This window comes from Halorubrum rutilum (assembly GCF_042665015.1).
Taxonomy (GTDB): domain Archaea; phylum Halobacteriota; class Halobacteria; order Halobacteriales; family Haloferacaceae; genus Halorubrum; species Halorubrum rutilum.
Map to the genome: position 1 here is coordinate 433,737 of NZ_JBHTBL010000001.1, position 90,747 is coordinate 524,483.

97 protein-coding genes (1 of these 97 cut by a window edge) are annotated in these 90,747 nt (G+C 71.6%); 57 read left to right on the plus strand and 40 right to left on the minus strand.

Features of this window, described 5'->3' with window-relative positions; translation table 11 throughout:
* Nucleotides 1–77 carry the final stretch of an Sjogren's syndrome/scleroderma autoantigen 1 family protein gene (locus tag ACFQMF_RS02380; protein ID WP_256407509.1) on the plus strand. Its footprint begins 565 nt before the window's first position, so the window shows 77 of its 642 coding nt (coding positions 566–642); its start codon lies off the left edge, out of view; its stop codon occupies nucleotides 75–77.
* Nucleotides 78–198: 121 nt separating this feature from the next.
* On the opposite strand, the gene ACFQMF_RS02385 is transcribed toward ACFQMF_RS02380, so the two are convergent.
* Together ACFQMF_RS02385 and glmM are read right to left on the minus strand one after the other, a co-directional pair.
* Nucleotides 199–489, minus strand: coding sequence for a hypothetical protein (locus ACFQMF_RS02385; protein WP_256407510.1), 291 nt, complete (start codon nucleotides 487–489; stop codon nucleotides 199–201).
* Nucleotides 490–658: 169 nt separating this feature from the next.
* A complete protein-coding gene (gene glmM / locus ACFQMF_RS02390; RefSeq protein ID WP_256407511.1) occupies nucleotides 659–2,020 on the minus strand; it encodes a phosphoglucosamine mutase in 1,362 nt (453 codons plus the stop codon).
* 127 nt (nucleotides 2,021–2,147) lie between these two features.
* Between glmM and ACFQMF_RS02395 the strand changes: the two genes are divergently transcribed.
* Entirely contained in the window at nucleotides 2,148–2,750 is a 603-nt protein-coding gene (locus ACFQMF_RS02395; protein ID WP_256407512.1) for a hypothetical protein, read from the plus strand.
* 25 nt (nucleotides 2,751–2,775) lie between these two features.
* Here the strand turns inward: ACFQMF_RS02395 and ACFQMF_RS02400 are convergent, their stop codons facing one another.
* The 4 genes from ACFQMF_RS02400 to ACFQMF_RS02415 form a co-directional block, all read right to left on the minus strand.
* Complete coding sequence (locus ACFQMF_RS02400; protein WP_256407513.1) at nucleotides 2,776–3,384, minus strand: DUF7504 family protein; 609 nt, start codon at nucleotides 3,382–3,384, stop codon at nucleotides 2,776–2,778.
* Nucleotides 3,385–3,427: 43 nt separating this feature from the next.
* Entirely contained in the window at nucleotides 3,428–3,814 is a 387-nt protein-coding gene (locus tag ACFQMF_RS02405) for a hypothetical protein (protein ID WP_256407514.1), read from the minus strand.
* A complete protein-coding gene (locus ACFQMF_RS02410; RefSeq protein WP_256407515.1) occupies nucleotides 3,814–4,509 on the minus strand; it encodes an RAD55 family ATPase in 696 nt (231 codons plus the stop codon). The genes ACFQMF_RS02405 and ACFQMF_RS02410 overlap by 1 nt, the downstream gene beginning before the upstream one ends.
* 118 nt (nucleotides 4,510–4,627) lie before the next feature.
* The gene (locus tag ACFQMF_RS02415) at nucleotides 4,628–5,098 is read right to left on the minus strand and encodes a chemotaxis protein CheW (RefSeq protein ID WP_092564880.1); all 471 of its coding nucleotides are present in this window, start codon (nucleotides 5,096–5,098) and stop codon (nucleotides 4,628–4,630) included.
* Nucleotides 5,099–5,200: 102 nt separating this feature from the next.
* Here ACFQMF_RS02415 and cheB point away from each other — a divergent pair, with 102 nt between their 5' ends.
* The 9 genes from cheB (at nucleotide 5,201) to ACFQMF_RS02460 (ending at nucleotide 15,312) form a co-directional block, all read left to right on the plus strand.
* A complete protein-coding gene (cheB, locus tag ACFQMF_RS02420) occupies nucleotides 5,201–6,322 on the plus strand; it encodes a chemotaxis-specific protein-glutamate methyltransferase CheB (RefSeq protein WP_256407516.1) in 1,122 nt (373 codons plus the stop codon).
* Complete coding sequence (locus tag ACFQMF_RS02425; protein WP_256407517.1) at nucleotides 6,322–8,667, plus strand: chemotaxis protein CheA; 2,346 nt, start codon at nucleotides 6,322–6,324, stop codon at nucleotides 8,665–8,667. The genes cheB and ACFQMF_RS02425 overlap by 1 nt, the downstream gene beginning before the upstream one ends.
* Complete coding sequence (locus tag ACFQMF_RS02430) at nucleotides 8,664–9,467, plus strand: CheR family methyltransferase (RefSeq protein ID WP_256407518.1); 804 nt, start codon at nucleotides 8,664–8,666, stop codon at nucleotides 9,465–9,467. Before ACFQMF_RS02425 ends, ACFQMF_RS02430 begins: the two co-directional genes overlap by 4 nt.
* Nucleotides 9,467–10,678: a HEAT repeat domain-containing protein gene (locus ACFQMF_RS02435; RefSeq protein ID WP_256407519.1), complete on the plus strand. Its 1,212-nt coding sequence runs from the start codon at nucleotides 9,467–9,469 to the stop codon at nucleotides 10,676–10,678. Before ACFQMF_RS02430 ends, ACFQMF_RS02435 begins: the two co-directional genes overlap by 1 nt.
* Entirely contained in the window at nucleotides 10,679–11,551 is an 873-nt protein-coding gene (locus tag ACFQMF_RS02440) for a CheF family chemotaxis protein (RefSeq protein WP_256407520.1), read from the plus strand.
* Nucleotides 11,552–11,780: 229 nt separating this feature from the next.
* The gene (locus tag ACFQMF_RS02445; protein WP_256407521.1) at nucleotides 11,781–12,494 is read left to right on the plus strand and encodes an HAD family hydrolase; all 714 of its coding nucleotides are present in this window, start codon (nucleotides 11,781–11,783) and stop codon (nucleotides 12,492–12,494) included.
* The gene (locus tag ACFQMF_RS02450; protein ID WP_256407522.1) at nucleotides 12,491–13,165 is read left to right on the plus strand and encodes a class II aldolase/adducin family protein; all 675 of its coding nucleotides are present in this window, start codon (nucleotides 12,491–12,493) and stop codon (nucleotides 13,163–13,165) included. Before ACFQMF_RS02445 ends, ACFQMF_RS02450 begins: the two co-directional genes overlap by 4 nt.
* A 60-nt stretch (nucleotides 13,166–13,225) precedes the next feature.
* Nucleotides 13,226–14,197, plus strand: a complete 972-nt coding sequence (locus tag ACFQMF_RS02455; protein ID WP_256407523.1) for a ribose 1,5-bisphosphate isomerase — start codon at nucleotides 13,226–13,228, stop codon at nucleotides 14,195–14,197.
* Nucleotides 14,194–15,312 carry an ATP-dependent ribose-1-phosphate kinase gene (locus ACFQMF_RS02460; protein WP_256407524.1) on the plus strand — a complete coding sequence of 373 codons (1,119 nt, stop codon included), beginning with the start codon at nucleotides 14,194–14,196 and terminating at the stop codon, nucleotides 15,310–15,312. The genes ACFQMF_RS02455 and ACFQMF_RS02460 overlap by 4 nt, the downstream gene beginning before the upstream one ends.
* A 60-nt stretch (nucleotides 15,313–15,372) precedes the next feature.
* Here the strand turns inward: ACFQMF_RS02460 and ACFQMF_RS02465 are convergent, their stop codons facing one another.
* Nucleotides 15,373–16,557 (minus strand): hypothetical protein, encoded by a 1,185-nt coding sequence (locus tag ACFQMF_RS02465; protein ID WP_256407525.1) that lies wholly within the window; start codon nucleotides 16,555–16,557, stop codon nucleotides 15,373–15,375.
* A gap of 71 nt (nucleotides 16,558–16,628) precedes the next feature.
* Nucleotides 16,629–17,711 (minus strand): asparaginase, encoded by a 1,083-nt coding sequence (locus tag ACFQMF_RS02470; RefSeq protein WP_256407526.1) that lies wholly within the window; start codon nucleotides 17,709–17,711, stop codon nucleotides 16,629–16,631.
* 253 nt (nucleotides 17,712–17,964) lie between these two features.
* On the opposite strand from ACFQMF_RS02470, the gene ACFQMF_RS02475 reads away from it, so the two are divergent.
* The 3 genes from ACFQMF_RS02475 to ACFQMF_RS02485 all read left to right on the plus strand — a co-directional run bounded on the left by ACFQMF_RS02475 (nucleotide 17,965) and on the right by ACFQMF_RS02485 (nucleotide 20,966).
* A complete protein-coding gene (locus tag ACFQMF_RS02475; protein ID WP_256407527.1) occupies nucleotides 17,965–18,186 on the plus strand; it encodes a DUF8028 family protein in 222 nt (73 codons plus the stop codon).
* A gap of 170 nt (nucleotides 18,187–18,356) precedes the next feature.
* Complete coding sequence (locus ACFQMF_RS02480; RefSeq protein ID WP_256407528.1) at nucleotides 18,357–20,015, plus strand: DUF255 domain-containing protein; 1,659 nt, start codon at nucleotides 18,357–18,359, stop codon at nucleotides 20,013–20,015.
* Between the two features lie 144 nt (nucleotides 20,016–20,159).
* A complete protein-coding gene (locus ACFQMF_RS02485; RefSeq protein WP_256407529.1) occupies nucleotides 20,160–20,966 on the plus strand; it encodes a TrmB family transcriptional regulator in 807 nt (268 codons plus the stop codon).
* A gap of 613 nt (nucleotides 20,967–21,579) precedes the next feature.
* Here the strand turns inward: ACFQMF_RS02485 and mptA are convergent.
* Complete coding sequence (gene mptA / locus ACFQMF_RS02490) at nucleotides 21,580–22,509, minus strand: GTP cyclohydrolase MptA (RefSeq protein ID WP_256407530.1); 930 nt, start codon at nucleotides 22,507–22,509, stop codon at nucleotides 21,580–21,582.
* Nucleotides 22,510–22,838: 329 nt separating this feature from the next.
* Here mptA and ACFQMF_RS02495 point away from each other — a divergent pair, with 329 nt between their 5' ends.
* The 14 genes from ACFQMF_RS02495 (at nucleotide 22,839) to ACFQMF_RS02560 (ending at nucleotide 36,181) form a co-directional block, all read left to right on the plus strand.
* Nucleotides 22,839–23,132: a 50S ribosomal protein L21e gene (locus tag ACFQMF_RS02495; RefSeq protein ID WP_256407531.1), complete on the plus strand. Its 294-nt coding sequence runs from the start codon at nucleotides 22,839–22,841 to the stop codon at nucleotides 23,130–23,132.
* A 1-nt stretch (nucleotide 23,133) separates the two neighbouring features.
* Nucleotides 23,134–23,490, plus strand: coding sequence for an RNA polymerase Rpb4 family protein (locus tag ACFQMF_RS02500; RefSeq protein WP_256407532.1), 357 nt, complete (start codon nucleotides 23,134–23,136; stop codon nucleotides 23,488–23,490).
* 437 nt (nucleotides 23,491–23,927) lie between these two features.
* On the plus strand, nucleotides 23,928–24,770 hold the full coding sequence (locus tag ACFQMF_RS02505) for an eIF2B alpha/beta/delta subunit family protein (RefSeq protein ID WP_256407533.1): 843 nt from the start codon (nucleotides 23,928–23,930) through the stop codon (nucleotides 24,768–24,770).
* 195 nt (nucleotides 24,771–24,965) lie between these two features.
* Nucleotides 24,966–25,922: a DUF7260 family protein gene (locus tag ACFQMF_RS02510; RefSeq protein ID WP_256407534.1), complete on the plus strand. Its 957-nt coding sequence runs from the start codon at nucleotides 24,966–24,968 to the stop codon at nucleotides 25,920–25,922.
* Nucleotides 25,923–26,174: 252 nt separating this feature from the next.
* On the plus strand, nucleotides 26,175–28,577 hold the full coding sequence (locus ACFQMF_RS02515) for a molybdopterin-dependent oxidoreductase (protein ID WP_256407535.1): 2,403 nt from the start codon (nucleotides 26,175–26,177) through the stop codon (nucleotides 28,575–28,577).
* Nucleotides 28,578–28,676: 99 nt separating this feature from the next.
* Nucleotides 28,677–29,357, plus strand: a complete 681-nt coding sequence (locus ACFQMF_RS02520; protein ID WP_256407536.1) for a molybdopterin dinucleotide binding domain-containing protein — start codon at nucleotides 28,677–28,679, stop codon at nucleotides 29,355–29,357.
* The gene (locus ACFQMF_RS02525) at nucleotides 29,357–30,538 is read left to right on the plus strand and encodes a 4Fe-4S dicluster domain-containing protein (RefSeq protein WP_256407537.1); all 1,182 of its coding nucleotides are present in this window, start codon (nucleotides 29,357–29,359) and stop codon (nucleotides 30,536–30,538) included. The genes ACFQMF_RS02520 and ACFQMF_RS02525 overlap by 1 nt, the downstream gene beginning before the upstream one ends.
* Nucleotides 30,539–30,548: 10 nt before the next feature.
* Nucleotides 30,549–31,310 (plus strand): molecular chaperone TorD family protein, encoded by a 762-nt coding sequence (locus ACFQMF_RS02530; RefSeq protein WP_256407538.1) that lies wholly within the window; start codon nucleotides 30,549–30,551, stop codon nucleotides 31,308–31,310.
* Nucleotides 31,307–32,332: an ethylbenzene dehydrogenase-related protein gene (locus ACFQMF_RS02535; RefSeq protein WP_256407539.1), complete on the plus strand. Its 1,026-nt coding sequence runs from the start codon at nucleotides 31,307–31,309 to the stop codon at nucleotides 32,330–32,332. The genes ACFQMF_RS02530 and ACFQMF_RS02535 overlap by 4 nt, the downstream gene beginning before the upstream one ends.
* 8 nt (nucleotides 32,333–32,340) lie before the next feature.
* Nucleotides 32,341–33,294, plus strand: a complete 954-nt coding sequence (locus tag ACFQMF_RS02540) for a HEAT repeat domain-containing protein (protein ID WP_256407540.1) — start codon at nucleotides 32,341–32,343, stop codon at nucleotides 33,292–33,294.
* Entirely contained in the window at nucleotides 33,291–33,917 is a 627-nt protein-coding gene (locus ACFQMF_RS02545; RefSeq protein WP_256407541.1) for an RAD23 family protein, read from the plus strand. The genes ACFQMF_RS02540 and ACFQMF_RS02545 overlap by 4 nt, the downstream gene beginning before the upstream one ends.
* Nucleotides 33,917–35,416: a P-loop NTPase gene (locus tag ACFQMF_RS02550; protein ID WP_256407542.1), complete on the plus strand. Its 1,500-nt coding sequence runs from the start codon at nucleotides 33,917–33,919 to the stop codon at nucleotides 35,414–35,416. The genes ACFQMF_RS02545 and ACFQMF_RS02550 overlap by 1 nt, the downstream gene beginning before the upstream one ends.
* 23 nt (nucleotides 35,417–35,439) lie before the next feature.
* Nucleotides 35,440–35,721, plus strand: a complete 282-nt coding sequence (locus ACFQMF_RS02555; RefSeq protein ID WP_256407543.1) for an AbrB/MazE/SpoVT family DNA-binding domain-containing protein — start codon at nucleotides 35,440–35,442, stop codon at nucleotides 35,719–35,721.
* Nucleotides 35,684–36,181: a type II toxin-antitoxin system VapC family toxin gene (locus ACFQMF_RS02560; RefSeq protein WP_256407544.1), complete on the plus strand. Its 498-nt coding sequence runs from the start codon at nucleotides 35,684–35,686 to the stop codon at nucleotides 36,179–36,181. Before ACFQMF_RS02555 ends, ACFQMF_RS02560 begins: the two co-directional genes overlap by 38 nt.
* A gap of 516 nt (nucleotides 36,182–36,697) precedes the next feature.
* Here ACFQMF_RS02560 and ACFQMF_RS02565 read toward each other — a convergent pair.
* Nucleotides 36,698–37,768, minus strand: coding sequence for an aldo/keto reductase (locus ACFQMF_RS02565; RefSeq protein WP_256407545.1), 1,071 nt, complete (start codon nucleotides 37,766–37,768; stop codon nucleotides 36,698–36,700).
* A 142-nt stretch (nucleotides 37,769–37,910) separates the two neighbouring features.
* Between ACFQMF_RS02565 and ACFQMF_RS02570 the strand changes: the two genes are divergently transcribed.
* Nucleotides 37,911–38,087 (plus strand): hypothetical protein, encoded by a 177-nt coding sequence (locus ACFQMF_RS02570; RefSeq protein ID WP_256407546.1) that lies wholly within the window; start codon nucleotides 37,911–37,913, stop codon nucleotides 38,085–38,087.
* Nucleotides 38,088–38,152: 65 nt separating this feature from the next.
* Nucleotides 38,153–39,055, plus strand: coding sequence for an acyltransferase (locus ACFQMF_RS02575; RefSeq protein WP_256407547.1), 903 nt, complete (start codon nucleotides 38,153–38,155; stop codon nucleotides 39,053–39,055).
* Nucleotides 39,056–39,088: 33 nt separating this feature from the next.
* On the opposite strand, the gene ACFQMF_RS02580 is transcribed toward ACFQMF_RS02575, so the two are convergent.
* Nucleotides 39,089–39,745: a helix-turn-helix domain-containing protein gene (locus ACFQMF_RS02580; protein WP_256407548.1), complete on the minus strand. Its 657-nt coding sequence runs from the start codon at nucleotides 39,743–39,745 to the stop codon at nucleotides 39,089–39,091.
* Nucleotides 39,746–39,966: 221 nt separating this feature from the next.
* On the opposite strand from ACFQMF_RS02580, the gene ACFQMF_RS02585 reads away from it, so the two are divergent.
* The 8 genes from ACFQMF_RS02585 (at nucleotide 39,967) to ACFQMF_RS02620 (ending at nucleotide 46,302) form a co-directional block, all read left to right on the plus strand.
* On the plus strand, nucleotides 39,967–40,146 hold the full coding sequence (locus ACFQMF_RS02585) for a hypothetical protein (RefSeq protein WP_256407549.1): 180 nt from the start codon (nucleotides 39,967–39,969) through the stop codon (nucleotides 40,144–40,146).
* Between the two features lie 94 nt (nucleotides 40,147–40,240).
* Nucleotides 40,241–40,834 carry a DJ-1/PfpI family protein gene (locus ACFQMF_RS02590; RefSeq protein WP_256407550.1) on the plus strand — a complete coding sequence of 198 codons (594 nt, stop codon included), beginning with the start codon at nucleotides 40,241–40,243 and terminating at the stop codon, nucleotides 40,832–40,834.
* Nucleotides 40,835–40,856: 22 nt separating this feature from the next.
* Nucleotides 40,857–41,708, plus strand: a complete 852-nt coding sequence (locus ACFQMF_RS02595) for an Nmad3 family putative nucleotide modification protein (RefSeq protein ID WP_256407551.1) — start codon at nucleotides 40,857–40,859, stop codon at nucleotides 41,706–41,708.
* A gap of 246 nt (nucleotides 41,709–41,954) precedes the next feature.
* On the plus strand, nucleotides 41,955–42,908 hold the full coding sequence (locus ACFQMF_RS02600) for an ABC transporter substrate-binding protein (RefSeq protein ID WP_256407552.1): 954 nt from the start codon (nucleotides 41,955–41,957) through the stop codon (nucleotides 42,906–42,908).
* A 3-nt stretch (nucleotides 42,909–42,911) separates the two neighbouring features.
* Entirely contained in the window at nucleotides 42,912–43,763 is an 852-nt protein-coding gene (locus ACFQMF_RS02605; RefSeq protein WP_256407553.1) for an ABC transporter ATP-binding protein, read from the plus strand.
* On the plus strand, nucleotides 43,760–45,070 hold the full coding sequence (locus ACFQMF_RS02610) for an ABC transporter substrate-binding protein (protein ID WP_256407554.1): 1,311 nt from the start codon (nucleotides 43,760–43,762) through the stop codon (nucleotides 45,068–45,070). The genes ACFQMF_RS02605 and ACFQMF_RS02610 overlap by 4 nt, the downstream gene beginning before the upstream one ends.
* Nucleotides 45,036–45,815 (plus strand): ABC transporter permease, encoded by a 780-nt coding sequence (locus ACFQMF_RS02615; protein WP_256407555.1) that lies wholly within the window; start codon nucleotides 45,036–45,038, stop codon nucleotides 45,813–45,815. The genes ACFQMF_RS02610 and ACFQMF_RS02615 overlap by 35 nt, the downstream gene beginning before the upstream one ends.
* A gap of 76 nt (nucleotides 45,816–45,891) precedes the next feature.
* The gene (locus ACFQMF_RS02620) at nucleotides 45,892–46,302 is read left to right on the plus strand and encodes a DoxX family membrane protein (RefSeq protein ID WP_256407556.1); all 411 of its coding nucleotides are present in this window, start codon (nucleotides 45,892–45,894) and stop codon (nucleotides 46,300–46,302) included.
* A 429-nt stretch (nucleotides 46,303–46,731) separates the two neighbouring features.
* On the opposite strand, the gene ACFQMF_RS02625 is transcribed toward ACFQMF_RS02620, so the two are convergent.
* The 3 genes from ACFQMF_RS02625 to ACFQMF_RS02635 all read right to left on the minus strand — a co-directional run bounded on the left by ACFQMF_RS02625 (nucleotide 46,732) and on the right by ACFQMF_RS02635 (nucleotide 50,286).
* On the minus strand, nucleotides 46,732–47,808 hold the full coding sequence (locus ACFQMF_RS02625; RefSeq protein WP_256407557.1) for a CNNM domain-containing protein: 1,077 nt from the start codon (nucleotides 47,806–47,808) through the stop codon (nucleotides 46,732–46,734).
* Between the two features lie 106 nt (nucleotides 47,809–47,914).
* Nucleotides 47,915–49,237: a histidine--tRNA ligase gene (hisS, locus tag ACFQMF_RS02630; protein WP_256407558.1), complete on the minus strand. Its 1,323-nt coding sequence runs from the start codon at nucleotides 49,235–49,237 to the stop codon at nucleotides 47,915–47,917.
* Nucleotides 49,238–49,299: 62 nt separating this feature from the next.
* On the minus strand, nucleotides 49,300–50,286 hold the full coding sequence (locus ACFQMF_RS02635) for an NOG1 family protein (protein WP_256407559.1): 987 nt from the start codon (nucleotides 50,284–50,286) through the stop codon (nucleotides 49,300–49,302).
* Between the two features lie 180 nt (nucleotides 50,287–50,466).
* Here ACFQMF_RS02635 and arcD point away from each other — a divergent pair, with 180 nt between their 5' ends.
* The 3 genes from arcD (at nucleotide 50,467) to ACFQMF_RS02650 (ending at nucleotide 52,983) form a co-directional block, all read left to right on the plus strand.
* Entirely contained in the window at nucleotides 50,467–51,939 is a 1,473-nt protein-coding gene (arcD, locus tag ACFQMF_RS02640; protein ID WP_256407560.1) for an arginine/ornithine antiporter ArcD, read from the plus strand.
* Between the two features lie 91 nt (nucleotides 51,940–52,030).
* Nucleotides 52,031–52,537, plus strand: a complete 507-nt coding sequence (locus ACFQMF_RS02645; RefSeq protein WP_256407561.1) for a DUF2240 family protein — start codon at nucleotides 52,031–52,033, stop codon at nucleotides 52,535–52,537.
* Nucleotides 52,537–52,983: a hypothetical protein gene (locus tag ACFQMF_RS02650; protein WP_256407562.1), complete on the plus strand. Its 447-nt coding sequence runs from the start codon at nucleotides 52,537–52,539 to the stop codon at nucleotides 52,981–52,983. The genes ACFQMF_RS02645 and ACFQMF_RS02650 overlap by 1 nt, the downstream gene beginning before the upstream one ends.
* A gap of 31 nt (nucleotides 52,984–53,014) precedes the next feature.
* On the opposite strand, the gene ACFQMF_RS02655 is transcribed toward ACFQMF_RS02650, so the two are convergent.
* A complete protein-coding gene (locus ACFQMF_RS02655) occupies nucleotides 53,015–54,829 on the minus strand; it encodes a methyl-accepting chemotaxis protein (RefSeq protein ID WP_379791525.1) in 1,815 nt (604 codons plus the stop codon).
* A gap of 299 nt (nucleotides 54,830–55,128) precedes the next feature.
* Here ACFQMF_RS02655 and ACFQMF_RS02660 point away from each other — a divergent pair, with 299 nt between their 5' ends.
* A complete protein-coding gene (locus ACFQMF_RS02660) occupies nucleotides 55,129–56,421 on the plus strand; it encodes a DNA double-strand break repair nuclease NurA (protein WP_256407564.1) in 1,293 nt (430 codons plus the stop codon).
* 6 nt (nucleotides 56,422–56,427) lie between these two features.
* Here ACFQMF_RS02660 and ACFQMF_RS02665 read toward each other — a convergent pair whose 3' ends face one another.
* Nucleotides 56,428–57,546, minus strand: a complete 1,119-nt coding sequence (locus tag ACFQMF_RS02665; protein WP_256407565.1) for a pyridoxal-phosphate-dependent aminotransferase family protein — start codon at nucleotides 57,544–57,546, stop codon at nucleotides 56,428–56,430.
* Nucleotides 57,547–57,652: 106 nt separating this feature from the next.
* Between ACFQMF_RS02665 and ACFQMF_RS02670 the strand changes: the two genes are divergently transcribed.
* The 9 genes from ACFQMF_RS02670 (at nucleotide 57,653) to ACFQMF_RS02710 (ending at nucleotide 66,475) form a co-directional block, all read left to right on the plus strand.
* Nucleotides 57,653–58,270, plus strand: a complete 618-nt coding sequence (locus ACFQMF_RS02670; protein ID WP_256407566.1) for a metal-dependent hydrolase — start codon at nucleotides 57,653–57,655, stop codon at nucleotides 58,268–58,270.
* Between the two features lie 142 nt (nucleotides 58,271–58,412).
* On the plus strand, nucleotides 58,413–58,754 hold the full coding sequence (gene trxA / locus ACFQMF_RS02675) for a thioredoxin (RefSeq protein ID WP_256407567.1): 342 nt from the start codon (nucleotides 58,413–58,415) through the stop codon (nucleotides 58,752–58,754).
* A gap of 78 nt (nucleotides 58,755–58,832) precedes the next feature.
* Nucleotides 58,833–59,945, plus strand: a complete 1,113-nt coding sequence (locus ACFQMF_RS02680; RefSeq protein WP_256407812.1) for an aminotransferase class V-fold PLP-dependent enzyme — start codon at nucleotides 58,833–58,835, stop codon at nucleotides 59,943–59,945.
* Between the two features lie 126 nt (nucleotides 59,946–60,071).
* The gene (locus ACFQMF_RS02685; RefSeq protein WP_256407568.1) at nucleotides 60,072–60,629 is read left to right on the plus strand and encodes a class I SAM-dependent methyltransferase; all 558 of its coding nucleotides are present in this window, start codon (nucleotides 60,072–60,074) and stop codon (nucleotides 60,627–60,629) included.
* A 143-nt stretch (nucleotides 60,630–60,772) separates the two neighbouring features.
* A complete protein-coding gene (locus ACFQMF_RS02690; RefSeq protein ID WP_256407569.1) occupies nucleotides 60,773–61,873 on the plus strand; it encodes a DoxX family protein in 1,101 nt (366 codons plus the stop codon).
* 90 nt (nucleotides 61,874–61,963) lie between these two features.
* The gene (locus tag ACFQMF_RS02695; protein ID WP_256407570.1) at nucleotides 61,964–63,256 is read left to right on the plus strand and encodes a glucose-6-phosphate isomerase; all 1,293 of its coding nucleotides are present in this window, start codon (nucleotides 61,964–61,966) and stop codon (nucleotides 63,254–63,256) included.
* Nucleotides 63,257–63,328: 72 nt separating this feature from the next.
* The gene (locus ACFQMF_RS02700; RefSeq protein ID WP_256407571.1) at nucleotides 63,329–64,057 is read left to right on the plus strand and encodes a CPBP family intramembrane glutamic endopeptidase; all 729 of its coding nucleotides are present in this window, start codon (nucleotides 63,329–63,331) and stop codon (nucleotides 64,055–64,057) included.
* Nucleotides 64,058–64,419: 362 nt separating this feature from the next.
* The gene (locus tag ACFQMF_RS02705) at nucleotides 64,420–65,439 is read left to right on the plus strand and encodes an aldo/keto reductase (RefSeq protein ID WP_256407572.1); all 1,020 of its coding nucleotides are present in this window, start codon (nucleotides 64,420–64,422) and stop codon (nucleotides 65,437–65,439) included.
* A 100-nt stretch (nucleotides 65,440–65,539) separates the two neighbouring features.
* Entirely contained in the window at nucleotides 65,540–66,475 is a 936-nt protein-coding gene (locus ACFQMF_RS02710; RefSeq protein ID WP_256407573.1) for a M14 family metallopeptidase, read from the plus strand.
* 7 nt (nucleotides 66,476–66,482) lie between these two features.
* On the opposite strand, the gene ACFQMF_RS02715 is transcribed toward ACFQMF_RS02710, so the two are convergent.
* Entirely contained in the window at nucleotides 66,483–66,860 is a 378-nt protein-coding gene (locus ACFQMF_RS02715; RefSeq protein ID WP_092563984.1) for a DUF5811 family protein, read from the minus strand.
* Between the two features lie 85 nt (nucleotides 66,861–66,945).
* Nucleotides 66,946–67,491 (minus strand): pyruvoyl-dependent arginine decarboxylase, encoded by a 546-nt coding sequence (locus ACFQMF_RS02720; RefSeq protein WP_256407574.1) that lies wholly within the window; start codon nucleotides 67,489–67,491, stop codon nucleotides 66,946–66,948.
* Here ACFQMF_RS02720 and ACFQMF_RS02725 point away from each other — a divergent pair.
* Entirely contained in the window at nucleotides 67,481–67,684 is a 204-nt protein-coding gene (locus ACFQMF_RS02725) for a hypothetical protein (protein ID WP_256407575.1), read from the plus strand. The genes ACFQMF_RS02720 and ACFQMF_RS02725 overlap by 11 nt on opposite strands.
* A 314-nt stretch (nucleotides 67,685–67,998) precedes the next feature.
* Here ACFQMF_RS02725 and pan2 read toward each other — a convergent pair whose 3' ends face one another.
* The gene (gene pan2 / locus ACFQMF_RS02730; RefSeq protein ID WP_256407576.1) at nucleotides 67,999–69,219 is read right to left on the minus strand and encodes a proteasome-activating nucleotidase Pan2; all 1,221 of its coding nucleotides are present in this window, start codon (nucleotides 69,217–69,219) and stop codon (nucleotides 67,999–68,001) included.
* A gap of 271 nt (nucleotides 69,220–69,490) precedes the next feature.
* Here pan2 and ACFQMF_RS02735 point away from each other — a divergent pair, with 271 nt between their 5' ends.
* Nucleotides 69,491–70,048, plus strand: a complete 558-nt coding sequence (locus tag ACFQMF_RS02735; protein WP_256407577.1) for a response regulator — start codon at nucleotides 69,491–69,493, stop codon at nucleotides 70,046–70,048.
* A gap of 49 nt (nucleotides 70,049–70,097) precedes the next feature.
* Here the strand turns inward: ACFQMF_RS02735 and ACFQMF_RS02740 are convergent, their stop codons facing one another.
* From ACFQMF_RS02740 to ACFQMF_RS02755, 4 genes are all read right to left on the minus strand, one after another.
* A complete protein-coding gene (locus tag ACFQMF_RS02740) occupies nucleotides 70,098–70,382 on the minus strand; it encodes an amphi-Trp domain-containing protein (RefSeq protein WP_256407578.1) in 285 nt (94 codons plus the stop codon).
* A gap of 215 nt (nucleotides 70,383–70,597) precedes the next feature.
* Nucleotides 70,598–71,677, minus strand: coding sequence for an aminopeptidase (locus ACFQMF_RS02745; protein WP_256407579.1), 1,080 nt, complete (start codon nucleotides 71,675–71,677; stop codon nucleotides 70,598–70,600).
* 137 nt (nucleotides 71,678–71,814) lie between these two features.
* Nucleotides 71,815–73,176, minus strand: a complete 1,362-nt coding sequence (locus ACFQMF_RS02750) for a sulfatase-like hydrolase/transferase (protein ID WP_256407580.1) — start codon at nucleotides 73,174–73,176, stop codon at nucleotides 71,815–71,817.
* 104 nt (nucleotides 73,177–73,280) lie between these two features.
* Nucleotides 73,281–73,403 carry a hypothetical protein gene (locus ACFQMF_RS02755; RefSeq protein ID WP_256407581.1) on the minus strand — a complete coding sequence of 41 codons (123 nt, stop codon included), beginning with the start codon at nucleotides 73,401–73,403 and terminating at the stop codon, nucleotides 73,281–73,283.
* A 189-nt stretch (nucleotides 73,404–73,592) separates the two neighbouring features.
* Here ACFQMF_RS02755 and ACFQMF_RS02760 point away from each other — a divergent pair, with 189 nt between their 5' ends.
* The 3 genes from ACFQMF_RS02760 to ACFQMF_RS02770 all read left to right on the plus strand — a co-directional run bounded on the left by ACFQMF_RS02760 (nucleotide 73,593) and on the right by ACFQMF_RS02770 (nucleotide 76,979).
* Nucleotides 73,593–74,549, plus strand: a complete 957-nt coding sequence (locus ACFQMF_RS02760; protein WP_256407582.1) for an HFX_2341 family transcriptional regulator — start codon at nucleotides 73,593–73,595, stop codon at nucleotides 74,547–74,549.
* A 544-nt stretch (nucleotides 74,550–75,093) separates the two neighbouring features.
* Nucleotides 75,094–76,521 (plus strand): 7,8-didemethyl-8-hydroxy-5-deazariboflavin synthase subunit CofH, encoded by a 1,428-nt coding sequence (gene cofH, locus ACFQMF_RS02765; protein WP_256407583.1) that lies wholly within the window; start codon nucleotides 75,094–75,096, stop codon nucleotides 76,519–76,521.
* A 140-nt stretch (nucleotides 76,522–76,661) separates the two neighbouring features.
* Nucleotides 76,662–76,979: a DUF2250 domain-containing protein gene (locus ACFQMF_RS02770; RefSeq protein WP_256407584.1), complete on the plus strand. Its 318-nt coding sequence runs from the start codon at nucleotides 76,662–76,664 to the stop codon at nucleotides 76,977–76,979.
* 30 nt (nucleotides 76,980–77,009) lie between these two features.
* Here the strand turns inward: ACFQMF_RS02770 and hmgA are convergent, their stop codons facing one another.
* The 13 genes from hmgA to cbiT all read right to left on the minus strand — a co-directional run bounded on the left by hmgA (nucleotide 77,010) and on the right by cbiT (nucleotide 87,677).
* A complete protein-coding gene (gene hmgA, locus ACFQMF_RS02775; RefSeq protein WP_256407585.1) occupies nucleotides 77,010–78,233 on the minus strand; it encodes a hydroxymethylglutaryl-CoA reductase (NADPH) in 1,224 nt (407 codons plus the stop codon).
* Between the two features lie 97 nt (nucleotides 78,234–78,330).
* A complete protein-coding gene (locus ACFQMF_RS02780; protein ID WP_256407586.1) occupies nucleotides 78,331–78,804 on the minus strand; it encodes a GNAT family N-acetyltransferase in 474 nt (157 codons plus the stop codon).
* A gap of 174 nt (nucleotides 78,805–78,978) precedes the next feature.
* The gene (locus tag ACFQMF_RS02785) at nucleotides 78,979–79,269 is read right to left on the minus strand and encodes a hypothetical protein (protein ID WP_256407587.1); all 291 of its coding nucleotides are present in this window, start codon (nucleotides 79,267–79,269) and stop codon (nucleotides 78,979–78,981) included.
* Nucleotides 79,270–79,576: 307 nt separating this feature from the next.
* Entirely contained in the window at nucleotides 79,577–79,954 is a 378-nt protein-coding gene (locus ACFQMF_RS02790; protein WP_256407588.1) for a DUF3209 family protein, read from the minus strand.
* Nucleotides 79,955–79,990: 36 nt separating this feature from the next.
* Complete coding sequence (locus tag ACFQMF_RS02795; protein WP_256407589.1) at nucleotides 79,991–81,208, minus strand: CbiX/SirB N-terminal domain-containing protein; 1,218 nt, start codon at nucleotides 81,206–81,208, stop codon at nucleotides 79,991–79,993.
* Nucleotides 81,205–81,942 (minus strand): cobalamin biosynthesis protein, encoded by a 738-nt coding sequence (locus tag ACFQMF_RS02800; protein WP_256407590.1) that lies wholly within the window; start codon nucleotides 81,940–81,942, stop codon nucleotides 81,205–81,207. Before ACFQMF_RS02800 ends, ACFQMF_RS02795 begins: the two co-directional genes overlap by 4 nt.
* A complete protein-coding gene (locus ACFQMF_RS02805) occupies nucleotides 81,939–82,223 on the minus strand; it encodes a ferredoxin (protein ID WP_256407813.1) in 285 nt (94 codons plus the stop codon). Before ACFQMF_RS02805 ends, ACFQMF_RS02800 begins: the two co-directional genes overlap by 4 nt.
* Before the next feature lie 79 nt (nucleotides 82,224–82,302).
* A complete protein-coding gene (gene cobJ, locus ACFQMF_RS02810; RefSeq protein ID WP_256407591.1) occupies nucleotides 82,303–83,355 on the minus strand; it encodes a precorrin-3B C(17)-methyltransferase in 1,053 nt (350 codons plus the stop codon).
* 2 nt (nucleotides 83,356–83,357) lie between these two features.
* Entirely contained in the window at nucleotides 83,358–84,320 is a 963-nt protein-coding gene (locus ACFQMF_RS02815; protein ID WP_256407592.1) for a precorrin-3B C(17)-methyltransferase, read from the minus strand.
* Nucleotides 84,321–84,348: 28 nt separating this feature from the next.
* Entirely contained in the window at nucleotides 84,349–85,398 is a 1,050-nt protein-coding gene (cbiG, locus tag ACFQMF_RS02820; protein ID WP_256407593.1) for a cobalt-precorrin 5A hydrolase, read from the minus strand.
* Nucleotides 85,398–86,369, minus strand: coding sequence for a cobalt-precorrin-4/precorrin-4 C(11)-methyltransferase (locus tag ACFQMF_RS02825; RefSeq protein ID WP_256407594.1), 972 nt, complete (start codon nucleotides 86,367–86,369; stop codon nucleotides 85,398–85,400). Before ACFQMF_RS02825 ends, cbiG begins: the two co-directional genes overlap by 1 nt.
* Nucleotides 86,362–87,075, minus strand: coding sequence for a cobalt-factor II C(20)-methyltransferase (locus tag ACFQMF_RS02830; protein WP_256407595.1), 714 nt, complete (start codon nucleotides 87,073–87,075; stop codon nucleotides 86,362–86,364). Before ACFQMF_RS02830 ends, ACFQMF_RS02825 begins: the two co-directional genes overlap by 8 nt.
* Complete coding sequence (gene cbiT, locus ACFQMF_RS02835; RefSeq protein WP_256407596.1) at nucleotides 87,072–87,677, minus strand: precorrin-6Y C5,15-methyltransferase (decarboxylating) subunit CbiT; 606 nt, start codon at nucleotides 87,675–87,677, stop codon at nucleotides 87,072–87,074. Before cbiT ends, ACFQMF_RS02830 begins: the two co-directional genes overlap by 4 nt.
* Nucleotides 87,678–87,828: 151 nt before the next feature.
* On the opposite strand from cbiT, the gene ACFQMF_RS02840 reads away from it, so the two are divergent.
* Nucleotides 87,829–88,632: a DUF7839 domain-containing protein gene (locus ACFQMF_RS02840; protein ID WP_256407597.1), complete on the plus strand. Its 804-nt coding sequence runs from the start codon at nucleotides 87,829–87,831 to the stop codon at nucleotides 88,630–88,632.
* Between the two features lie 15 nt (nucleotides 88,633–88,647).
* On the opposite strand, the gene ACFQMF_RS02845 is transcribed toward ACFQMF_RS02840, so the two are convergent.
* The 4 genes from ACFQMF_RS02845 to ACFQMF_RS02860 all read right to left on the minus strand — a co-directional run.
* Nucleotides 88,648–89,058 carry a (2Fe-2S) ferredoxin domain-containing protein gene (locus ACFQMF_RS02845; RefSeq protein WP_379791513.1) on the minus strand — a complete coding sequence of 137 codons (411 nt, stop codon included), beginning with the start codon at nucleotides 89,056–89,058 and terminating at the stop codon, nucleotides 88,648–88,650.
* Nucleotides 89,058–89,801 (minus strand): CbtA family protein, encoded by a 744-nt coding sequence (locus ACFQMF_RS02850; protein WP_256407598.1) that lies wholly within the window; start codon nucleotides 89,799–89,801, stop codon nucleotides 89,058–89,060. The genes ACFQMF_RS02845 and ACFQMF_RS02850 overlap by 1 nt, the downstream gene beginning before the upstream one ends.
* On the minus strand, nucleotides 89,801–89,989 hold the full coding sequence (locus ACFQMF_RS02855; protein WP_256407599.1) for a CbtB domain-containing protein: 189 nt from the start codon (nucleotides 89,987–89,989) through the stop codon (nucleotides 89,801–89,803). Before ACFQMF_RS02855 ends, ACFQMF_RS02850 begins: the two co-directional genes overlap by 1 nt.
* Nucleotides 89,990–90,045: 56 nt before the next feature.
* The coding region (locus ACFQMF_RS02860; protein ID WP_379791515.1) for a VWA domain-containing protein at nucleotides 90,046–90,747 on the minus strand (702 nt) is incomplete at its 5' end.

A 90,747-nucleotide genomic window follows, 5' to 3' on the forward strand; every position in this document is an offset into this window, starting at 1 on the left:
ACGACCCCCGACGGGCGCGCGACCGCCTGCAGGCGGCCCGCGAGGCGGCCGAGGCGCTCGCGGCGCTCGACCGGTAGCGAGCGGGCCGCGGCGGGCGAACCGGTCCGGGCGAACGGACGAGGGAAGCCGAGCCGAGAAAGGGAAAAGGCGGACGAGCGATCCGAGAGACCGCAGATAGCGGGCTACGTCGAGCTCGGGTCAGGCGCCCGTCGCCTGCCCCGCCTCCGCCATCTCCTCCCAGCTCGGGCGCTGCTCGCTCAACAGCGACCGCACGATCCGGACGACGGCGTCGGTCCCCTCACGGCAGTCGACCTCGCCGCGCTCGACGCGCCGGACGAACCGGTCGAGGTCCTCCAACGTCACCTCGCCGGCGGCGACCGCGCCGGTGATCGTCTCCGTTTCGCTCTCCATCGTCCGCACGAGGTCGGTCGGTGCGGTCGGACTCCGTCGGTCGGCGTGCGATGCGACGTCGGACTGCTTCGCGGTCATGTCGATTGTTACTATAGAACGAGTTAATATATTACTACCGGTAGCTACCGATCTCGTGTCATGTCGCTTCGCGGGGGTCGCGATAGTCGCGTCGCTCACCGAGTGTCGGTCGCGTCGCGCTCCCGATACGTCGCTCACCGCGTTCGCTGCGCGCCGTTTCCGGTCTCGGCTACCGCCCGCTCTCGACGGCCACCAGCATGTCGGTCGCGAGCTGCTCGGCGCGGTCGGCGTCGGCGGACTCGGCGTAGATCCGGATCTTCGGCTCCGTCCCGGAGGGGCGCACGAGGACCCACGCGTCGCCGTAGTCGAGGCGGTAGCCGTCGGTGGTGTTCGGCTCGGCGTCCGCCGTCTCCACGTACGCCCGCGCCGCCGAGAGCATGTCGTCGCGCTCGGCGTCGTCGTCGTACTCGACGTTCCGCCGCACGAAGTGGTAGTCGGCGTACGGCGCGACCACGTCGCCGACCGGGTCGCCGGCGTCCGCGAGCAGTTCGAGGAAGCGCGCGCCGATGTACGCGCCGTCGCGCGAGAGCCGGTACGGCGGGAAGAACACCCCGCCGTTCCCCTCGCCGGCGACGGGGACGTTGACCCCCTCCTCGTGGAGCTCGCGCGTCCGGGTGATGATGTTCGTCGCGCCGATGGGCGTGAGTTCGAGGGCGGCGTCGTTCGCGTCGCAGACGTCGACGAGCCGCTGGGAGACGTTCACCGCGCTGACGACGGCGTCGCCGGGCTCCAGACAGGCGTCGGCCATCGCCGCGAAGGAGGTGTCGCCGTCGACGAACCCCCCCTCCTCGTCGACGAAGACCGCGCGGTCCGCGTCGCCGTCGTGGGCGATCCCCACGTCGGCGTCGCTGGTCGCGACGAGCCGCGAGAGCGACCCGAGGTTCCCCGGGACCGGCTCCGAGTCGCGGCCGGGGAAGTGACCGTCCGGCGTCGCGTTCACCGTCAGCACCTCGCAGCCCAGCTCGCGGTAGATCCGCGGCGACGACACCGACGCCGCCCCGTGACCGGGGTCGACCGCGACCGTCAGGTCGGCGTCGGCGATCGCCTCGCGGTCGACCGCGTCGAGCAGCTGGTTCACGTAGTCGTCGACCGCGCCCTCGACGGCGGTCGTCGCGCCGGCGGCCCGCCAGTCGGCGAGGTCGTACTCGTCGTCGAGGACGCGGCGCTCGACGCGCTCTAAGACGTCGACCGAGAGCTCGACGCCGTCGTCGCCGACGAGCTTGATCCCGTTGAACTCCGGGGGGTTGTGCGAGGCGGTGACGAGCACCGCGGGGACCCCGGCCGACTCGCAGTAGCTGCCGACCGCGGGCGTCGGCACGACCCCGAGCCGGTCGACGTCGCAGCCGACGGCGGCCAGCCCGCTCGCGGCGGCGTTGGCGAACAGCTCGCCGGTGGTGCGGGTGTCCCGGGCGACGGCGACCCGGTCGGCGTCCCACACCGAACCGGCCGCCTTCGCGATGTCGAGGACGAGCTCCGGCGTGAGGTACCGCAGCGCGACCCCGCGGATGCCGCTGGATCCGAACAGCTCCATGGGCGGCCATGCGCCGGCCGACGGGAAAGCGGTTCCGAACGCGGGGCGGGAGGGGGCGTCGGGGAGGGACGAGAGAGGGCCGGTCCGAACGCGTGTCCTTGAAACCCGTCCCGCCCGTATCGCTCGTATGGAGCGCACGCGACGCGACCTGTTGGCGCGGACCGGGGCGACGCTGGCGGCCGCGGGAGCGGCCGGCGTCGCCGGCTGCCTCGACTTCGCCGCCGGCGACGGGCCCCAGGGACCGGCGGGGATCCCGGAGACGCTGTCCTGCGAGGACGAGGGGTTCGTCCGGCTCGCGCAGCCGTTCGAGGGCGAGGTCGCGGGGACCCTCGTCGAGGTCGGCGGGACGACGGTCGAGCTCTCCTCTGAGGGGAACTCGGAGACGTACGGCCAGCCGATCCGGCTCGTGTTGCGGAACACGGGCGACGAGCCCGCGACCGCCCTCGGGCGGCACGCCTACTCGCTACAGCGCGAGACCGCCGAGGGGTGGCTCGACGTCCGCGGCTCGACGACCGGCGAGGCCGTCGAACTCCCCCGGTCCGAGGAGACGTTCGACTCGACCGGCGCGTACAGCTGGTCGATCGACCTCGAAGAGACGGCGATCGCGTCGGCGGTCCCCGACCTCGACCTGGCCGTCTGCCCGCCGCTCGGTCCCGGGACCTATCGGTTCGTCTACTGGGGGATCGTCGACGCCCCGCCGCTCTCGGCGCAGTTCGAGCTGATCGGGTGAGGGGACGCGTCGCCCAGGCTTCCGGTTAGAACCCGGTCCAGTCGGAGGGGCCGCCCACCCGTCCGCGGACGCGGAACTCGCGGTCGTCGCCCTCCACGCGCGTCTCGACGACGACCTCGAACGGCTCGTGGAGCGTGTGGACCACCTGCTCGTCGTGCGCCGTCGACCCGACGACGCCGACGAAGGGCCACCCCTCGCCGGAGGTCTGCGAGGTCATGACGCGGGTGAACCGGTAGATGCGCTCGGGGTCCCAGTACATCAGCAGCTGAGAGAGCGAGTAGACGCCGACCGCGCGGTCGCGGCCGGCCGACGACTCGACGACGTCGGTGAACTTGATCCCGATATCGGTGAGGTTCCCGGCGCTGGCGACGTACTTCGTCGTCGGCGTGTCCTCGCGCTTGTCGCCCTGCTCGTGGGTGACGCAGTCGACGACGGTCACGTCGTCGCCGTCCCGCCCGGTGATCGTCTCGTAGTCGTCGCGGACCTTCTCCGCGGTGCGGCCGGTCGAGATGACGACCGGCTCGTCGGACCACTCCGCGAGCATCCGGTTGAACAGGTCGTACTTCCCGCTCATCGGGGGGCCGCTGACGAGCACGCTGTCGGCGTCGCGGACAGCGCCGGGAAGCACGGTCATGTGTCTGGGTTGAGAGGGTATCGCGTAAAACCCTTCCGAGGGATCACTTCCGCAGCATCGACGGGAGATCGAGCGACGACGGGGGGCCCTCTCGGGGCGGTCGCGTCAGTGTCAGATCCGTTATCGCTCCGGGGAGCGCGGCCCGGACCGGCGGCTCGCGCGGCGCGCCGTCCCCGTCGACGAGCGCCTCCCACACCTCGGTCGGGTCGTCCGCCTCGTCGGCGGCGGCGAGCGCCTTGGTCCGGCCCTCGTCGTACGCGAGCTCGACGAGGCTGCGGTCGTACGCGCTCGGGAACGCCTCCATCACGCGGTCGAGTTCGGCCGGGCGCCGGTCCCCGACGCCCTCGGCGACGCCGAGGGCGAACGCCCGCCGGACGGCCTCCTCGCGGGTGAGGTCGTCCCACTCCGTGCCGAAGGTCCGGTCGTACATCAGTGGGTCACCGTCGCGGCCGAGCCGACGCGGAGCCCGCCGTCCGTGAACTCGATGTCGCGGATGTCGGTGTCGACGTCGGTCCCGCGCATCTTCAGCACCTGGATCCCGCGCTGCATCCCCTCGTCTTCGAGGTAGTTGTGCATGAAGACGACGCCGTGCGCGAGGTAGTGCTCCTCCGAGTAGGCGCTCGGGTCGGTCATCTCGGAGATGAGCAGCGTCGTCGCGTCCGTCCGCTTCAGCGAGGAGAGCAGCTGGACCATCGTGTCCTCGTCGTCGTCGAGGAGGAACCGCAACAGCATGGTGGAGTCGAAGACGACGCGGTCGATGTCGCGGGAGTTGATGAAGCCGGTGAGCCGGTTCGTCACCCCGGAGTGGTCCCGGCGCTCGCCCGGGAGGCCGAAGAACCGGCGGCCGTCCGAGGAGAACGAATCGAGGAAGGTGACCCGGTCCGTGTCGAGGGCCCGGTCGAACCCGAAGTCGTACCCGCCCATGTCGCGGCGGATCCCCTCCTTGGTCTCGTGCATGCTGATGTACAACACGTCTTCGCCGTTGCGGGCGCCCTGCGCGGCGAACTGCGAGCAAAACGTCGTTTTGCCGCTGCCGGGAGGGCCGCTGACAACGTACAGGCGGTTCTCCGGGAAGCCGCCGCCGACGAGGTCGTCGAACCCGGGAACGCCGCTTGTGGCGCGCATACGAAGGCACTCGCCGGTCGGCGCATAAGGGTTGGCTCCCGTTTCTCAGGGGTGAGAACGGTCGGCGGGGGATCCCCGTCGCGTCCGCGGGTCCGCGGATCCGCGCCGAGCCCCCGCGTCAGGCCTCGGCGTCCTCGGAGATCGCCTCGCCGACGTCGAAGTCCTCCACGTCGGGCGAGACCCAGACGACGAAGCGGTCGTCGGACTTGACGATCCCGCGGATCCCCTCGTCGTCGACGGTCGTCCCCCGGTCGACGTCCTCGGGCGCGACGTCGCGGACCTGGAACACCTCGTCGACCATCCAGCCGACGGTGCCGCCCTCGTCGATCTCGTCGTCGTCGAACACGACGATGCGCTCGCGGGGGCCCTCCTCCGCGATGTCGAAGAGCGTCTTCGGGTCGACGATCGTCGTCGTCCGGCCGCGCAGGTCCATGACGCCCTCGACGTGGGCCGGGGAGTTCGGGATGCGCGTGAGCTCGCCCGCGTCGACGATCTCGTCGATGACGCCGATGTCCAGACAGTACGTCCCGTCGCCCAGTCCGAACTCCAACACCTTCGTGGGCTCGGCCTCCGTCTCGGTGGCTGCCATGGGCGGACCTGCGGCGACGGGTCCAATAACCGTGTCCCCTGAATTATCAGGGGTGATTCCTGGGTCCGTGGGTTTATGCCGATTCTGAGTCCGCCTTCGTGTATGAGTGGGACGACGGATCGGCGGGGGGGTCGCGACGACCCGGTGCGGGTGGTCGTCGTCGACGACTCGCCGTTCATGCGGGGCCTGATCGCCGACCTCCTGACGGACGCCGGCGTGGCGGTGGTGGGCGAGGCCGGCGACGGCGCGGAGGCGCTGTCGGTGGTCGCCGAGACGCGTCCGGACGCCGTGACGATGGACGTCGAGATGCCCGGGATGGACGGGTTGGAGGCCGTCGAGCGGCTGATGGCCGAGACGCCGACGCCCGTCCTCATGCTGTCCGCGCACACCGCCGAGGGCGCGGCGGTGACCTTCGAGGCGCTGGAGCGCGGCGCGGTCGACTTCTTCTCGAAGCCGGGCGGCGAGGTGTCCACCGGCGTCTCCCGGGAGTCCGATCGGCTCGTCGAGGCGGTCCGGTCGGTCGCGGGCGCCGACCTCGACGCGGCGACCCGCGACCGACGCGAGCGCGACGACGCGACCGACGCGAGCGGCTCGCGCGGCTCCGCCGGCGCGACCGGCTCGGCCGCTTCGAGCGACGGCGAGGCGGTCGACGTCGACGGGCCGCTGACGGTCGTGATCGGCGCGTCGACCGGCGGCCCGAACGCGGTCGAGCGCGTCATGTCGGCGCTGCCGATGGCGGACTGCCGGGTCGTGGTCGTTCAACACATGCCGGAGGCGTTCACCTCGCGGTTCGCCGACCGCCTCGACGCCGCCTCGGCGTACGACGTGCGCGAGGCGAGCGACGGCGCGCGGATCGGCGCCGGCGAGGCGGTCGTCGCCCGCGGCGGGAGCCACACCCGTATCGACAGCTACCGCGCGGGGCGGCTCCGCGTCAAGCTCGACGAGGACGACTCCAAGTCGGTCACCCCGGCCGCCGACGTGACGATGCGCTCGGCGGCCGCGGTCGTCGACGACCCGCTCGTCGGCGTCGTGTTGACCGGGATGGGGTCGGACGCCGCGGAGGGGATCCGGGCGATGGCCGACGCCGGCGCGCGGACGATCGCGCAGAGCGAGGACACCTGCGTCATCTACGGGATGCCGAAGCGCGCGGTCGAGACCGGCGGGGTCGACGAGGTGTGCGACCTCGACGACGTCGCCGGCGCGATCGTGGGAGGTGAGGCCTGATGGACTCCCACCGCGCCGCGTTCGTCGCCGAGGCGGAGGACGGCATCACGGACCTCAACAACGCCCTGCTCGCCCTGGAGGCCGACCCCGAGGACGCCGAGGCGATGGACGACGTGTTCCGCGTCGCACACACGCTGAAGGGGAACGCCGCGGCGATGGGATACGACGACGTCTCCGACTTCGGACACGCTCTGGAGGACTTACTCGACGCGGTCCGGCAGGGCGATCGGGAGGTGACGCCCGAGCTGATGGACCTGCTGTTCGAGGGCGTCGACACCGTCGAGGCGATGGTCGCCGAGATCGCCGACGACGGCGAGGTGGCGACCGATCCCGCCGACCTGGAGGGCCGACTCCGCGAGATGGAGGAGCACGGGACCGTCGGCGGCGACGCGGGCGACGCGGGAGACGCGGAGGGCGACGGCTCGGCGAGCGGCGGGTCGGTCGCGGACGCCGACGGCGGCGAGGACGGCGACGCGACCGACCCGGACGACGCCGTCGACGGCGACGACACCGATATTTCCGTCCCCGAACTCCCCGCAGGGGTCGCGGCGCTCGACGGCCCCGTCGTGTACGCGGACGTGACGGTCGGCGAGACGGCGATGGCCGGGGTCGACGCCGCGCTCGTCCTGCAGGCGCTCGACGACCAGTTCGACGGTCACGTCACCGAGCCGGGCCCGGACGCGCTGGAAGACGGCGAGTACGACGAGGGGTTCGACGCCTTCGTCGCCGACGCCGACCCCGACGTGGTCGCGGAGGGGCTCGGCGCGCTGACGCAGGTCGAGTCGATCGCGACGGCCCTCGTCGACGGTGACGGCGCGGCCGACCGCGACGGCGCGGTCGACGGCACGGCTGACGACGAGTGGGAGCCGGCCGATCCGGAGGCGACCTCCCCGGACGGCGAACCGGAAGCGACGTCTCCGGAGGACGAATCGGCCGAGGCGCCGGAATCGGACGACGGCGAGGTCACCGTCGATTCAGACGACGGCGAAGTCGAAACCGATCCGGACGACGACGGCGAAGCCGAAACCGATCCGGACGACGGCGGGTCCGACTCCTCGTCCGGGAAGGCCGACCGCGACGAGATCAAGTCCATCCGGGTCGACGTCGACCAGGTCGACGAGCTGTACGGGCTCGTCGAGCAGCTGGTGACGAGCCGGATCAAGCTCCGGCGCGAGCTGGAGGCGGCCGACGCCGAGTCGGACACGTTAGACGAGCTCGACAAGCTCGCGTCCAGCCTGCAGGACACGGCGATGGACATGCGGCTCATCCCGTTCTCGCAGGTGTCCGACTCCTTCCCGCGGCTCGTCCGCGACATCTCGCGGGACCTCGACAAGCGGATCGACTTCGAGATCGAGGGCGACGACGTCGAGCTCGACCGGACGATCCTGACGGAGATGCGCGACCCGCTCGTGCACGTCCTGCGGAACGCGGTCGACCACGGGATCGAGTCGCCCGAGGAGCGCGAGGCCGCCGGCAAGGACCCGACCGGGCACGTCAGGCTCACCGCCGAGCGCGAGCGCGACCACGTGATCATCGAGGTCGCGGACGACGGCGGCGGGCTCGATCCCGACCGGCTCCGCGAGAAGGCGGTCGACGAGGGCGTCAGGAGCCGCGAGGCGGTCGAGGCGATGGAGGACGACGAGGCGTACGACCTCGTTTTCCACCCCGGCCTCTCCACCGCGGAGGAGGTGACCGACGTCTCCGGGCGCGGGGTCGGGATGGACGTGGTCCGGACGACCGCCCGCGACCTCGACGGGTCCGTCTCCGTCGAGAGCGAGCCCGGCGAGGGGACCACGGTCCGGTTCCGGCTCCCGGTCACCGTCGCCATCGTGAAGGTGATGTTCGTCGACGTGGGCGGGACGGAGTACGGCATCCCGATCAAGTCGATCGCCGAGGTCGCCCGCGCGGACGACGTGGAGGAGGTCCACGGCGACGAGATCGTCCGCCACGAGGACGACCTCTATCCCGTGATCCGACTGGAGGAGCGGCTCGGCGAGGTCGGCTCGACGGGGGCCGAGGCGTCCGCGGCCGAGGCGTCCGGGACCGGCCCCCCCGCAGCGGACGGCGGCGTCGCGCCCGACGAGCCGGGCGACGACGGGTTCGTCCCGGCGGAGCCGACGGCGTCCGACGACGGCGGGGCCGGTGAACCGACCGACGACGGCATGCTCGTGCGGATCCGCGAGGAGACGCGACAGGTCGCGCTCCACTGCGACGCCGTGCTCGACCAGGAGGAGGTGGTGGTGAAACCGCTCGACGGCCCGCTGTCGGGGACGCCGGGACTCAGCGGCACGGCGGTCCTCGGCGACGGCGACGTCGTGGCCGTCCTCGACGTGGTGAGCCTATGAGCGCCGAGACCCCCTTCGAGGGCGTCCTCAGACAGATCGACGACACGGTGCCGTTCGAGCCCGGATACTACAACGAGTCGTACCTCGACCGCCGGATCACCGCGCGGATGCGCCGCCGCGACACCGAGTCGCACGCGGAGTACGAGCGGCTGCTCCGCGAGGACGAGGAGGAGCGGCAGGCGCTGATGGACGCGCTCACGATCAACGTGACGGAGTTCTTCCGCAACCCCGAGATGTGGGACGCGCTCCGCGACGTGCTCCGCGATCGGACGAGCGAGCAGCGGCGGGTCCGCGTCTGGTCGGCCCCCTCGGCGGACGGCCGCGAGCCGTACTCGGTCGCGATGCTGGCCTGCGACGACCCCCGGATCGACGAGTCGCGGGTCGAGGTGCTCGGTTCCGACATCAGTCAGGAGGCGCTCGACAGCGCCCGCGAGGGCGTCTACCACACGACCCGGACGACGGACATCGCCGAGGAGCTGGAACCGCTCTCCGACCCCGATCGGTACGTCGAGCGCGACGGCGACACGTTCGAGGTGCGGCGGGCGGTCAAGCGCCTCGTCGACTTCGAGACCCACGACCTGATCCGCGACGGCGCGCGCGACCCGTTCGACGTCGTGCTGTGCCGCAACCTGCTGATCTACATCGACGCCGACCACAAGGGGGCGCTGTTCGACACGCTGGAGGCGTCGATCGCCGACGACGGCGTGCTCGTGCTCGGCATGACCGAGAGCGTCCCGCCGGACCGGTCCGACAGGTACGAGCCGATCGACAAGCGCCGACGGGTGTTCGGGAGGGTCTGATGTCGCTGTATCAGCACGCTCGGGACGAGAACGTGGAACGGCTCAGAGACGCGCTGAGCAGCGACAGCGCCGCGGTCCGGCGCCGGGCGGCCGAGTTCCTCGGCGAGGTCGGCGACGTCGGCGATCAGGCGACCGTCGACGGACTCCTCCGCGCGGCCACGAGCGACGACGACGCGGAGGTCCGGGGCGCCGCGGTCGACGCGCTCGACGAGCTCGGACAGGCGGCGCTCGAACAGCTCCTCGAAGAGCTCACCGGTACCAGCGGCTCCGAGGCGGAGTGGGTCACCGCCCGCAAGTTCGCCCGCGCGCTCAAGGCGGACCGCCCGGAGCTCCGGATGGCCGCCGCGAACGCGCTCGGCGGGCTCGACGACGCCACCGGGCTCCCACACCTCGTCGAGGCGCTCGACGACGAGGACTCCCGGGTTAGGCTGCGCGCCTGTCAGGCCTGCGGGACGTTCGCGGACCAGCGGTCGGTGCCGGCCCTCACGGAGCGGCTCGACGACGACGACCCACGGGTCAGGCGGGCCGCGGCCAACGCCCTCGGGAACGTCGGAACGGACCAGGCGCTCTCGCCGCTGCTCGACCTCCTCGACGCCGGCGACGAGTCGCTCCGGCGGATCGCCGCGGGCGCGCTCGGGAAGGCGAACAACCCCGAACCGGTGGAGCCGCTGGCGCGCGCGCTCGGCGACGAGAGCGCCGTCGTCCGCAACGCCGCGGTGTACTCGGTCATCGAGCTGCTGTCGAACGTCCCGACCGAACAGAGCCACGCGGTCCGGGACCGCGTCGTCTCCAAGCTGAAGTCGGCCGACGACGACACGGTCGTCGAGCCGCTCGTCGAGATCCTCACGGAGGGTCAACAGAGCCGTCAGCGCCGGAACGCGGCGTGGATCCTCGGCCGCGTCGCGGAGCCGGAGTCGGCGCTCGCCGTCGAGGCGCTCGCGGACGCGCTCGCCGACGATGACGCACAGACCGCCCAGTTCGCGGCCACCAGCCTCAAGAGCCTCGGCGGCCCGGTCGTCGAGGACCGGCTGCTCGACCGGATCGGCACCGAACACCCGGAGGACGCCAGGGCGAAGGCGGTGTTCGTCCTCGGGCAGATCGGCGGGCAGGAGACGCTGAACCGGCTCGAAGGCCTCACCGACGACGAGAGCTCCGCGGTCCGGCAGCGGGTGTTCTCGGCGGTCTCCAAGCTCCGGGCGGGGGGGCCGTAGATGTCCGACGGCGGCGGCGAGTACAAGGTGGCGGACACCCAGGGACGCTTCGCGGTCGCGGTCCGGGAGGGGCGGAAGGTGAGCGACGTCTCGTGGACGCCGGGCCGGGTGCTCCTCTCGAACCGGCGGCTGATCTTGGCCGGCAACGACGGGAAGCGCACGATCCCCCTCTCCGAACTCCGGGGGCTGGGCGGGCGCCACGACGCTAACCAGTCGGTCGCGCGCGTCTCGAACTACGTGAGCTTCGACCTCGGCGACCAGGTGCTGTTGGTCGCCGCGTCCGACCACGAGGAGTTCGAGCGCGACGTGTACCGGGCGCTGCTCGACCAGCGGACGGTGACCGCCAAACACCCCGCGATCGAGGGCGGCGTCGTCCGGGAGACGGAGTGGGAACAGGCCCGCGTGAAGGTCGACGAGAACGGCCTCAACGCCGCCTTAGAGGGCGGCGCGTTCGTGGAGTTCGACCTCGACGACATCAGCGGGCTCGACGCCGCCAAACGCACGGTCAACGGCGAGAAGAAGCCCGTCATCGAGGTGTCCCACACCGACGACGAGGGCACCAGTATCGAGACGCACGTCGCGGGCGACCCCAACCGGATGCGGTTCGTCGAGGCGTGGCTCCGGAAGGGCGAGGAGCGCTCGTCGACGAACGTCGACCTCTCAAGCCGCGACCGGGAGGTGTTGATGGCGCTGTACTCCGGCGTCTCGCCGTTCGAGATCCCGTCGTTCCTCGGGATGGACGTCGACGCGGTCGAGGAGACGTTCGAGCGGCTCGTGGAGCTCGAAGTGGTCGAGGAGGTGCGCGTGCGCCGCGAGGTGGCGCTCAACTCCCGCGGCCGGAACATCGCCAGCGAGGCGATGAACGAGCAGTGAGCGGACGGACCGCGGTCGAGGTGCGTCTCCGCGGAAGTGGCGAACAGCCGGCGCGGGCGCGGCGGCTCCCCCGCGGCGGTGCGCCGGACTCCCGCCTCGGTCGCCGCGGGCGATCGGTCAGTTCACGGGCGCGTTGGCCGCGGCATCGGTGATAAGCGGGCGGTCCGTCGGAGCGACCGCCGGCGCCCCGTCGAACCACGCTTAAGTCGCCGCCCGGCCGAGTGGAGTCATGAGCTACGAGGCGGTCTGTTTCGACCTCGACGACACCCTGTACCCGTACCCGCCCTGTAACGAGGCGGGCAAGCGGGCGGCGCTCGCGGCACTCCGCGACCGCGGCCACGAGATGGACCGCGAGGCGTTCGACGAGCTGTACGCGACCGCGCGGCGGGAGGCGAAGCGGGAGACCGCCGGCACCGCCGCCTCCCACGACCGGCACATCTACTTCAAGCGCGCGCTCCGGCGCTACGCCGGGGAGTGCGACGCCGGGACCGCGCTCGCGGTCGGCGACGCCTACTGGGACGGGTACGCCGAGGAGATGGCGCTCTGTGACGGCGTCGAGTCGGTCCTCGACGCGCTCGCGGCGGCCGGGACCGACGTCGCGGTCGTGACGAACCTCACGACCCGCGTGCAGCTCCGGAAGCTCGCGCGGCTCGGGATCGGCGACCGGATCGACCGGCTCGTCACCTCCGAGGAGGTCGGCCGCGAGAAGCCCAGCGCGCTCCCGTTCACGACCGCCCTCGCGGCGTTCGACTGCCGACCGAGCGAGGCGCTGATGGTCGGCGACAACGTCGAGGCCGACGTCGCCGGCGCGAACGCGGTCGGGATGGACACCGCGCTGTTCGTCGCCGGCGGCGACGCGCCCGACGAAGGGGAGCTCCGCGGGCCGCGGCGTCCGGACCACCGCCTCGATGCCTTCGCCGACCTGACGGAGGTGGCGCCGTGAGCCGGGACGCGCCGGCCTCTGACCCGGACCTGCTCCGCGACGCCCGCGAGGCGGTCGTCGAGCACGCCCCGGCGCTCGCCGCCCTGACGCCCGGTCGGACGGGGAACCTCAGCGTCCGCGACGGCGACGCGGTCGCGGTGACGCCGACCGGCGTGCGGTACGACGCCTTCGACGCCGACGACGTGCCGGTGGTCTCGCTGGGGGGCGAGCGACTGGCGGGCCGGATGGCGCCGTCGAGCGAGGTGCCGATGCACACGGGCATTTACGAGCACGACCGGCCGGGCGCGATCGTCCACACCCACTCGCCGTGGGCGACGACGATGGCGACGCTCGGCCGGAAGCTGCCGCCGGTCCACTACATGATCGTCTCGGTGGGGCGCGAGGTCCCGCTCGCCGACTACGCCCCGTACGGCACCGAGGAGCTGGCCGCGAACGCCGTCGCCGCGATGGCCGAGGCCGACGCCGACGCGGCGATCCTCGCGAACCACGGGCTCGTGGTGACCGGGCCGGACGTCGAGACCGCGATCGAGAACACGCACCACGTCGAGGACCTCTGTCGGCTCTACCTCCGGGCGTCGGCGGTCGGCGAGCCGAACGTCCTCACCGACGACCAGCTCGCGACCGTCGAGGAGCGGTTCGAGAGCTACGGGCAGCGGCCGGACGCGGAGTAGGATCCGGATCCCGTGACGGTCGCCCGGTTTTATAAATAGCCGGCCGGCTACCGGATCGGTATGACCGAGCACGAGCCGGCGGCCGCGGTGCGCGAGACCGCCGAGGCGATCGCGACGATGGAGGTCCGCGGGGCGGCGACCATCGCGTCCGCGGCGGCCGAGGCGCTCGCCGAGCAGGCGCGCGCGGCCGCGGCGAGCGGCCGGACCGCGAGCGATCCGGCGGCGTTCCGCGCGTCGATGCGCGCCGCGGCCCGGACCCTCCGCGAGACGCGCCCCACGGCCGTCTCGCTGCCGAACGCCCTCCGGTACGTCCTCCAGCGGATGGAGGGGGAGTCGGTCGACCGGCTCCGCCGGAGCGTGGTCGACGCGAGCGAGGCGTTCGTCCGCCAGCTCGACCGCGCGCGGGAGGACCTCGGGCGGGTGGGCGCGAACCGCCTCGCCGACGGCGACACGGTGATGACCCACTGCCACTCGACGGACGCGCTCGCGTGTATCGAGACGGCCGTCGAGCAGGGGAAGTCGATCTCGGCGGTCGTCAAGGAGACCCGCCCGCGCCAGCAGGGCCACATCACCGCCGAGCAGCTCCGCGACGCCGGAGTCCCGGTCACCCTCATCGTCGACTCCGCGGCGCGGCGCTACCTCGACGAGGTCGACCACGTCGTCGTCGGCGCCGACTCGATCGCGGCCGACGGCGGCGTCATCAACAAGATCGGCACCTCGGGGCTCGCCGTCAACGCCCGCGAGCGCGGCGTCCCGATCATGACTGCCGCCCAGACGATCAAGCTCCACCCGGAGACGCTGACGGGCCACACCGTCGAGATCGAGATGCGCGACGAGGCGGAGGTGATCGACGCCGAGGCCCGCGAGGCGATCGGCGAGATCGACGTCGAGAACCCCGCCTTCGACGTGACGCCGCCGCGGTACATGGACGCGATCGTCACCGAGCAGGGGCAGTTCCCGCCCGAGAGCATCGTGACGCTCATGCGGGACCTGTTCGGCGAGGGCGCCGCGGAGCCGTGGGCGGAGCCATGAGCCGGGACGGGGCGGCGGACGGCGCCGGATCGGGCGACGACGGGAGAGGGACGAACGACGGGAGAGGGACGAACGACGCGAGAGGACCGGAGGGCTCGGCCCCGGGCGAGGACGCCGGCCACGTCGACGAGGACCCCGACCTCGCGCCCGACGAGTCGGGCCGCGGCCCGAAGGTCGTCACCGCGGGTCACATCAACTGGGACGTGACGATCCACGTGGACCGGCTCCCCGAGCCGGACGGGGAGACCCGGATCGAGCGGCTCGAACAGTCCGGCGGCGGCAGCGCCGCGAACGTCGCGGTCGGGCTCGTCGACCTCGGCGGGCGGTCGGTGGTCTACGGGAGCGTCGGCGGCGATGAGTCGGGCGCGCTCGCCCTCCGCGAGCTCGCGAGCGCCGGCGTCGACCCCGGGCAGGTCCTCGTCGACGCCGACGAGCCCACCTCGGTGAAGTACGTGATCGTCGACGGCGGCGGCGAGCTCCTGATGCTGGCCAACGACGGCGCCAACGAGTCGTTCACGGCCGCCGGGCTCGACCGCGACGCCCTCGCGGCGGCCGACCACCTCCACCTCACGGGCCAGCGGCCCGAGACGGCGGCGGCGCTGGCGACCGCGGCGGGCGAGGCGGGCGCGACCCGGAGCTTCGACCCGGGGCGGCGCGTCGGCGACCGCGAGTTCGGCGCGGCGCTCCACGCGGCCGACGCCCTCTTCCTGAACGCTCGGGAGGCCGACGCGCTGGCCGACTCGACCGACGTCGACCCGTGGGAGCCGGAGGACCGCGTCGTCGCGATCAAGCTCGGCGACGAGGGCGCGACGGTCCGGACGCCTCACGGCGACGTCTCGCATCCCGGCTTCGACGTCGACCCCGTCGACACGGCCGGCGCCGGCGACGCCTTCGCGGCCGGGTTCCTCGGCGCGGCCCTCCGCGAGCCGGAGATCGTCGACGGCGGGTTCTCGCACGACCCGCGCGACTACCAGGTGCCGCTGCTCGTCGGCAACGCGTGCGGCGCGATCGCGGCCGAGACGGTGACCGCCCGAGCGGAGCTCTCGTGGGACCGCGTCCGCGAGACGATGGGCGAGTCGCCCGAGTCGGACCTCCTGATCGAGGTGCGAGCCTGACGCGGACGGGCTCGACGGCGGACGCGACCGCTGCGCGCGGACCCGACGCCTCCGCCTCCGTCACCCCTCGTAGTCGAACGCGACCGCGAGATCGGCGGCGCCGAAGAAGACGAACCGGTAGCGACCGGGGACGAGGTCCGGACAGACCCGGAGCGCGTCGGCGTGCGGCCCGCCCTCGACGAGCCCCGACTCGGTCATCTCGAACTCCCACGCCAGCGTCTCGCCCGGATCGACGGCGAGCGCCTCGTCCGTGTAGCCGAGGGTCGCGTTGCCGTCGGTCCCGCGGAGTTCGGTCCAGCCCGCCGCCGTGCGGATCTCCAGGTTGTACTTCCCCTGGTTGCCGACGTACGCCACCCGCCATGAGACGTTCGTCAGTTCGATCCGGAACCGGGTCCCGCGGCCGATCGCGAGCGGGTCGGACCCCGGGGCGCCGTCGCCGGGGATCACGACGCGGAGCGCGAGCGGGCCGTCGCCGCCCGATTCGCTGCCTGCGCCGCCCCCGCCGCCCCAGTTGACATCGCCGTCGTACGCCTGCGGGTGGCGCTCGAATCCCTCCGCGTCGCAGTCGAAGGCGGCGGGGACGTTCGAGGGCTCGTGGTCGGGACGGACGTCGCCGGCGAGCCCCTCCGGGTCGCGGATCCCGTCACCGTCGCGCACCGTCCCCGTCTCGCCCCAGCCGTCGGTGAGGGAGACGCGGGCCGAGTCGGGACGGGCGTCGGTCGTCGCTCGGAGGAACGCCCCGGAGTAGGTGATCGCCTCCCCGCAGGCGACGTCGTCGCCGGGCCCCTCGACGGTCGCGCTCGCGACGAGAGTTCCGTCATCGACCGCGACGTCGGCGAACGAGACCCTGGCGTGGCAGGTCGTCGGGCCGACCGACTCGACGTACGCGAGCACCGACTCGTCGAAGTCGGTCGCCTCGACGAACGCGACCGTCTCCGCGGGGGCGTCCCGGAGCAGCCACGCCGCGTCGCTCTCCTCCGCGAACAGCGCGCAGAAGCCGCGTCGTTCCTCGCGGTTCCACGCCGGCCCGGAGAGCGCGCCGCCGACCTGATGGACCGCGGTCTCGGGGTCGGGATCGCCGTCGTCGCCGTCACCGTCGTCCGCGGCGTCACCGTCGCTCCCGTCGCCGTCACCGTCACCACCGTCGCCGGTTCCCGGGTCGTCCTCGCTCGTGCAGCCGGCGAGCGCGGCGACGCCTCCCGCGCCGAGGCCGCACAGGACCGCCCGCCGCGTGCGTCGGGTCATGGCCGTCGCTACGCCGGACGCTCATAAGTGTTTCCCGTAAGCGCAAACGGCTCCCTGTGCCTTCTCGCCCATCAGACGTCCGGCGTCCGGAACAGGTCGGCGAGGGCGTCGCCCCCGGCGCCCTCCCCGCCGCGGTCGAGGTCGGCCGCGAGCCCGAGCGCGAGCGCCACCCGCGCCTTCGACGCGGGGAGCGGGCCGGCGAACGTCGCGCCGTGCTCCGCGAGCGTGACCGCGCCGCCGGGCGTGCCGTACACCGGCTCGGTCGGGCCCGCCGGGGGGCGTCCGGCGACGACGACGGGGGTCTCCGGGAGGACCTCGGCGGCCGCGTCGCCGATCGCCGCGGTCGCGTTCCCGAGGCCGGTCCCCTCGACCACGAGCCCGCCGACGCCCGCGTCGACCGCGCGCTCGATCGCGTCAGCGCCGACGCCCGTCCCGGAGTGGATCACGGGGACCTCGGGGACCTCGTCGGCGCCGCCGATCGCGTCGGCGAGCGGGTCGACGTCGACGCCGCGCTCGGGCGTCCGGACCAGCCGCGACCCGGCCCGGGTGAACGTCGCGACCGGGCCGGTCCCCGGCGAGGTCATCGTCGAGAGCGCGTTGCTGTGGCCCTTGATCACGTCGCGGGCGGCGTGGCACTCGTCGTCGAACGCGACGTGAACGCCCGGCGCGAACCGGTCGTCCGCGGCGGCGCGGACCGCCAGCGTCAGGTTCGCGGGCGCGTCGCTCGACGCCTCGTCCAGCCGGCGCTGCGCGCCCGTGACGACGACCGGCGCGTCGAGGTCGGTGAGCAGGTCGAGCGCGAACGCGGTGTCGGCGAGCGTGTCGGTGCCGTGGGTGACGACGACGCCGTCCGCCCCCTCGGCGACCGCCTCCCGCGCGGCCGCCGCGGTCGCGAGCACGTCGCGCCACCGCACGTCGAACCCCGGCCGCGAGCAGACCTCGCGGGCGCTCACGGTCGCGTGTCGCTCGACGCCCGGCACCGCCGCGACGAGGTCGTCGCCGGTCTTCGCCGGCGCCGCGCCGCCGTCGTCCGGCTCCGAGGCGATGGTGCCGCCGCAGGCGAGGACCGCGACGCGCGGCTTCGTCCCGCCGTCGGCCGCGGTCCGTCCCTCCCCTCGCGCTCCGCGTTCCGCCGTCGGCTTCGCGTTCGTCATACCTCCCGGTACTCCCGGAGGACCAAAGCGGTTGGTCCCGCGGCGGCACCCCGTCCGACGGGGCGGCGGGACCGTTCGGCGGCGATCCGGATCGATCTCCGACCGCGGCCGAAAAAAGATATCATCCCTCTATGAACGTTTTACTCGTCTCTGAAGGCGTTCTAAAACGTTCGTCGTCCGCCGAGAAACGTGGTGAAATCCCCCGAACCCTCTCCCGGGTATATGTGGGTCCCCGTCGTAGTGAGCGGTGTCCATGTCGATCCCCGCTCCCACGCGCCTCGCCTCCGGCCGACAGGTGGCCGGACTGATGACCGGTACCGTGAAGGCCGCCGCCTTCTGGGCCGCGATCGCCATCCCGGCCGCCTACCCCGTCCTCCTGTACTCGGGGCTCGACGGCGGCACCGGCCTGCTGTTCGTCGGCCTGCTGTTCGCGAACGCGCTGGCGCTCGCGGTCGGCCACGACTACAAGCGCTGACCGGCGCGGCGCCCGGAGCCGAGGCGCCGCCCTTCGACCGCATCGGACCGTTCGACGACGCCCTCCCGCTCGCCTTCTGCGATCGCCTTCCGCGGTCGCGGCCGTCGATACGGCGGCCGGCCTCCCGGCCGTCTCGAAGCGCTTACCCACGGGCCGACCCGACCGCCCGTATGACCGACGAGACGCACGTCGAGTGGCGCGACTGGGGCGCCGAGGCGTTCGCCGAGGCCGACGAGCGGGACTGTCCCGTGCTCCTCTCGCTGTCCGCCACCTGGTGCGAGGGCTGTCACGAGATGGACGCCGTCACGTACGCGGAGCCCCGCGTCGCCGCCAACGTCAACGAGGGGTTCGTCCCGGTCCGCGTCGACGTCGACCGGCGCCCCCGGGTGCGCGAGCGGTACAACATGGGCGGGTTCCCGACCACGGCCTTCCTCACGCCCGACGGCGAGCTGCTCACCGGCGCGGGCTACCTCGACGTCGACGGGATGCGACAGGTGCTGGAGTCTGTCCGGGGGATGTGGGCCGACAAGGGGCGGTCGGCGGGACGGGTCCCCCGCGCGCTCGACGCCGACCTCCCGCCGCGCGGCGAGCTGACCGACGCGATCGAGAGCCACCTCGCCGGACAGGTCGAGGCGAAGTACGACGCCGAGTACGCCGGCTGGGGGACGGACGCGAAGTTCCCGCTTCCCCGCACCGTCGAGTTCGCGCTCAAGCGCGACCGCGACCGCGCCCTCCGGACGCTGGACGCGGTGCGCGACCACCTCGCCGACGACGTCGCCGGCGGCTTCTTCCGGTTCGCGGGGACCCGCGACTGGGGCGACGTCGCCTACGAGAAGCCGATCGACACGAACGCGGCCGTCACGCGCGCCTTCGCGAACGCCTACCTCTACACCGGCGACGAGGCGTACCTGACGCCCGCGACCGACGCGGTCGGCTTCCTCACCGACGACCTCTGGACCGGCTACGGCGTCGGCGGGAGCCTCGGCCCGGGGCTCGGTCGCGCGTACTACGCCGCGCCCGCCGACGACCGCGCGGAGCTCGACGCGCCCCGCCGCGACCTCACCGTCTTCGCGGGCGGGAACGCGCTCGCGGCCGACGCGCTGCTCGCGGTCGCCGCCTACACCGACCGCGAGCGCGCCCGGGAGTACGCCGAGCGGATCCTCGACGGCCTCGAACGCGACCTGATCGACGCCGACTCGGGCGAGGTGACGCACTTCCGCGGGAGCGACGAGGCCGGCGAGTCGGACCTGCTCGACGACGCCGCCCGCGTCGTGAGCGCGTACGTCCGCGCCGCCGGGGTCCTCGGCGAGGGCGTCGACGTCGCCCGCGCGGTCACGGACCGAGCGATCGACCGCCTGCACGTCGACGGCTCCTTCGTGGACGGGCCGCGGTCGGGGGCGGGCCTGCTCGACCGCCCGTTCCGCCCGCTCGACGGCAACGTCGAGATGGCGACCGCGCTGCTCGACCTGGCGGCGCTGACCGGCGAGGACCGCTACCGCGAGGTCGCCCGCGAGACGGCCGAATCGTTCGCGGGGGCCACGGAGCGGCTGAGCGTGCAGGTCGCCGGCTACGGGAGCCTCGTCGGGCGGCTCCGCCGCGGCACCACCGTCGTCGCGGTCGGCGACGAGCCCGGCAGCGACCTCCACCGCGCGGCGTGGCGGGTCGCCGACCACGAGAAGGTCGTCGCGCCGAACGCCCACCTGGAGGAAGCGCCCGCGCCGCGGTCGGTCCCCGCCGGGTCGGCGGTCGTGCTCGCTGGCGACGCAGTCTCCAAGCCCGCGGAAACGCCGGACGAGTTGATGCGGCGGGTCGCCGAGACCGCGGAGTAGGACGCGGCGGTCGGCGCGTTCGACCGTATTCGGTCGGTTTCCGCGATCGGCCCGGTCCGCCGCCGCCCGGGCACGGCGGGCTTCCCACTACCTCCGCGTGTAAACGGGCGACGTGTTTATATCGGTGCCGTCTGATCGGTCCGTATGGCATCCCTTCGGGACCTGGGGCTCTCCGAGTACGAGGCGCGCGCCTACCGCGCGCTGTTGCGCACCGGACCGACGACGGCGAAGGACCTCTCGCGGGCCAGCGAGGTCCCCATGGGACGGGTGTACGACGTGCTCAACAGCTTAGAGCAGCACAGCCTCGTCCGGAGTCAGGCCGCCAGCCGGCCGAAGAAGTACGCGGCGGTCGAGCCCGACGCGGCGCTCGACCGGCTGTTAGAGGAGAAGAAGCGGGAGCTGGAGACGCGGGCGGAGCAGTACGAGGAGGTCGTCGCCGACCTCTCGACCGAGCTCGACGCGGGGGAACCGGTCGACGGCCAGTTCTGGACCGCGGCGGTCGGCGCGGAGGAGGCGACGGACCTCCTCTTGGAGCGGATCGCGGCCGCCGAGCGCCGGATGGTGGTGGTCGTCGGCGCGCCGGCGACCGGCTTCGACCTCGGCACGATCGGCGAGCAGGTCGCCGCCGAGCTGGAGTCGGCGCTCGACCGCGGCGTCGAGATCCGGGTGTTGCTGTCGCCGGAGACCGTCGACGCGCTCCCGCGGAGCGTCGGCCGGCGCTACACCGCGGAGCTGTCGGACAAGGCGGGGTTCGAGGTCCGAACCACTTCGGGCGTCGACGGGACGTTCAACGTCTTCGACGGGATCGAGGTGTGCATCGAGGTGCCGCATCCGCTCTCGGGCGACGAGCCGTTCGCGATGATCGACGTGAAGGACGCGGAGTTCGCGACGAGCGTGAGCGAGGAGTTCGAGCCGCGGTGGACGGAGGCGGAACCGCTGTCGTTCGGGTGAGATCGATCCGTTCGATATTCGCTGACACACGCTGAGCCGACCTCGGCCAGCGGAGACGCGGCAGCGAGCGACGGCGGTGACTATTTATAAACAACGACGCGGTCGGCGCGTGCCGGTGAGCGCCGCAACGCGGCGCGAGCCGCACGCGCGAGGGAGCCCGCGGCCGCCGCCGGCGGCCGCGGCGAGGCTGGGGAGGTGTGAGGCTGCGGTTGCGGTGCGGTCCGGGTGGGACTCAAAGGGGCAGCCGCGAGGACTGCGCAGGCGACGCCAAGCACCGCAACGAGGAAGCGAACAGAGTGAGCGACCGAGTGAGGAGCGCAGCGAGCGTGCGCAGTCCTCGCGGCTGGGGCTTTGGCGGTGTTCACCGGCAATCCAGTATCAATCAGTTATAAGCGAGCGGCTGGGGCTTTGGCGGTGTTCACCGGCAATCCAGTATCAATCAGTTATAAGCGAGCGGCTGGGGCTTTGGCGGTGTTCACCGGCAATCCAGTGGCGACCGCGTACAACCGAGCGGCTGGGGCTTCGGCGGCGTTCGCTACAGAGTGGGCGACTCGATCTGATCGAGCGGTTAGAGCGTTCGAGGGTCGTTCGGTGAACGGGTATCTGGCTGCGTCTAGCGCGCGTTCAGTTCGGTCCGCAGGTCGCCCATCGTGACCTCGCGCTCGGCGTGGGCGTTGTGCTGGTGGATCGACTCGTCGTTCGACTGTTTCATGCGGATCACGGCGTCGTCCGGTAGGTGGTCGAACTCCTCGATCGTCCCCTCGGCGAGCGCGCGGACGCAGTCCTCGACGAACTTCGCGTCGGCGTGGGCCTCGTAGGTCATGTGGTCCTCGTCCGGCCGCTTCGCCATGTTGTAGATCCGCGCGCTCATCGAGTCGCGGGCGACGTCGATGAGGTCGCGCAGGTCGATGTCGGGGTGGCCGTCGGTGGTCACGGTGAGCGTCGCGTGACCGCGCTGGGAGTGGCCCGGCTGCGGGACGGCGTCCAAGAACTCCTCGGTCGTCTCCTCGTCGACGCCGAGCTCGGCGAGCTTCTCGCGGGCGCGGGACTCGCTCATCCCCTGCGAGCAGGGACAGACGGTCATGCCGGTGACCTCCGCGCCGATCTCCTCGCGGGTGCCGTCCTCCGTCGCGGTCGCGCTGGCGATGATGGTCGACGTGCTCTGCGTCTCGATCCCGGACGCCGGCGTGTCCTCGCGGGTGACGAGCTCCGCGGTCATCGACACCTCGGCGGTGGTGGTGTAGTCGTGCTTCTCTAAGAGCCGCTCGGCGGCGTCCCCGCAGACGTCCTCGACGCGGTACGCCTCCTCGCGGGTGATCTCCTCTAGGATCTCGTCGATCGTCGCGAGGTTCCGCGACATGTCGATCCCCTTGCGGCCGCTCGGGAGGTCGACGAACACCTCGAACTCGGCCATGAGGACGATGGGACGGCGATCCCCCCGGGCGAGCTTGACGAGCTTCTCCACGCCGGTGACGCCGACCTGTGAGAGCCCGACCGTGACGTCGGGCGCCGACGCCTGTACGTCCGGCAGCTGATGACTCATTACGAACACGTTAGGGAACTCCCGGGATTAGCACTTTCGATAGGGGGGCTTGCATGGGGTAGTTTCGGCGCCCGCGGCGGGGGTCTCGGACCCCGCTCCTCGGCGGCGACTTCCTCGCGTCGTTCGATCGACGAACCGCCCCCGCCGGGCGCGTTCGATCCGGTGCCCGACCGGGGACCGATCCGGCGTCTGCCAGCGGACCGATCCGGAGTCCGACCCGGAGCTCGATTAGGGCCGACCCGGCGCCCGACCCGGGCATGGTACCCGATCTCGGGCGAGACCCGTAACGCACCATTTATACCTGCGGCAGCGGAACGTAGCCCAAGACCATGCCGAGTTCCAATGGGCCTCAGAAGGCGACCCGCGACAAGCTCTCGAACAAACCGCGCGACCGCGGCACGTCGCCGCCGCAGCGAGCCATTCAGGAGTTCGAGACGGGCTCGCAGGTCCACCTCAAGATCGACCCCAGCGTCCAGGAGGGTCGCTTCCACCCCCGCTTCGACGGTCGGACGGGGACCGTCGTCGGCAAGCAGGGCGCCGCGTTCAAAGTCGAGATTCCGGACGGCGGGAAGACGAAGACGCTCATCGTCCGCGCCGCCCACATGAGCGCCCAGCAGAACTGAGATGACGATCTTCAAAGAGAAGGTCGACGAGGAGTACGTCACGGTCTCCGAGGCGAAGGAGGTCCTCGTGGACATCGAGGCGGAGCGCGCCGAGGACGAGGACCGCGACCTCCGCTACGAGCTCGCCCGCGCGATCGAGCACGTCAACCGGTTCGCCCGGCTCGACGCCGACGAGTCCCGCGAGCTCGTCGAGGAGCTGACGGAGTTGGAGCAGATCGACGTCCCGACCGCCGTGAAGATCGCCGACCTGCTCCCCGAGGACCGCACCGAGCTGCGCTCGGTGTTCGCCCAGGAGCGCTACTCGCTCGACGGCGACGAGCTCGACGACGTGCTGGACATCGTCGCGAAGTACGCCTGAGACGTCGCTGAGCGGCTTTCTGTTTCGCGTTTCGTTCGATACGTCACTGACGGTTGCTCTGCAGAGTGCACCGCCAAGGCCCCAGCCGCTCACTTATAAATGGCTGCCGGTGGATCGCCGACGAACATCGCCAAAGCCCCAGCCGCGCTCGACTCCCACAGCTCGCTGCGGTCCTCGGTCGCTACGCTCCCTGCGGTCCTTGCGTCGCTGGGGTTCGTCGAGCGCGGCTGCCCCTTTGAGTCCCGCCCGACCGCTCCGCACAGCGCCTCACGCCTCCCCAGCCTCGTCGGTGGTCCTCCGCGTTGCTCCGGACCACCGACTCCCTCGCGCGTGCGGTTCGCGGCCTACCGGCCGCTCACCGGCACGCGCCACCGCGTTTTTTGATCGGTCGGCGAAACCCCGGAATCCCTTTGAACGGCGGCGACGAGGGGATCGGTATGATCGACGAGACCGTCGCCGAGATCCGGGCGATGCGGACTCACAGCACGTCGGCGGTGGCCGTGAAGGCGACGCGCGCGCTCGCGGAGCTGCTCGACCGCGAGTACGTGACCGTCGACGAGTTCGAGCGCGACCTAGAGCACAACGCGGGCGTCCTGCGGCGGTCGAACCCCTCCCACGCCGCGCTCCACAACGCGATGCGCGACGTCGAGCGCTCGATCATCGGCGAGCCCACGAGCGTCGAAGACGCGAAACAGCTCCTCGAAGACACCATCGACCGGGTCGCCGACGACATCGAGACGGCCAAGGGGGAGGCCGCCGCCAACGCGGCCGAACGCATCGAGGACGGCGAGACGCTGCTCGTCCACGACTACTCGACGACGGTGTTGGAGTCCATCGAGAACGCCGCCCGCGACGGCGCGCACCTGACCGTCTACGTCACCGAGGCGCGCCCGCGGACCCTCGGCCGGAAGACGGCGCGCGTGCTCGCCGGGATGTCCCGCGTCGACGTCCACATGGTCGTCGACAGCGCGATGGGGTACGCCCTCCGCGACTGCGACCGCGTCCTCCTCGGGATCACCTGTATTACCGGCGGCACCTACTACAACCGGATCGGGACCTTCCCCCTCGTGGTCACCGCCCGCGAGCTCGGGATCCCGGTGACCGCGGTCGGCTCGGGCGCGAAGACGATCGAGGAGTTCCGCTTCGAGAACGAGTTCCGCGACGCCGTCGAGGTGATGCGCGAGCCGGTCGAGGACGTCGAGATCGAGAATCCGAGCTACGACGCGACCCCGATCGGGATGATCGACACCGTGATCACCGACGACGGCGTCGTCGAGTAGCCGGGGAGTCGCCGGCGGTCGCCGGGCGGTGGCCGGGCGGTCGCCGGGCGGTGGCCGGGCGGTCGCCGGGCGGCAGCCGGACGGCAGCCGGACGGTGGGCGACCGCTATCGAACCCGGCGCCGACGCGGAGCCACCGCGTCGGAGCCCGAACGCGGACGTAACTGCTTTGTGTATGTACCGTGTTAACGAGCGTAATGAGCGTGTATTCGGGCTCCGCCAACGTCTTCCGGATCCGCCACGCGGACCCGGAAGCGATGAGAGAGTGTACGGGCCTCTCGTGCGAGGTCGGCGCGGCGGCGACCGAGCCGGCCGCCGTCGTCGCGGCGGTCGTCGTCGGGCTCGCGGCGTTCCTCGCGTTCGCGTACGTCCGCGAGGCGGTCGACGCCGACCAGCGCGAGCGGCGGCGCGTCCTCGCCGAGCGCGACGCGTTCGAGGAGTTCGCCGACCGCGTCTCCACGCTCGACCCGGCGCCGACCGGGTCGACCGGGCCGGGGTTCGACGGGTCGATGGCCGCGGTCCGCACGGCCGACCGCGTCGGCGGCGACGACGTCAGGCTCAGGCGGGTGCTGGCGGCGTACCGCGACACGGTGATGTCGGTCCCCCACTACAGGGAGGAGTACGACGAGACGATCCCCGAGAGCCTCGCCGCCGAGCTCGGCCCCGACACGGCGGCCGCGCTGGCGTCGAACGGCACCCTCTCCGCGGCGTCCCAGTCGGCGCTCGTCAGGCGCAGCCGGCGGGCGGCCGAGGCGCGCTCGTCGCTCGCCGACGGGATCGACGAGGAGATCGAGGCGCTGCGGGCGTTCGAGAGCGACCTCTCCCGCGTCGACTGCCGCCGGCGGCGCCTCCTCGAACACCTCGACGGCGTCTCCGGACCCGGGACCGACGCGGCGCTCGACGTCTGGGAGCGGCTCGACGAGCTCGAGGACGAGTGCGACGAGATCGCGGCGGAGCGACAGGAGACGCTCGCCGACCCGCCGATGACGCCGGACCCCGCGACCGACCCCGGCGAGGACCGCGCCTTCTACGAGTACCTGTACGAGCCGACGGACGGGCCCCGATACCCCGTGCTGGCGCAGGTGTCCGAGCTGGCGGAGCGGATCCGCGACGACCGGGACCGCGTCGCGCGGCGGCTGGCCGACGGACGGTAGCCGCCGACGCCGCGCGCCTCGTCGAGGCGCTCCGCGCCGGTCGTCGCGGGAGACGTGTTCCCGTGTGCTCCGACGAGGGGCGTCACCGACCCCAGCAGCCGTGCACTGCTACCCGCAATTTGACAAGCTTCCACTTTCCCACGAATATGTTCGTGCGGGTGCACTACATTTCGAAAACGCGGTGGCTCCTTTGTAAGGTCATAATCGGAATCTCACGCGTATGCGCCCGAACGAGCACGGAGGTGGACCGGCGTGGAACTGAGCCGACGGGAGTTCATCACGTCCGCGGCCGCGGGTGCGGTCTCGGCACTGGCGTCGAGCGGCTGGGCGGCGACGCAGTCCGTCGATCCGGTCACCGACGTCGAGAACCCGTTGCGGTCGTATCCCAACCGCGACTGGGAAGAGGTGTACCACGACATCTACGCATACGACGCGGTCGACTGGACGGTGTGTCACCCCAACTGTACCCAGTCGTGCGCGCTGAACTTCTACATGCGGAACGGGGTGCCGATCCGGGCCGAACAGATATACCACGAGGAGGAAGGGAGCCCCGGACCGGGGAGCCCGGGCGGGTACGAGGAGGCCGGCGTCAGCCGCCACTGGAACCCCCGCGGCTGCATGAAGGGGCTGACGCTCCACCGGCGCACGTTCGAACCCAGCCGGATCAAGTACCCCCTCGTCCGCAAGGGGTGGGACCCGGACGACCCCAACCCCGAGGGGCGAGGACGGGACGAGTTCGAGCGCGTCTCGTGGGACGAGGCGCTCGACCTGATCGCCGAGAAGATGGCGAGCTTAGAGGACGAGCGTCGCTTTCACGTCTTCAACGCGATCAAGGCCGACGGCCTGTTCACGCGGCACGGCTCGGCGCGTCGCCTCGCGTCGATCTTCGGCGGGAGCGAGTGGACCGAGTACGACTGGTACGCCGACCTCCCGCCGGGCCACGTCATGACGACGGGTCATCAGACCAGCGACGCCGACGCCTCGGCGTGGCGGGCCGCCGACTACACGATCATTCAGGGGAAGAACCTCATCCACAACAAGCTCGCGGACAACCACTGGCTCCAGGAGAGCCGCGAGCGCGGCGGGAAGATGGTCGGGATCTATCCCGACTACTCGCCGACGGTCCAGAAGTGCGACCGGTGGCTCCCCGTCCGGCCCGGGAGCGACCCCGCGGTCCCCCTCGCGTTCGCGCACGTCGTTATCGACGAGGGACTGTACGACGAGGAGTTCATGCGAGGGTACACTTCGCTTCCGCTGCTGGTCCGCGATGACACTGACAAGTACCTCCGGGCGCACGAGGTGTTCGACGACGTCGAGCCGCCCGAGGGCGGCGTCGAGAAGGAGCCGAGCCACCACATCGAGGGCGACTGGGGTCAGTTCGTCGCCGTCGGCGAGGACGGCGAGCCGTACGCCGTCGACCGCGAGTCGGTCGGGGCCGAGACCCCGAAGACACCGCAGCTGGAGGTCGACACCGAGATCAGCCTGGCCGACGGCAGTACGGTCTCCGTCCGGTCCGACTTCGCCCGCCAGAAGGCGAACGTGTTGGAGAACTACGCCCCCGAGACCGTCGCGGAGATTACGACGATTCCGGCGGAGAAGCTCCGGCAGACCGCCCGCGAGTTCGCCGCCGCCGACAAGGGACAGTGGTTCACCGGTGAGGGAATCAACCACTGGTTCTACGGCGCCAGCGAGGTCCAGCGCGGTATCTTCCTCGTCCAGGCGATGCTCGGGAACATCGGTCAGCGGGGGGCTGGCTACTACAACTACTCGGGCCAGTACAAGATCGAGCTCCTCGACGGCTATCCGACGTACGTCAACCCCGACGGCAACAGCGCCGAGGGGATCTACCCGGGCCACATGTTCGCGTTCTTCGGCGGTGAGACGCTCGATCCCCGCGAGGTCCGCGGGGAGTTCGAGGGCGACCTCGTCGCGCAGGACGACTTAGCGGAGCCGCTGATGCCCGAGGACGCATCCTCGTTCAACCTCCACCGGCCCGAGATCCTGTGGACGATGAACTGCAACCTCCTGAACCAGACGAAACACCAGGAGCACGTGATGGACAACTTCGTCACGCACCCCGACACGGCGAACGAGCTGTTCGTCGTCTCGGACATGCACATGACGTACTCGGCGGAGTACGCCGACATCGTCCTCCCGGTCCCCTCCTGGCTGGAGTGCGACTACCCCGACGTCACGGTCGGGCCGGAGAACCCGTTCGTCCAGATGGACAGCGGGGTGATGGACCCGATCTACGACACGATGCAAGACGGGGAAATCGTCGCGCGCGTCGCCGAGAAGCTCGACGAGAAAATCCCGCCCGCGGAGCGCAACGTCGACTCCTACCGCTCGTACTTCGCGGAGTTCCTCGACGATGACGGCGACGTCACCGAGTACATTCAGGAGGCGTTCGACGCGGGGACCACGACCAAAGACATCGACGTCGAGGACCTCCGCGACGGGCCCGAGCGGCTCCAGCTGAAGACGTATCCCCGGATCCCGTTCTACTCGCAGGTCAACGAGGACCGCCCCTTCTACACGAAGACCGGGCGGATGGAGTTCCACAAGGAGGAGGACCGGCTCATCGACCTCGGCCGCGACGACATCCACCACTTCGAGAGCGTCGAGGGGACGCCGTACGACCCCGGCGAGAAGTAGGACGCGGCGAAGACCGGCAGCAACGACCTCTACGAAGACGGTAAACGGTTCCACTACAACACCCCGCACCCGAAGTACCGCACCCACTCCTCGTGGGGGATGACCGACTGGAACCTCATCTGGTCGTCGCGCGACTTCGGTTCCACCAACGCCGACCCCGCGGGCACCGAGCGGCTGGTCGACGACTTCTCGTTCCCGACCGGCGACGGCGAGACGAACGACGCCCCGCCGCTCGGCGAGCCGTTCGTGGAGATGCACCCGACCGACGCCGAGGAGATCGGGATCGAGACCGGCGACTACGTCCGGATCTCGGGCGAGCGCGGGTCGATGGTGGTCCGCGCGATGGTCAGCGAGCGCCAGCGCCCGACCGACGCCGGCGACGTGGGGCAGCTCACCATCTGGCACGGGTGGTGGGACCAGCAGTTCCCCGAGGACGAGAAGAACCCGGACAAGGAGGCGCACGGTTACAACGTGGCCACGAACATCTGGCTCGATCCGCTGCTGGAGTCCGACGGGATGGTCCACAAGCCGACCTTCGGCGACCCGAACGTCTCCGAGCTCGTCGACGAGGACGTCGCCTGGCACGACGCCGGCTTCGCGCAGGGGTACGAGGAGGCGGTCTGGGCCCCTACCGGCGTCGAGCGCGACACGCTCGTCGAGGTCGAAAAGTACGAGGAGGCGGACTGGCGGCCGGGCGACGCCCGGCAGGACGATCTGGTGACCGACTACATCGACGGCAGCCTACAGACGACGAGCAGTGCGGGCGGAGGTGACGACTGATGCCACGGACCTACAATCCGCAGCTCGGCCGTGAGCAGAGCTATCCCTACGAGAAGCGCGAGGAGGAGCGCGACTGGCACTGGGGGATGGTGATCAACACGAACCGGTGTATCAACTGCAACACGTGCTCGTTCGCCTGCAAGTCCACGTGGACCAGCGGCGAGGGCGAGGAGTACATGTGGTGGATGAACGTCGAGACCGAGCCGTACGGCGGCTACCCGATGGGGTGGGACATGCGGCTGCTCGACGACCTCGGCGCGGACCGGACGATATTCGAGGCCGCCGAGGAGGGCGAGCAGGTCCGCGGGTACGTCGCCGAGAAGGAGGACTGGGAGTACCCGGCGCTCGGCGACGACCAGTCCCACGGAGAGTACCCCGCCGGCGACGTGGTGGAGTCGGATCCCCACGAGGAGGAGTACCACGACATGTGGCAGTTCTACCTCCCGCGGCTCTGTAACCACTGCAAGAACCCGGCCTGCCTCGCGGCCTGTCCGCGGAAGGCGATCTACAAGCGCGAGGAGGACGGCATCGTCCTGCTCGATCAGGAGCGGTGCCGCGGCTACCGTCGATGCGTGAAAGCGTGCCCGTATCACAAGCCGATGTACAACCCGGAGACGGGCATCTCCGAGAAGCCCGTCGGCTGTTTCCCGCGCATCGAGGACGGCAACGTCCCGCGGTGCGTCTCCTCGTGTATCGGGAAGACCCGCCTGCACGGCAACATCAACCGCGGCCCCGACGCCGGACGCCCGAACGGCGTCTCCTCGGCCGCGGCGGGACGCTCGCCGATCAACTACCTCGTCAAGTCCGACGAGAAGGTCGCGCTTCCGCTGTACCCGCAGTTCGGCACTCAGCCGCAGGTGTTCTACATGCCGCCGTTCCACGTCCCGCCGGAGTTCCTCACGCAGATGTTCACGCCGAACGTCGAGGAGAAGCGGAACGACTGGCCCGGCTCCACGTACGAGGAGTCGGTGAAGATCATCCAGCGGCGGGCCCGCGATCCGAGCCACCACGTGCTCGGCATCCTCCAGCTGTTCGGCGCGACCACCCGTCTCATCGAGACGTACACCGTCAAGGAGAACCGCGTGAAGGGGTGGGACCGCAAGGGAAAGAAGGTGGTCGACATGCCCATCGAGGAGCCGATGGAAGTGCGCGAGGGCGAGCAGTGGACGAATCAGCCCTGAGGTGATCCAAGTGACTGAACACACCGACGCGACGACCGACGACGCGGACGACGGCTCGCATCCCGTCGACGCTCCCGGCCGTCACGGATCGCGGGCGGCGCTGTACGCCGCCGCCGCCGGCGCGTTCTGTTACCCGGAGCCGGAGCGGGTGGCAGCGCTGACCGCGGACGACGCGATCGAAAGCCTCCGGACGGCGGCGGCGACCGTCGACTGCGCCGCGGCCGGAGACGCGCTCGCCGACGCGCTCTCGGACCCGGCGCTCGACGACGAGACCCTCGCGGACGGGTACGACGCCCTGTTCGGGCTCCCGGGCGACGAGGGCGAGTACCCGGTCGTGCCGTACGAGGCGAACTACACCGTCAGAGACGACATCGGCGCCAGACAGCGTCGGATCGCGACGGTATCCGGCCTCCTAGAGCAGTTCGACCTCGCTCGCGCCGATTCGTTCCACGAGCGGCGCGACCACGTCGCCGTCGAGCTCGAGCTCCTGCAGGTGCTGGCGGCGCGGCGCGCGCTCGCCGCCGAGGAGGGCGACCGCGAGCGGGCGGAGCAGCTCGCGCTCGCGGAGGCGACCGTGTTGGACCGGCACCTCGCTGACTTCATCCCGGCGCTCGCCCACGAGCTCGGCGGAGCCGTTGAGCGGGAGGCGGGTCCGGACCCGGCGGCGGACGTGTACGTGGCCGCGGCCGACCTGGCGACCGCGCTCGTCGAGCGCGACCGGGCGGCCCATCCGGAACCGCCGGAACCCGAAACCGGAGGTGAGCCGGCGTGAGCGGCGACCGAATCCGCGCCGCGGTCGGAGTCGCGACCGACCGCTTCGACTCCTCCGCCGTGGCGCAGGCAGCGGTCGTGACCGTCGCGGTCGTCGCGCTCCTGATCGGGGTGCAAGCGGCGGTCAGCGCCGCCGCGGTCAGCGGGAGCCAGCCCGTCGAAAACGTCGGCGGCGGCGTCCCCTCGTCGCCGGGCGCCGACGCGTGGGCGGACGCGGAGCGCCGGACGGTCAACCTCGACCCCCAACGGATGGCGATTCCGCGTGGGGGCGGCTCCGTCGACGAGGTCGACGTGGAGGCGGTGACGAACGAGTCGCACGTCGCCTTCAGGCTGACCTGGGAAGACGAAACGCGAGACGCGAGCCTCGGAGCGCCGAACAGCTACAGCGACGCCGCCGCGGTGATGCTCCGCCGCGGCGAGGAGCCGCCGATCACGATGGGCGCGGCCGGCGAACCGGTCAACATCTGGTATTGGCGTGCGAGCTGGCAGTCGGCCGACGATGCCGACGGCACGGGAGACATGTACGCGTACCCGCAGGACGACGAGACGACGACGCCCGGGCTCGCGGCGGATAACCCCCTCTCGAAGGAGCGGTACACGCGCTACGCACAGAACTACTACGCCGAGGGGTTCGGCTCGCTGACCCACGCGGAGACGCAGCCGGTATCGGCACAGGGTCGCTACACCGGCGGCTTCTGGCAGGTGACGTTCGTTCGCGAGCGAACTACCGACGGCGAGTACGACGCGGACCTGACCGCCGGCGAACCGGTCCATCTCGCGTTCGCGGTCTGGAACGGGAGCGCCGACGAGGTCAACGGTGCGAAGTCGCTGACGTATCGGTACAGCCAGCTAGAGGGGGACGCGCTGTCCGTCCCCGGCGACGGCTCCGGGTCCGACGGCGGGTCCGAAACGGACGGCGGTAGCGGTTCGGTTTCGTCGTTCGTTTCGGCGGTCGGCGGGGGCACCATCGCCGCCGCCGTCACCTTCCTCGTCGCGTACGCCATGATCAAGCGGAAGTCCTAGCTTCACCCATGTCTGACGACGAATACGCCAACTGGAGCGCACGGGGCCGAGCGCCGGCCGGAGACGAATCGACGCTTCGAGACCACCTGACCGCCGACGATCCCGGAGTCAGGCGCGACGCCGCGCTCGGTCTCGTGGACGCCTCGACCGACGGCCTCGACGAGGCCACCGTCGCCCGCCTCGCGGAGCGTGTCGAGGCGGACGCGGACCCGGACGTCAGGCAGTTCGCCGCCGAGGCGCTCGGCGCGGCCGGGGCGCCGGCAGCGACGGTCGCGCCGGCGCTGACGGACGCCGACGAGTGGGTCCGGGCCGAGGGGGTCGTGGCGCTGTCGCGCGCGGCGGCGCGGAGGGACGATGGGGGCGATGTCGACGTCGGCGAACGCCTCCGCGCCGCCCTCGACGACGATTCGGGGGCGGTCCGGCGCAACGCCGTCATCGCGCTCGCGAAGACGGGGCGCGTCGACCCCGGGACCCTCCGCGATCGGCTGAAGCGAGACTCACACGCCGGCGTTCGGGAGTACGCCGCCAGATACCTCGCCGACGATCCCGGTCAGACCGACGAAAGCGTGACGCTCCTCGCGGCCGTCCTCGCACGCGACCGGGAGGCGCTGGTCCGCGCGGCGGCGGCGACGTCCCTCGGCGAGCTCGGCACCGACCGCGCCGTCGAAGCGTTGGAGTCGCAGGGCGTCACCGACCGCAGTCAGGACGTGGTCAGGGCGGCCCGTCGGGCGGTCGCGGTCGCGCGAGGGGAGGATCCGGAAGACGTCGAACTGCCGTCAGCCGCGCCCGGTGGGGGCCCGGACCGACCGTCGGAGACGCTCGGCACGGCGTCGGGTACGACCGGTGGGCTTCGCGGCGGCGTGGACGGCGGACTCCGCGGCGGTTCCGGCGGTCCGCCCGACGGAACCGGCGGTCCCGGCCACCTGGCCGACCGCGGCCCGCGGGGAGGTGAGCACCGATGACGGAGTACGAGCTCGACGCCGACGACGCGGGCGACGGGGGCGGGCCCGCGACCGACGCCGACGCGGGTCCGGGCGATGATCCCGGGACCGTCGGCGAGCGCCTCGGCCTCACCGTTCCCGACGACCACGTCGCCGCCTTCGTGGCCGAGGCGTTCGAGGACCCCGAACTCGACGCGACCTGGGACGAGGCCGTCGGGGAGTTCGTCCCGGCCGACGCCCGCGACGAGTGGCGCGAACTCTCGATGCGGAACCGCGTCGAGGAGGTGCTCGCGGCCGCCGACGGGTACGACGACCGCGCCGTCGAACTGCTCGACGGGATCCCGCTCGACCGCGAGGCGGCGACCGCCGACGTCGAGGCCGCCTTCGACGAGGCGATGCGGCTCAGGCGGAACGCCGACGCGTTCCGCTCCGCGATCGCCGACGCGCACGCGGCGGGTCGGATCGACGACGAGGGGCTCGTCGCGGCCGTCGAGGGGTACGGCTTCGAGACCGACGCGATCGCCGAGCGCGAGGACTTAGTCGAGGCGGTCACGGAGCGGTACGGCCTCGACTTCCGGCCGTACGGCGGCACGCTGATGGACACGGACGAGGGCGACGGCCGCGAGGCCGAGGAGGCGTGGTGATGGCGGCCGACCGACCGCTCGTCGACCGCGTCGCGGACGCCCTCGCCGACGCCGACCTCCCGGGCATCGAGGCCGACGACCCGTTCACCGCCGGGGTGGTCACCGACCTCCGGTCGGACGACGGGGCGGTGACGGCGGCGGTCTCGCTGCCCGACGTCGACGCCGAGACGGCCGACCGCGTCGGCGAGCGCATCCGTGTCGCTGCGTTCGAGGTACCCGGCGTGGAGTCGGTGAGCGTCGAGCCCGCACCCCCCGACGGGACGGATCCCCACGGGAGTCGGGGACGCGGGGTCCACGGACACGAGGCACCCGAACACGGGGAGTCCGGCCGCGGGCACGGCGGCCACGGCCCGGACGAGGACCGAGTCCTCGACGGCGTCGACCGGGTCGTCGCCGTCGCGAGCGCGAACGGCGGCGTCGGCAAGACGACGGTAACGGTGGCGCTGGTCCGCGGACTCGCCGCGGCCGGTCTCGACGTCGGACTGTTCGACGCGGACGTCTACGGTCCGAACGTCCCGGAGTTGCTCGACGTCGACGGGCCGGTCGAGGCCACCGACGACGGCCGGGCCGCGCCGGTCGAGTGCGGCGGGATCGAGGCGATGAGCGTCGGGCTGCTGGCGGAGGGCGGGCCGGTCGCGTGGCGCGGATCGATGGCCCACGAGGCGCTCACGGAGCTCCTCTTCGACACCGCGTGGGGGCGAACGACCGACGGCGACCTCGACGTCCTCGTGGTCGACATGCCGCCGGGAACCGGCGACGTCCCGTTGACCGTCTCACAGTCCGTCCCGGTCGACGGCGCGGTACTCGTGTCGACGCCGTCGCCGACCGCACTCGCCGACACCGACCGGTGTGCATCGCTGTTCGATGAGAACGGCGTCCCGACGCTCGGGGTCGTCAGCAACATGGACGGGTTCACCTGTCCCAGCTGCGGCGACACGCACGACCTGTTCGACGGTGAAGGCCCCGCCGAACGGCTCGACGCGCCGCTGCTCGCGAGCCTCCCGTTCGACGCGTCGCTCCGCGACGCCCTCCGCGTCGACGACGGCGAAGACTCTCGCGACGGAGACGATCCGGAGACGGGTTCGACTGACACGGAGCCGGCCGCTCCCGAGCCCGCGCGGGAGCTGGCCGGGGCCGTCCGGAGCCGCCTGCCCGACGAGGACCCCGATCCGCTCCCGGAGTCCGCCGTCGACCTCCGCGGGATGCCCGAACGGGCCCGACGCGAGCATCTCCGTGCGGAAGCCGGGGCGATCGATCCCGGCGAGCCGTTGCGTGTGATCCACGACACGAACCCGGAACCGCTCCTGGACGCGATAGCCGCCGGGTTCGATCGACCGTTGGCGCGGCTTGACGCGACGGTCCACCGACACCGGACTGAGGCGTGGTCGCTGACCGTCGAGCGACCGGCAGCGGAGTCCGACAGCGGCGATGAATCCGCGGCCGACGGAGATTATTCGGAAATGAGCTCGGGAGCGGGGTCCGAATCAAAACGAATATGATCCTTCCCACTCCAAGTGGGAATATGACCAAGGTGGATTCAAAAGGGCGAATCGTCCTCCCGCAAGAAGTGCGAGAGCGACTCGGTATTACTCCGGGGACAGAGGTCGATGTCCGCGAAAAAGACGGGAAAGCAGTTGTTGAGCCAGAGGACAGCCCCGACGAAATTCTCGACCGGATGGAACGGCTCGTTGAAGAAGCGTCTTCGAACCGGGGGGAGACGATGCCGATTACCGAGGGAGTCGACCCGGTTGCCCACGAGCATAGAGATGCCGTTCAACGAGGCGCGGAGCAACACGGTGAGTAACGCTGGTGGCCCGTACCTGCTCGATGCCGGAGTGATAGCTCTCGCACATACAACGGCCCCAGCTCGTGATGTGGCACTCTCGTACGTTCGAGAGGCAATCTCTGGCGAGATCGACGCCGTTGTTCCGTATCCTGCGCTCTTCGGTGCTCACACCGTCCTCACGACGCACTACGGGTATTCGAACGCGGACGCCTCTCGTCTGCTCCAGAACTTTCTGGATGCGAAACGAATTCACTGGTACGACCGGATGCCTGAAGATGTCGTTCGGGGTGGATTTTCACAAGCGGGTGAGAGAAACGTTGATGGATGGGACGGGTATTACGCTCAAGTGGCGATCGAGGAAGGAGTGAAGACGGTGGTGACGATTGACGACGACTTCGAACGGTTTGACGCATACGATACCGAGGTGATCCTTTCGCCTGAGCAGTTTGCCGAACTGAACAGATTTCTCGAAGACTGATGTCAGCCGCCTCTCTGAATAAAGAAACCGCATTACCAACCGCTGTTATGAAATAAGCCGATGGCGGATTTACAGGTCGAACACGCCAGATCTCGGGAAGGGGCGGATTATCACTAGGATTAATTCACATCGACTAAGTCGTCGAACAGATGTATGTCCGAGCTATCATTTCACGCCTACTGCTCGGTGACGAGAATTTAAAAATAAGCAAGTATCTCGTAAACAATGAAAGAGCGAATTACGGACGTTTTATACCCGTCAACTGGTTACTCTATCCATGGTGGCCATGACGACGTGTTACCCCCACTGAGCCCCTTGTGACGAGGGATTTTCCACCGAGCCACCACTTCCGTGCCGTCGAGCCGCGGCTCCGCCCCGCGAGCGGTCTCGCCGCGGAGTTCGGGCGTCGTCCGGACCGTGGTGAAAGTGATCGTGAGCGACCGTATCGCCCCGCTGTCGTGCAGTCTCGACGCGAAAGAAGCGGGTTCGATTCCGAGTCGCCGCCGGCGACCGGTCTCAGTACGACGCGGCGCGCTTGTCGAGCCCGGCGGCCTCGATGTCCTCGCCGTCGACGGAAGTGCGGAGGACGTCCATCCCGTCGTCGCGGTCGACGTCGAAGTTCCGGGCGTACAGCTCGTCGACGCGGTCGTACTCGGCGTCGGAGAGCGGCGGCACGCCCGCCGCGCTCCACTCGGCGATGTCGTCGCCGTCGCGGAACGTCGGCGTGACGGAGGCGACCTCGTCGTGCGCGAGCAGCCAGCGGATCGCGGCCTGCGCCATCGTGCGCGTCCCGTCGGCGTGATCGGGGTCTTCGAGGAAGCGGATCGCCTCGACCTTCTCCCAGCCGGTCTCGTACCACTCCTTCGGGCGGTGCGAGCGGTGGTCGCCGTCTTCGAGGACGGTGTCGGGCGTCACCTGCTCGTTGAGCAGGCCGGAGGAGTGCGGGACGCGGGCGATGACGGAGGTGTCCGACCCGCTCTCGCGGATGGTGTCGACGAAGTGGCGGCCGGGCTCCTGCTCGAACAGGTTGAACACGGTCTGGACCGCGTCGAACTCCTCGTACTCGACGGCGGCGTCGCCCTCGGCGAGCCAGCCGATCGAGGGGCCGAGCGCCCAGCCGAGCGCGCGGACGCGGCCGTCCGCCTTCCACTCGGCGAGGAGGTCGCGCACCTCGGGCGTCACCTCGTCGACGTTCGCGTTGTGGAGCTGGAGCACGTCGACGTGGTCGGTGTCGAGCCGGTCGAGGGAGGCCTCGAACGCCTCGGTGAGGTACTCGCGGTTCAGCTCCTTCGGGAGCTCGCCGTGGCCCGCCTGCGGGTTGTCGTAGAAGTCGTAGCCGATCTTCGTCGACAGCGTCACCTCGTCGCGGCGGCCGGCGATCGCCTCCCCGATTATCTTCTCGCTGTCGCCGTGGCCGTACACGTCCCCGGTGTCGACGTAGGTGACGCCCGCGTCGAGCGCGTCTTCGACCATCGCGACCGCCTGCTCGTCCGAGCGGTCGCCCCACCAGTCGGTGCCGACGACCCACGCGCCGAAGCCGATCTCCGAGACCTCGACGCCGGAGTTCCCGAGTTCGCGCTGTTGCATGTCTTTCGATTGGCGGTCGGGACACTTATCGGACGCGGTCGCTCTCGGACCGGGGGAACCGACGCGGTCGCGGCTACGACGGCCACGGTACCGTCTCGTCCCCGCCGGAGGATATTATTCGGTCCTCACCGATCGGACGCGCATGGACGACTCCATCCGTCGTCGACTCGACGCGATCGTCGCGCTGCTCTCGGTCATCGCCACCGTCGCGGTCACCGCCCTGCTGCTCTCGTTCGGCGGGGGCGCTATCGGCCCGTTCATCGCGATCGCCTTCGTGGGCGCCCTCGTCAGCATCTTCGTCGACGCCGAGCTGTACTGACCCGAGCCCGCGCGCCGCCCTCGCACAACCGAATCCCTTTGAGGGACGGCGACGAAGGTGGGCCGATGACAAAGCGACACGTGTCCCTGCCCGACGGCGCGGAGGCCGGGGTCCGAGGGTTTATCGACGAGGTGGACGAGCGCCTCTCCTCGGACGAGGACACCTGCGACGTCGTTCGCGACGTCCTGATCGACCTCCACGGGGACCGCGAGCGGTGGGAGGCGTGGCGGGACGGGGAGTCGGTGTCGCGCGCCGAGCGCGTTCGCCTCCAGGGGTACGACCCGTGCAACGCCACGCTGGAGTCGGAGTACTACGCCGAGAAGGACGAGGACCGCTTCCAGCGCTCGAAACACCTCCAGTGGCTCTGGCGGCAGTTCGACGCCACGCCGATGGCCGACAACGTCGAGTTCGCCCTCCGGTTCCGCCAGATGCTCGGGAACCACCTGTTCGCCGAGTGCGGGGACGACTGTCGCTTCTTCAAGGGGATCTCCGTCACCTACGGCCACAACATCGAGGTCGGCGACAACGTCGTGATCCACGACGACGTCCACCTCGACGACCGCGGGAAGCTGACGATCGGCGACCGCGCGTCGGTCTCGGACGGCGTCCACCTCTACAGCCACGACCACGACCTCGTCGACCAGACCGAGGTCCGCAACTTCCACACGATCGTCGAGGACGACGCCCGCGTCACCTACGACGCGATGGTGCGCGCCGGCTGCCGGATCGGCGAGAACAGCGTCGTCGGCGCGCGCTCGGTCGTGCAGGGCGACGTCCCCGACCACCACGTCGTCGTCGGCTCCCCGGCCCGGAGCGTCCGCGTGAAGCCGGGCTGGGAGGAGGTCGCCGAGGAGCTGGAGGACGGCCGGCTCCCCGACAACCAGGACGAGCGCGAGATCGAGTACGAGCTCCCCGAGGACCTCGACCGGTTCGACGAGTTCGGCCGGGACCTCCGGCCGCCGAACTGAACCGCCGGCTCGCGGGGGCGGGCGCGACCGCGGTCAGTCGCGCTCCCCGTCGATCAACAGCGTGTTCGACACCAGGGTAGCGATGCCGCGCCGGAGGCGCTCGGTGACGGCCTGATCGGAGATGTCGAACTCGTCCGCGAGCTCCTTCGTGGACATCTCCCGCGGCAGCGAGTAGTAGCCGGACTCGACGGCGTGCGCGAGCGTCTCGCGCTGCGGGGGCGTCAGCCCGTACCAGGGGCCGGCGTCGGGCTTCGTGGGGTTGTAGATGCGCTCGATCGACACCCGAATCTCCTCGTCGAGGTAGCGGTCCTGAAACGCGGAGAGCGCCTCGTGAGACGGGAACCTGAGTTCGAGCGCCCACGCGTCGGCGGTCCCGGTCGCGCTCAGAAGCACCGCGTCCAGGTCGAGGATCGTCCGCAGCAGCGAGTCCCCCGACGGCTCCCAGTCCAGCGCGTACAGCGTCTCGTCTTCGTGGGTGTTGACGAGCGTGATCTCGTCGACCGACGAGTGCTCGCGGACGGACCGCTCGAACGTCTCCCGCTCGTCGTTTCGGATCCGGACGAACGGGGTGGGCCTCCCTCCCAGCGGCACCATCGTTTCGAGCGTGATCCGGGTGCCCCCTTCGACCCGGAGGATCCGGCCCAGTTCGAACGCCGCGGACGGGACGGTTATCTCGGCGATGACGCTCATTCGATACGCGTCCGTTTCGGTGCAACCGCGTTAAATGCTCGGTAGAGGGGCTCTCTCGGAGCGATGGCGACCCTGGTGTACCATGCGTTTCGATACCGTTATGCCGTGGGAAGGCGTACCGAGAAACGCAGAGACACGAGACTGCGGTCCCCCCTGTTCGTGCGGCGGTGGACGACGGTGTCGCGACGGCGTCGACATCGCAGTCGGGCGTGTGTCCCACTATGACAACCGACTTCACAGCCGACGACGAGATATCGAGCACAGACGAGTTCGAGGCCGCGCTCGGTCGACTGATCCTCGCCGCCATGGAGAACGGCGTCGATCCCCGCGGAACCTGGGAGTACCGGACCGACGGCGCCGACTCGGACGTGGAGGTCATGGTCGTCGAGCTGGCGGACTGAGCGCCGACCGCCCCGCCGCCGCGGTAGGCGCGTGTTACCACGCGCCAGTACCGTTATCTGACAGCAGCGCGTATGTCCGTCCGGTGTCCCACGCATGACAGGCCAGCAGATCCTGATGATCGTCGGCGACTTCGGCGAGGACTACGAGATCATGGTCCCGTTCCAGGCGCTCCAGGCCGTCGGCCACGAGGTCCACGCCGTCTGTCCGGAGAGGGAGGGCGGCGAGACCGTCAAGACCGCGATCCACGACTTCCGCGGCGACCAGACGTACCTGGAGGAGCGCGGCCACGACTTCGAGCTCACCCACGGCTTCGACGAGGTCGACCCGGCGGAGTACGACGCCTTGGTCGTCCCCGGCGGGCGCGCGCCTGAGTACCTTCGCGGATACGACGAGGTGCTCGACGCGGTGCGGCACTTCTTCGAGGCCGACAAGCCCGTCGCCTCGCTCTGTCACGGCCCGCAGGTCCTCGCGGCCGCGGGCGTGCTCGACGGCTACGAGATCACCGCGTACCCCGCCGTCAGGCCCGAGGTCGAGGCCGCCGGCTGCTCGTGGGTCGACGGCGTGACCACCGACGGGAACCTCGTCACCGGCCAGGCGTGGCCCGACCACCCCGAGTGGATCGCGCAGTTCCTCGACCTGCTCGGCACCGAGGTCGACCACGACGCGCCCGCCGCCGCGGCGGAGTGACGCGTCCGGAGCCCTTTTTCCGATGGCCGACCCCCGCGCCGTCGCCGTCAACGTCGCCGCCAACACGAACGCGCCCGGCTTCCGCGGCCCCGTCTACCCCGACGGTTCGTTCGCGTACGTGCCCATCCCCGAGTCGGCGGCGACGCTCCCGCGCGATCGGTTCCCGGTCGACGAGCCGCTCCCGACGTACGGCGACCTCGACCTCCCCTTCGCGGTGCCCGCCGACCTGCGCGCGACCCCGGTCCACCTCGACCCGGAGCTCCCGGGCGTCCACGGCCGCGAGCGCGCGACCTACGGCGACCCTCACGGCGTGAAGGCGGGGCGGATCGCCGGCCTCGAACCCGGCGACTGGCTCCTCTTCTACGCGACGCTGTCGCTGCGCCCGTACGACTGGGCGGGGCCGAGAGAGCGGTCGACGGAGGTGGACGCGCTCGACCGCGACGACGGCCTCGCGCCCGACTGGGGCGCGTACCTCTTCGCGGGGATCCGCGTCGAACGGGTGCTCGCGGTCGGCGACGGCGACCGCTCCGGGACCGGCGACGGATCGGACGACGGCGCGTCCGGCGGCGGATCGGCCGGCGACGAGGGCGACCCCCGCGCCGTCGACCGCGACGCGGCGGCCGCGCTCGCGCCGACGAACGCCCACCTGAAGCGCGACCCGTTCGACGCGCGGGTCGTCGTCGCCGGCGACCCGGCGGCGTCCGGACCCTTCGACCGCGTCGTCCCCCTCAGCACGCCGGACGCGGGCGCGGAGGCGAACCGCCTCGTCACCGCGCTCTCCAGCGACTCGGGGAAGGGGCCGTGGTGGCGGCGGCCGATGGCGTTCGGCCCCGACGCGACGGCGACCCTGCTGGACCGCATCCAGCGGGGCTGAGACGCTCGTTCCCCCGCTGCGACGGAGAAAGGCACAAATATTGCTCGTTATAGCGGTGCGAAGAGTTCACACGACACATCGAAAATCGACCGGTAACGAGGCGTTCACGCCGATCTGCGGCCGTTGTTCCGTCGGGACGACGACCGAATACGTTCGGCCGCCGCAATATTTGCGCGAAGGCGGTTGCACCGCTCATCCTTGTCGGTTTCCGGGGCTATACCTTACAATAAAACTAAGGAGCATTCGATGTCAGATCTCAATGTCTCCCACGAATACTTCACGTGGAGACTCGTGCAGGACGTCGCGGAGGAGAAGGGGTACTTCGAGGACGAGGGCGTCGACGCCGACCTCTCGTACTTCGCGCCCGGGACCCAGGAGTTCGAGGGCGAGAACGCCTTCGACGCCGACTGGTGGGACGACATGGACGAGGACGGCGGCACCCACGGCGTCTGCGAGTGGAACGCGGTCCAGGAGGTCTCCGAGACCGACCGCGACATCGTCGGCTCCTACAGCGAGTGGGACCGCGTCGTCTTCGTCGACGCCGACGACGACGCCGAGACGATCGACGACCTGCGCGGCCGCAGCGTCGGGATCAACAAGTACGCGACCTCGTTCTACTCGATGCGGGAGATGCTGGAGAACGAGGGGTTCGACGAGGACGAGATCGTCTTGGAGCACGTCGGCGAGGCCGAGGACCGCTTCGAGGCCGTGAAGGACGGCGAGGTCGACTCCATCGCGGTGCTGGAGCCGTTCGTCACGCTCGGCCGCTACGACGAGGAGCTGAAGGAGGTCTTCGACGGGCCGTGCCGCGCCGCCATCACGACGCGCGAGCAGCCCGAGCCGGAGAAGCTGGAGGGGTTCCTCGCGGCGCTGAACCGCGCGGTCGCCGACATCAACGACGACCTCGACGGCTACACCGACCGCTACGTCGCGCTGCTGGAGGACGAGGCGGCCGACAAGGCGGCCTTCGACGACGTGAACTTCGACCGGCTGCGCGAGGAGTTCGAGCTCCGCGAGTTCCTCCCCGTGCGCGCCCCCGACGAGGACCGGATCGGCGCGACCACGGACTGGATGCGCGACAAGGGGTTCGTCCCGGACGACGCCGACATCGGGACCGCGGAGGAGGTCGAGAACGAGGGCGTGCTCCCGGACGACGAGGCCGAGTCCGAGGAGGACGAGCCCGAGGCGACGGCGGACTGACCGATGTCGCTCGAGTCCCGCGTGGCGACCGACGACGGCGGCGACGAGCCGGACGCCCGGTCCGACGCCGCGTCAGCGGTCGGCGCCGACGCCGGCAACGCGGACCGCCGCGCCGACGACGCGGCGCCGATCGCCGCCAGCGACCTCACGAAGCGGTACGACGAGACCCTCGTCTTCGACGGGCTCGACCTGTCCGTCGACCCCGGCGAGGTCTGCTGTCTCCTCGGGCCGTCCGGCTGCGGGAAGACGACCCTGCTCCACCTGCTCGCGGGACTCGAAGACCCGACCGACGGCCGCGTCGAGATCGACGGCGAGGCGGTGACAGGGCCCGACTACCGGTGGGGCGTCGTCTTCCAGGACCCCCTCCTCTACCCGTGGCTCTCGGTGCGCGAGAACGTCGAGGTCGGCCCGCGGCTCCGGGGCGAGGAGCCCGACCCCGACCACGTCGACGAGCTGCTCGAACTGGTCGGGCTCGACGGCGTCGCGGAGGCCGACACCGCGGACCTCTCGGGCGGGATGGCGCAGCGCGCGTCGCTCGCCCGGACGCTCGCGAACGAGCCCGAGGTGCTGCTCCTCGACGAGCCGTTCTCGGCGCTCGACCAGCTGACGAAGATGGAGCTGCAGGACGAGCTGTTGCGGATCGTCGACGAGCTCGGCGTCACCGCCGTGTTCGTCACGCACGACATCGACGAGGCGGTGTACCTCGGCGACCGCGTCGCGGTCATGGGACCGGTCCCCGCGGGCATCGAACACGTCGAGCCGATCGACACCGACACGCGTTCGCGAGACGACGAGGCGTTCCTCTCCGAACGGGCGGCGGTCTTCGAACGCCTGGAGGCGGTGGGACTCGAATGACGCACCACGATCACACGGACCACGACGACGTCGACCCCGACGTCGCCGAGAGCGCGCGCGAGCTCGTCGGCGGCGCCGGCTGGCGGAACCCCTCCGAGACCGCCCGCACGGACGGGCTCTCTCGGCGCGAATTCATGAAGGAGTCCGGCCTGGCGTCGCTCGCCGCGGCCGGCGTCGGCTCCGCGGCCGGCTGTCTCGGCGGTGGCGGCGGCGGGGACGGCCCGCCGACCGCGGAGATCGGCTACCTCCCGATCACGGACTCGGCGCCCCTGCTGACGGGGTACGCCAACGACCACTTCGCCGACCACGGCGTCGACGCCGCGGAGCCGACCCTGTTCCGCGGCTGGTCGGACCTCGCGGAGGCGTTCCTCTCCGGCGCGGTCAACGTCGCCCACTTCCTGATGCCGATGACGGTGTGGATGCGCTACGGCGACGAGCTGGACGCGAACGTGCGGGTCGTCGCGTGGGACCACACGGACGGCTCGGCGCTGACGGTCCAGCAGGAGATCGACGAGTGGGCGGACCTCGGCGGCGGCACCGTCGCCGTCCCGTTCTGGTACTCGATCCACAACGTCATCCTCCAGCTCGGCCTCCGCGAGGCCGGGCTCACGCCCCGGACGGACTCCTCGGCCGACGAGGTGGCCGACGACGAGGTCAACCTCGTCGTGACGCCCCCGCCGGACATGCCCGCGGCGCTGGAGAACGGCTCCATCGAGGGGTACATCGTCGCCGAGCCGTTCAACGCGATCGGCGAGCTCGACGCCGGCGGGAAGATCCTGCGATTCACCGGCGACGTCTGGCGCCAGCACGCCTGCTGCGTCGTCGTGATGCGCGAGGAGCTGGTGGAGTCGCAGCCGGAGTGGACGACCGACGTGATGAGCGGGCTCGTCGACGCCCAGCAGTACCTCCGCGGGAACCGGTCCGAGGCGGCGCGGCTGCTCTCCTCGGAGGGGAGCGGCCTGCTCCCGCAGGGACCGGAGCCGATCGACCGCGCGCTCACCCACTACGACGAGCACGAGCCGTACCTGGAGTCGGGCGCGATCCAGAACCAGGAGTGGGACGTCGACCGGATCGGCTTCTACCCGTACCCGTACCCCTCCTACACGGAGGAGCTGGTGCGCCGCATGCGCGAGACCCGCGTGGAGGGCGAAGACGCCTTCCTCGACGACTTGGAGCCCGCCGAGGTCGCCGACGACCTCGTCGCCTACGACCCCGTTCGCACAGCCCTGGAAGCGGCCGGCGGCCCGCCGGCGTTCGACGTTCCCGAGGACGATGGCTACGAGAGACAGGAGACGATACGGTTCTGAGCTGGTCGGGGACGCCGGCCGCCTGCTGCCGGCGGTCGGGCTCCTCGGCGGCCTCGCCGTCTGGTGGGCGGTGACGGCGTTCGGGAGCGGCATCATCACCAACTTCGCACCGGCGGCGACGTTCGCCGTCCTCGCCGAGCTCGCGGTCTCGCCCGCGTTCTACGACCACGTGTTCGTCAGCGTCTACCGGTTCGCGGTCGCGCTCGGGCTCTGCCTGACGGTCGGGCTCCCGGTCGGGATCGTCGTCGGGTACTTCAAGGCCGCCGAGCGCGCGACGACCGTCCTCTTCCAGTTCATGCGGATGATCTCGCCGCTGGCGTGGTTCCCCATCGCCATCATCGTCTTCGGCGTGGGCACCCGGTCGGCGGTGTTCGTGATGTTCATGGCCGGCCTCTGGCCGATCGTGTTGAACACGGCCCACGGGATCGCGACCATCGACGACGACTGGCTCACGGTCGGCGAGTCGCTCGGCGGCGACACGCGCGCGCTGCTCCGCCGGGTCGTCGTCCCCGCGGTGATCCCGGACATGCTCACGGGGATCCGCCTGTCGATCGGCATCCTCTGGATCATCCTCGTCCCCGCGGAGATGCTCGGCGTCAACACCGGGCTGGGCTACCTCATCCTCGACGCCCGCGACCGGTTCTCCTACGCGGAGATCCCCGCCATCATGCTGGTGATCGGCTTCATCGGCTTCTGGCTCGACCTCTCCGTCCGCCGGCTCCACACCCGGTGGAACTGGGGGTAATCGGTCGGTTTTTTCGACGCGATCGCGCGCCGATTCCGCACGGCGATTTATGTGGCGCGCCACCGTACCGATAGGCATGACAGCCGATGACACCGACGACGAGACGACGACGAGCGACCGCGGCGCCCCCTCGCGCCTCGGGCGCGTCCTGCTCGGCGTCGGCCTCGCGGCGCAGGCCTCCGAGGACTTCCGCGAGATGGACGAGACGATCGAGTACGCGGAGTCGGCGGGCGTCCCCGCCCCCGACCTCGCGGCCCCGTTCGCCTCCGGGATGATGCTGGTCTCCGGGATCGGGATCGCGCTGTGGCGGGCGCCTCGAATCACGACCGGCGCGGCCGTGACGTTCCTCACCGTCGTGACCGCGACGATGCACGACTTTTGGAACGCCGACGAGGACGATAAGAGCGGCGAGCGGCTCGCCTTCTTCGGGAACCTCGCGATGCTGGGCGGGGCGCTGGTGTTTCTGCGCGAGGCGTATAAGAGGTGAACGCCGGCGTGGAGTAGGGATCCGAGCGTTCGGCCGCTTGTTTAGGAATAGTCTCTGCCGGAACGGCTCAGAACACCGCCAAAGCCCCAGCCGCTCGGCCGTACGCCTCGTCAGTGAACACCGCCAAAGCCTCAGCCGCTTGGCCGTACGCCTCGTCAGTGAACACCGCCAAAGCCCCAGCCGCGAGGGCTCGGTGCGCTCGCTGCGCGCTTCGGTCGCTCACTCCGTTCGCTCCCTCAGTGCTTGCGTCGCGCGCCGTCGCCCTCGCGGCTGCCCCTTTGAGTCCCATCCCGACCGCACAGCGACCGCACCTCACGCCTCCCCAGCCTCGTTAGTCGCCTCCGCTTCGCTCCGGCGACTAACTCCCTCGCACGCGCTCCTTCGCGGCCGCCGGGGGCGGCCGCTCGGAGGCGCGCGCCGCCGCATCTGTTACAGTTCGTCGGCGTCCAGCGGGTCTTCCAGCTGTCCCATCACCGCCTCCATGGCGTCGGTCGCGGTGAGCAGCCCGACGATCTCGCCGTCCTCGACGACCATGGCGAGCTCCTGTGACTCGGCCTGGAACCGGTCGTAGGCGTCGCTGACGCTCGCGTCCGCCGCGACCGTCATCGGCGGCGCCGCGATGTCCGCGAAGGTCACGTCGCCCGCGCGGAGCTCGTCGAACCGGCTCACGATCGAGGGGGCGTACACGATCCCCTCGAAGTCGGTCGGGTCGTCGCCGACGAGCGGGAAGCGGGTGTGGGGCGTGTCGCGGATCCGGTCGAGGTTCTCCTCGACGGACGCGTCGGTCGTCAGCGAGACGACGTCGCCGGGAGGCGTCATCACGTCCGCGACCGTGACCCTGTCGACGTCGAGCGCGCTGAGGACCTCCTCCCGGCGCTCCTCGGGGAGCTCTACGTCCTCCATCATCGAGCCGAGCCGGTTCCGGAGCTCCGCGCGCGTCTCCAACACCTCGCTTTCGGCCTCGGTCCACGAGCCGGTCATCTCGACGCCGAACAGCCCCAGGGTGGCCTTCGCGACCCAGTCGCCGACCTTGATCAGCGGCGAGATGAGCCACGCGAACCAGTACAGCGGCCGGGACCCGTAGTTGGCGACCTGCTTCGAGCGCTCGACGCCGAGGTACGTCGGCGTCTGCTCGCCGTGCGTGAGGTGGACCATGTTGATGAGGAAGAAGCCGAGCAGCGAGCCGGCGCCGGCGGACGCGAGCGCCGTGTTCTCGAACAGCGGGGCGAACAGCGCCGCGAGCCCCGGCTCGGCGACGATACCGAGCGCGATTGAGGTCCCGGAGATCCACACCTGACAGGTCGTCAGGTAGAACTCCAGGTCGTCGGTCATCCCCCAGGCGCGGCGCAGTCCGGGGGTGTCCATCTCCGATTCGGGGTACTGACGCAGGCGCGTCAGGCCGAACTCGATCGCCACGAAGTACGCGTTGATCAGGATGAGGAGGACGCCCGCCGCCACGCGGAGGACGACCTCCGTCGGCGGCATGGCGGTCGCGAGCGGGATCATCGTTCCCACCGTCCCGCCGCGCGACTCAAAAGCGTTCAGGGATCGCGTCGCCGCCCCGGGGGGTCCGAGCGCGTCGCCGCCCCGCGTTCGACCGCGCGCCGCTTCGCTACGCGTAGTCCTCGTACGTCGGCAGCCCCTCGTCCGGCGGGAACTCCTCGACCGGGACGGTCGTCTCGTCGCCGCTCGCCATGTCCTTCACCGTGTACTCGCCGTTTTCGAGGTCGCGCTCGCCGACGACCACGACCGTCTCGGCGTTGATCGAGTCGGCGTAGCCGAGCTGCGCGCCGAACGAGCGGTCGGACACGTCCTGCTCGACGACCACGTCGTCGCCGAGCGCGCGGAGGTCGCTCGCGAGCGCGGCCGCCTCGCGCCGCGTGTCGCCGACCGAGAGCACGTAGTAGTCGGTCGAGAGCGCCTCGTCGGGCCAGACGCCGGCGCGCTGACAGAGGAGCTTGAGGGTGGCGTGGCCGGGCGCGACCCCGACCGCGGGGGTCGGCTGGCCGCCGAAGCTCTCGATGAGGTCGTCGTAGCGCCCGCCGCCGAAGACGGAGCGGGACACCTCGCCGGTGGAGTCGAAGCACTCGAAGACGACGCCGGTGTAGTAGTCGAGCCCGCGGGCGGTGGTCAGCGACACCTCGCAGAACTCGCCCGCGCCGAAGTCGTCGGCCGCGGCGAGCACGTTCCGCAGGTTCTCGACCGCGGCCTCGACGTCCTCGCCGCCGGCCGCGGCGACCGCGTCGAGGTCCTCCGGGGCGTCGACGCCAGCGATGAGGTCGTCGAAGTCGCGGGCGGTCGCGCGGTCGAGCCCGGCGTCCGAGAGGAGCCCGAGGTACTCGCCGTCGTCGACCTTGGCGCGCTTGTCGACCGCGCGGATCGCCGCGGCGGTGTCGACCGCGTCGGGGTCGGCGGCGAGCGCCCGGACGAGGCCGCCGAGGATGTCGCGGTGCGAGACGCGGAACTCGAAGTCGTCGCCGGTGAGCCCGAGGTCGGTCAGGGCGTCGGCGGCGACCGCCAGCACCTCGGCGTCGGCCTCGGGCGCCGACGAGCCGAACACGTCGACGTTCGTCTGGTAGAACTCGCGGAACCGGCCCTGCTGGACCTGCTCGTAGCGCCAGAACGGTCGGGTGGACACCCACTTGATCGGCTTCGAGAGCTCCTGGCCCTTCGCGACGACCATCCGGGCGACGGTCGGCGTGAGCTCCGGCGTGAGCGAGACGCCGCGGCCGCCCCTGTCCTCGAAGGCGTACAGCTCCTCGACGATCTCCTCGCCGGACTTGTCGACGTACATCTCCGTCCGCTCCAAGGCGGGGGTGGCGATCTCGCGGAAGCCGTGCCGGCTCGCCGCGTCCTCGATCGCGTCGGTCACCTCGCGGCGGGCGGACTGCTCGCCGGGGTAGAAGTCGCGGAATCCCTTCAGACCGTCGTACATGGGCGTCGGTTCGGCGAGCGCCCGCTTGAAACCATCCTTTCCGGGGCGCGACGGCCGGTCGGTTACTCGCGGCCGTCGCGGGTCGGGAGGTCGGGCTCGAACGCGGCCGCCTCGACGGCCATGTCGAGGACGGCCTCGACGTTCTCGTCCTCGGTGACGCTCATCGTCGCGTCGACGGACTCGGCCTGCACCGCCTCGAACCGGTCGTGTTTGTTCGCCACGGTGAGGAACGGGACCGCGTCGCCGAACAGCTCGCGGACCTCCTCGCGCAGCTCCAGCTGGACGTCGAGGGGATAGCCGCAGTCGCCGGAGGGGTCGAGCACGAAGACGACGACGTCCGCGAGGTGTTCGAGGGCGCTGACCGCCTGTCGCTCGATGTCGTTGCGCTCGTCTTCGGGGCGGTCGAGGAGGCCGGGCGTGTCGACGATCTGGTACCGGACGTGGTCCCGCTCGAAGTGGCCGATCTGGACGCCGCGGGTCGTGAACGGGTACTCCGCGATCTCGTTGGAGGCGCGGGTGACCCGGTTGACGAACGACGACTTCCCGACGTTGGGGTAGCCGGCGATGACGATGGCGGGCTCGTCGGGCCGGATGTCTGGGAGCACCTTCAGCTGGTCGCGCGAGTCGCCGATGTACCGCAGGTCGTCCTCGATCTGGTCCATCACGTCGGCCATGCGCGCGAACGCCTGCTTCCGGTGTTTGCGCGCGGCGTCGACGTCGGAGCTCCGGATCTTCGTCGTGTACTCGTCGCGGAGGTCCTCGATCTGGCGGCTGGCCCACATCACCTGCGAGAGCGCCTGCCGGAGGCGGTCGACGTCGACGATGGCGTCGGCGAGCTCGTAGTAGAACGGGTCGACGTCGAAGCCGAAGTCCGGCCACGAGACGACGACGTTCTCCAGGTTGTCCGAGAGCACGTTGCCCGCGGTCCGCAGCATCGACTCCTGCGCCTCGTGGCCGCGCTTCGCGCGTCCCGCGCGGGCCGCCCGCGAGAACGCCTTGTCGACGAGCTCCTCCGAGCGGGGGGTCGTCGGGAGGCCCTCGAATATCATGTTGGCGGCCCTAGCCCACCGACGCGTATAAGACCGTCCGTTCGCGGACCGGCGCGACACGGCGCCGCACGTCGGACGCGGCGGGGAATCGGGGATCGCTCGGCGACGCCGATGAACGATCGTTATCTTTGTCGTGCATATTCCGATCTATATTTATGCTTCAAGGGAATACACGCGCTCATGGCACGCTCGTTCACGCCAACGACGTACGAGGACCTCGACCCGGACCGCCGCCCGAGCCCGGCGGCGGCGCTGGTCCCGGTCCTCGCGGTCGTGGCGTTCCTCGGTATCGGCTCGGCCGTCCTCGACCTCGACCCGCACGCGCCGCTCCTCTGGAGCATCGCCTTCGTCGGCGCCTTCGGCCTCCGGCTCGGCTACGACTGGGACGACCTGTTCGACGGCATCGCCAACGGCCTCGTGATGGGGCTCCAGGCGCTGCTGATCATCTTCACCATCTACGGGCTCATCGCCACGTGGGTGAGCGCCGGCACGATCCCGGGGCTCATGTACTTCGGGCTGGAGACGCTCACGCCCGCGACGTTCCTCCCGGCCGCCGCGGTCGTCGCCGCGGTCGTCGCGTTCGCGATCGGCTCCTCGTGGACCACCGTCGGGACGCTCGGCGTCGCCTTCGTCGGCATCGGCGCGGGGCTCGGCGTCCCGGACCCGATGACGGTCGGCGCGGTCCTCTCGGGCGCGTACGCCGGCGACAAGCAGTCGCCGCTCTCGGACACGACGAACCTCGCCGCCGGGGTGGCGAACACCGACCTCTACGCGCACATCCGGCGGATGCGGACCGGCACGCTCCTCGCGTTCGGGCTCGCGGTGCTCGGCTTCCTCGCGCTCGGGCTCCGCGCCAGCGGCGCCATCCCCGCGGGCCGAATCGCCGAGATCCAGGGCGCGCTCGCCGGGACCTACGCGATCACGCTGCTCGCGTTCGTCCCGCTCGCCGTCACCTTCGGGCTGGCGCTGCGCGGGTACGCGCCCCTCCCGACGCTCGTCGCCGGCGTCTTCGCCGGCGTGCTCACGACGGTCCTCGTGCAGGGGTCCGGCTTCGTCGCCGCGTGGGACACGTTCATGTACGGGACCGCGCCCGAGTCCGGCTCCGAGCTGGTGAACGAGCTGCTCGCGACCGGCGGGCTCACCGGCTCCGCGTGGACGATCACGGTCGTCGTCGCGGCGCTCTCGCTCGGCGGCATCTTGGAGCGGACCGGCGTGCTGGCCGTGATCGCCCACGCGTTCACCTCCTCCGTGAAGAGCCCGGGCGCGCTCGTCGCCGGGACCGGGGTCTCGGCGATCGCCATCAACGCGCTCACCGCCCAGCAGTACATGAGCATCGTGCTGCCGAGCGTCACGCTCCGGAACACGTACGAGGAGTTCGGGATGGACACCGACCAGCTCTCCCGGGCCGTCGAGGCCGCCGGGACGCCGACCGGCGCGCTGTTCCCGTGGCACGCGGGCGCCGTCTACATGGCCGGGGTCACCGGCGTGCCGACGCTGGAGTACGCGCCGTACTACCTGTTCGCGTTCCTCTCGCCGCTCGTGCTGTTCGCCATGGCCGCGACGGGCTACGACCTGCACGCGACGCCGACCGACGCGGGGGTCGACCCCGCCGACGGCGACGCCGCGGCGACGGCGCCCGCGACCGACGACTGAGCGCGGTCGTCCTCGTTCTCCCCTCCGTTCCCCGTTCCGCGCCTCGCGCGGTCCGGTAGGTTTACCGCCGTCGACGCCCCGCCGATCGCACATGAGCCTGGAGGTCGCCGTCGCCGTCCCGTTCAAACACCGCGCGAAGGAGCGGCTGGGCGAGGGCGAGTTCGTCGTCGCGCTGTCGCTCGACCGCGACTGGTTCTCGCCCGACCAGGCGAAGCGGCTGGTCGACGTCGCCGTCGGCCGCGGGCTGGTGGCCGAGGAGGACGGCGACCTCGTCGCGCGGTTCGACCCCGACGACGTGGTCGTCCCCGAGGGGTTCACCCCCGACGAGTCGATCCTGCGCGAGCAGTCTACCTTCGAGACCGCCCTCGACGCCATCGTCGCGGCCGGCGTCGAGAAGCAGCGCGCCGTCGCCGCGATCAACGAGCGGCAGCGCGCGCTCGCCGTCACCATCGAGGCGGCCGCGGTCCTCGTCGCGACGGAGCACGGCGCCGCGGTCGACCACCTCGCGGCCGACGTGCGCGAGGGGCTCGCGGCCGCGGGCGGTGAGGCGGAGGACGCCGACGTCGGCGACGCGGCGAACGCCGCGGGTGACGCCTGATGGTCGAGGACCGACTGACCGACGGCGTCCGGATCGGACAGCTCCTCGCCTCCGAGATATCCGGGAACGAGGGGCGGCTGCGCGACCTCGCGCTCGCCGACGCCGACCCCGACGCCGAGCCGACGCTCGACGGCGCGCTCGCGTACCGGATCGTTCGCGGTGGCGAGGGGACGGACGCGGGCGTCGACGCGCCCGACGCTCCCCTCGTCGCCGAGGTCTACGTCCAGCCCGACCGCGCCCGGATCGAGTTCGTCGGTGACGACGGTGGGGACACCGAGGCCGATCTCCCGAAAGCCGCCGCCGACGCGGCCGACGAGGCGGGGCTCCGCGTCAGGCCGAAGGCGGTCCGACCGCCGCGGACGCTGGTCTTCGTCGAGGACGGCGCGGAGGTGAAGCGCGCGCTCCCGGCGTTCGAAGCCGTCGTCGACGCGGTTCGGAAGGGATAAGCAACGACCGCGAACCGCCGCGGCCGACGCCTCAGTCCGACCGCCCGCCGTCGCCCATCGCGACGTTGCGCGCGCCCGGCGCCGACGGGTCGTCCGGCGACTCCTCGCCGACCTCGAACTTGCGGAGCAGCGCCCGGAGCCGCTCGGCTTGGTCGGCGAGCGAGCCGGCCTCGTCGGTCGCCTGGGACATCGCGGCGAGCTGCTCGTCGGCCGCCTCGCTGACCTCGTCCGCCTCGTCAGCGGTCGACTTGCTGATCCCCGCCACCTCCTCGACCATCGACACTGTCTCCTCCGTGCTGGCGGCCTGGTCGTCGGTCGCCTTGCTGATCTCGCGGATCCCGTCGTCGGTCTCGCTCGCGTTGTCGGCCACCTCGGCGAACGCGTCGGCGGCGTCCCTGACGGCCTCGGCGCCCTCCTCCATATGTTCCTCGGCGGTCCGGACCTCCTCGACGGTCGCCTGCGTCTGCGCCTGCGTGCCGGCGATGAGCTCCTCGATCTCCTGGGCCGCCTCCTGGGTCTCCTCGGCGAGCTGTTTCACCTCGTCGGCGACGACCGCGAACCCGTCGCTCCCGCCGCCGCCCCCGCCGGCCCGGGCGGCCTCGATGTTGGCGTTCAGCGCGAGCAGGTTCGTCTGCTCGGCGATGTCGCCGATGAGGTCGACGATCTCGCCGATGTCCTCCATCCGCTCGTCGAGGACCCTGACCTTCTCCGCCGTCTCGCCGATCGAGTCGCGGGACTCCCGCACGCTGTCTATCGCTTCGCCCGCGGTGTCCTGGCCCTCGTCGGCGATCGACGCCGTCTCCTGGGCCGCGTCCGCGACGGTCTCCGTCGAGGAGGCGACCTCCTCGATCGTCGCCGAGAGGTTGTTCATCTCGCCGGAGACCTGTTCGAGCATCTCGCGCTGCTCGTCGGCGCCCTCGGCGATCTCCGCCACCGATCGGCTCACGTCCTCGCTGCGCGCCTCCGCGGTGTCGACGCCCTCGACCGTCTTCTCGCTGGCCGCGGACACCTCGCCCGCGAACGACTGGACGTCCCGCATCGTCGCCTCGATGTCGTCCATCATCTCGTTGAACGCGGCGCCGATCTGCGCCATCGCCTCGCTCTCGCTGTCGGCGTCGAGCCGGACCGTGAGGTCGCCGTCGGCCGCGCGGTCCATCGTCGCGCTGTAGTCGTCGGCCTTCGTCTCCAGGTGCTGGTTCAGCCACTCGACCTCCTCGCGGCGCTTCTCGACCTCGGCCTTCGCCTCCTCGACGTCCTGGATCTCCGCCTTCTGCTCGGCGACGAGGTCGAGCTGGCGCTGCGCCTCCTCGCGCGACTTCTCGATCGAGTACCAGTTGACGATCAGCGCGCCGACGAGCCCGAGGACGAAGAAGGCGTGGATGCCGCCCCAGACGATCGGGTTCTCGATCGCCGCCGCGTGGTTGTAGACGAGGCTCGCGTCGATCAGGCTGAACGCCCCGTGGCCGACCGCGACGTACCCGACGCCCACGGCGAACGGGAGCCAGTCCTCGTACAGCGCGAGCACCGCGACGAAGACGAAGAAGCTGAAGTGCGCCTCGATGTAGCCGCCGGACAGCTTCACCAGCGCCATCGAGACGGTCATGAGGCTGAACGCCGTGAGCACCGTCCGCTGGCGGCGGCCGAGCCGCGACACGGTCGCCAGGGCGGCGGTGCCGAGGATGACGGCGACGAAGCCGCCGAGCATCCACATCGGGGCCGCGGGGATCTGCGCGCCGGTGAACGGCTCGGTCCCGCTGTACAGCCCTAACGCGACCAGGAACGGCACCTGCGCCACGATCGAGAGGAGGATGTTCCGGTGACGGCCGCTCCACATCTCCTCCGGCATCGACGTGCCGTCCGGGATGTGCCGGACGACCTCGCGCAGCTTCTCCCCGATCCCCTCCGGTCGGCCGGCCGTCGTCTCCGACGTGAGCCCTGACTCTGCCATGGCTCCACGTGCACGGATTCCGGCAAAGAAGGTTCTCCCCCGAATATCTCGTCTGATACTGATAGAGCCGCTCTCCGGGCGAGAGGCGGCCGAACCGCGGTCGGCGGATCCGACCGCGGCGCCTCCGGAGCCCGCCCCGCCGACTCGGGCTCCCCTCGGGCGAACGGGTTTAAGACCGACCGGGCCGCAGTACGGCCGTGACGCTCGATCCGATCCACGTCGAGAACATCGCGCGGCTCGCGTACGGGATCGCGGGCGACGTGGACACGACCGACCACGACGACCTCGCGGAGCGGGCGTGGCGCGACTGGCTCCCCGAGCTCCGCCGCGACGGCCGCGTCGTGATCGAGCCCGTCGGCGACCACGAGCGCCGGCTGGCCCCGATCGACGACGCCGCCCTCGCCGAGCGCCCGTTCGAGACGGTCCACGGGCTCGACTCCGGCACGATCAACCCGACCACGTTCAAGAACGGGCTCGTCGTCGACGTGGCCCACGCCGCGATGGCGAGCGAGCCGACGGACCTGGACCTCCACCGCGACCGCACGATCGTCGCGACCGTCCACGCCGGCGACTCCACCGCCGACTTCGACGGCGACTGGACCGAGCGCGACGAGGGCCACACCCGCCAGCGCGTGCTCCACGCGCCGCGGGTGAACCGGTACGCCGAGGGGGTCGTCCACGCGCTCGCGCTCTACCTCGCCGAGGGGACCCACGCGCTCGACCACGCCGACGAGGTCGACGACCTGCTCGTCCTCGACGGCCCGATCTACCCGAAGGAGCTGTTCACGTGGGACGACCGCAACCCCGAGCTCGGCGCGCTCGCCCGCGAGGCGAAGCCCCGCGCCGTGGTGGAGAAGTACGTCCGGCTCGTCGAGCGGTTCGTCGAGCGCGACGTGCCGCTCACCGGCTTCGTGAAGAACCCCTCCGGCGGCGCGATCGTCCGGGCGCTGGCGCGGGCGGGCGTCGAGCCGCCGTGGCCCGACGACACCGCGCTGTTCACGCGGCTCCTTGAGCGCCGGGCGGACCCCGACCGACCGGCCGACGAGGGGTTCGGTCGGGGCGACGCCGGCCGTCGGGGCGACCGCCTCGACGACGCGATCACGTTCACCACGTGGTTCCACAGCCGCGGGGGCGCCGACGCGACGATGGCGGCCGACGGCGACGCGCTCGGGATCGAGCGCGAGCTCGACCCCGAGCTCTACGAGCCCACGTTCACCGTCGTGTACGACCCGCGGACCGACGTGACCTACAAGCTGGAGGCGCCGTACGCGTTCACCCGCGACCCCGACACCCGCGACCGGCTCACCAGGCAGGTCCTCGCCGAGGTGGCGACGACCCGCGGGCCCCCGGAGGCCGTCGCGAAGGCCGACGAGCTGGCCCGGATCGACGCGACGGAGAAGGCCGCGCTCCGCCGGAAGTTCGAGGAGCGCTTCGACAGCGACCAGCAGGCGACGTACGACGACCTGCGGTGGGACAAGGCGCGGTTTTAGCCCGACCTACGACACGTCCGCCAGCGCGTCCATCGCCTCGTCCACTCGCTCGACCCGCGCGTTGTGGCCCATGTGACCGATCCGCAGGACGTCGTCCGACAGCTCCCCGAGCCCCGTCGCGACGAGCACGTCGCGCTCCTCGCGCAGGCGCGCCTGCAGCTCGGCGGCCCGCCCGGGCGTGCGGAACGCGGTCACGGTCGGCGAGCTGCGCTCCGGCGCCGGGTACGGCTCCAGCCCGAGCTCCGCCCCGCGCTCGCGACACCGCGCCGCGGCCTTCCGGTGTCGCTCCCGGACCGCGTCGAGCCCCTCTTCTAACCACAGCCCGAGCGCCGCGTCGAGCGCGACGACCTCGGTCGTCAGGTGGGTGTACGGGAACCCCTCCGACGTGTCCCGCCACGGGAGGAAGTTCGTGTACAGCGAGTGCGGGTCGCGCGCCTCCATCGCGGCCCACGCGCGGTCGCTGATCGCGGCCGTGGTGAGCCCCGGCGGCGCGCTGAGACACTTCTGAGACGCCCCGAGACAGACGTCGATCCGCTCGGTCGGCACCTCCACCCCGCCGAGCGAGGAGACCGCGTCGACGACGGTGAGGACCTCATCGTCGGCCTCCGCGAGCAGGTCGAGCGCGGGACCGAGGTCGTTGAGCGTCCCGGTGGGCGTCTCGCAGTGGACCAGGGTCGCGACATCGAAGTCGGCGTCCGCGCGCGCGAGCGTCGACTCCAGCGCCGCGAGCGGGAGCGGCTCGTCGTAGTCGGCCGAGACGAGGGTCGCCTCGCCGCCGTACGACTCGACGAAGTCGGCGAACCCGTCGCCGTACAGCCCGTTCGAGAGGCAGAGGACCTCGGTCCCGGGCTCGACGAGCGAGGCGACCGCGGCCTCCAGGCCCAGGATCCCCTCGCCGCCGGGGACGACGACGTCGCGGGAGGGGGCGTCGCCCGCGCCGCTCCCGCCTGGCCCGCCGGCCTCACCGCTCCCGCCCGGCCCGACCCCGTACACCGTCGCCAGGCGGTCGGTGACCCGGTCGTATATCCGCCCGAACTCGGGGTCCACGTCGGGGTTGATCAGCTCGCGGCTCATCGCCTCGCGAACCGGTTCGGGGACCGCGGTCGGCCCCGGCGTCATGAGCATGCCCGATACTCGGGGCGGGAGGTAACAACCCTGTCGCCCGGGCGATCCGCAGACCGGAGCGCCTCCCGACACGTTAATACCGCGCTGTCGCGTTCGTCCCGCCACGATGATGCTGCCGACCCACGTGCTCGCCGGGATGCTCCTCGCCGCGCCGCTCGCGCGCGTCGCGCCGGAGCTGGCGACCGTGGGATTCGTCGCGGGCTTCCTCGGCGGGCTGTTCCCCGACCTTGACATGTACACCGGTCACCGGAAGGCGCTCCACTACCCCGTCTACTACTCGGCGGCCGCCGTCGCCGCCCTCGTCGTCGCCCTGGCGGCCCCCTCGGCGGTCACCGTGGCCGCGGCCCTGTTCCTGCTCGGGGCGGCGCTCCACAGCGTCTCGGACGTGTACGGCGGCGGGCTGGAGCTGCGGCCGTGGGAGGGGAACTCCGACCGCGCGGTGTACGACCACCACCGGAAGCGGTGGGTCGCGCCGCGCGCCGGCGTGAGGTACGACGGCGCCCCCGAGGACCTCGCGCTCGCCGTCGGGCTGTCGCTCCCGCTCCTCGTCTTAGTCGACGGCCCCCTCCGGCTGGTGGTGTTCGGAACGCTGCTCGTCGCGGCCGTCTACGCCGCCTTCCGCCGGCACCTCGCGGAGCTCGCCGCGCTCGTCATCCCCCTCGTGCCGGCGGCGCTGACGCCGTACCTGCCGGACCGGTACGCCGACGAGGAGCCCCGCGAGTAGCGGTCGTCGCCGACCCGTCGCCGGCCCGTCGCCGGCCCGTCGCCGACTCCGGCGAGCCCGACGGGCGCCAGTGACAGTCGTCCGCACGGTATTGTGTGATTCGCCCAAAGCTATTATCTGCGTCGGGAGCGTAGGGGCGACCATGAGTTCGACCGAACCCGTTCCCGCGGAACCGATCCAGCTGTCCGACCCCGACGACTTCGACGACATCGTCGCCGAGCACGACGTGGTGCTCGTCGACTTCCACGCCGACTGGTGCGGCCCGTGTCAGATGATGGAGCCCGCCGTGGAGGCGGTCGCCGCGAACACCGACGCCGCCGTCGTGAAGGTCGACGTCGACGTCCACCAGTCGCTCGCGGCCGAGTACGGGGTCCAGAGCATCCCGACGCTGCTGGTGTTCGCCGGCGGCGAGCTCGTCGACCGCACGGTCGGCGCGCAGAGCGAGGACGACCTGACGGCCGCGGTCGCGGAGCACGCCGCCTGAATGCCCGACCGCGACGGCGACGCGGCGACGCCGCCGGACGCGGCGACCGCCGGAGACGGCACGGCCGGCCGAGAGCCGATGACGGCCCGCAAGCTGCGCGCGGACGTGCCGGCGCTGGGCGAGGCGGCGTACTTCAACTTCGGCGCGCACGGCCCGAGCCCGGAGTACGTCGTCGAGGCCGCCTCCGAGTTCATCGCCGACCACGAGTACGGCTCGGCGACGACCGACCCGTACGGTCACGCGTTCGAGACGTACGAGTCCGTCCGCGACCGGATCGCCGCGTTCGTGGGCGCCGACGCCGACGAGGTCGCCCTCACGGAGAGCACGACCGACGGCATCACGCGGATCGCCGGCGCGATCGACTGGGAGCCGGGCGACGTCGTCGTCCGGACCGACCTGGAGCACCCGGCCGGAATCTTACCGTGGAAGCGGCTCGAACGCGAGGGCGTCGAGGTCCGCGTGCTCGAAACCGAGGGGGGCCGGATCGACCCCGACGAGTACGCCGAGGCGGTCGCCGACGCGCGGCTCGTCTGTTTCAGCGCGATCACGTGGACGCACGGGACGCGGCTCCCCGTCGCCGACCTCGTGGAGACCGCGAACGACGCGGGCGCGTTCACGCTCGTCGACGCCGTCCAGTCGCCCGGCCAGGTCCCGCTCGACGTGTCGGCGTGGGGCGCGGACGCCGTCGCCGCCGCGGGCCACAAGTGGACGCTCGGCCCCTGGGGCGCCGGCTTCCTCTACGTCGACCGCGACGCCGCCGCCGAGCTGGCCCCCCGCGCCGTCGGCTACCGCGGCGTCGAGGACCCCGACGCCGACGAGATCGAGTACAAGCCGGGCGCGCCGCGGCTGGAGGTCGGGACGGCGACCGCGGCCGCCCACGTCGGCCTCGCCGAGGCGCTCGACGCGATCGACGCGGTGGGCGTCGACGCGATCGAGTCCCGGATCGAGGCGCTCACCGACCGGTTCAAGGAAGGGATCCCGGAGGACCGGCTCCTGAGCCCACGCGAGTTCGAGAGCGGGCTCGTCACGGTCGACGTCGACGACCCCGAGGCGACCGTCGAGCGCCTCGCCGATCGGGACATCGTCGTCCGCTCGCTGCCGTATCCGGACGCGGTGCGCGCCTCGATCCACGCCGTCTCGACCGAGGCCGAGGTCGACCGGCTCGTCGACGCGCTCGCCGAGGAGTGGTGAGCGCGGGGGCGCCGTTCGGACCGCCCCGCGGTCGCCGCTCGGACCCCCCGCGGTCGGCCGGCTCCCCGCCCCGCCGCGACCCTCGCCGACCGGACGGGTTTTGCCGCTCCCCGCCCGAGACCGCACATGGGGTTCCACACGTTCGACGTCGACCGGGCGGCGGAGCTGGAGCGTCCCGACCGCTACCGCTGGGTGTCGGCCGAGGAGCTGATCGGCCCGCTCGCGGCCGCGGGCGCCGACGTCGTCGCCGACCTCGGCAGCGGCACGGGCTTTTATACCGACGACCTGGCTCCGCACGTCGAGACCGTGTACGGCGTCGACCTGCAGCCGGAGATGCACGACCGATACCGCGAGAAGGGCGTCCCGGGGAACGTCGAGCTCGTCGCGAGCGACGTGGCCGACCTCCCGTTCGCGGACGGCGAGCTCGACGGCGCCGTCTCGACGATGACGTACCACGAGTTCGCGAGCGACGCGGCGGTCGCGGAGCTCGCGCGCGTCGTCCGGTCCGGCGGCCCGCTCGTCACCTTCGACTGGACCGCCGACGGCGACGGGGCGGACGGGCCCCCGACGGACGAGCGGTTCGCCGCCGGCGACGCGGTCGCGGCGCTGGAGGCGGCCGGCTTCGAGGTCGACTCCGCGTCGACGCGCACGGAGACGTTCGCGGTCGTCGCCCGCGCGCCGTAGGGCGGGTCCGTCCCGCGAGCCGCGTCCCCTCCCCCGCCGCATCTCTCCCGTCTCCCCCTTCTCGCGAGATCGACCGTTTCGCGGTCGCTCTCGAACGTCCGTGAAGAAATACCGTTAGGTGCGTCCGGCCCGTAGGAGGGGGTATGTCCGTTCGCTCTCGATCGGTCGCCGTCGCCGCGTTCGCCCTGTTCGCGACGCTCGTCGCGCGGCCGGTCGCGGCCCACGTGGACTACGTCACCGAAGACTCGGGCGATCCGCTCGACGCGGTCGCGTTCACCGCCGAGGTGCTCTCCGACCCGTTCAACGCGGCGCTGTTCGCGGGGTCCGGCCTCCTCGCGGTGGCCGGGATCGCCGCCTACCTGTGGGTGCGCCCGACGATCGTCGACGTCGTGGTCCTCCGCGAGAAGCTCGCCGGCTACGGCGACCTCGTCCCGTGGATGCTGCGGCTCGCCGTCGGGCTCCCCCTCGTCGGCGCCGGCTTCCAGGGGTACCTGTTCGCGCCGACGCTCTCGTTCGACCCCGGGGCGAGCCCGCTCCTCCGGGTGCTGTTCATCGGGCTCGGCTTCTGTCTCCTCTTCGGGCTCGCGACGCGGATCGTCTCGGTCGCGGGGCTGGCGACGTACGCGTGGGTGTTCCTCGCCGTCGACTCCCTCGTCGTCCTCGCGGTGGAGTACGTCCCGATACTCGTCGCGCTGGCGGTCCTCGGCGGCGGGCGCCCGAGCGCCGACGACATGCTGTTGGAGGTGGCGAGCACGCCGGGGTCGTACTACGGCCGGATCGACCCCGTCCACCACCTGAAGGCGTTCCTCGACGAGTCGACCGCGCCCCTGCGGCGGTACGTCCCGACGGTGCTACGGGTCGGCATGGGCGTCTCGTTCGTCTACCTCGGGCTGATCCAGAAGCTCGCGGACCCGGGCAGCGCGTTACGGGTCGTCGAGAAGTACGACCTCACGTCGGTCGTCCCCGTCGACCCCGGGCTGTGGGTCGTCGGCGCCGGCGTGACCGAGATGGCGGTGGGGCTGGCGCTGATCTTCGGCTTCTTCACCCGCGGCGCGGCCGCGCTCTCGTTCGCGCTGTTCACGACGACGCTGTTCGGGCTCCCGGACGACCCGGTCCTCGCCCACGTGGCGCTGTTCGGGATGGCCTCCGCCGTCTTCACGCTCGGCTCCGGGCCGCTCGCGTTCGACCGGTGGGTGGGGCGGCCCGCGCTCGGCGACGACGAGTCGGTCATCCCCGCGGACTGAGGGGCGCGGGCGGGGGCGCCGCCCGTCCGTCGGCGGGCGCGCCCGGCCGCACCGGCCGGTTTTATGTCTCGCTCGTCCGCGTGGTGAGGTATGCACGTGGACCTCGGCAACGCGTTGGAGACGACGCCCGGACTCACCCGCGAGACGCTGGAGCGGCTCGACGAGCGCGTGGCGAACGCGCACGGTCGGATCACCGCCGGGATGGCCGGCGACGAGTTCGGCTACGCCGCGCTGACGCTCCCGGAGACGGCCGATCCGGACGCGATCCGCGCGACGACCGATCGCTTCGACCGCCCCGAGGCGGTCCTGACCGTCGGGATCGGTGGGAGCGCGCTCGGCGCGGCGACGATCGCGAACGCCCTCGATAGCGACGTGGACGCCCACTTCCTCGACAACGTCGACCCGGACGAGACCCGGGCGCTGCTCGACCGCCTCCCGCTCGCCGACACCGTCGTCAACGTCGTCTCGAAGTCCGGGACGACCGCGGAGACGCTCGCGAACTTCCTCGTCGTGCGCGAGGCGATGACGGCGGCCGGGGTCGACTGGACCGAGCGCACGCTCGTGACGACCGGCGAGGCGGGGAACCTCCGGGCGCTCGCGGACGCCCACGACCTCCCCGCGCTCGACGTGCCGGACGGGGTGCCGGGGCGCTTCTCCGCGCTCTCGACCGTCGGGCTCGCGGTGCCGGCGCTGCAGGGCCACGACGTCGAGGCCGTGCTGGCGGGCGGGCGCGACGCGATGGAGAGCCTGTCCGGGTCGCTGTTCGAGACGCCGGCGTACGCCTACGGCGCGGCGACGTACGCGCTCGCGGAGCGCGGCGCGCTCACGAACGCCGTGATGCCGTACGCGGAGTCGCTGGAGACGTTCGCAGAGTGGTTCGCGCAGCTGTGGGCCGAGAGCCTCGGCAAGGACGGGCTCGGTCAGACCCCGGCGCGGGCGCTCGGCGCGACCGATCAGCACTCCCAGCTCCAGTTATACCGCGCCGGCCCGCCGGACAAGCTGGTCTCCCTGATCCGGCCGACCGAGCGCGCCGAGGCGCCGATCCCGGAGACCGACCTCGACGGCCTGGCGTACCTCGGCGGCTCGTCGCTCGGCGAACTGTTGGACGCCGAGTTCGAGGCGACCGAGGCGAGCCTCGCGGCCGCGGACGTGCCGAACCTGCGCGTCGAGATCGACCGCGTCGACGAGCGGAACCTCGGTCGACTGCTCTACGAGATGGAGGCCGCCTGCGTGCTGTACGGCGAGCTCGCGGGCGTCTCGACGTTCACGCAGCCCGCGGTCGAGTGGGGGAAGAAGGCGGCGCGGGGGCTGCTCGGCGGCGGCGACTTCCCCGAGGCCGACGCCGTGGCCGACAAGCGCGAGCTGCGCGTCGACGGTTCCTGAGGTCGGCTCGGTCGGCCGCAGGCCCGTTCCCCTTCCGGTGCCGATAAACGCCCGCACGCCGTACGGCCGCCAATGAGCGAGTCGCTGTCCGAGCCGGCGAACCGGATCCTCCGCGTCGCGAGCGCGGCGTTCGCGGTCTTCCTCGCGGTCTTCGTCGCCGGCGCGGTGACGACGCCCGTCTCCGAGTTCGCGGTCTCGCTCGGGCTCGTCGGAGCGGAGACGACCGGGCTTCAGGTGCTCCGGACCCTGCTGCAGTTCGCCGGGTTCCTCGTCGCGGTCGCGGGGTACCTCGCGATCACCGACCAGTGGGAGCTCGTCGGCGTCTCCCGGCCGACGCCCCGGGACGCCGGGCTCGTCGTCGTCGGCGGGGCGGTCCTGTTCGCGTTCCAGTACGGCGCGCTGTTCGTGCTGGGCGAGATCGGGCTCACGACCGGGCAGAACCAGGCGGTCGTGCCCGACGGCGACCCGGTGACGTACTACCTCGTCATGGTCGCGGTCTCGCTGCTCGTCGTCGGCCCGGTCGAGGAGGCGCTGTTCCGCGGGGTCGTGCAGGGCGGGCTCCGACGCGCGTTCGGCGCGGTCCCGTCGATCCTGCTCGCGAGCCTCGCGTTCGGGCTGATCCACCTGCCCTCCGTTTCCGGAACGCCCGGCCAGCAGTGGGCCTACGTCGCCGTCGTCGTCGTGCTCGGCGCGGTGCTCGGCTACCTCTACGAGCGCACGGGGAACGTTATCGTTCCCGGGCTCGCGCACGGCGTCTACAACGCCGTCATCTACGTGGTGCTGCTCGTGCAGTCGCTGTGAGACGTGCGTGACGCCGATGATAATACGTCTGCTGTTTCGGTCGCTCGGCGGTACGTAGTTGATCTCGGACCGTCGGTGAACACCGCCAAAGCCCCCGCCTCGCCGGCTGCCCCTTTGAGTCCCACCCGACCGCAACCGCACAGCGCCTCACGCCTCCCCAGCCTCGCGGTTCGCTCGGGGTTCCCTCCGGTCGCCCCTCACTCACCGCATCCCTCGCGCGTGCTGGCTCGCGGCCTGTCGGCCGCTCGCAGGCACGCGCCACCGCGATCCGTTCGTAACCGTCGTCTTCGTGACTGGCCTCTCACTCCGCGGTTCCGCCTCCGGAACGCCCTTGCCGTCGCCCCGATCAGGTGGGGGTGAACATGAACCATCGCGAGCTCGGCGACGTCGGCGCGGTCAGCGAGGTCGGCTACGGCTCCTGGCAGATCGGGAGCGACTGGGGCGACGTGAGCGAGTCGGAGGCGGTCGCGGCCGTCGAGGCCGCCCGCGACGCCGGGATCGACTTCTTCGACACCGCCGACGTCTACGGCGACGGGCGCTCGGAGCAGATCCTCGGGGCGGTCCTCGAAGGCGACATCGCGCGCGGCGACGTGACGGTCGCCACGAAGGCCGGCCGCCGCCTCGACCCCCACGTCGCCGACGGCTACACCGAGGCGAACCTCCGGCGGTTCGTGGACCGCTCGCGCGAGAACCTCGGCGTGGAGACGCTGGACCTGGTCCAGCTCCACTGCCCGCCGACGGACGTCTACTACCGACCGGAGACGTTCGACGCGCTGGCGACGCTCGCCGACGAGGGCCGGATCGCGGAGTACGGCGTCAGCGTCGAGCGCGTCGAGGAGGGGCTCAAGGCGGTCGAGTACCCCGGCGTCGAGTCGGTCCAGATCATCTTCAACCCCTTCCGCCAGCGCCCGGCCGAGCTGTTCCTCGACCGGGCCGCCGACCGCGACGTCGGCGTGATCTGCCGGGTGCCGCTCGCCTCGGGCCTGCTGACCGGCGCGCTCTCGCGGGACGCGGAGTTCCCGGAGGACGACCACCGCAACTACAACCGCGACGGCGACGCCTTCGACGTGGGCGAGACGTTCGCGGGGATCCCCTACGAGACCGGCCTTGACGCGGCCGACGCGCTCGCGGAGCGCGCCGACGCGGTCGGCGCCGACCCGACCGACGCGGCCGGCGACGGCCTCTCGCTCGCGCAGTTCTCGCTCCGGTGGATCCTCGACCACGACGCCGTCTCGACCGTCATCCCGGGGTCGACGACCCCCGAACACGTCCGCGCGAACGCGGCCGTCAGCGACCGCTCAGGGCTCGGCGACGACGCGCACGAGACGGTCCGCGAGGTGTACGACGAGCACGTCCGCGAGCACGTCCACCACCGCTGGTGAGGGCTGGTCGGCGGCGAGCGGCCGCCGTCGACGAACGGCCGCCGCCGAGGAGCGATCGGACGGCTACCCTTTATTATTCGACCGGCTCGTACGGTGTGCCATGGAAACGATCGAGCGCGGGTCGGCCGGCTCGGCTCGCGTCGCGATCGTCGGCGGGATCCACGGCGACGAGCCGGCCGGCGAGCGGATCGTCAGGCGCCTCGCCGACGAACTCGACGAGACGGGCGCGGGGAGCGGCGGCGTCAGGCTGATCGTCGCCAACGAGCCGGCGCTGGCGGCGGGGACCCGGTACACCGACGCGGACCTGAACCGGGTCTTCCCGGGGGACCCCGACAGCGACGAGTACGAGCGGGCGCTCGCGCCGCGGCTCGCGGCCGAGCTGGAGGGGATGGACGCGGTGCTCGCGCTCCACACCTCCCACAGCGCGCCGCCGCCGTTCGCGATCTACAGCGACCCGACCGAGTCCGTGCGCCGGAGCGTGACCGGCATGCCCGTGGAGTACGTGGTCGACTCCGGCGAGCTGCGGTCGACGACGCTCGACTCGGTCGTCCCGCACACGGTCTCGATCGAGGTCGGCAGACAGGGGAGCGAGGAGGCGGTCGCGTTCGGCTACGAGGCGTGCCTGGCGTTCCTCCGGGCGCACGGCGCGCTCGACGACGAGCCGCCGACGTTCACCGAGACGACCGTCGTCGCGGGCGATGAGGAGGTGCCGAAGGGGGGCGGCGAGCCGCGCGTCCACTTCGCGAACTTCGAGGCGATCCCGCCGGGGTCGGTGTTCGCCGAGGACGACGTGTACACCCACCGCGTCGAGGAGGAGGGGATCGTCCCGATCCTCGCGAGCGAGCAGGGTTACGAGGAGATATTCGGGATCTACGGCCGCGTGCGGGGCGTCATGGAGCCGCCGGCGTCGGCGACGGACGGAGCGACTGCGACGGAGGGGTCAGGGGAGGAACCGACGGAGAGGTCGGCGGAAGAGACGGCGAAGAAGTCCACGGAAGAGACGGCGGAGAGCTCTGCGGAGGAGTCGGCCGAGTAGCCCGGCCTCACTTCGCGGTCGGCGTGACGTCGCCGACGGCGTCCATCACCTGCATCGCGGCGCTGGCGGCCAGCCCGCGGGCGACCTCGTCGGTGTCGGCGTCGGCGATGCCGGCCTCCAGCTCGTCGGGGTCGGGCGTGAAGCCGGCCGAGACGGGGTGGCCGGCCGGGGGGTTGACCGCGACGGTCGCCTGGGGCCCGTTCGAGCCGACCGAGAGCTCGGAGCCGACGGCGTAGCTGTCCGGGAGGTACGACTCGGTTCGCGAAACGATTCCGGCGACCGCGCGCCGGAGGCGCCGTTCTTGATCGGGGGAGAGGTCGACGGCCGCGGGCTCGCCCGCGTTCGTCACGCCCGGTGCCCCGGCGTACGGGTTGTTGCCGTTCATCGAAGACACGTCTCGTACGCGGAGCCGGTTCAAAAAGGCGTCGGCGGGGGCGATCCGCTCGGCGGGGCGGCCGAGCCCGCTCCGGTCACAGGATCGGCTCCGACTCGCCGTACGCCGCGATCACGACCGCGGTGGTGTACCGCCCCGGCGCCGAGGCCGCCGTCTCCACGCGTACCTCCCGGTCCGGGAGCGCCCAGTCGCGCAGCTCTCCGCCAGCGTCGAGCCCGGCCTCGATGCGCTCGCGGACGTCGTCCGGGTCCTCGCCGGTCACCTCGTAGAAGAGACCGGGGCCGGGGCCGGTCGCCCAGCCGAGCCCGGCGGCGACGCCGGGACGCCGGCGCGGGGCGCGCTTCGAGCCCGCGTCCTCCGCGCCGGCGCGGCCCCCCTCGCGGAAGTCCACCTCGTCGTCCGGGCCGACGGTGCGGCGCGCCTCGACCGCGGTGAGGCGGTTGCCCGCGGGACCGAGGTCCGGGGCCTCCGCGACCGCCTCGACGGTCGCCTCAGCCGGGACCACGGAGGAGACCGCCACGAGGTTGTAGTTGTGGAGGTTCGCGTCCGCGAGCGCGGCGTCGTAGGAGGCCATCGCCGTGTCGGCGACGCCGACGCCGCCGGCGACGTGGATGGTGTTCATCGAGGTGAGGTCGGCGGTCCGCGTGCTAAGGGGTTACGGAGCGGCTGTACTCGGGCGGCCGGCCGACGCGGATTATTTCAACAACTGCGGTGGCGCGCGCCTGCGAGCGGCCGCCGAGGGCGGCCGCGAGGAGCGCCGCGCGAGGGAGCCCGTGGCCGCCATCGGCGGCCACGGCGAGGCTGGGGAGGCGTGAGGTTGCGGTTGCTGTGCGGTGGGACTCAAAGGGGTAGCCGCGAGGGCGAAGCACGCCACAGCAAGCACCGCAGCGAGCGGTAGCGAGCGAGGAGCGCAGCAAGGCGCGCGAGCCGTCGCGGCTGGGGCTTTGGGGGTGTTCTCTGTCACAGCGACTTCAACAGAGTATGGCCGAGCGGCTGGCGCTTTGGAGGTGTTCACCGGTGACCCATCAGCAACCATTTATAAACAAGCGGTTGGGGGTGTCGCGATCTTCCCCGCCGATCGACCGCCAGAAACGACGTAAAACCCGAAACCGACCGTTGACCAGTACGTCTAATACTGGTAGTTGATGACCTGTTCTTCCTTCTCCGCGTCCTGCAGCTTCTCGCGGGCCGCCTCGAAGTCGGCCTGCGTGACCTCGGTCCGGCCGTCGCGGATCGCGAACATCCCGGCCTCGGTCGCCAGCGAGGCGATGTCGGCGCCGCTGTACCCCTCCAGGTCCGCGGCGACCTCGGAGACGTCCGTCCCCTCGGCGACGTTCATGTCCTGCGTGTGGATCTCCAGGATGCGGGCGCGGCCCTCGGCGTCGGGCTCGGGCACCTCGATGAGGCGGTCGAAGCGGCCGGGACGCAGGATCGCCTCGTCGAGCATGTCGAAGCGGTTCGTCGCGGCCATGATCCGCACCTCGCCGCGGTCGTCGAAGCCGTCCATCTCGGAGAGCAGCTGCATCATCGTGCGCTGGACCTCGGCGTCGCCCGACGTCTTCGAGTCCGTGCGCTTGGCGGCGACGGCGTCGATCTCGTCGATGAAGATGACGGCGGGCTCGCGCTCGGCGGCCAGCTCGAAGAGGTCGCGGACGAGCCGCGCGCCCTCGCCGATGAACTTCCGGACGAGCTCGGATCCGGCCATCTTGATGAAGGTCGCGTCGGACTCGTTGGCGACCGCCTTCGCGAGCATCGTCTTGCCGGTGCCCGGCGGGCCGTGGAGGAGGACGCCGCTCGGGGGTTCGACGCCCACCGTCTCGAACTGCTCGGGGTTCTCTAAGGGGTCCTCGACGGCCTCGCGGACCTCCCGGATCTGGTCGTCGATGCCGCCGATGTCGGCGTACTCCACGTCCGGGGACTCGGTGACCTCCATCGCCTGCGCCCGGGAGTCGGTCTCGTCGTCGAGCACCTGCTGGACCGCGAACGAGTCGTTGATCGCGACGCGGTCGCCGGGGCGGAGGTTCTCGTCGAGCCGGGTGGACGCCTGCGTCAGCACCTCCTGGTTGTTGCCGTGCTGCTTGATGACGACGCCGTCGTCCGTGATTTCCTCGACCGACGCGATGTACAGCGACGAGGTCTTCAGCACCTCGTTCTCGCGTTTCAGCTCGTCGACGTCGGTCTTCAGCTCGCCGCGGCGGCCCTGCGCGTCGTCGAGCCGCTGCTCCAGTTCCTCGTTCACCTGGAGGATCCGCCGGTAGTGCTGGCGGATCGCTTCGAGCCGCTCCGTCTCGCTCATCTCCGGATCGAGTTCCAGACGGGGGCGGTCGGGCAGTGAGGGGCTGTGAGACATTCGTTACTCCACGATACGAAGCGCGCGTAAATGTGCCTTTGGGTCACGGCCGTTCGCCGGTTCGACCGCGGAACTGAAACCCCGCCCCGGCCGCGAGCGGAGCGTCCCTCCGCGCCCGCGGCCGGACCGGAGCGGCTATCAGCGCTGAGAACCGCGGGTCAACGTTTTAACAGGCCGCGTTCGTAGCCCGTGACATGAGCGCACGAACAGCGGTCGATCGCGTCGGTCCAACGTTCCCGGCGGGCGATTCGCGGGCCGAGGTCGCCCGACCATGAGCGACGAGACGCCGGCGACGGTGCTCGCGGTCGACGACGAGCCCGACCTCGCCGAGTTGTACCGGGTATACCTCGACTCGGCGTACGACGTCCGGATCGCGACTGGGGGGGAGGCCGCGCTGGAGCGGATGGACGAGTCGGTCGACGTCGTCCTCCTCGACCGGCGGATGCCGGACCTGTCCGGCCACGAGGTGCTCTCGGCGATGCGCGAGGCCGGCTACGACGCCCGCGTCGCGATGCTGACCGCGGTCGAGCCCGACGTCGACATCGTCGACATGCCGTTCGACGACTACAAGACGAAGCCGGTGACGAAGGAGGACCTCCTCACGCTCGTGGAGGTGCTCCTGCACCGCGCGGAGTTCGACGCGCACAGCCAGGAGTTCTTCGCGCTGGCGTCGAAGAAGGCCGCCCTGGAGGCCGCCGGCACGACGGGCACCGAGGAGTACGAGGAGCTCATCGAGCGCATGGAGTCGGTCCGCGACCGCGTCGACGACACGCTCGACAACCTCTCCGCGCGGGACGCCTTCGTCGAGGTCCCTGGCGGCGTCCCGTAGGTCGACCCCGTTTCGCTCCGATCGCTCGGTCGTCGACGCCCCGCCGCGATTACTCGATCGTTAACTCCCCGCCGGAGCCGCCGCTCTCGCCGCCCTCGTCCCACTCCAGCTCGAACTCGACGCTCAGCTCGCCGGGACCGTCGGCGGGGCCCTCGCGCTCCACCTTCACCTCGAAGGTCGGCCGGGTCGGGATCTCCATCGTCACCGACTCCTCGCCGCGCGCGAACGTGACGTCGCTCCCGGACTCCAGCGATTCGACGACCGTTCGGAGGTACGCGGCGATCTCCTCGCGGCTCCGACGGCTCTCCGACTCGAAGAGGACTTCTTCAGGCATGGCGTGACGTACGTCACACCGCCGTATAAAGCCGCACGCCGAAGCGAGACGACCCGCGAGTCCAGATCGGCGGCCGATCCCTCCGAACCCGTCCTCGAAGACGAACGTCCCAGTCGCACCTTTTTGCCGGGCGAGCGGAGCGAGGCCGGCGAAAATCTGCAGCAAAAAAACCGCGTCTCCGAGGACGGTCGTCGACTCCGCTTGCGGCCGATCCCTCAGAACCCGTCCTCAAAGACGAACGTCCCGTCGCGCTGGACGACCTCGCCGTCGACCTCGATGACGGAGTCCTCGCTCATGTCGACGATCATGTCGACGTGCTCGGCCGACTCGTTGATCTCGTTCCCCTCGCCGACCGTCTCCGGATACGCGGAGCCGACCGCCATGTGGACCGTGTCGCCCATCTTCTCGTCGAACAACATGTTGTATGTGAACCGGTCGATCTGGCGGTTCATCCCGATGCCGAGCTCGCCGAGCCGGCGGGAGCCCTCGTCGGTGTCGAGGATTCCCGTCAGCAGCTCCTCGTTGCGCTCGGCGGAGTGCGAGACGACCTTTCCATCTTTGAACCGGAGCCGGATCCCGTCGATCTCCCGGCCGTAGCGGTACAGCGGGAGGTCGAAGTGGACCTCGCCGTCAACCCCGTCGCGGACGGGCGCCGTGAACACCTCGCCGCCCGGGAGGTTCGCCTCGCCGTCGTCGTTGAGCGTCTGGTTCCCCGACACGTCGAGCGTGACGTCCGTCCCCTCGCCCGAGCGGATCCGGACCTCGTCGGCGTCGTCCAGGATCGCGACCATCTCCGCCTGGAACGCGCGCTGCTCGTCCCAGTCGAGCGAGACGGCGTCCCAGACGAAGTCCTCGTACGCCTCGGTGCTCATCCCGGCGAGCTGCGCGTGGCTCGCTGTCGGGTACTGCGTGAGACACCACGTCTTCGAGAGGCGCGTCCGCTTGACGTCCTCCATCGCGCGGTTGTAGGCGGCGTTCGTCTCGGGGTCGACGTCGGCGTCCTCGGTCGCGTTCGCCCCGCCGCGCGCGATGACGAACACGTCGGCCTCCCGATACAGCGCGAGCCGGTGCTCCGGCTCGGTGAACTCGTCCGAGTTGCGCTTGAACGCGCGCTGGGCGCGCTTCGAGTAGTTGAGGTACACCGGGTTGGCGCCGCGGTCCCCGCAGATCTCGTGGAGGGCGACCGCGAGGTCCTCGGCCTCGGCGGGCAGCTGGATGACGACGTCGTCGCCGGACTCGATGCCGGTCGAGTGGTCGGCGATGATCTCGGCGTGCTCGCGGATGCGTGCGTCCATACGGTCCCTTCTCGCGCCGGGGGATTACCGTTACCGCTTCCGCGTCAGGAATCCGTCGCGATCGCGGCCGCCGGGACCGGTCGCGGTCGTCGGGATCGGTCGTGGCCTCGATCGTCGGAATCGGCCGTCCGAACCGGTCACTCTAGGTAGCCGAGGGCGCGGAGCTGCGCCTCGTCGTACCGCTCGGCGTCTCGCGCCTCGCCCGCGGGACCGCCGCGCGCGGCGAGGACGGCCGACAGGGACTCGGGGTCCGGTCGGGGCGCCGCGTCCGGGGGGCGGCGCTCGCGAACCCGCTCCGCCGCCGGGTCGTCGCTCGGGGCGACCGTCCGCAGCGCGTCGATCCCGTCGGCGGTCCGCCGCCCGAACAGCTTCTCGCCGTCGTCCCGGCGGACCCCGTGGACGAGGTCCGTCGCGCCGAGGGTCCTGGCGACCGTGAAGGCGTGCTCGCGGGCGAACGACGGGGGCGAGGGCGCGGTCGCCGGCCCGGGACCGTCGGCCGCCGCCGCCGTCGCCGCCGTCGCCGGGACCGCCAGCATCCGCGGGAGGTCGATCAGCGAGACCTGGTCCGCGACGACCGACGCCGGCCAGTCCGGGCGGGCGACCACCAGCGGGACGCGGACGAGCGACTCCCAGGAGGCCGCGGGGACGTGACCGATCAGCCCGCGGTCGGGCTCGAAGTTCTCGCCGTGGTCGGCCGTCAGCGCGAGCACGTCCCGGTCGGGGTCGTAGTGACCCCGGTCGCGGAGCCGCGCGACGAACCGCTCGACCGCCGCCCCGAGCGCGTCGCAACTCCGGTCGTACAGCGCCCGGATCGGACCGAGGTCGGCCGGGTCGACGGCGTCGACGCCGCGGACGGCGAGGCTCCGACTCCGCGCCGAGGTCCGGTAGTCGCCGGGCTCGGGGGGCGCGTCGGTCGGCGGCCAGTACGGGGTGTGGGTGTCCATGTAGTGGATCCAGCAGAAGACCGGGCCGTCCGCGGCGGCGAGCCGCTCCTCGGCGCGGTCGTGCAGCGTCGTCGCCGACCGGTAGTAGGGTCCGAGGAGGCCGAGTCGCCGCGCGAGCGGCCACACCGCGTCGAAGTAGCCGCGCTCGACGACCCGCGTCAGCGACCGCGGGAGCGCCTCGTCGAACCGCGCCGTCAGTCCGCCCTCGGTCGCTTCGTCCTCCCCTCCTGTTTCATCGAGCGCCGGCCGGATCAGGGGGTTGTCCGTCAGCAGCACCGTCTCGTAGCCCGCCTCGCGGAACCGCGCGAGGAGCGACGGGGCGTCGTCGCCGGCGTCGCCCGAGCCGCCGGCCGCCTCGCCCTCGGAGTCGGTGCCGTCGACGAATCGCCCGGTCGCGAGTGCCGGAACGGAACTGGCCGTGAACGGGGCGGGCGCGACGGCGGTAGCGAACCGCGTCCCGTCCAGTTCGTCCGCGAGGCGCTCGGCCGCGCCGGCGAAGGCGTCGGCGCGCAGCGAGTCCGCGGACAGCAGGAAGACGTTCGGCGCGCGCTCCATGGCGAAGCCGAGGGGGCGAGCGTGTTAAGCGCGTCGGGGGCGTCCCGTCTCCGGCTCGGAATCGCCGTTCGGAACGGGGGAGAAACGCGACGAGGAGAGGGGCGTCAGGAGCGCAGCCACGCCAGCAGGCGGGCGGCCGGGCTGGTCGCCGCGTCGAGGTCCTCGGGTCGCGGAGTGTCTTTCAGTCGCTCGGGGCCGTGTTCGATATTCGACTTGCTAACTCCCATTACGGTATTCGATTGTGGTCGCACGTAGAAAAAGAACTCGAAATGTAAATTTATGCTCTCAAAAAGTCCATTATGTACTATTGTAATCATCACTATCGTTCGGGATCGGCGGCGCGGTCCGTCTCTCGCACGGTCGTCGGAACGGGGCCTCTTGAGGAGATATATAACCGGTCCGGCGTACCGTCACGTATGCAGACGCACATCGTGCCGGTCGGCTTCGACTACGACCGCATGATCGCCCCGCTCATCCGGGACCAGTTCGACGTCGACCGGGTGATCCTCCTGGAGGGGACGGTCGGCAGCGAGGCCAACGTCGAGTACTCGCGGAACATCGCCCGGAAGCTCGAACAGGACTTTCGGAACCTGCTCGGCGCCGAGACCGTCCGTGAGCGCCTGACCGACGTGTACGACTACGACGCCGCCTTCGAGCGCGCCTACGACCTGATCAACGCGGAGCTGGACCGAGACGGCGTCGAGGGCGACTCTGACGACGCGGACGACCGCGAGGTGTGGGTGAACCTCTGTTCGATGCCCCGACCGGTCTCGTTCGCGTTCGCGACCGCGGCCCACTCGATCATGGTCGAGCGGCAGGCCGACCGCGACCGCATCCACACCTACTACACCGCCCCGGAGAAGTACCTGGAGACCGAGCTCGCGGAGGAGCTCCGCGCGAACCGCGACCTCCTGCGCGAGCTGGTCGAGCGCGACGCGGTCGACGGCGAGGCGGTGGACGAGGACCGCGTCGCCGACCGGCTCGACACGACGACGTCGCTGTTAGCGGAGTTCGACGAGCGCGGCACCACCATCGGCGCGAAGCGCATCGGCGACAGCCACGTGATCGAGCTGCCCGTCGCCTCCTTCCAGAACGTCAAGCCGTTCGAGGAGCTCGTGCTCTTCACGCTGGGCGAGCACGGCGAGTTCGCCTCCGTCTCCGAGCTCGCGGAGACGCTCGCGGACGACCTCAACGAGGAGTACACCGACTCGTTCCGCTCGAAGGTGATCTACAACGTCGACCGGCTCGGCCCCGGCGGGAAGGGGTACATCGAGCAGGAGGCGCACGGGAAGTCCTACCGGACGACACTCTCGCGGATCGGCCGGCTCTGGGTCCGCGCGCACGCCGACGAGGATCGGGAACTGGCGCGATAAGTCGGGGTTACCGCGAACGTGCTTCGAATCGTGGCCGTTCATTTATGAATCGCTGCTGACGCGGTGACTGACCTCGAAGCCCCAGCCGCTCGGTGATACGTGTTTAGCTACTTCACCGCGAACACCTCCAAAGCCCCAGCCGCGACGACTCGCGCGGCTCGGTGCGCTCCGCGCTCGTTCGCTTCGCTCACTCGCTGCGATGCTTCCGTCGCCGTGCTTCGTCCTCGCGACTGCCCCTTTGAGTCCCGCCCGCACCGCACGGCGACCGCACCTCACGCCTCCCCAGCCTCGCCGCGGCCGCCATCGGCGGCCGCGGGCTCCCTCGCGCGTGCGGTTCGCGGCCTGCCGGCCGCTCACCGGCACGCGCCACCGCGTTCGTTTAAATACGAAGTCGAGTGAATCTCTCTAATTTATATCCCATGTCGCCGGCGGCGGTTCGGGCCTCCATTTCGCTCGTATCTCGCGCGTGCGGCCCGTATCACGGTTCTGAGAGGGGATGCCGTGACCGTCCCGCTTTTGGTCGTGGGGCGGGGACGGTTACCACATGACTTCGGCGCGGGACTCCGACGCGGCCGCCGGCGACGCGGCCGCGCTCGACGACGACTTCGGCTTCGACGACCCCGCCACCGACCAGTCGTTCGAGAACGCGCTGGCGAAGGCCCGCGACGGGACCCGGCTCACGGTCGACGACGCCACCGAGCTCCTCGCGACCGGCACGGACCGGGCGGGGATCGACCCGGTCCGGAAGGAGGCCGTCTTGGAGGCCGCGGACCGGCGGCGCCGCGAGGCGGTCGGCGACGAGGTGACGTTCGTCGCCAACCTCAACAACAACGTCACGACCGCCTGCAACACGGGCTGTCTGTTCTGCAACTTCAAGGACTCGGCGCACGCGTTCGAGGCCGACAGCGACGCGGACCACGCCGGGTTCACGAAGCCCCCGGCGGAGTCCCGCCGGATCGTCGAGGACGCCCTCGACATGGGGATCTACGAGGTGTGCTCGGTGTCGGGGCTCCACCCCGCGCTGGCGCTGAACGAGGCGCACCACGAGGTCCTCTCGGCGTACGACGACCCGGCGAGCGCGGTGAACTACAAGCCGCCCGAGCGGTACGACACCGACCCGGGCACCTACGTCGAGCAGATCGAGGCGATGTCCGTCGGCGGGGTCCACCTGCACTCGATGACGCCGGAGGAGGCGTACCACGCCGCCCGCGGCACCGACTGGGAGTACGAGGCGGTGTACCGCGAGCTCGCTTCGGCCGGGCTCGACTCGGCGCCCGGCACCGCCGCGGAGATCCTCGTCGACGAGGTCCGCGACGTGATCTGCCCGGGCAAGATCCGCACGGACGACTGGGTGGCGGCGATGGAGGGCGCGGTCGCGGCCGGGCTCGACGTCACCTCGACGATGATGTACGGCCACGTCGAGACCGTCGAACACCGCGCGGAACACCTGAAAGTGATCCGGGACCTCCAGGACCGCACCGGGGGGATCACGGAGTTCGTCCCCCTCTCGTTCATTCATCAGAACACCCCCCTCTACCGCCACGGCGTCGTCGACTCCGGCCCCTCGCGCGACGAGGACGAGCTCGTGGTGGCGGTCGCCCGCCTCTTCCTCGACAACGTCGACCACGTGCAGGCCTCGTGGGTGAAGTCGGGCGACGCCCACGGCCTGAAGCTGCTCAACTGCGGCGCCGACGACTTCATGGGCACCATCCTCTCGGAGGAGATCACGAAGCGGGCCGGCGGCGAGTACGGCGAGTACCGGTCGTTCGACGACTACGTCGAGATGATCGCGGCGATCGGTCGCACCCCGGTCGAGCGCTCCACCGACTACCGCACCCGCCGCCGGATCGACCCCGACGAGGGCCCCCACGGGCCGCGGCTCGGTCCCCGGGCCGACGGCTCCCCCATGCTGCCGGACCGGTCGCCCGACACCCCGGGCCCCGAGGGCGAGTCGGCCGGCGCGGACGACTGAGGATCGGCGACGAGAGCGAGTCGGCCGGGGCGGGTGACGAGGGACCGACGTCGACGCACGCCGCTTTCCCTTTCGCCGCCTCCCAGGGACCGGGAACGGCCGCAATACTCTTTATATTGGTATGCATTAACACGGGTAGCATGCCAGCGTCAGACGCGCCGACCGCCGGCTCGGGGAGGGACGCGCCGCCCGAGGAGGACGGCGCCGACCCCGACCGCTCCGGACTCGCGCTCACCCGCTCCGACGAGCGGGTGCTCGCGTACCTCGACGACGTCGGGACCGACTACCCCGCGTTCGTCGCGAGCAACACGGGGCTGTACGTCGAACACGTCGAGTCGCGGCTGGACGCGCTCGACGGGGCGGGGCTCGTCGAGCGGGTGACCGGCGAGGCGGTCTTCCGCGTCACCGACGCCGGCCGCGACGCGCTCCGCGACGACTGCGACCGGTGGTCGGACTGAGCGCGTTCCGGTGAGGCGACCGCGGCCGCCCTATCGTCCGAGGTCCGCGTGCGCCGAGGAGAGGTGTCTGGAGCCGAGCGCCGCGAGCAGCGAGAGCTCGCCCGCGAGCGCGCCGACCGCGATCGCTTCCGCGAGCGCGTCCCCGTTGCTCCCGGCGGGGTCGCCGCCCCCGCGGACGCCGAGCACGTCGAGCCCGGCGGCCTGCGTCGGGAGCGTCGTCCCCCCGCCGACGGTCCCGACTTCGAGGCTCGCCAGCGACACGGAGCAGTAGAGGTCGCCCTCCGGCGTCGCCTCCGCGGTCGTGATCGCGTTCGCGCCCTCGACGACCTGCGCCTCGTCCTGTCCGGTGGCGAGGAACATCGCCGCGACCGCGTTGGCGACGTGGGCGTTGAAGCCGAGCCCGCCGGCCTTCGCGGAGCCGACGAGGTTCTTCCGGGTGTTGATCTCGGCGATCGCCTCCGGGGTCGTGTGGAGCCGGTCCTCGACGACCTCGCGGGGGACCTCGACGTCGGCGCTCACGGAGCGGCCGCGGCCCTCGACCGCGTTGATCGCGGCGGGCTTCTTGTCGGCACAGAGGTTCCCGGAGAGCGCGACGAGCGAGGCGTCCGTCTCGGCCTCGATCGCGTCGCAGGCCTCCCGCGTCGCGATGGTGGCCATGTTCATCCCCATCGCGTCCTTCGTGTCGTAGCGGAACCGGAGGAAGACGTTGTTGCCGACGACGTACGGCGTCACGTCGAGCAGCTCGCCGTGGCTCGTCGTCGACTCGGCGGCCTCGCGCAGCGTCCCCTCGTTGTCGCGGACCCACGCGACGAGCGCCTCCGCCTCGGCCACGTCGGCGACGCGGAACACCGGCGCGCGGGTCATCCCGCTCTTCGTCACCCGGGCGGTCGCCCCGCCGGCGTCGTTGACGACCGAGCAGCCGCGGTTGATCGAGGCGACCAGCGCGCCCTCCGTGGTCGCCAGCGGGAGGTAGCGCTCGCCGGCGAACGCGCCGCCGTCGACCGAGACGGGGCCGGCGACGCCGAGCGGCACCTGCACGGCGCCGATCATGTTCTCGACGTTCGACCCGTGGGCGTCGGCGGCGTCGAAGGCGTAGTCGCCCAAGACGTCGACGTCGGCGTCCGCGGTCTCCGCGACGAGGCGGCGGCGGGCCGCCGCGGCCGTGTCGGCGTCGGCGTGCTCTTCGAGCTCGTGGAAGCGGACCTCGCCGTCGCGGACGCGCTCCGCGAGCGACGCGGGGGTGGGATCGGTCATGCCCGCGTCTCCTCGCGGCGCGTGCTAATGGTTGTCGATTCGGCGGGGGAGACGGGGCTCCCGGCCGCGGCCGCTTCGGCGTCCGACGGCCCCAGCTTCAGCGCCCGACGATCCCGGAGAGCCGCTCGCGCAGCGACTCGCCGCCGAGCTTCAGGTAGTAGGCGTCGCCGCCGTCCTCGTAGTAGCCGTCGATCCGGCGGACGACCTCGAAGCCGAGGTGCTCGTAGAAGCCGAGCGCCGACTCGTTCGTCGTCCGGGCGTGACAGGTGACCGACCGATGCTCCTCGGCGACGTCGGCGACGAGCCGCTCCGCGTGGCCGCGCCCCCGGTGGTCGGGGTGGACGGCGAGGAAGAGGATGTAGCCGTCGCGGCGGACCGAGGCGAACGCGACGAGCGCGTCGTTCTCGACGAGGAGGTGCGTCGTGGAGCGGCGGTAGGCGTCGGTGAAGAAGCCGCGGCGCTGCCGGAGGACCCCTTCCTCGGCTCGGATCCGCTCTTTGAGGTCCCACGCCGCCGCGGCGTGGTCGGACGCTCCGGGCGGGTCCGTCCGCTTCTTCACGTTGACGCTCACTGCAAGGATGTAATACGCCAGCGGATTATAACTCCACCGCCACCGGGAACGTGGGAAACACCGGAACGTCGTGGAGTCGCGGTTGAGCGACTACTGAAAGGCGCGAACTCTCGGGTTCCTCGGAAGCCGAACGACTCGCGTTCGACGCAAACCGTCCGGATCGAGGGAGCCCCCTCAGTCGGCGAGCCTTCGTGAGGGTGGGCGACCCGGGAACGGTAGGTGGGTCCCGATGACCCGGTCGACGCCGAGATCAGTCACGAGAATCCCGGTGATCCGGTCGACCGGATCGCCGATACGTCGCCGGTAAACGACTACCTGCTTACGGTACGGGCCGACCGGTCCCAAGCCGGACAGCCAGATACGGGGCTTCAGTCGCTCCCGCATCTCGACGACGAGCGATCGGAACCACTCGAACACCAAGTGAACGCCGCCCGTCGAGCGTTGTTCGAGATCGGCGCGTTGCATCGGCCGACCTGCGGGCGGTGCGAGCCGATATGCGACGCGGGGGATCCGGTCGCGGGCGTCCGGAGGGGTCGCGTCGGATGCGGTCGGAACCCCTATGGCGTGTTCCCGGACGTCCCCCGAAGTCCTGTGAGGCGACGAGGTCGAACGGTGTCTCGGCCGGCTCGTCGTCGGGCGACGGGGAGCCCACCGCGAACGCGGAGCACAGGCGGTAGCGGGCCGCAGTACGGAGCTGTTTCCGCCACTCGGTTCGCCGGGGATCCGCCCTGCGGTGATCTCGGGACCGGTTCGCTCTCCGCCGGGTATGGTGTCACTCCTCGACGGGGAACACCTCGTGGAGTGTGTGGTGTGAGTCCCCGAGGTCGTCGAGGAGCGACTCGCCGGCGTCGGCGAGCCGGGCCACCGATCGCTCGGCGTCCCGGACGGCCACGAGGCGGCCGCGGGCGTACCCGTACTCCGGGTCGTCCGCGTCGAGGGCCGCGACCTCCTCCTCTAGGTCGACGAGCGCGGCGTCGAGGTGGCGCCGAAGCTCCGCGAGGGAGTCGGCGGCCGCGAGGGCGGCGATCGGCGTGTCGCCGTCGAGGGCGTCGCCGAGCTCCCCCTCCGCGTGGCGGCGGACGGCGTCGTCCGTGGTTCCGAGGCAGTTCATCAGACCGAGTCGTAGGGCTTCGATTTCGTCACAGCTCATCGTGGAAGTGGTCGTTATGGGCGTGGTCGCGCGGTCTCACAGCGTCTGGTGAACGAGGTCGCTGACGATTCGGTCCCGCTCGACGGCGGAGACGATCCGGTCGGCGTCCGCGTCGTCGCAGGCCCCGTACCAGACCCCGTCGGGGTACTGCGCGACGATCGGCCCGTCGCCGCACTGGTCGAAGCACGACGACCGCGTCACGTGGACGTCGGCGTCGGCGTCCCGGGCCGCCTGTCGGAGGTTCTCCAGGACCGCGGGGGAGCCGCCCGCCGCGCAGGTCTGGTTCGTGCAGACGGCGAGGTGGGTCTCCGGCGCGTCGTGGGCGTGGGGCTCGTCGGCGACGTCGTCGCGGTCCTCGTGCGCCTGCTGGTGGGTCAGCGCGCGGAGCATCGCGCGCGCGCCGCCCTCGTCCTCCTCGTACCCGTCGAGTTCGACCTTGTACTTGCAGGTGTCACACGACATGTCGACCGAGTCGGTGCGCGCCTCCTGCCACCGGTCGGCGAGGACGTCCAGCAGCCGCGTGTCCGTCCCGAGCGGGTCGCCGGCCGCGGCGTCGACGTACGGGTACTCCGCGTCGAAGTCGGCGGCGCCGTCGCGGATCCGCCCGGTCAACACGCCGTCGCCGAGCATGTACGGCAGCACGACGACCGCGTCCGGTCGGGTCTTCGCGACGTCGTGGAGCACCTCGTCGAGGAGGGGTTCGGTGACGCCGATGAAGCCCGCCGCCACCCGGTCGAACTCGCGGCCCTCGTACAGCAGCCTCGCGAGCTTGTGCACGTCGGCGTTCGAGTCCGGGTCCGAGGAGCCGCGGGCGCAGACCACGACGGCGACGTCGTCGGCCGCGCGGTCGACGCCCAGCTCCGCCTCCACGGCCCGCGCCCGGTCGTCGAGCAGGTCGAGTATCGCCGGGTGGATCCCGAGGTGGGCGCCCGCGTGGAACCTGACGTTCGGGTGGTCGCTTCGCGCCCGCTTCACGGCGAGCGGGAGGTCGTTCTTGACGTGGCTGGCCGCGAACAGCGACAGCGGGACCATCGTGATCCGGCCGGAGCAGTGCGCGAGCGTCTCGATCGCCTCGGGGATCGACGGCTCCGCGAGCTCGAGGAACGCGGCGTCGGTCGAGACGCCGATCCGGTCTTCGAGCCCGGCCGCGAGCTCGCGCACCGCCTCGTTCGACTTGTCCCGGCGCGAGCCGTGGCCGACGAGCAGCGCGGTCTCGTCGTCGCCGATCCCGACGGCGTCGGCCGCGCGGCTCACGGCTCATCCCCCTCCGCGTCGGTCGGGTCGGTCCCCTCTGCGTCGGTCGCTTCGATGAGGCTTCCGACGTCGAGGCCCGCGGCCCGCTCGACGCTGCGGAGGGTCTTGCGGCGGCGGCTCGTCGCGAACAGCCCGCTGTCGGCGGCGCCCTCGTACACCCACTCGGCGAACGCGGCCGTGTCGCCGTCGGCGACGCCGAACCAGTGCCCGCCCGACGACGACGGCTGCGGCTCCGCCGATCCGAACCCCGCCGCGTCGAGGAGCGTCCGGACCCGCGACAGCAGCCGGGCGTCGTCGTGGACGAACGAGATCCCGACCGCGGCGCTCGACTCGCGGAAGCAGACGACGCCGCACGACTCCAGCAGCCCGCGGAGCAGCTCCCGGCGGTGGTCGCGGAGCGCGTCGAACCGGTAGCCGCCCGGATCGGAGCCGACCGGCAGGCCGAGCGCCGCCGCGGCGTTCGCGGCCAGCGTCGGGTCGACGACCTGCACGGTGTACTCGTCGGTCCGCCGGGTGACCGCCGTGTCGTGCGCGAAGTCGCGCTCGGCGATCCGGTGGTCGACGGTGCCGCCGCCGGCGATGGCCGACAGGCGACGGGCGGCGTCCTCGTCAGTGACCTCGATCTCGACGCTCCGCTCTGTCACCCGACCGCCGCCGGCGACGTGCCCCCAGAAGTAGGCCGTCTCCGGGTGGCGGGCGAGCATGTCGTCCGGCGTCGGCTCGACGGCGCTCACGCGTCACCTCCCCGTCGGTCGGCGGCGTCCCGCTCCTCGACGGCGATCGCGTCGAGCGGGCACGCCGCCGCGGCCGTCCGGGCCTCGTCGACGCGCCCGTCCGAGAACGTCGCCGCGACCTCGTCGGCGGTCCGCTCGACCGGGCCCGCCGCGTCGGCGGGGTCGAACCCGACGAGCCCCCCGTCGGCCTCGACGAACCGGTCGTCGCGGACGAGGCAGGCGAAGACCCCGTCGCAGGCGTCCAGGTCGACGGCGACGCGGTACGTCGTCTCGGTGTCGATCGGCTCGGCGTCGACCGGCTCGGCTCCCTCGCGCTCGCCGTCGACCGCCTCGGCCCCCTCGCGCTCGGCGTCGGCGGGCTCAGTAGTCATACTTGCTCTCGTAGCCGCGCGGGGTGATCATCCGGCCGTCCCAGACGTACGTCTCCTCGTTGCCGACGAGCAGCGTCGTCGTCATGTCGATCAGGTCGGTCTCGCCGAGCGACTCCAGCTCGCCGAGCTCGACGATCTCGACGCGCTCGTCGTCGCGCCCGGCGCCGTGGACGACGCCGACGGGCGTGTCAGCGGGGCGGTGTTCGAGGAGGATCTCGCAGGCCGTCTCGAAGTTCTCGCGGCGCTTCCGGCTCCACGGGTTGTAGATCGCGATCGTGAACCCCTCGGCCGCGACCGCGTTGAGCCGCGACTCGATCTCGTCCATCGGCGTGAGGTGGTCCGACAGCGAGATCGACACCGAGTCGTTGACGAGCGGCGCGCCGACGCGGGCCGCGCAGGACTGCGCGGCCGGGACGCCGGGGACGACCTCGAAGTCGACCGCCGACGCCGTCGCGCCCTTCGACTCGACGATCTCCAGCGCGAGCCCGCCGAGCGCGTAGACGTTCGGGTCGCCGGAGCCGACGATGGCGACGTCGTTGCCCGCGAGCGCGCGGTCGACCGCCTCCTCGGTCCGCGAGACCTCGCCGCACATCGGCGTGTCGTACAGCTCGTCGGCCGCCTCGGTGATCTCGTCCGGGATCAGCTCCATGTACGTCGTGTAGCCGACGATGTGGTCCGCCTCCAGCAGCCTCGCCCGGGCGCGCCCCGTCATCCCCTCGGGCTGGCCGGGACCGAGCCCGACGGCGACCAGCCGCCCGGGGTCGGCGTCGAAGTCGTCGGCCGTCGACCCGACCGTCTCCTCGGTCGCCGCCGACTTCGAGGCGCCGCACGAGGAGCCGGAGCCGGCCGCGTCGCCGGACCCGCTCGCGCCGCAGGCCGACGACGACCCGCCCGTCGCCTCCGTCGTCGCGCCGCCGTCCGTCGCCGCGTCGGCGTCGGTCGCCGCGCCGCCGTCCGCGGCCGCGTCGGCGTCGGCGTCGGCACCGCTACCGCCGCAGTTCGCGCTCGATTCGTCCGTCGTGCCGCAGGTGGTGTCGCTCATTGTCAGAAGTCGTCGACGTCTCGCCCGCCACGCGGGGTGACGAGGAACCGGTCGTAGTCGTTCTCCCAGACCTCGGTCTCGTGGGTGCCGACGATCAGGGACGTGCCCATGCCGCCGACCTCGTCGTCGTGGGCGGTCGCCTCGCCCAGCGTCGTCAGCGTGTACGTCTCGTCGTCGAGGTTGCGCCCGGCCTCGCCGCGGCCGGCGTCGTTGACGATCGCCACCGGGGCGTCGTCGGTGCGGTGCTCGCGGAGGACCTCGATCGCGCGCTCGTAGTCGCGCCAGCAGTTGTAGAGGACGATCGAGAAGTCCGCGACCGCCGCGGCGCGGAGCTTCTCCGCGATCTCCTCCCAGCCGCGCCACTTGTCGGACAGCGAGATCGTACAGAAGTCGTTCGAGAGCGGCGCGCCGACCATCGCGGCGCCGCCGAGCGCGGCCGTCACGCCGGGCACGATCTCGATCGGGACGTCGTCGGCGCCGTCCTCGTCGGCCATCAGGTAGACGAGGTCGGACTTGCCGTAGACGTTGGGGTCGCCGCCGGAGACGTGCGCCACGTCCTGTCCGGCGCGGACGCGCGCGAACGCCTCGCGGGCGAGCTCGATCTGCTGGCCCATCGACGAGCGCACGATCTCGACGGTCTCGCCGTCGGGGTGGGTGCCGACGTTGCCGGGCGTCCAGTCGGCGTCGACGGTGCCGTCGGCCGCGCTCCCGGACGAATCCGCCGCAGCACCGCCGTCGGTCGCGGCGGCGTCCTCGGTCCGGGACTCGGGCGGGATCGTGCCGTCCCGACGCAGGAACTCTTGGTAGAGGTTCGACGCGATGACGCAGTCGGCGTGGCGGATCACGTCGCGGGCCCGCTGGGTCATCGCGTGCGGGAGCCCCGGACCGATGCCGACGACGTACAGCGTCCCCATCTCGTCGGGCGCGCCGTCCGCGCCGCCGGGCGCCGAGCCGTTCCCGGTCATCGGCGCCCTCCCGCGTCGGCGCGCCGGGTCATCGGCCCACCGCCACGGTCACTTCGCTCTCGTGGCTGGTCTTCTCCGCGATCAGCTCGTGGTCGGCGCCGCCGGCGACGGCGCTCGCCTCGGCGACCCCCGGCCAGCCGATCAGCGCCTTCGCCTTCGACGGCGTCGGCCCCTCGAACTCCAGCAGCGTCTCCTTGTCGAAGGCGACGACGCCGACGTCGCGCGTCGCGGCCGCGGCGAGGAGGCCCTCCTCCTCGGCCTTCCGCGTCGCGGTGGCGACGAACTCGACGTCGCCCCAGTCGCGGTCGACCTCGTCGAGCGCCCGGTCCCAGGCCTCCAGGAACCGCTCCTCGTCCGCGCCGGAGACGGAGCCCGTGCCGAGCACGACCCCGTCGTCGGCGTTGCGTTTGAGGACCGTCACGTCGTCGTCGACCAGCACCGCCCGCGGGCCGTCGAGCCGCGCGACCGGGCCCAGCTCGTCGTCGAGGACGGCGAGGTTCGTCGCGACCGTCGAGTCGCCGTTGACGACGTGGGCGGACAGCGCCTTCGCCCGCTTCTCGACGCCCTGCTTGTCCGCCGCCTCCGAGGCGGTGGTCATCGCCGGCACGGCGCCGAGCGTCGCGAGGTCGTCGGCCACCTGGTTGGCGCCGTGGTGGCCGCCGGTGATCGGGATCGCCCACGTGAGCTCCTCGTCGACGACGACGATCGCGGGGTCGTCCCACTTGTCGTCGAGCAGCGGCGCGGTCTTGCGCATGGCGATCCCGGAGGCCATCAGCCCGACGAAGCAGTCGTACTCGCCCCAGTGCTCGGCGAACACGTCGCCGTGGTACTCGATCACGTCGATCGACTCGTAGCGGTCGCCGATCCCCTCGACGATCTCGTCGGCGGTGTCGAGCTTCCGCTCGAAGCTGATTATCGCGATCTCCTCCGCCGTCTCGCCGTCCGAGTCGGCTGTAGAGCAGTGGCCGCCGCCGGAGCCGTCGGTCGCGTCGTTTGCGTCGTTTGCGTCGGTCCCGTCCGTCGCGTCGGTCGCGTCTGTACTCCCCGCGGTCGTGCCGTCGTCGCTGTCGGTGCTCATCAGTCGTCGGCCTCCGTGTTGGTCGGCGCCGCGGCGTCGCCCGCGTCCGCCCCGCCGGCGTCCGCCGCGTCGCTCGGTCCGTCGCTCGTCGCGTCCGCGCTCCCGCCGTTCGCGCTCTCACCGTTCGCCCAGTCGCCGTAGAGGTACGAGCGCTCGTAGCCGGCGCCCGTCGCGGCCTCGCCGATGAGGACCATCGCGGACGCGCGGTACCCCGCCGCCTCCACCTTCCCGCCGATGTCGGCGACCGTCCCGGTGATCACGTCCTCGTCGTCCCACGAGGCGTGGTAGACGACCGCGACCGGCGTCTCCGGGTCGACGCCCTCGCGGTCGAGCAGGCGGTCCATCGCGTCGCTCACCGCGTGGGTGCCGAGGTAGATGCAGGTCGTCACGTCGCCCATCTCGACGAACTCGCCGATGTGGTCGTCCTCGGCGTCGAGCGTCTTCCCCCGGGGGCGGGTGAACGCGACGTGGTTCGCGACGCCGTTCAGCGTGAGCTGGGTGCGCAGCGTCGCCGCCGCCGCGAACGACGACGTGACGCCGGGGACGACGTAGGCCGGGACGCCCTCGCGTTCGAGCGCGTCGATCTGCTCGAGGGCGGCGCCGTACACCGCGGGGTCGCCGCTGTGGAGCCGGACGACGGTGCGCCCCTCCTCGTGGGCGTCCCGCATCAGCGGGACCAGCTCCTCGAGGTCCTTCCCCACCGAGTTCACCAGCTCCGCGTCCGCGCAGTGCTCTTCGAGGAGCGCGCTGGAGACCAGCGAGCCGGCGTGGACGACGAGGTCGGCCTCGTCGACCAGCTCCTTGCCGCGCAGGGTGAGGAGCCCGGGATCGCCCGGGCCCGCGCCGATGAACGGGATCCCCTCCTGCTCCTCGCCGGCGGTGTGCTCGCGGACCCGCGGGTCGAGCCCGCCCTCCGACCGGTCGCCGGCGGCGTCGACCGAGCTCTCCGAGTCGGTCGGTCCGTCAGTCATCGGCGACCTCCGCGTCCTGGTCGACAGCGAACTCGTCCGTCGCGCTCGACGTTTCGAGGCCGCGGCGCTCGGCGTACGCGAGCGTGTAGTAGTCGCGGTCCGCGAGCGCGTCGGCGTCGGCGGTGACGGTCGTCTCGTCCCCCTCCATGAACAGCCGCCGCCCGAACCGCACGTCGTAGCCCGCGCGGTCGAGCTTCCGGGCCGTCTCGGGGGCGTCGGTCACCTTGAACAGGACCATCCTGTCGGGGCCCGTGGGCGCGCTCCCGCCGGCGGCCTCGCGGAGCGCGAGCCCGGCGCCGGCCTCGACCTCGACGTCAAGGGCGGTCGCGAACGCCGTCATCGCGCTGATCCCGGGGACGATCGCCACGTCCACGTCGGGGTGGAACGCGTCGAGCGTCCGCCTGAGGTGGCCGAACGTGGAGTAGACGTTCGGATCGCCGAGGGTGACGAAGGCGACGTCGCCGCCGCGCGCCTCGGGGGCGATCGCGGCCGCGGCCTCTCTCCACGCCTCGCGGAGCCGCTCCTCGTCGCTCGTCATCGGGAAGTCGAGGTCGCCGATCCGCTCGTCCGGGACGTGTTCGGTCGCGACCCGGCGCGAGAGCCGCCCGGGAGAGTACACCGCGTCGACCGAGTCGAGGACCTCGCGCCCGCGGACGGAGATCAGGTCGGGGTCGCCCGGCCCGAGTCCGACGCCGTAGAGGGTCATGCGTCGCCTCCGGAGTTGTCGGCGGCCGCCGACCCGTCGTCCGGCGCCGACCCGTCGCCGGCCCCGGGCTCGCCGACGAGCATGTACACCGGGTTGTCGGCGTCGAAGCTCGTCGCGCCCGCGAGGTCGTACCCCGTCGCCATCTGGAGGCACAGGACCTCGTCGAGCACGTCGCGGTCGCGGAAGGTCCGGGCCGCCTCCCCGGCGACCTCCAGGCGCGACACGTTCATCACGACCCGGTCGTAGCCGGCCGCGAGCGCCTCGTCGAGGACGCGCTCGTAGTTCCGCGAGCCGCCGAGGAAGAGCACGTCGCCGTCGGCCGGGAGCCGCTCCGGCGCCTCGGCGTTCACGAGGCTGATCTCGGCGTCGTGCTCGTTCGCGTCGAGGTTCGCGCGGGTGGTTTCGAGCCGTTCCGCCTTCCGTTCGAGCGCCGTCACCCGCCCCGCGCGGCGGGCGGCCTCGATCGTTACCGCCCCGGTACAGGAGCCGACCTCGACGAAGTGATCGTCGGGACCGAGCGCGAGCTTGCGCGCCAGCACCGCCCGGACCTCGGGCTTGGTCGGGCCGGCCTTCGCGTCGTTCGGGAGTCGTGTCGCCTGCATTCTCGATATACAAGTGCGCCGCACCACAAAACAATTTTGGTTGTATTAAGAAAACTCTACTTTATAGCGAGCGCGCTGAGAACCCCGTTCAGCGCGACTGCCCCGGAAGATAGACAACAAGACTTTATTTACGGCAGCAAAAGGATCCACGATGGCTGACTCAGCGGACGGGGGCTCGCCGGACGTCCTGGAGAACAAGCGGAGCGCGACGCGGTATCAGGTGCTCGTGGAGATCGCGGCCCGCCAGCCGGCCGTGAGCCAGGGCGAGATCGCGGAGACGATCGGCGTGACCTCGCAGGCGGTCAGCGACTACGTCCGGGACCTCGTCGAGTCGGGGTACGTGGAGAAGGGCGGCCGCGGCCGGTACGAGGTGACGAAGGAGGGGGTCGACTGGCTCATCTCCCGGACCGACGACTTAGAGACGTACCTCGAACGGGTCAACTCCGACGTCCTCGGCAGCGTCGAGGTCGACGCCGCGATCGCGCTCGACGACGTGGCCGAGGGGAGCGAGGTCGGGCTGGTGATGCGCGACGGCGTCCTCCACGCCAACCCCGCCGGCGGGACCGCGACCGCGGTCACGGTCACGAGCGCGGAGCGCGGCGCGGCCGTCGGCGTCGCCGACTTCGAGGGCGTCGTCGACTACGAGACCGGGACCGTCACCGTCCTGCCCGTCCCCACCGTCACCGACGAGGCCCCGCCCGACCCGGCGGTGATCGCGGCGCACGCCCCCGACGACGGGCTCGTCGCGGTCGCCGGGACGGAGGCGTACGCGCTCGTCTCGCGGAGCGACACCTCCCCCGACATCCGGTTCGGGACCGCCGAGGCCGTCGCCGAGGCGGGGACGCTCGGCCTCGACGTGCTGTTAGTGGCCGTGACCGACGAGATCCCGCGGCACACCTCGAAGCTCCGCGACGGGAACGTGCCGCACCAGGTCCTCGACTCGGACGCGTTCTAGCCGGGAGCAGGCGGCTCAGCCGATCGTCGCCGGGTCGGTCGCGTCGGCGGCGTCGTCCGGGACTGTCTCTTCTGCGGCGGCGTCTTCCGTGTCCTCGTCGTCCGCGTCACCGTCGTCCGCGCCGGACTCGAACAGCTGCGCCATGAGGGCCGGCACGTCGCCCGGCGTCACCGCCGCGAACCACTCGTCGCGGGGGTGGACGACGACGGCGGCGCCCGCCTCGCTGCACAGCCCGAGACAGGAGGTCTCCGCGACGGCGACCTCCGACCAGTAGCGGTCCCGCTCGCGGAGCCAGTCGCGGGCCGCGTCGGCGACGGCGGCGCCGTCGGCGGCGGCGCAGGCGGCGTGCTCCGCGCGCTCGTTCGTACAGACCAGCACGGTCGCGGCGAGGCCGCGCTCGCGCATCCGCTCGGTCCGCCGTTCCATCAGTCGGCCCCCGTCGGGGTCGCCGCCGAGGAGTCCGGGACGCGTCGGCCGGCGCGTCGGTCGAGGCGGCCGAACGCGGCGGCGATCAGCGCCCAGAGCCCGGCCTGTGAGAGCGCCACGAGCCACCGGAAGGCGACCGCGAGCTCGGCGGGCGCCTCCCCCCCGGTCAGCGTCGGCGGCGCGAGCGCCGCGAGCAGCGCGAGCGCGACCAGGGGGAGGGCCGCGGCGACCGCGCCGACGCGCCGGCTACGGGCGGCGCTCGCGCGGTCGTACGCGAGCACGCTCGCGGCCGCGACCAGCGCGCCGACCCCGATCAGCCCGAGGTACAGCGGAACGCGGACGCTCGGGCCGTACAGCTGTTCCATGCCCGGGACGACGGGCGGGAGGACGGTCCACGGCGCGACCGAGACGGCGAGGAAGCCGGCCCCGGCGAGGACGTAGGCCTTCGCCTCGCCGCCGGGCAGCGCGGGCTCGAACAGGTAGTACGCGGCGCCGAACGCGGCGCCCAGCAGGATCCCCCACAGGACGCCGCCGCCGGCGCTGACGAGCGCCGTCGTCGCCTCGCCCAGCGCGCGAGCGGCCTCCTGCGCGTGGCCGTGGCCGCCGTGCCCGTGCCCGCTCCCGTGGGACGCGGCGCGTTCCAGGTAGCCGACGGCGGGCGAGAGCACCAGCCACGTGAACAGCCCGTACGCCGCTCCGGCGACGCCCCCGGCCGCGACCCCGCGTCGGATGCGGTCGATCATCAGTGGCAGGTGATCCCCGCCCCGTGCCGGAAGTCGTGGAGCGCCTCGTGGGCGAGCGGCTCCTGCATGAACAGGAGGGCGAAGCCCAGCGCCGCGACGAGCGCGGCCGCGGTGAGCGCGGTGAGCGGGTCGAGCTGTGCGCCGGCCGCGGCGAACCGGTCGGCGACGGTGTTGGTGTGCGTCGACATAAATCCGAGTTGGAAAAGGTAAACTCAGATTGTAAAACTTTCGCTCCGCGGAAATCTCAGTGGTCTCCGAGCACGGACTCCGGCGAGAGCGCAGCGAGGTCGGTCCGCCGCGCGCCCGTCGCCTCGCAGACGACGTCGAGGACGCCCGCCCGCGGCTCGCCCGCGTCGACGACGAGGACGGAGGCGTCCGTCGCCGCGAGCCGGTCGGCCGCCCGCCGGGTCGCCGCCGTCGGGCTGCCGTCCGTGACGTTCGCGCGGCCGTCGGAGACGAGCACGACCGTCGCCGCGGCCGGGTCCTCGCGCTCGACGAGCGACGCCGCCGTCCGGAGCGCGTCCGGGAGCGGGGTCCGGTCGGCCGTCGGGAGCTCCTTCAGCTGGCGCGCGGCCAGCGACACGCTCGCCGTCGGCGGGAGGAGCACCTCGGCCTCGTCGCCGCCGAACGAGACCAGCGCCACCTCGTCCCGCTCGGCGTACGCGTCGCGCAGCAGCTCCAGCGCCACCCCCTTCGCGGCGCGCATCGCCGGGGCCATCGAGGCGCTGGCGTCCGCGACGAACACCGTGAGCGCGCGGGCGTCGTCCTCCCGGACCGCCCGCCGAAGGTCGGCGTCGGTCGGGGTCGTCCGGCCGTTCCGCGCCGCCGCCCGGACCGTCGCGGCCGGGTCCGCGGCGTCGCTCCCGTCCGCGCGCTCGGTCCGGACCGCCGGCCCGCGGCCCCCGGGATCGGGCCCCGCCTCGTGCCTGCCGCCCGCCTCGTCGAC

Bases quoted from the DNA above. Each gene is read 5' to 3' on its own strand.
- ACFQMF_RS02385 (WP_256407510.1), bottom strand. From the start codon at position 489: ATGACCGCGAAGCAGTCCGACGTCGCATCGCACGCCGACCGACGGAGT.
- glmM (WP_256407511.1), bottom strand. From the start codon at position 2,020: ATGGAGCTGTTCGGATCCAGCGGCATCCGCGGGGTCGCGCTGCGGTAC.
- ACFQMF_RS02395 (WP_256407512.1), top strand. From the start codon at position 2,148: ATGGAGCGCACGCGACGCGACCTGTTGGCGCGGACCGGGGCGACGCTG.
- ACFQMF_RS02400 (WP_256407513.1), bottom strand. From the start codon at position 3,384: ATGACCGTGCTTCCCGGCGCTGTCCGCGACGCCGACAGCGTGCTCGTC.
- ACFQMF_RS02405 (WP_256407514.1), bottom strand. From the start codon at position 3,814: ATGTACGACCGGACCTTCGGCACGGAGTGGGACGACCTCACCCGCGAG.
- ACFQMF_RS02410 (WP_256407515.1), bottom strand. From the start codon at position 4,509: ATGCGCGCCACAAGCGGCGTTCCCGGGTTCGACGACCTCGTCGGCGGC.
- ACFQMF_RS02415 (WP_092564880.1), bottom strand. From the start codon at position 5,098: ATGGCAGCCACCGAGACGGAGGCCGAGCCCACGAAGGTGTTGGAGTTC.
- cheB (WP_256407516.1), top strand. From the start codon at position 5,201: ATGAGTGGGACGACGGATCGGCGGGGGGGTCGCGACGACCCGGTGCGG.
- ACFQMF_RS02425 (WP_256407517.1), top strand. From the start codon at position 6,322: ATGGACTCCCACCGCGCCGCGTTCGTCGCCGAGGCGGAGGACGGCATC.
- ACFQMF_RS02430 (WP_256407518.1), top strand. From the start codon at position 8,664: ATGAGCGCCGAGACCCCCTTCGAGGGCGTCCTCAGACAGATCGACGAC.
- ACFQMF_RS02435 (WP_256407519.1), top strand. From the start codon at position 9,467: ATGTCGCTGTATCAGCACGCTCGGGACGAGAACGTGGAACGGCTCAGA.
- ACFQMF_RS02440 (WP_256407520.1), top strand. From the start codon at position 10,679: ATGTCCGACGGCGGCGGCGAGTACAAGGTGGCGGACACCCAGGGACGC.
- ACFQMF_RS02445 (WP_256407521.1), top strand. From the start codon at position 11,781: ATGAGCTACGAGGCGGTCTGTTTCGACCTCGACGACACCCTGTACCCG.
- ACFQMF_RS02455 (WP_256407523.1), top strand. From the start codon at position 13,226: ATGACCGAGCACGAGCCGGCGGCCGCGGTGCGCGAGACCGCCGAGGCG.
- ACFQMF_RS02460 (WP_256407524.1), top strand. From the start codon at position 14,194: ATGAGCCGGGACGGGGCGGCGGACGGCGCCGGATCGGGCGACGACGGG.
- ACFQMF_RS02465 (WP_256407525.1), bottom strand. From the start codon at position 16,557: ATGACCCGACGCACGCGGCGGGCGGTCCTGTGCGGCCTCGGCGCGGGA.
- ACFQMF_RS02470 (WP_256407526.1), bottom strand. From the start codon at position 17,711: ATGACGAACGCGAAGCCGACGGCGGAACGCGGAGCGCGAGGGGAGGGA.
- ACFQMF_RS02475 (WP_256407527.1), top strand. From the start codon at position 17,965: ATGTCGATCCCCGCTCCCACGCGCCTCGCCTCCGGCCGACAGGTGGCC.
- ACFQMF_RS02480 (WP_256407528.1), top strand. From the start codon at position 18,357: ATGACCGACGAGACGCACGTCGAGTGGCGCGACTGGGGCGCCGAGGCG.
- ACFQMF_RS02485 (WP_256407529.1), top strand. From the start codon at position 20,160: ATGGCATCCCTTCGGGACCTGGGGCTCTCCGAGTACGAGGCGCGCGCC.
- mptA (WP_256407530.1), bottom strand. From the start codon at position 22,509: ATGAGTCATCAGCTGCCGGACGTACAGGCGTCGGCGCCCGACGTCACG.
- ACFQMF_RS02495 (WP_256407531.1), top strand. From the start codon at position 22,839: ATGCCGAGTTCCAATGGGCCTCAGAAGGCGACCCGCGACAAGCTCTCG.
- ACFQMF_RS02500 (WP_256407532.1), top strand. From the start codon at position 23,134: ATGACGATCTTCAAAGAGAAGGTCGACGAGGAGTACGTCACGGTCTCC.
- ACFQMF_RS02505 (WP_256407533.1), top strand. From the start codon at position 23,928: ATGATCGACGAGACCGTCGCCGAGATCCGGGCGATGCGGACTCACAGC.
- ACFQMF_RS02510 (WP_256407534.1), top strand. From the start codon at position 24,966: ATGAGCGTGTATTCGGGCTCCGCCAACGTCTTCCGGATCCGCCACGCG.
- ACFQMF_RS02520 (WP_256407536.1), top strand. From the start codon at position 28,677: ATGACCGACTGGAACCTCATCTGGTCGTCGCGCGACTTCGGTTCCACC.
- ACFQMF_RS02525 (WP_256407537.1), top strand. From the start codon at position 29,357: ATGCCACGGACCTACAATCCGCAGCTCGGCCGTGAGCAGAGCTATCCC.
- ACFQMF_RS02540 (WP_256407540.1), top strand. From the start codon at position 32,341: ATGTCTGACGACGAATACGCCAACTGGAGCGCACGGGGCCGAGCGCCG.
- ACFQMF_RS02545 (WP_256407541.1), top strand. From the start codon at position 33,291: ATGACGGAGTACGAGCTCGACGCCGACGACGCGGGCGACGGGGGCGGG.
- ACFQMF_RS02550 (WP_256407542.1), top strand. From the start codon at position 33,917: ATGGCGGCCGACCGACCGCTCGTCGACCGCGTCGCGGACGCCCTCGCC.
- ACFQMF_RS02555 (WP_256407543.1), top strand. From the start codon at position 35,440: ATGACCAAGGTGGATTCAAAAGGGCGAATCGTCCTCCCGCAAGAAGTG.
- ACFQMF_RS02560 (WP_256407544.1), top strand. From the start codon at position 35,684: ATGCCGTTCAACGAGGCGCGGAGCAACACGGTGAGTAACGCTGGTGGC.
- ACFQMF_RS02565 (WP_256407545.1), bottom strand. From the start codon at position 37,768: ATGCAACAGCGCGAACTCGGGAACTCCGGCGTCGAGGTCTCGGAGATC.
- ACFQMF_RS02570 (WP_256407546.1), top strand. From the start codon at position 37,911: ATGGACGACTCCATCCGTCGTCGACTCGACGCGATCGTCGCGCTGCTC.
- ACFQMF_RS02575 (WP_256407547.1), top strand. From the start codon at position 38,153: ATGACAAAGCGACACGTGTCCCTGCCCGACGGCGCGGAGGCCGGGGTC.
- ACFQMF_RS02580 (WP_256407548.1), bottom strand. From the start codon at position 39,745: ATGAGCGTCATCGCCGAGATAACCGTCCCGTCCGCGGCGTTCGAACTG.
- ACFQMF_RS02585 (WP_256407549.1), top strand. From the start codon at position 39,967: ATGACAACCGACTTCACAGCCGACGACGAGATATCGAGCACAGACGAG.
- ACFQMF_RS02590 (WP_256407550.1), top strand. From the start codon at position 40,241: ATGACAGGCCAGCAGATCCTGATGATCGTCGGCGACTTCGGCGAGGAC.
- ACFQMF_RS02595 (WP_256407551.1), top strand. From the start codon at position 40,857: ATGGCCGACCCCCGCGCCGTCGCCGTCAACGTCGCCGCCAACACGAAC.
- ACFQMF_RS02600 (WP_256407552.1), top strand. From the start codon at position 41,955: ATGTCAGATCTCAATGTCTCCCACGAATACTTCACGTGGAGACTCGTG.
- ACFQMF_RS02605 (WP_256407553.1), top strand. From the start codon at position 42,912: ATGTCGCTCGAGTCCCGCGTGGCGACCGACGACGGCGGCGACGAGCCG.
- ACFQMF_RS02610 (WP_256407554.1), top strand. From the start codon at position 43,760: ATGACGCACCACGATCACACGGACCACGACGACGTCGACCCCGACGTC.
- ACFQMF_RS02615 (WP_256407555.1), top strand. From the start codon at position 45,036: ATGGCTACGAGAGACAGGAGACGATACGGTTCTGAGCTGGTCGGGGAC.
- ACFQMF_RS02620 (WP_256407556.1), top strand. From the start codon at position 45,892: ATGACAGCCGATGACACCGACGACGAGACGACGACGAGCGACCGCGGC.
- ACFQMF_RS02625 (WP_256407557.1), bottom strand. From the start codon at position 47,808: ATGATCCCGCTCGCGACCGCCATGCCGCCGACGGAGGTCGTCCTCCGC.
- hisS (WP_256407558.1), bottom strand. From the start codon at position 49,237: ATGTACGACGGTCTGAAGGGATTCCGCGACTTCTACCCCGGCGAGCAG.
- ACFQMF_RS02635 (WP_256407559.1), bottom strand. From the start codon at position 50,286: ATGATATTCGAGGGCCTCCCGACGACCCCCCGCTCGGAGGAGCTCGTC.
- arcD (WP_256407560.1), top strand. From the start codon at position 50,467: ATGGCACGCTCGTTCACGCCAACGACGTACGAGGACCTCGACCCGGAC.
- ACFQMF_RS02645 (WP_256407561.1), top strand. From the start codon at position 52,031: ATGAGCCTGGAGGTCGCCGTCGCCGTCCCGTTCAAACACCGCGCGAAG.
- ACFQMF_RS02650 (WP_256407562.1), top strand. From the start codon at position 52,537: ATGGTCGAGGACCGACTGACCGACGGCGTCCGGATCGGACAGCTCCTC.
- ACFQMF_RS02655 (WP_379791525.1), bottom strand. From the start codon at position 54,829: ATGCCGGAGGAGATGTGGAGCGGCCGTCACCGGAACATCCTCCTCTCG.
- ACFQMF_RS02665 (WP_256407565.1), bottom strand. From the start codon at position 57,546: ATGCTCATGACGCCGGGGCCGACCGCGGTCCCCGAACCGGTTCGCGAG.
- ACFQMF_RS02670 (WP_256407566.1), top strand. From the start codon at position 57,653: ATGATGCTGCCGACCCACGTGCTCGCCGGGATGCTCCTCGCCGCGCCG.
- trxA (WP_256407567.1), top strand. From the start codon at position 58,413: ATGAGTTCGACCGAACCCGTTCCCGCGGAACCGATCCAGCTGTCCGAC.
- ACFQMF_RS02680 (WP_256407812.1), top strand. From the start codon at position 58,833: ATGACGGCCCGCAAGCTGCGCGCGGACGTGCCGGCGCTGGGCGAGGCG.
- ACFQMF_RS02685 (WP_256407568.1), top strand. From the start codon at position 60,072: ATGGGGTTCCACACGTTCGACGTCGACCGGGCGGCGGAGCTGGAGCGT.
- ACFQMF_RS02690 (WP_256407569.1), top strand. From the start codon at position 60,773: ATGTCCGTTCGCTCTCGATCGGTCGCCGTCGCCGCGTTCGCCCTGTTC.
- ACFQMF_RS02695 (WP_256407570.1), top strand. From the start codon at position 61,964: ATGCACGTGGACCTCGGCAACGCGTTGGAGACGACGCCCGGACTCACC.
- ACFQMF_RS02700 (WP_256407571.1), top strand. From the start codon at position 63,329: ATGAGCGAGTCGCTGTCCGAGCCGGCGAACCGGATCCTCCGCGTCGCG.
- ACFQMF_RS02705 (WP_256407572.1), top strand. From the start codon at position 64,420: ATGAACCATCGCGAGCTCGGCGACGTCGGCGCGGTCAGCGAGGTCGGC.
- ACFQMF_RS02710 (WP_256407573.1), top strand. From the start codon at position 65,540: ATGGAAACGATCGAGCGCGGGTCGGCCGGCTCGGCTCGCGTCGCGATC.
- ACFQMF_RS02715 (WP_092563984.1), bottom strand. From the start codon at position 66,860: ATGAACGGCAACAACCCGTACGCCGGGGCACCGGGCGTGACGAACGCG.
- ACFQMF_RS02725 (WP_256407575.1), top strand. From the start codon at position 67,481: ATGGTGTTCATCGAGGTGAGGTCGGCGGTCCGCGTGCTAAGGGGTTAC.
- ACFQMF_RS02720 (WP_256407574.1), bottom strand. From the start codon at position 67,491: ATGAACACCATCCACGTCGCCGGCGGCGTCGGCGTCGCCGACACGGCG.
- pan2 (WP_256407576.1), bottom strand. From the start codon at position 69,219: ATGTCTCACAGCCCCTCACTGCCCGACCGCCCCCGTCTGGAACTCGAT.
- ACFQMF_RS02735 (WP_256407577.1), top strand. From the start codon at position 69,491: ATGAGCGACGAGACGCCGGCGACGGTGCTCGCGGTCGACGACGAGCCC.
- ACFQMF_RS02740 (WP_256407578.1), bottom strand. From the start codon at position 70,382: ATGCCTGAAGAAGTCCTCTTCGAGTCGGAGAGCCGTCGGAGCCGCGAG.
- ACFQMF_RS02745 (WP_256407579.1), bottom strand. From the start codon at position 71,677: ATGGACGCACGCATCCGCGAGCACGCCGAGATCATCGCCGACCACTCG.
- ACFQMF_RS02750 (WP_256407580.1), bottom strand. From the start codon at position 73,176: ATGGAGCGCGCGCCGAACGTCTTCCTGCTGTCCGCGGACTCGCTGCGC.
- ACFQMF_RS02755 (WP_256407581.1), bottom strand. From the start codon at position 73,403: ATGGGAGTTAGCAAGTCGAATATCGAACACGGCCCCGAGCGACTGAAA.
- ACFQMF_RS02760 (WP_256407582.1), top strand. From the start codon at position 73,593: ATGCAGACGCACATCGTGCCGGTCGGCTTCGACTACGACCGCATGATC.
- cofH (WP_256407583.1), top strand. From the start codon at position 75,094: ATGACTTCGGCGCGGGACTCCGACGCGGCCGCCGGCGACGCGGCCGCG.
- ACFQMF_RS02770 (WP_256407584.1), top strand. From the start codon at position 76,662: ATGCCAGCGTCAGACGCGCCGACCGCCGGCTCGGGGAGGGACGCGCCG.
- hmgA (WP_256407585.1), bottom strand. From the start codon at position 78,233: ATGACCGATCCCACCCCCGCGTCGCTCGCGGAGCGCGTCCGCGACGGC.
- ACFQMF_RS02785 (WP_256407587.1), bottom strand. From the start codon at position 79,269: ATGCAACGCGCCGATCTCGAACAACGCTCGACGGGCGGCGTTCACTTG.
- ACFQMF_RS02790 (WP_256407588.1), bottom strand. From the start codon at position 79,954: ATGAGCTGTGACGAAATCGAAGCCCTACGACTCGGTCTGATGAACTGC.
- cobJ (WP_256407591.1), bottom strand. From the start codon at position 83,355: ATGAGCGACACCACCTGCGGCACGACGGACGAATCGAGCGCGAACTGC.
- ACFQMF_RS02815 (WP_256407592.1), bottom strand. From the start codon at position 84,320: ATGACCGGGAACGGCTCGGCGCCCGGCGGCGCGGACGGCGCGCCCGAC.
- cbiG (WP_256407593.1), bottom strand. From the start codon at position 85,398: ATGAGCACCGACAGCGACGACGGCACGACCGCGGGGAGTACAGACGCG.
- ACFQMF_RS02825 (WP_256407594.1), bottom strand. From the start codon at position 86,369: ATGACTGACGGACCGACCGACTCGGAGAGCTCGGTCGACGCCGCCGGC.
- ACFQMF_RS02830 (WP_256407595.1), bottom strand. From the start codon at position 87,075: ATGACCCTCTACGGCGTCGGACTCGGGCCGGGCGACCCCGACCTGATC.
- cbiT (WP_256407596.1), bottom strand. From the start codon at position 87,677: ATGCAGGCGACACGACTCCCGAACGACGCGAAGGCCGGCCCGACCAAG.
- ACFQMF_RS02840 (WP_256407597.1), top strand. From the start codon at position 87,829: ATGGCTGACTCAGCGGACGGGGGCTCGCCGGACGTCCTGGAGAACAAG.
- ACFQMF_RS02845 (WP_379791513.1), bottom strand. From the start codon at position 89,058: ATGGAACGGCGGACCGAGCGGATGCGCGAGCGCGGCCTCGCCGCGACC.
- ACFQMF_RS02850 (WP_256407598.1), bottom strand. From the start codon at position 89,801: ATGATCGACCGCATCCGACGCGGGGTCGCGGCCGGGGGCGTCGCCGGA.
- ACFQMF_RS02855 (WP_256407599.1), bottom strand. From the start codon at position 89,989: ATGTCGACGCACACCAACACCGTCGCCGACCGGTTCGCCGCGGCCGGC.